Here is a 114,932-nt window from a genome sequence, read left to right on the forward strand (position 1 = left end):
CGCAGGCGTTCGACGACGAGATGACCGAGCGCATTGCACAACACAAGGCACGGCGCGCCGAGGGATGGCAGACGCTGGAGACCACGCATGATCTCGCCGGCCTCGTCCGCGCGCACACAGATGCGTCCGCTCCGATCCTGATCGATTGTCTCACGCTCTGGCTCAGCAATGTGATGCTCGCCGACATGGACGTGCCCGCCGCATCCGCCGACCTCGTCGAGGCGCTCTCAGTCGCGCACGGTCCGATCATCGCCGTCTCCAATGAAGTCGGGCTCGGCATCGTGCCGGACAATGCGCTGGCCCGCGCGTTTCGCGACGCGCAGGGACGGCTCAACCAGGATGTCGCGGCGATGGCTGACCGCGTGATCCTGATGGCGGCCGGCCTGCCGCTGACGTTGAAATAAGAACTTGGAAATAAGGAAGAACTTGCCGATGACTGAGAACGCCGACGATGCGCGCCACAAGGCCAAGATGGAAAATCGCAAGGCGATCCAGGATGCCGAGGTCGCCTCGAAGACCATGGAGAAAGGCCTGCTGATCGTCCACACCGGCAAGGGCAAGGGCAAGTCGACAGCCGCCTGGGGCCTGATGCTGCGCGCGCTCGGCCGCGGCTTCCGCATCGGCGTCGTGCAATTCGGCAAGGGCGCGTGGGAAACCGGCGAGCGCAAGGCAATCGCGGCGTTCGGCGACCAGGTCTCCTGGCACACGCTCGGCGAAGGCTTCACCTGGGAAACGCAGGACCGCGCGCGCGACGTGGCCGCGGCGGAACGCGCCTGGGCCAAGGCAAAAGAATTGATGGCAGATCCGTCGATCCGGCTCGTGATCCTCGACGAGCTCAACATCGCGCTACGCTATGATCATCTGCCGATCGGCGACGTCGTGGCGACGCTCGCCGCGCGCCGTGCCGATCTGCACGTCGTCGTCACCGGCCGCAACGCCAAGCCGGAGCTGATCGAGGCCGCCGATCTCGTGACTGAAATGAATCTCGTGAAGCATCACTTCTCGGCCGGCGTGAAGGCGCAGGAAGGCATCGAGTTCTAAACGATGGCTGCGCGCGCGATCATGTTCCAGGGCACCGGCTCGGATGTCGGCAAATCGCTGATCGTCGCGGGGCTGGCGCGCGCGCTGACCTTGCGCGGGCTGAAGGTGGCGCCGTTCAAGCCGCAGAACATGTCGAACAATGCCGCCGTCACCGCCGATGGCGGCGAGATCGGCCGCGCCCAGGCGCTGCAGGCGCGCGCCGCGCGGCGGCCGATGACGGTGCACATGAACCCGGTGCTGCTCAAGCCGCAGAGCGAGATCGGCTCGCAGGTCGTGGTGCAGGGCCGCGTCATCGGCAACGCCAAGGCCTCCGCCTATCAGGCAATGAAGCCGCAATTGATGGCGGCGGTGCTCGACAGCTTCCATCACCTCGCGGCGGATGCCGATGTCGTGCTGGTCGAGGGCGCCGGCTCGGCGTCGGAAATCAACCTGCGCGCCGGCGACATCGCCAACATGGGGTTCGCGCAGGCGACGCGAACTCCGGTGGTCGTCATCGGCGACATCGACCGCGGCGGGGTTATCGCAAGCCTCGTCGGCACAAAGGCCGTGCTCGCACCTGACGATGCAGCGCTCGTCGCCGGCTTTCTCGTGAACCGGTTTCGCGGCGATCCGACCTTGTTCGCCGCGGGCATGAACGAGATCGCGACGCGGACGGGATGGGCTTCGCTCGGGCTCATCCCGCACTTTGCCGATGCCCGCCGCCTGCCGGCGGAGGATGCGCTGGGGTTGCCGGGACATGCCGCTACCGGCGGACAGCGCCCCAAGGTCGTCGTGCTCGCCTATCCCCGCATCTCGAATTTCGACGAGTTCGATCCGCTGCGGCTCGAGGACGGGATCGATCTGCAGTTCCTGCGGCCGGGCACGCCGATTCCCGGCGACGCCGCCCTCGTGATCCTGCCGGGATCGAAGGCGACCATCGCCGACCTCGCCGCTCTGCGCGAGACGGGTTGGGACATCGATCTATCAGCGCATTTGCGGCGCGGCGGCCGCCTGCTCGGCATCTGCGGTGGCTACCAGATGCTCGGGCGGACCATCAGTGATCCCGACGGACGCGAAGGCGCGCCCGGATCGATCGCGGGGCTCGGCCTGCTCGATGTCGACACCACCCTGACCGATGACAAGGCATTGCGCGACGTCAGCGGCAGGCTGACGACGGAGCAGATCCCGTTCCGCGGCTACGAGATGCATATCGGCCGCACCGAGGGGCCGGCCGCCCGGCATCCTTTCCTCACCTTCGCCGACGGCCGCAGCGATGGTGCGGTCGCGCGCGGCGGCCAGATCGCCGGCTGCTATGTGCACGGCCTGTTCGCCGATGATGGGTTGCGCGCGCATTGGCTGCGCGGACTCGGCGCCATGACCAACGGTCTGACCTATGACAGCGATGTCGAGGCGACGCTGGATGCCCTGGCCGAACACCTCGAGCGCCACGTCGACGTCAGCCGCATTCTCGCGCTCGCGACCGAGCCGTGGCGCCGAGACTCGCCTACAGCACCTTGACGAGGAAGATGACGGCGACGAACAGCGCCTGGATCAGGCAAGCCATCCGGTAGAGGCGCAATGCGCGCCGGATATCGGACGCGTTCAGATTGGCGCGTCCGTCGCCCATCCAGGCATCGGTCACCAGATGTCCATGATAGGTGCGCGGCCCAGCCAGGCGCAGGCCCAAGGCTCCGGCCATCGCGGCCTCCGGCCAGCCGGCATTCGGCGACCGGTGTCGCGAGGCATCGCGCGCGACCGCATGCAGCGCCGACGACGAGGATGCTCCGGGAATCAGGCGAGCGGCCGCTGCGATCCACACCGCTGACAGGCGCGAGGCCGGCAGGTTGATCAGATCATCCAGCCGCGCTGCCGCCCAGCCGAACGCGCGGTGACGATCGGACAGATGGCCGATCATGCTGTCGGCGGTGTTGATCGCCTTGTAGATCAGGATCCCGGGCAGCCCGCCCATGAACAGCCAGAACAACGGCGCGACGACGCCATCGGAGAAATTCTCCGCCAGGCTCTCGATCGCGGCGCGCGAGACGCCCGCCTCATCCAGCCGTTCCGGATCACGCCCGACGATCATCGCCACCGCGCGGCGGCCGCCCTCGAGCCCGCCGGTCTCCAACCCCTCCGCGACAGCGGCAACGTGCGTGTCGAGGCTGCGCTGCGCCAGCAGGCTGCTGGCCAATATACCGAGGACGATCGTTGCGCCGATGTTGCCGAGAAGCGCGGTCATGAGCCAGGTGGCGGCGAGACCGATGGCGGCCATCACGGCCACGAGCAGGGCCACGAGCCCGACGCCGGACGCCCGACGCACGGCAAAGCTGTCGCCGTCCCCGTTCCAGTGGCGGTCGGCCCATGCTATCAGCGCGCCCATCCACATCACGGGATGGCCGACGCGCTGCACCAGGATCTGGGGATAACCGGCGGCCGCCTCGATGAGCAGCGCCGTAAGCGCGAGAGAGACGAACATCGATCTCCGCTGAAGGACAGATATGGACCAGAGAGCGACTAGCACGCGTTTCGAGGCGCCGGAAGCGATCGTTCACGGCGGCGATCTCGATGCGGTCAGCCGCCGCTACCCCGATGCGCCGCGTCCGTGGATCGATCTGTCGACCGGCATCAACCCGATCCCCTACTCTGTGCCCGAACTTTCCGCCGCAAGCTGGTCGCGCCTGCCGGGCAAGGACGAGGAACGCGCGCTGCGCGCGGCGGCCGCGGCGCGCTACGGCGTCCCGCAGTCCGAGATGATCGCGGCCGCGCCGGGCACGCAGGCCCTGCTGCAGATCCTGCCGCGGCTGCGCCCGCGCTCGACCGTCGCCGTGCTCGCGCCAACCTATGAGGAGCACGCGCGATGCTGGCGCCGCTGCGGTCATCGGGTCGACCTCGTCGATGACATCGCGGCACTCGCCGATGCCGACGTGGCGGTCGTGGTCAATCCCAACAATCCGACCGGCCGTCTGTATCAGCGCGATGCGCTCGTCCGACTGGCGTCGACCTTGCGCCGACATGACGGCCTGCTGATCGTCGACGAAGCCTTCATCGACCTTTATCCCGCTGACGCAAGCCTCACCGCCGATCTGCCGCCAGCCACGATCGTGTTGCGTTCGTTCGGCAAGGTCTATGGCCTTGGCGGTGTGCGCCTCGGTTTCGCGCTCGGCTCCGACGACGTGATCCAGCATATTCGCGACGACCTCGGACCGTGGGCGGTCTCGGGGCCCGCGCTCGCCATCGGAACGGCCGCACTGTCCGACGACGCCTGGCTGCAACAGACCCGCGCGCGGCTGGCCAAGGATTGCGCGCGCCTCGACGCGCTTCTGTCCAAAGCCGGCTGTAGCGCGATCGGCGGCACGCCACTGTTCCGGCTCGTCGCCGCGGATGATGCGCCTGATATCGCCGAGCGGCTTGCGCGCCGTGGCATCCACGTCCGGCGCTTCCCGGCGCATCCGAACTGGCTGCGCTTCGGCCTGCCCTGCGACGAAGCCCAGTGGCAGCGGCTCGAACAGGCGCTTAAGCGCTAGCCGAGCACGCAGGCTGCGAGCAGCAGCGTTTCCGTCACTTCGATGCTGGCGCCGTGGCAGTCGCCGGTGATGCCGCCGAGCCGCCATTGCCAATAAAACGCGATCGCCGGGATCAATGCGATGGCCAAGAGCGTCGGCGGCGCTCCGGCGAGTGCGGCGACCGCGAGCACGCCGCCCCAGATCACGATGACATTCCAGCCGACGCCGTTCGTAACGCTCGCGCCCATCCCTGGCTTCAACGACAGCAGCGTCTTGGTGCAGACCAGCGTCCCCAGGCGCGCCCAGGCCGGAACGAGCAGGAGCGCCCAGGCCGTCGGCCCGGTCGCCAATTCGGCGATCAGCACCAGCTTCGCGGCGATCTGCAGCGCGATCGCAACGACGGCGAAGCTGCCGGCATGGGGATCGCCGAGCACCGCGACGAAGCGCTCGGGCTTGCCATGCGATGCGCCGAACGCATCAGCGACATCGCCGAGCCCGTCGAGATGCAGCGCGCCGGTGATCCAGATCCAGGCCACGAGGACGGCGAGAGCGACGATCCAGGGATCGGCGCTCTGAAAGACCCGAGCGAGAATCGCGAGACAGGCGCCGATCACGAGGCCGACGGCTGGAAACCACAGCGACGCTCGCGCGAGATCATCGGGCCGAGAGTCGGCCACGCGTGGTGTCGGCAGACGCGTCAGAAACTGCAGGGCGATCCAGAATTCACGCAAGCTCATGGCTGGATGATCTCGACGATTTCGGCCCATGGCGCGCCATTCGCGCCCTGCCCGGCTTCCAGGGTGAGACGGGTGCCAGGATGAATGCGCAGGCTCCACAGTTGGTGCAAGGGCCATCCGAGCAGGTGCGCCAGCGCGGCGCGGATCGCCCCGCCATGCGTGACGACGAGGACCGGCGCAGGTTCGGGCGTCGCGAGAATGCGGTCGACCGCGCGCGACACCCGCGCTTGCAGATCGGCCCAGCTCTCCCCATCCGGTGCCGCCACCATCGGGTCAGCATAGAAGGCCTCGAGCAATGCAGCCTCTTCCGGTGCGCTCATAATGTCGCTGCGCTTGCGTCCATCCCATTGCCCGAAATCGAGCTCGCTCCAATCCGGATCGACGTGCAGCGCGCAGCCGGTCCGTCGGGCATAATCCTCAGCCGCAGCACGCGCGCGCACCAACGGCGAGCTCACGACGCGGCTCCATTCCCCGCTTTGGGTCTGCCGCCGGAATTGATCCCAGCCCGCCTCGCTCAGCGGCGGATCGGTGCGGCCATCAAGATGGCCGTCTCGCCCCGTGGTCCCGTGCCGCAGCAGATCGATCCGCATCAGGCGTCGCGACCGGACACGGCGGCCTCCGCGAACGTGGCCATGCCGTTGTGGAGCGCGCAGGCGAGCCGGATGATCGGCAGCGCCGTGGCAGCACCCGAGGCTTCGCCGAGCCTGAGATCGAGGTCGATCAGCGGGCGGGCGCCGAGCGCGTCGAGGACGACCGCGTGGCCGCGCTCCGCGGAGCGATGCGAGAACAGCAGCCAGGGCCGGCACGACGGATTGAGTCTGACCGCTGCGAGCGCCGCGACCGAGACGATGAAGCCGTCAACCAGCACCGGCCAGCGCCGCTGCGCGGCCGCGATCATCGCGCCGGCCATCGCGATGATTTCGAGGCCCCCGACGGCGGCCAGGACATCGGCCACGGCCGCATTCGGCATCGAGCCATGCCGCGCCAGGGCTGCGGAAATCACCGCGGCTTTCCTGGCTCGCCCGTCAGCATCGAGCCCCGTGCCGCTGCCGACGATGTCGTGCGGCGCGCAGGACAGCAGCGCTGCTGCAATCGCTGCGGCCGATGTCGTATTGCCGATGCCCATCTCGCCGAAGATCACGAGATCGGGCGCGTGGTCGGCCTGCCGAGCGACGGCCCGCCGTCCGGCCTCGCAGGCGAAGGCGACCTCCTCCGGCGTCAGCGCCTGCTCCGCGCTGAAGTCACGAGTGCCGCGCCGTGGCTTGTCGACGGAAACCCCACGCACCGCGTCGACGGCGAGCGTTCCGACATCGACCACCTCCAGCGGACAGCCCAAACTGCGCGCCAGCACCGAGATCGCCGCGCCCCCGCCGGCGAAGTTGTGCAGCATCTGCACCGTCACTTCCGGCGGATAGGCCGAGACCCCCTGGGCGGCGATGCCATGGTCCCCGGCAAAAAGCACCACCGGAACCCGCTCCGCCGCCGGACGCTCGGAGGCCTGCAGCGCCGCCAACTCGACCGCGACCTCCTCCAGCCGCCCGAGCGCGCCGAGCGGCTTGGTCAGTTGCGCCTGGCGCGCCAGGGCTGCCTCGCGATGCGAGTGGGAGGGCGCTGGGCATTCGGCGCTGATCCAGTCGGGGAGCAAGATGGGTCCTTTCGGCGTTCCTGGTCGCGGACGATTGCCACCGGCGCAGCGCCAAGACAAGCGTGCCGGCAGCTTCTGCGGAACCAGCAGCCGGACGACCGCCTCCCTCCGGGCGGCTTTGCGCTGTCATCCAACTGTCATCGAACCATCCGACAGGTTTCTGCCCCACCCAGCCGAAAGATGCCCATGGATTATTTCCGCCGCTTCACCTTCCTGTTCGCCGCGCCTGTGTTCGAGACCGACGACCTCGCCGGCGTCCGCTTCAACCAGATCATCGAGGAGATCCAGCGCTCGGGCTTCGAGGTCGTCCGCGCCCGCAAGCTGGAGGACGCCGAGATCGCGGTGCAGACCGATGCGGCGATCGGCTGCATGGTGGTGGACTGGGGCAAGAAGGGGCTGGAGGGCAAGACTGCGTCGCTGATCAACCTGATGCGGCGGCGAGGCCTGGACTTCCCGATCATCCTTTTGATTCGCCGCAAGCGCTTCGAGGATCTCCCGGTCGAGGTGCTCGACTTCATCGACGGCTACGTCTTCCTCTCGGAGGAGACGCCGGCGTTCATCGCCAAGAATCTGATCAGCCGGCTCAAGCAATATGCCGAGACCTTGAAGACGCCGTTCTTCGGCACGCTGGTCGACTATGCCGAGGAAGGCAACCAGCTCTGGACCTGCCCCGGGCATAATGGCGGCGTGTTCTACAGCCGCAGCCCGATCGGGCGGATCTTCGTCGAGCATCTCGGCGAAGCGGTGTTCCGTGACGACCTCGACAATTCCGTGCTCGACCTCGGCGACCTCCTCACCCATGAGGGACCGGCGCTGCGGGCGCAGAAGGAGGCGGCGCAGATCTTTGGCGCCGAGAAGACCTATTTCGTCCTCAACGGCACCTCGACCTCCAACAAGGTCGTGCTCGGCGCGCTGGTCACCGACGGCGATCTCGTGCTGTTCGACCGCAACAACCACAAGGCCGCCCACCACGGCGCGCTGCTGATCGCGGGAGGCGTGCCGGTCTACGTCCCGACCGTCCGCAACGCCTGGGGCCTGATCGGGCCGATGCGCTGGGACCTGCTCGACGAGGAGCATCTGCGGCAGCAGATCCGCAACAATCCGCTCGTCAAGGACCCCGACGCCTGGCGCAAGGAGCGGCCGTTCCGGGTCGCCGTGGTCGAACAGTGCACCTATGACGGCACCATCCACAGCGCCGAGATGATCCTCAAGCGCATCGGGCACCTCTGCGAGTACATCATGTTCGACGAGGCCTGGGCCGGCTTCATGAAGTTCCACCCGCTCTATGCCGGCCGCTTCGCGATGGGCCTGTCCGAGCTGGGCCCCGATGCGCCCGGCATCATCGCCACGCAGTCGACCCACAAGCAGCTCGCGAGCTTCTCGCAGGCCTCGCAGATCCACATCAAGGACCGCCACATCAAGGGCCAGCGCCGTCGCGTCGAGCATCGCCGCTTCAACGAAAGCTTCATGCAGCACGCCTCGACCTCGCCGTTCTATCCGCTGTTCGCCTCGCTCGACGTCGGCGCGCAGATGATGAAGGGCCGCTCCGGCGAGGTGCTGTGGGACGACACGATCCGGCTCGGCATCGAATTGCGCAAGAAGATCAGGGCGATGCGGCGGGAATTCGAGGAGAAGGAGAAGGATCCGGCGCGGCGCTGGTTCTTCGAGCCGTTCGTCCCCGACCGTGTCTCGATCCCCGATGCCGCGAGCCCCGGCGGCCGCCACGACGTCGCCTGGGAGGCGATCTCGACCGACCAGCTCGCGACCGACGCCGCGCTCTGGCAGCTCGCACCCGGCGAGGCCTGGCACGGCTTTCCGGATCTCGCGCCCGGCTTCGCCATGACCGACCCGAACAAGCTGACCCTGCTGACCCCCGGCTTCGACCGCGCCACCGGCGGTTATGCCGAGCACGGCATCCCCGCCCCCGTGGTGGCGCAATATCTGCGCGAGAACCGGATCGTCGCCGAGAAGAACGACCTCAACTCGCTGCTCTTCCTGCTGACGCCGGGGGTCGAGGCGAGCAAGGCCGGCACGCTCATCAGCGGTCTCGTCGCCTTCAAGCGGCTGCACGACGACAACGTGCTGCTCGAGGACGCCATCCCCGAGTTCACCCGCAAGCGCTTTCAGCGCTACGGCAAGACCCGGCTGCGCGACCTCTGCGGCGAGATGCACCGCTTCTACCGCGAGGCGGAGGTGAGCGCGCTGCAGGCCAGGCAGTTCCAGCCGCAGCATCTGCCGGAGATCGCGATGTCGCCGCGCGAGGCGGCCCGCGCCCTGATGCGCAACGAGGTCGACTACCTGCCGATCGAGGAGATCACCGAGCGCATCGCCACGACGCCGTTCGTGGTCTACCCGCCGGGCATCGCGACCATCGTCCCGGGCGAGCGGCTGTCGGAGCGCGCCAAGCCGATGATCGATTACCTCAAGATGTTCGAGCGCGCCTTCAACACCTTCCCCGGTTTCGACGTCGAGATTCAGGGATTGTACAAGGAGATCGACGAATCTGGCCGGATCAGGCTCTACACCTATGTCTGCGCAGAGTAATTCGCCCATGGACGACACCACCTCCGTGCTCGAGACCGAACCGCCGGTGCTGGTCCGGCCGTCACGCGACGAGGACGTCGAGGCCATGCTTGCGATCTACCGGCGCCACGTCCGCCGAGGCATCGAGGACAGTGCGGCCGGCACCGGCGCGCCGGAGCCCGACGATCTCAAGCAGCGGCGCAAGAATTTGCGCAGTCAGCGCCTGCCGCATCTGGTGGCGACGTTCCGCGCCGAGGTCGTCGGCTATGCCTATGTGGTGCAGTTCAGGAAGCGGCCCGCCTATCGTTTCGCGGTCAAGCATTCGATCTACGTCCATCACGAGCATCTCGGCCGCGGCGTCGGCCGGCTGCTGATGCAGGCGCTGATCGATGCCTGCGCGGCCGCGGGCTATCGGCAGATGATCGGCTATATCGACGCCGACAATGCCCCTTCGCTCGGCATCCACGAGCGGTTCGGCTTTGCCCGGGTCGGCCTGCTGCCCGGCGTCGCCTTCCGCTACGGCCGATGGTCGGACACCGTGATGGTCCAGCGCTCCCTCGGCCCGGGCGCGACCGAGGCGCCCGCGGCCCTCGGCCGCTGAAGCTCGCCATCAGGACGGAAAATCCGCCGCCTTCACTTCCATGCGGTCGGCGTGCAGCGACCAGTCGCGCAGGTTCTGCGTCTTGCAGAACTCCTGTTTGGCGATTTCTGCCGCCTCGCCTTCGCTCTCCGCCTCAACCTCCAGCGTGCTCTGGCAGATTTCGCACTGGCGGCCGTTCTCGCCCAGCACGTCCTTCATGAAATGGATGACATAGCGCGACATGCAACCTCCCTGCATCCTGAAGCAGTGCTCGAAGGTGATGTTACCGCGCTTGGGCGCTCGCTGTTGACCGATATCAAGCAGCCGACGCAAATAATTGATGCGGCTGACGGAACCGGCTCAGGCGCCGGCCGAGGGCAGGCTCGCGGCGGCGATGGCGACAAACCTGGAGACCGCGCGCCGCACGCGGCCAGGAGCAGACTTCAGGATCGCGTTCAGCCGGCGCATTGGACCTGTTTCCCTTCGGCGCCGAGCGAAAGATCAGGCTTAAGCTCATGGCGCTCCTGGAAAAATGAGGGCCGGCCGGCCGGCTGTCGAGACGGCGGCGGAAATAGCAATGTCCGCTTCGCCGCAGCCGTTCCGGAGAGAAGATTCATTGCTGCGCCGCGGCCTGCGACGCATGAAATCTTCTCCGCCTCTTCCGCCCCTCTCGCCTACTCCGGCGTCACTCCGAACGCCTCGCGGAACCTTGCGCTGTAGCGCGGCCACGCCTCCGGGTTGATCAGCCGCGGCGGGCGGCTGCCATCGAGCGCGGCGAGCAGCTGCTCGGCGGCGATCCGCCCCATGTTCTGCCGCGCCTCGCGGGTGACGCCGGCGGTGTGCGGGCTCGCCAGCACGTTGTCGAGCTGCAGCAGCGGATGGTCCGGCGGCGGCGGCTCCTTGGACCAGACGTCGAGCCCGGCCCCGGCGATGCGCTGTTCGGTCAAGGCCGCGAGCAGCGCGTCCTCGTCATGGATGAAGCCGCGGGCCGTGGTGACGAAATAGGCGCTCGGCTGCATCAGCGCGAACTCGGCTGCGCCGATCATGCCGCGGCTCTCCCGGGTCAGCGGGCAGTTGATCGAGACGAAGTCCGAGCGCCGCATCAGCTCGTGCAGCTCCACCTTCTCCGCCCCGCGCGCGGCGATCTCCTCGGCCGAGAGGTACGGATCGTAGGCCAGCACCGTCATGCCGAGCAGGCCGCCGCACAGCTCGGCCACCCGCCGGCCGACATTGCCGAGGCCGACGATGCCCACCGTGCGGCCCTGCACCTCGTTGCCGATCAGGTCGTTGCGGTTGACGTCGCGCTCGCGCCGCAGCCTGCGGTCGGACTGGATGATGCGCTTTGACAGGGTCAGCATCATGCCGAGCGTGTGCTCGGCGACCGAGTGCGCATTGCCGCCGGACTGGTTCACCACCAGCACGCCGGCCGCCGTGCAGGCCTCGACATCGACCGGATCGTAGCCGGCGCCATTGCTCGACACGATCAGCAGGTTCGGGGCACGGCGCAGCAGATCGGCATCGACGTGGAAACGCGCGGCGAGCTCGTCGCGGGCGGCGCCGATCTGGTAGGCATGCGCCGCAGCGAGGATCGGCGCCGTCTCGGCCTCGGCGCTGTCGTTCTCCAGCCGGTCGAGGCGGACGTCGGGACGCGCGGCGAGCAGCTCGCTGAAGATCGGGTGCGCGAGATATTTGACGTAGAAGACGCGCTTCGAATTCGCGGCCATGGACAGGCGACCTCCTGGTTGTTGCTCTTGATTGCGGCCTCGAACGGCGGATGCCTGACCGGCCGGCGCGGCATGTTGACAATCGTCCGCGCCGCGTCAAGCTCGGGCCGACGCCGCGCAAGCCCGGCGCATGGGAGGACGAACCATGGCGGCCGATGCCGGCGCGGCACGATCAGCATCCGCTCCGAACTGGCACGAGATCGTGCTGACCGCGCTCAAGCGCAACGAGGTCAGCCTCGTCCCCTATGTTCCCGACCGCGTCCTCACGCCGCTGATCCAGGGCCTGCACGACGACTCCTCTTTCACGACCTTCGCCACCGCGCGCGAAGAGGAAGCGGTCGGCATTCTCGCCGGGGCCTGGATGGGCGGACGGCGCGGCGCGCTCTTGATGCAGACCTCCGGCTTCGCGACCCTGCCGAACGCGCTCGCCTCGCTGGTCGTGCCCTGCCAGATCCCGCTGATCATGATCGTCTCCGAGCGCGGCACGCTCGGCGAGTTCAATGTCGGCCAGTCGCTGGTGTGCCGGACGATGCGCCCGGTGCTCGATGCACTGGCGATCGAGCATCACACCATGACGCGGCTCGACGAGCTCGACTTCATCGTCGACCGCTCGATCAAGCAGGCGGTCGCCACCCAGGCGCCGGTGGCGCTGATCCTGTCGCCGCTGCTGACCGGCGGAAAGGTGTTCGCATGAGCGACCGCACCCGCAACACTGGGATCATGAATCGCTTCGACCTCACATGCCGGCTGGTGGCCAGGCTGACGCATGAGGAAGCCGTGATCGGCGGCATCGGCAACACCAATTTCGACCTGTGGGCGGCGGGGTCGCGGCCGCAGAATTTCTACATGCTCGGCAGCATGGGACTGGCCTGCCCGATCGCGCTCGGCGTCGCGCTGGCGCAGCCGCAACGCCGCGTGTTCGCGCTCGAAGGCGATGGCTCGCTGCTGATGCAGCTGGGCTGCCTGACCACGATTGCGACGCTGGCCCCGAACAATTTGGCCATCATCGTCATGGACAATGGCATCTACCAGATCACCGGCGGCCAGCCGACTCCCGCGCGGCAAGCCGACATCGTGGCCATCGCGTCCGGCTGCGGCATTGCCGCCAGCCACTGGGCCGCCGACGAGGAGGATTTCGAGAGACTGGTCGACGTCGCACTGACCACGGACGGCCCGATGCTGATCGGGGCCCGGATCGACGACACGCCCGGCGTCGGCGCCACCCGGCGCGATCCCTCGCAGATCCGCGAGCGCTTCATGCAGGGACTGGGCGTTCGGCAGCCGATCTGACGGGCGCGCCGGTCCTGGGAAACGGCCCTGGCCTGTCGCCGTTAACTACACCGACGCCTCAAGCGGCTGTGAGCCCGGCTTGTGGCCCGGAACGTGCTAAGCAGGATACATGAAACTGGCTTTTAAATGGTCTGCCTGGCTGCTTGCCGCAGCCGTCGCTTTTGCAACCCTCGGCCCGCCAAGTTCTCGGCCTCATTCGCATCTCGGACAGGATGGCGAGCACGCGCTCGCTTTCGTCCTGATCGGGCTGGCCTTCGGCCTCGCTTACAGCAGTCACCGTTTGCGAACCGCCGCCATCGCCGTGATCCTGATCGGCGCTCTCGAGCTCGCGCAGTTCCTGGCGCCCGGGCGCCACGCGCGGCTGGAGGATTTCGTCGTCGATGCGGCGACCGCCTGTATCGGCTTCGGCCTGGCGGCCGTGCTGGATTGGCTCGCGCGGCAATTCCGTCCGCAAACCACCTGATGCGCGAAGGGCCCCGCCGCTGTCGCAGCGAGGCCCTCGTGGCGTGGGTCGCGTCAGATCACTCGATGATCTTGATGACGCGGCGGGTGCGCGGATCGACGATGACGCGGCGATCGTTCACGACGGCGTAGCGATACTCGGTGTAGCGCGGCACCGGGCGCAGCTCGACGGTGTCGGGCAGCGGCTCGCCGACCACGACGCGCTCGCGCACGACGACCGACGGCGCACGCTCCGCATCGATCGAGGTGATCACGGCGTTCGGAATTTCCACGGCAGCGCCGACAGCCGCGCCCACCGTGCCGCCGACCATCGCGCCGACCGGACCGGCGACGGCACCACCTGCGGCCGCGCCATTGGCGGCGCCTTCGACGGTGGTGGACTGGGCGAACGCGGCGGTCGAGGCCAGCAGCGACGTGGCGATCAGCGAAACGGCAAGACGGGTCCTCATCATTCTCTCCTCCAGTGTGTTCAAGGTGCCCGCTCAACACCGAGGGCTCGCTCGCGGTTCCGGTTCCAGATGGCCGAAACTTCATCATTTTCCGAGGAACGGACAGCGAGGATCCGCACCTGGAGATGACAGAGAGGGTTCAAGGTCTATCCACGTTTCAAACAGCGGCGCGCATGAGCGACCTCGCGGCGGATCACGCCCGAGTCCTGGGATCGGTCGCCCCTCGATGAGATCGAGAGGGCGCAGGGAATGCCGGGTGAAGGCCCCACCCATGGCCCGCCTGCGGAAAAAAATGCAGGCGGCAGGTACCACAGGCAAAGCCGGTCAACCGGCATTCCCTGCGCGGCGGTCTTAACGCTTCCTTCGCGCTCTCCTCGGGGACCGGCTGATTGACCCCGTCGTCCGCGCGAGAGCATGAGCCCTCGCCGCGACTTGACCTCGGCACCGGGAGGCCAGGACCACACGACTTCGCGTCCGTGATCTGTCGTTCGTCCACATGCGCAAGCGCACGCTGCGACGTCTCACGGCCACCGCATCCCAGCCTCACGTGTCGTGACGATCGCGCGCAACGTCCCTCTCATCGAGGCAGGATGGATGCATCATGCATGATTTCTGATAAAAAGAAAATGATTTCTTTGAACGTCGCCCGCGAGCGCGACAACAAGTTGATCGATAAAGCGAATTCGATTGATGCCACACAGCACGCTACGCCTTCCATGCTTGCGGTCCGAACCGAACGTGGGCAAACGCCGGAAACTGATTTGCCCGTCGGGCACACGCCCGGCTCAGTCGGCACCACCGGATGGTGGTTGAGACGTCCGCCTTCGGCGACAACCATCTAAAGAATTTTGGCTTTGACGGACGTGCTGCTCCATCGCGAGCTATGAGGTGACCAGAACCTCAACTGACATGCCAGCGAAGGCGTTGGTGCTGCCGATGTAGCTGCCCGACACGGGCGCAATCTGGCGGATGTCGCGCGCCACCGCGATGGGTACCAAATTAAACCCGCCCAAGGTGCGGTTTGTTGGGTCAAACATGATCCAGCCCGCTCCCGGCAAGAAGATCTCGGCCCAGGCATGCGTTGACCCTGCTTCGCCGGAGCCGGCATTTTGCCGGGTCGGGTTGTAAAGATAGCCGGAGACGACCCTCGCTCCAAAACCCAACACGCGGGCGGCATCGGCAAACAGCATCGCCAGATCGCGGCATGAACCCCAGCCACGGCTCAAGGTCTCCAGTGGCGTCTGGGTTCCTTCTTCCTCACGGCTCTGATAGCGAGCCGCTTCCGAAACCCCGGCGCTGAGGTCCTTGAGCAGCGCCAATGTGTCGGTCTGGCTCCCGCGAACGAACATCTGTGCCCAGTTGCGCAGCGTCCCATCGACGTCCGCGGACTGCGGAACGGCCAAGGCGCCAAGATCGACCCAATCATGATCGGAATAGAGAAAGGGGTAGGATATTGCCGAGGCTGCGATGTCGAAAATCGGCCATTCGGCGAAGGCGAGTTCGACTGTTGCAACATTGGAGATCACCAAGGTGCTGCTGTTCAAGGAGAATGTGGCCGTCGTGACCGCATTCCCGAACACGTCGCTTGCCCAACTTAGGACCGCATCCGGCGCGGTCGAAATCCGGCTCGACAGCAATCGAACATCCCGGCCCTCGCGTGGACGAAGCATTAGGCGATGAGGAAGAAGGCTTACCGGCTCGTGGAAGCGATAAGTCGTCGTATGTCGAATGTCCAAGGTGATCAACTGCAACTCCCGCCGACAGCGGCGCTCGCGTCCTCGTCGGCTCATTCCCATCACGAACCGTCGTGGGGCTCGACGCCAGGTCGCTGTCGTATCTGGCTGCACGCATGATACGATCTGTTCTGGTTTCAAACGCCTGGGCCCGATTCCAGTGGCGTCGGCGTTGGTCGAGGAACGAAATGGACGCCCGCCGGTTCACTCCACCTGCAATATTTCTCAATGCCTGAGGCATCGTGCAGACCCACCGAGGTACTGCCAATGACCTTCCCGCATGCGCGTCTTCCCGGGCTTCTGTCCGCCTGTCTGGCCACGCTCCGGCGTCACCCTGCGCTTACCACGGCTGCTGGCGCGGCTACTCTCTTGGCCGGCACCGCGCTCATCAACCGACGGCGTGCGCAAAAGGCGCAGCGCGATAACCCTCCACAAGGGCGTTTTATCGAGGTCGGAGGCGTCCAGCTTCACTATCTCGAACGCGGTAGCGGTCGGCCTCTCGTTCTCTTTCACGGCAACGGCAGCATGATCCAGGATTTCCTGTCGAGCGGCCTGATTGATCGCGCAGCTGACCACTACCGGGTCATCGTGTTCGACCGGCCTGGCTTCGGACATAGTCCCCGCCCAAGGGGCGTCGTTTGGACTGCCGAAGCACAAGCAGATCTGTTCAAGGCCGCTCTTGATCAATTGGGTGTTCACCGCGCGATCGTGCTCGGGCATTCGTGGGGAGCGTCAGTTGCGGTCGCCCTTGCGATCCGGCATCCGCCCTCGGTTGGAGCCCTCGTACTCGCGTCGGGATACTATTTTCCAACGGCCCGACGCGACGTAGCGGCCTCGTTGGTGCCGGCGATGCCGGGACTTGGAGACGTCATCAGCTACACCGCCTCACCGATCCTCGGTCGTTTGATGTGGCCTGTGATGCTGAAAACTCTATTTGGCCCGCGATTGGCCCCGAGGAAGTTTGCCGGCTTCCCCAGGGAGATGGCCCTGCGGCCGGAGCAGATGCGTGCCAGCGCGGCGGAAGCAGCATTGATGATCCCCGGCGCATTCTCGGCTGCGAAGACCTATCGCGAACTCGAGATTCCTACGATCATCATCTCGGGTGAAGAGGACCGTCTGATCGACACAGATGAACAATCGGCCAGGCTCCATGGAGAGATCAAGCAGAGCAAACTGCGCCGCATCGCCGGAGTGGGACATATGATTCACCAATCCGCAATGCCGGACGTGATGGCGGCCATCGACGAAGCTGCTGCTCAGACGCCGCACTAGGCGGCGGGAAGCGGCGCGATGGAGCGCATCGGAGAGGTCGTTGCCACACGAGCACTCTCTCTGACGCCGTCACGCCTCGAAAACCGGACGATCATCCGGACATGCTTGCGTCCGCCTAAGCGATCACCGGTCGACGCCGTCGTGCTCCATTGCCTTATCGGCCTCAGCCCTCCTCGGAGAGCCGGAGAAAATCGTCGAGCAGCGCTGCCACCAGTGCGCGATGCCGCGTGTCCTCCGGGGGCAAACTGGCGGCGTAAAGATTGAGCAGATATTGCGCCTTCACCGCGGCCTCCGGCCAGGAGGTGGCCGGCACCGTAATCAGGCGGCTTTCGAGATCGGACTCGCGCTCGCGCGCCTCCCTGACATTGTTCTCGACCTCGGCTAGCGCACGGCGAAGATCCGTTGCCTTCTGGGCGGCCATGCCGCGGTGCTTGTCGAGCTCTACCGGGATGTCGGTCATCGACGGCTCACGTCGGCGCGTTGAGCATTTGCGAGGTCGACCGAATTGATCGCCCGCATCTCTGTCGCGCCCTGTACGCCGTTCGAAGGGACCGTGATCACGGTGGCGACACGGCGCCAAGCCGCGAACGAAAGTCCATCAATCATCTCCTCGTCGGTGACAACCTCATAGCAGCCTGCCGGCAACTCGCGTGCAATGCCGCGGATATGGAACGGATGCTTGAATGTGACGGTCTCCCGCCGCGAACGGATGGTCATGCGCACCTGCAGTCTTGTGAGAGCAGCCTCAACCGGCACCGCCGATCACGACCATGCGCCTTATACGCGGCAATAGCCAGCACTATCGAGCCATCCAGGCGCGCCGCGCTTTAGTCCTCGCTATCGGCCTGATACTGGCGTAGCCTGGTAGCTACTAGCGCTCCAGGGCTGAAGCCACGCGCATTCCGCCTCCATTGCTGGCCCAAGGGGAACACAGGACCTGATAGGACGCTCGCTTCGCAACGGTTCACAATTGCCCCCGGTGAAGGTGAGCAGTGCTTGGATTGAGGTCCGTTCATCATGGTCAGTCGAGGGGGATGAGTTTGCGGTGACAGCTTCAGTGCGGCTGGCCCTTTGCGGATTTCTGGAGCGATTGCGAGCGAACCAGCGCTCAGCCAATCCATCGCCGGCATATCATGGCGCCATCACCTGCGGGTGAGGATGCGCCTTACCTGACTCAGCGAAAGAGTTAAACCAGTGTCTCCTCGAGACGAGAGCATGCCCATATGGCACGAAAAGCATCTCCGGGCCGCGACGCGCGCCGCCGGCGTCGCATTGTGGTCCTGGAACGTCGATACCGACGCGATCACGATGGACGAGGCGGCCTATGAGCTTTGGGATGTTTCCAAGGAAGAACGGACAATTACCTTCGAAATACTGTCCAGGAATATTCACCCGGCCGATCTCGAAAGGGTCAGGTCAGCCTTTTCGGCAACGCGAGCGGTCATCGGCGCTTACGAGATCGACTTTCGCATCTTATGTGCAGGCGATGTTCGCTGGATCTCCGCGCGGGGCCAGGGGGACGATGCTGACATAGCCGAACGAGTCATGTTCGGAATCTTCCTTGATGTCACCCAGCGCAAGCAGGCCGAGGAAGCAAATGAGCTCCTGGCGGGTGAGATGAGCCATCGGGTCAAGAACCTTCTGACCATTGCCACGGCCCTCACCCGCATGACGTCCCGCTCGGCCGAAACGAAGGAAGAGATGGCACAAGAACTGACCAGTCGCCTGATCGCTCTCGGCCGCGCTCAGGATCTTGTCCGTCGAATACCCGGTCAGAAGTCCGGCGCCACGCTTCTCGGCGACCTCATCTCCGTCCTGCTCGCCCCCTACGACGAACAGGGCGCGAGTGTTCGCATTCGCGTTTCAGTCCCCAAGATGAACGTGGGGGAGAGCTCGGGCACGGCGCTAGCCCTCGTGATCCACGAGCTGGCGACGAATTCCGCCAAATACGGCGCATTGTCCGCTTCAAGTGGCACGTTGGACGTCTCATGCAACGCGCATGAAGACGAAGTTGTCGTCATGTGGACCGAACGCGGAGGCCCTCCGGTAGTCTCTCCAACGAAGCTCGAAGGGTTTGGAAGCAAGATGGCGCACCGGAGCATGGCGTCACAGCTCGGCGGCACCATCGCTTTCGATTGGTCGGACGAAGGTGTGGTTATCGCCCTGCGAATGAGCAAGCATCGTCTCGCGGATTAAAGCGCTGCGATTCCGAGCCCGCTTGTTGCGGCTGGGCGTGTTGCCACCCGAGAGAATTAGCGCAACGGAAAATCGACTCAATGGAGCAATGCCTCGCAATGGCTGTTGCGCTTAATATCCCTGAACTCTTCAATCCCGCGTCCGTTTCGAGACGATTGGAGACGTACTTCGTTTGATCCTGACAGGGGAGATTTTGGCCCGTCCCGGAGCCTCCGGAACGACGACCGGAGACCGCGCCGTGTCCTTGCATTCATGTCGGCCGAGACGGCTACCGACGCACTTGGTCACGTCCACGCCTGTCCGACGCAGGGCACCTACTATGCGCCGGATGGCCGCATCATCATGTTCAGCTGCCATCATGCACCGGGCCAGCCCGATTCATGGTCGCTGCACCCGGCGCGGTGGACATCAACCGCGGGCGGCAAGTTCAAGTGTGACGACCCCGGCTATGGAGAACATGGCTGCCTGGCCCCGATCGGGAAGGTGTCCCTGGCGGCCTCCGACCGTCCCGAGGAGCGGCTGGTCATTGCAGAAGACTTCCCGCGGACGATCTCCGGATATGCAGGGAACGTCTTTGGGTTTAAATAGTCCTGCGCAATCCGAAGGGATCTCGGATCATCTTTGCCGCCCCCGCCGCCTCTAGGCTCCATGTGTGATGTACACCCGAGTTTTTCGTGTCGTGGATTGGCGTTCACTTCATGAGCGATAAAATGCACAAGGTCGTGGTCAGCGCGGTCCTCGTTGTGGCTCTGTTCATGGGCGTTGTCGCACTGGTGATCCGGCACTTGCCGTGATTCCGAGAGGTGGACTCTCGTCGAGGGTCTCTTTTTCGGACCGGCGACCATCGAAGAGGACTCCTGTGTCCCGAACTCGATGAAACGCGGCGGAACATTCCGGACGGACACCGGTTCGCCCAAGTTCCAGCGCGTTGGAAGCCAACACGCGTTTTCGCCGAGGGTTCGCTGATGTCATCGTCGGATGTGGTCAGGAGTGCTCACGATCGCCGTCAACGACGGCTGCTGATCGTGCTTGCCCTGGGATTTCTCGCCTTTGGCGCCGCTGCGGCCGGTCTGGTCTACGTGTTGCAGCCCGAGACGCTCCGGATCGCCGTCGGACCGGCGGGGAGCGACGACCAGAAGGTGGTCCAGGCGATGGCCGACGCGTTCAGTGAGGAAAGCCGGACCGTCCGGCTCGCCCCGATCACGACCGGGGGAGCGGCTGAATCCCTCGCTTTGCTGGCCGCCGACAAGACCGATCTGGCGGTCGGCCGCGGCGACCTCGGCATGCCGCCCGATGCGCAGACGCTCGCGATCCTGCGCAAGAACTATGTCGTGCTGTGGTCGGCCTCCGGGCGTCGCGGCAACGATTCCAAGCCAAAGGCCGGCGGCAAGATCACGGACATCGCCCATCTGGCTGGTCACAAGGTCGGCATCATCGGGCGGACCGGCGCAAACGTGGCTGTGCTTAAGGCCATCCTGGAGGGATCCGGCGTCCAGCCCGACAAGGTCGCCACGGCTCAGTTCGGGACGGACGAGATCGAGAAGTTGGCGCAAGACCCCACAATCGATGCGTATCTCGCGGTCGGTCCCCTCGACAGCAAGATCACGGTGGACGCGATCACCGCGACCTCGCGGGTTCGCGGCGCTCCCACTTTTCTTCCGATCGACACGTCAGAGGCCATTGCCCTGAAGCATCCGCGCTACGAGGCGGAGGAAATTCCGGGCAGCGTCTTCAGCGCGAAGCCGGCCTGGCCGGAGGACAAGGTCGACACGATCAGCGTCAATCATTTGATCCTGGCCAAGAAGGAACTGTCCGAAGCCAAGGCGGCGGCGTTCTTCCGGCAGCTGTTCGCGGTCCGCGACACGATCACGCAAGGCCTCGCCGGCGCTTCGCACATCATGAAGCCCGACACCGAGAAGGAGACCGAGCCGTCCGTGCATCGCGGCGCCGCCGCGGTGATCAACGGCACGGAACGGACCTTCCTGGACAAGTACAGCGACTACTTCTGGTTCGCTCTGCTCGTTCTGTCCGGCATCGGCTCGGCGGCCGAATGGCTGCGCCGCTATCTGAACCGGGATGAAGTGGACGACGACACCAGCGGCCGCAACCGCATTCTGGCCGCAGTGTCGGAGGTGCGCAATGCCGCGTCCGAGCAGGATCTGCTGACCTTGCAACGGGAGATCGACGGGATCATCGCCGAGACCCTGAAAGGCTATGACGACGGCGCCGTCGAACAGGAGGACCTGACTGCATTCGGCCTGGTTCTCGACTTGTTCAACCATGCCGTCGCCGAACGGCGCGCGACGCTGCAGAGCGGCGCCGCCGATCCATCATGGTCGTCATCCGGTCCGACGCTCGCCTCGCGGCGATAGGCCGGGCTGGCGCCGAACACACGCATGTCACGATCTGTGTTCACGCTTGGTTGGACTCGTACACCCCGCCCCACTCGTCATCCCAAGTCAGCGCGCCTCGCTCGAAGTCGTCGGCGATGATCTCGATGAACTCGGTCAGTGAGCCCGCGATGAGGTCGCGGCGGGCATCGTCGTGCCACATCGTGATGACCTGGCCGCTCCTGCCGCCCTCGGCCGGCTCCATGTCGACGCAGAGATGGTTGCCGCCGCCGTCTCCGCAGAACGGAATCCAGCGCAAGCGCCACCATTCATCGCCCTTGATCGGCCCGCTCGGGTCACAGCTGTAGTTCTCGGGCTTGAACTGCGTGCGATAAAGGTCGGCCCAGATCTTCCACTCCTCAGCGATGCGCTCGGCCGAGAACAGCTCCCATCCAGGCAGGACCTGATGATCGCCGCTTCCATTGTGGAGGCTCAACAATCGGCGGAGGTCCGGAGGAAACCCGCAACCGACCTCTCGCTCGGCCGACTCGATCTGGGCCGTCGTGGCGCCCTCGTTGAAGTAGCTGATGAAGGGAGCATGCGCCTCGGTGGCCTTCGCCGTGTAGCGCGCCCAGGCGCTCTTGAGCCTCGCAGGATCAAAATCGGTTGTCATCGTCGCCTCGTGAGTTGCAACTTGGATTGTCGAGCTTCAGCTCGGATAGGATGCCATCGGCGGTGAGGTTCGGTCCACCGAGCAGCTAAAGCGTGACTGTCTGCACCGGCACGGACGTGTCGATACCCAAAGCATAAGCTTCCGCGAAGGATCGCACCTCGTCGATCGACTCGCCGGGATGTGATGTCGTCATCAGCAATCGGCCAGAACCATCGCCAAGACCGACAACCAGTTCGTCGATGACGTCTTCGACTCTGCGGCAGTCCGGTCCGATCACGCAGACCAATTTAACTCCGTCCCGGACACAATGCTCAACGAATGCTGCAAGGGCTGCTGAATCCCACGGGGGTGCGTGGAGTATCACTCTTTGTGAATACTTCATCGAATTCATTCACTCGTCCTTGCGCTCGTGGCCGCCTACATCGCAACATTCGCGGCCTATGCGGTCGTCATCCAGACAAGACTACCAATCCGTGGGTTCTAGAACAATGTGCAGGCGCAATGCAGAACTTCAGGGACCGAGCCATGCTCGTGAAAGTCGGCTTCACAAACTGGCGGCAGACAACCTGGTTCAGGAGGCAAAAATGAGCTTACGCGCCATGTCACACACAGCTTGGCATCATGCTTGCTCTGGGTGGTCTCTCCAACGAGGCCGCCCAGGCGGGCGAGCCAACGTGTCCTGCGCCTCAACTTTACGCCAACCTGACGAAATCCGACAGCAAATGGGAGGTCGAGGCAGATCCGCTCCCACCAGAGCCGAAAATGGAAGTGGGGTCCGTTGCATTCCAGCCAGTTCAACGGATGACTCTTCAAGGAGGCGCGATCTTTGTGGCCCCGTTCAGATCAGACTTCAAGAAGGCCAGGATTCGCGTGGTCGGTCACGATGTCAGCCTTGATCGAATCCAATTCCAGTATGCACCGTTCCCCCATATGTGGGAGGCCTTGATGGTGGAGAGGTACGCTCAGCCCAGCGTACGGTTCACGCTTTCCGCGTCAGATGGCGCGTGCGGAGCACGAGCGCTCGTTCTCACAATAGACGGTATGGCCGCTGCGAAGCCATTCCCAATCCAGCAGTGGCAGTTCACACGAAAATAGCAGGCCGGTGTCGCGGAGCCGGTCAAGGCGGCTGCAAGCTGGCTGGCGGGAGCCGCGGGGCTGCGTGTTTGCTGCGGCTTTCGAGAATGCCTTGGAGGGTGATCCGTGCGAGGCTCAGCATGCCGGGGCGAGTGAGCGGTCCGTCAGCCACGTCAGCCCCTCCTCCGTGGTCGTCAACGGCTTGTACTCGCAGCCCACCCAGCCGGCATAGCCGATGGCGTCGAGGTGGCGGAACAGATACGCGTAGTTGATCTCGCCCGTCCCCGGCTCGTGGCGACCGGGATTGTCGGCGAGCTGGATATGGGCGATGCGGGCGAGGTGCTTCTGCAGGGTGCGGGCGAGATCGCCCTCCATGATCTGCATGTGGTAGATGTCGTATTGGACGAACAGATTGTCGGACTCGACCTCCGAGATCAGTTGCAGCGCCTGGGCGGTGCGGCTCAAGAAGAAGCCGGGCATGTCGAGCGTGTTGATCGGCTCGATCAGCAGCTTGATGCCCTGCGCCTTCAGCGCGGTGGCGGCAAAGCGGAGGTTGCGCACCAGCGTCTGGTTGAGCTCGCGCGGATCGGCATCATCGGGCGCGATGCCGACGAGGCAGTTGAGCTGGCGGCAGTCCAGCGCCCGGGCGTATTCGATGCCGCGGCGGACGCCGTCGCGGAAGTCGTCGACGCGGTCCGGCAGGATGGCAATGCCGCGCTCGCCGGCGGCCCAGTTGCCGGCGGGCAGATTGTGCAGCACCTGGGTCAGGCCGTGGCGGGCGAGCTGCTCGCGCAGCTCGGCCTTGTCGAACTCGTAGGGAAACAGATATTCGACACCGCTGAAGCCGGCCGCCTTGGCGGCGGCGAAGCGCTCCAGGAACGGCAGCTCGTTGAACAGCATCGTGAGGTTGGCGGCAAAGCGCGGCATGTGATGATCCTCGGATGAGAGCGGCGGATGTGTTCAGGCGGGCTGCAGCGTGCGCTGGGGCTCGGCCGGCGTCTCGTCCACCGGCAGATCGAGCACCTCCTCGAACTCGACGACGTTGTCGATCTCCGTCCCCATCGCGATGTTGGTGACGCGCTCGAGCACGAACTCGACGACGACCGGCACCTGATACTCCGCCATCCATTCGCGCGCGGTCGCGAACGCCGCCTGCGCGTCGCGCGGATCGGTGACGCGGATCGCCTTGCAGCCAAGCCCCTGCGCGACCGCGACGTGGTCGACGCCGTAGCCGCCGACCTCCGGCGCGTTGATGTTCTCGAACGACAGCTGCACCTGATAGTCCATCGAGAAGCCGCGCTGCGCCTGGCGGATCAGGCCGAGATAGGCGTTGTTCACGACGACATGGATGTAGGGCAGATTGAACTGGGCGCCGACCGCGAGCTCCTCGATCAGGAACTGGAAGTCGTAGTCGCCGGACAGCGCGACGATCTCGCGCTTGGGATCGGCGGCGCGGACGCCGAGCGCGGCCGGCAGGGTCCAGCCGAGCGGGCCGGCCTGCCCCGCATTGATCCAGTGGCGCGGATGGTTGACGCTGAGGAACTGGGCGCCGCCGATCTGCGACAGGCCGATGACGCTGACATAACAGGTGTCGCGGCCGAATGCCTTGTTCATCTCGTGATAGACGCGCTGCGGCTTGATCGGCACCTGGTCGAAATCGCTGCGCCGGAGCATCGTGCGCTTGCGGTCCTGGCAGGCCGCCGGCCACGCCTGCCGCTCGCGCAGCCGGCCCGCCTTGCGCCATTCGCGCGCGACACTGATGAACAGCTCCAGCGCCGCCTTGGCATCGGACACGATGCCGAGCTCGGGATTGAAGACGCGGCCGATCTGGGTCGGCTCGATGTCGACATGCACGAAGGTGCGGCCCTTGGTGTAGGTCTCCAAGGAGCCGGTGTGGCGGTTGGCCCAGCGGTTGCCGATGCCGAGGACTAAATCGGACTCCAGGAAGTTGGCGTTGCCGTAGCGGTGGCTGGTCTGCAGGCCGACCATCCCGGCCATCAGCACGTGATCATCGGGAATGGCGCCCCACCCCATCAGGGTCGGCACGACCGGCACGTTGACGATCTCGGCGAAGGTGACGAGCAGATCACTGGCATCGGCGTTGATGATGCCACCGCCGGCGACGATCAGCGGACGCTCCGCGGCGTTGAGCATCTCCATCGCCTTCTCGACCTGCTTGCGGCTCGCGGCTGGCTTGTAGACCGGCAGCGGCGCATAGGTCTCGTCGTCGAACTCGATCTCGGCGAGCTGGACGTCGAGCGGCAGGTCGATCAGCACCGGGCCCGGGCGGCCCGAGCGCATGATGTGGAAGGCCTGGCTGAACACACGTGGCACGAGGCCGGGCTCGCGCACCGTCACCGCCCATTTGGTCACGGGCTTGGCGATCTGCTCGATGTCGACGGCCTGGAAATCCTCCTTGTACAGCCGCGCGCGCGGCGCCTGGCCGGTGATACAGAGGATCGGAATGGAGTCCGCGATCGCCGAATAGAGCCCGGTGATCATGTCGGTGCCGGCCGGGCCTGATGTGCCGATGCACACGCCGATATTGCCGGCCTTGGCGCGGGTGTAGCCCTCGGCCATGTGCGAGGCGCCCTCGACATGGCGGGCGAGAATGTGGCGGATCGAGCCGCGCCGTTGCAGCGCGGAATAGAGCGGGTTGATCGCCGCACCGGGAACGCCGAAGGCGCAGGTGACGCCCTCCTTCTCCAAGATCCGCACCGCAGCATCGATCGCCCGCATCTTCGCCATCTCGCGTCTCCCGTTTGGTTGATGCGCGAGGATCGCTGCTGCGGGCGGTCATCTCAATTCAGTCGTCGATTTTTCCCACGATGCGGCACGTCCGGCAAAACAGCGGATGGCTCAGTTAGTTATGGCGACAAACAGCTGACATGTCCTAACAGCTTGGCAGCGCGATCCTGCTATTCGAACAGCGGCGCGAGCTCCATCTGCGGCACCAGCACGAGGCCCTTGTTGGTGATACGAATTTCCGGAATGACCGATAGGGGAATCAGATTGAAGCCCATGTAGGGAATGGTGCAGCCGGCCTCGGCCCATTCTGTCTTCAAGAGCTTCACCTCATCGGCGACCTCCGTGACGCGCTTGTCCGACAGCAGGCCGGCGATCGGCAACGGAACCATCGCCCGCACCTGGCCGTCGGCCACGACGCAGACGCCGCCCTGCTGCGCGCCGATCGCGGCGACGGCCGCCTGCATGTCCGCCTCGTTGGTGCCGGCGACGATGATGTTGTGGCTGTCATGGCCGACGCTGGAGGCGACGGCGCCGCGCGTCAGGCCGAAATCCTTCAACAGCCCGTGCGCGACGTTGCCGGCCGACTTGCCGTGGCGCTCGATGACGGCGACGAAGCACAGGCCGTGGCGCGCGAACAGCGTGTCCCAGTCGTTGGCCGGCTCGATCGCGACCTTCTCATGGATCAGCGTGATGCCCGGCAGCGCGGTCTTGATCGCGTTGACGGTGCAGGCCTTGGCCGGCAGCTCCGGCGTGAGCTTCATCTGCGCTGGCAGCTTCACCGTAGCGTACGCGGTCGTCGGATACTGATAGCGCTGCGACAAGGCCTGATCGAGCCGTGAGGTGATTTTCCCCTTGTCGACGACGAGCTCGCCGCCATACCAGGTCGATTGCGGCTTGAGGCCATCGTCGAGCAGCACCAGATCGGCGCGGCGGCCGCCGCCGAGGCCGCCGATCTCGCCGTCCATCGCAAACCGCGTTGCGCCGTGCAGCGAGCCCATCGACCACGCCTGCTCCGGCGACATCCCCGCCTTGACCGCCTCGCGCACCACCCAGTCCAAGCCGAACAGCATGAGATCGTCGGCGTCGCGATCGTCGGTGCAGACGGCGGTGCGCTTGTGCGAGGCGCCGAGCTCGGTGATGGTGCGGATCGCCTGCGGCAGGCTGTGCCACGGCGTCGTCGGCGGCCCACCGCGCAGGAAGATCCAGACGCCGGCGTCGAGCAGGTCGTCGGCGATGTCGCGGTCGATCGCCTCATGCGTGTCGGTGACGCCGCTCGCGGCATAGGCCGCGACGAACTCGCGGCCATAGACGTGGCCCGACACCGGCCGCCCGCGTTGCAGCGCGGCTGCGAGAATGGCGTGGCTGCGCTCGTCGCCCATGCAGACCGGCACGAAATCCATCTTCTCGCCGAGCGCCACCGCCTCCGGCCAGCGGTCGAACAGGCCGGCGATCTTGTCCGGCGTGAGATCGCCGCCGGCGGTCTCCAGCGCCGCCGACGTGGCCGGCACCGTCGAGGGCACGGTGAGGAAGATCGACAGCGGCGCCTGCCGCGCATCCTCCAGCATCGCCTCGACGCCGGCGACATCCATCACGTTGCCGATCTCGTGGCTGTCGCAAAAGATCGTCGTGGTGCCGTTGAGCAGTGCGGCTTCCGCATAGGCGCAGGCGGTCACCATCGAGGATTCGATATGGATGTGCGGATCGACGAGGCCGGGCGCGATGATGCCGCCTGCGGCGTCGTAGATCGCGAAGCCGCTCGCGAGCGCCTTGTGCGCGCCCGCCGGCTTCACCGCGGCGACGCGTCCGCCGGTGATCCAGAGCTCGCGGCTCGGAAGAATACGTTCCGAATAGGTCGACAGCACCCGCGCCCCGGTGATGACGAGATCGGGCGCGACCCGGCCCGACGCGACATCGGCGAGCCGCCGCGTCATGCTGTGCAGAGGAGCGACCGAGAAGCGGGTGAGTTTGGACATGGCACAACTCGCTGGACGTGTTCAGGTGATCCGCCACGATCGTTGCGCGCGATGCAGGCGACGGCAAGCCCAAATAGGGCAGCGGATTTGATTACGCCTTGGGCAGTGGGGGCTCCTTCACCGTCCCTGACCTTGACGACATCGGCTGCGCACCCTAGGGGCGAGAGATCACGAATACGTCACCTGTGAAGGATCCCATGCTCAGGTTGCTGGCTGTGCCGATCGAGTTGCTGCGTCTCGTCATCTGCGTCATGCAGGCAATGGTCGATGCCGTCAGGGGCCGCCAACGGCAGCGCTACGAGGCCCAGATCCTGATCAACGCCCCTCGCGACGCGGTGTGGCGCTTCAACGTCGCCGAGCGGATGGTGCTGAACGGGCCACCGGTGCTCGAGATCACCCGCGAACCCCTGCCCGGAAGCCCCGACCTCTGGCTCGGCCGCGTCGCCGTGAGCGGACAGCCGCGAACGCAAGGCGTCTACCGCGAGATCGAGCGCGACGATGCCAACGGGATCATCCGGTCCCAGAACGTGGCGCATGAGCTGAGCGTGCCGCCGGAGGGCGGACGCGATGCGCAGGCGGGCGTGAGCGTCACCGCCACCGCGCAAGGGACGCTGCTGACCATCTTCAACGAGCTGACGATCCGCAGCTTTCGCGACCGCATCATCTATCCGCTCAGCGTGCGCAGGCTGACGCAACTGATCAAGGCCGAATGCGAGCGGGAGGCCGGCACGCACAGCCGTCTCGCCGACCTCGCCAATCATGGTCTGGTGCTCTCGGCGCTGGCGCTGGCCAGCTTCTGGTACATGTTCAGCCTGAAGGAGGCGGTGCTGCTGGCGATCGTCCTCGCCATCCACGAGGCGGGTCACGCCGCAGCGATGCTGATGGCCGGCGTAGGCATCCACGCCGTCTACCTCGTCCCCTTCTTCGGCGGCGCCATCGTGCCGAAGACCGCCTATGGCAGCGAAGGCCGGCTCGGCTTCATCGCGCTGATGGGGCCGGCGATGAGCCTGGTCCCGACGCTCGCGCTATTCGCGATCATGCCGGCCGGCAAATCCGACCTGCGCCTGGCGATGGAGATGTTCGCGGTGATCAACGCGGCCAACCTGCTGCCGATCTATCCGCTCGACGGCGGCCTCGTTCTCAACGCGCTGATCGGCTCGGCCAGCCGCAAGGCCGCCCTGCTCGTCGGCTGGATCGGCGTCGTGGCCGGCCTCACGCTGGCGCTGCATTTCCACTCCTGGCTGATCGGCATTCCGTTTCTGCTGTTCGCTCTGCAGCGCTATCTGACCGGACATCAGGCGATCCAGTTGAAGCCACTCTCGCTCCGGGGCGGCATCGCGCTGGCGGTCGCCTATGTCCTGACGTTTGCGGCCTACGCCCTCGTGATCAAGACGATGCTGGCGACCCGGGCGTTCTAACCTGGTCGCCTCGTCGTTGTACGGCAGTCTTCGCGACTAGGATCCGGCCGATCGGCCTAAGGATAGAGGCCGATCGGTATCCGCAGCTCCGCGGTGACGCGCTCAAGCGCCTTCGGCGCGGTGTTCTGTTTGAGGACGAAGCCCTCTTTCGCCAGCGTGCTGATCCTGAACTCGCATTCGCCGGACTCGCGATCGACGATTTCGAGTCGCACGATTGCGGGGTTCATGTTCAAGAAGCCAGCGCCGATGACCGCCTTGAGGACACGCCGGGGTGGCGCGATGTCGTCCTCGGGCATCAGCTCGCCGAGCTTCGCAAGCGCGGATGTCCCTAACGCGAGCGCCTTGTCGGGAGCCATTCGCCGGACGATCGTCCGCGTGCAGGTTTCGGTTGGAAGAGACCTCATCACGAGCCGTCCCCCCGCCATCAGTTTCGATGCGACGCGAGGCGGGACGATCCCGCCGTACTCGCCGGCCTTGTTGAGCCATCGATCGAAGATCTCGGCGTCGCTGATGGACATTGGCATGACTCCGTGAAAGCAGCGCGGTTGTGCTGGCTCGGCCACTCACCTCGAACGGGATTGTCGGCGCTGGCGGCACTGCCGTCAATCGGCCTGCCTATCGCTATCGCCGGCGGCCGGCCCCACCCCACCCAGCGCCGCCGTCAGCTCCGCGGCGATATCCCGCACCATTCCGCCGACCACCGGCACCCGCTCCTCCGTCAGCCGGCTCGCCAGGCCCGAGATCGAGACCGCGGCGAGCGGCTCGCGGCAGGAATCGTGGACGACGGCGGCGATGCAGCGCAGGCCGAGGCGCGCCTCCTCGTCGTCGACGGCGTAGCCCTGGCGGCGGATGGTTTCGAGCTCGCGGAACAGGTCGCTGGCGCGGATGATGGACTTTTCGGTCAGGCGCGGCATGCCCTGGCGGTGGATGATGCCGTTGACGTCGTCGTCGGAATAGGTCGCGAGCACCGCCTTGCCCATACCGGAGGCGACCATCGGCAGGCGGCCGCCGACCTTGGTCAGCGAACGCATGATCTCGCGGCTGTCGAGCCGCAGCAGCACCATCAGCGATTCATCGTCGACGACGGCGAGATTGGCGGTCTCGCGCGACTGGTCGCGTAGCCTTCTCAGATAGGGAATCGCCAGCGCGACGAAATTACGCCGGCGGGTGAAGGTCGCGCCGACGGCGAAGCTCTGCGCGCCGACGTGCCATTTCGATTCCATGCGGTCGAACTGGACGAAGCGGCGCTTTTCCAGGGTCGTCAGCAGGCGATGCACGGTGGAGGTGGAGAGCCCGGCGCGGATGGCGAGATCGCTGAGGCGATAGCCCTCGTCGTCCTCGGCCAGAATTTCCAGGATCTGCAGCGCGCGGCCGACGGATTGCACGCCGCCGTCGCGGGGCTCGGCCGCGGCATCGCTGCGTGGCTCGATCGTCTTGCGACGGATCACGTGGCGCCTCTCTGCACCGCCCTCTGAAGGCGGCGCCGTTCTCGGACGGACGGATCTTGCTTCGTCACGCTACACAAGAAAGTGCCGCCCCGGCCAGGGCCGAGGCGGCATTCGCGTCATCTTGACTTAGAGCAGGCCCGCGCCGCGCGCCCACTTGTACTTGGCCCCGAGCACCTCGACCGGGAGCTCGGTCGAATAGGCGTAGGCCGGGATGCCGTTCTGGTAGAGATATTCGGCGGCTTCCTCGACCTCGACGTCGCCGGCAAGCGAGGCGACCATCGGCTTCACGAAGCCCTTGGCCTCCATCTCCTTCTTCACCTCGACCATGTTGCGTGCGAACACCATCGGCGGGGTCACGATCGTGTGCCAATAGCCGAGGATCAGCGCGTGGATGCGCTCGTCCGACAGGCCGAGCTTGACCGTGTTCACGTAAGTGATCGGCGGCTCGCCGCCGGTGATGTCGACCGGGTTGCCGGCGGCACCGAACGGCGGGATGAACTTGCGGAACGCGGCATCGAGATCCGGCGGCATCGTCATCAGCGACAGGCCGTTGTCGACGACGGCGTCGGACAAGAGCACGCCCGAACCGCCGGCGCCGGTGATGATGAGGACGTTCTCACCCTTCGGCGTCGGCAGCACCGGCACGCCGCGGGCGAACTCCAGCAGCTGGCGAAGCGAGCGGGCGCGGATGACGCCGGACTGCTTCAGCACATCCTCATAGATCTTGTCGTTGCCGGCGAGCGCGCCGGTGTGCGAGGACGCCGCCTTCGCGCCGGCCGAGGTGCGGCCAGCCTTGAGAACGATGACCGGCTTCTTCTTGGAGACGCGCTTGGCGGCTTCCGCGAAGGCGCGGCCATCCTTGAGATCCTCGCAGTGCTGCGCGATCAGGTTGGTGTTCGGATCCTGCTCGAAGAAGGCGAGCAGATCGTCTTCGTCGATGTCAGACTTGTTGCCGAGGCCGACGATCGCCGACACGCCCATCTTGGCCGAGCGCGAGAAGCCGATGATGGCCATGCCGATGCCGCCCGACTGCGACGACAGCGCCGCGTGGCCCTTGACATCATAGGCGGTGCAGAAGGTCGCGCAGAGATTGGCCGGCGTGTAGTAGAAGCCGTAGATGTTCGGCCCCATCAGGCGGACATTGTACTTCTTGCCGATCTCGACGATCTCGGCCTGCAGCTCCGGCTCGTTGGCCTCGGCGAAGCCCGAGGGGATCAGCACCGCGCCGGGGATCTGCTTCTCGCCGCATTCGGTCAGCGCGCCGGCGACGAACTTCGCGGGGATCGCGAACACCGCGGTGTCGATCACGCCCGGCACGTCCTTGACGCTCTTATAGGCCTTGTAGCCGAGGATCTCGGAGGCCTTGGGGTGGATCGGGTAGATCTGGCCCTTGTAGCCGCCGTTGATCAGGTTCTTCATCACGGAGTTGCCGATCTTGCCGTCCTCGGCGGAGGCGCCGATCACGGCGACCGCCTGGGGCTTCATGATGCGGTTCATCGCGGTGACGATTTCCTCGTTCGAACGCGGCGCCGGACGGGGCTTGTAGTCGAAATCGACGACGATGCGGACATCGGCCGCGATCGCGCCATTCTTGGTCGCGAACACCGGGTTGAGGTCGAGCTCGACGATCTCGGGGAAATCACTGACCAGCTTCGAGACCTTGACGATGACGTCGGCCAGCGCCTCGCGGCTCACGGCATCGCCGCCGCGCACGCCCTTCAACATTTCGTGCGCCTGGATGCCGTCGAGCATCGACAGGGCATCGTCCTTGGTCGCAGGGGCGAGGCGGAATGTCACATCCTTCAGCACTTCGACCAGCACGCCGCCGAGGCCGAAGGCGACGAGCTTGCCGAACGAGCCGTCGGTGATGGAGCCGACGATCACCTCGGTACCGCCGGTCAGCATCTGCTGCACCTGGATGCCTTCGATCTTGGCGTCGGCCTTGTACTTCTTCGCATTCGCGAGAATCGTCTCGTACGCGGTCTTCGCATCGTCGGCCGTCTTCACGCCGACAATCACGCCGCCCGCTTCGGTCTTATGCAGGATGTCCGGCGAGACGATCTTCATCACCACCGGAAAACCCATGTCGCCGGCGAGCTTCGCTGCATCAGCGGCCGACTTCGCCAATCCCTCTTTCGGCACCGGAATCCCGTAGGCGTCGCAGACGATCTTGCCTTCGGGCGCGGTCAGGGCGGTGCGTTTGTCCGCCTTCACACGATCGAGCACGTCTCGGATCGTGGCCTTGGCGTTCGGGATGGCGTCAGACATCGGGGCTTCCTCCTGGGGGATTGCTCGTGGTTTATGGCATTTGGTATGCCAGAAGCAAACTTTGTCAAGCGCATCGAAGATGTGGAAACGCGGAAAAATCGGTCATCTTGACAGTCTGGCATCTGGTATGCCAAAAATATTGGACGCAAAATGCTGTACACAGTGATCTCCCAAGGAGAGGAGATCGGTCGTGTCGACAGAGAAAACGAACAAGGCATTGCCCATCATGGCCGAGGCTGACATCGCGATCGCTCGCATCGCCCCGGAGACGAGCTTCAAGAATAAGGCCTATGAGGCCTTGAAAGAAGCGATTCTGAAGATGGACATCTACGCCTCGCCCGAGCCTGTCATGCTCGACGAGCGCGCGCTTTCCGAACGCCTCGGTGTCAGCCGCACGCCGATCCGCGAAGCGATCGCGATGCTCGAGCAGGACGGCTTCGTGAAGACCGTGCCGCGCCGTGGCATCGTCGTGGTGCGCCGGACGAAGAGCGAGATCGTCGACATGATCCGCGCCTGGGCGGCGCTGGAGAGCATGGCGGCGCGGCTCATCACCACGATCGCGCGCAAGAAGGACATCACGGCGCTGCGCGACTACTTCAAGGATTTCGGCAAGGACCGCCCGCCGCAGGAGCACATCGAGGAATATTCCAAGGCGAACATCGCGTTTCATCAGGCGCTGATCTCGCTGTCGGAGTCGCCGGTGCTGGTCGACATGACCAACGACATTCTGCTCCATGTGCGCGGCTATCGCCAGCTCACGATCGGCCGCACCGACCGTATCGCGGCGTCCCTGCCCGAGCACCTCGCGATCATCGAGGCGCTGGAGGAACGCAACACCGAGCTCGCCGAAAAGCGCGCGCGGGATCACACGCTGGGCCTCGCGACCTATGTCGAGACGCACGGCCAGGAACTATTCAGCTAACTTCAAACAGAAGACGCGGAATGCGCCTTCACAGACGACCAGGGAGAGGCGCATGCCGCAGACAGCCATGAAGACCGAGGCGGACACCCACGAGGAACTGACGGACGGCTTCCATCTCGTCATCGACGCGATGAAGCTGAACGGGATCGACACGATCTACAACGTTCCGGGGATTCCGATCACTGACCTCGGCCGCATGGCGCAGGCTGAAGGCATCCGCGTGCTCTCCTTCCGCCACGAGCAGAACGCCGGCTATGCCGCCGCGATCGCCGGCTTCCTGACCAAGAAGCCGGGCGTCTGCCTCACCGTGTCGGCGCCGGGCTTCCTCAACGGCCTCACGGCGCTCGCGCACGCGACCACCAACTGCTTCCCGATGATCCTGGTCTCGGGCTCCTCGGAGCGCGAGATCGTCGACCTGCAGCAGGGCGACTATGAGGAGATGGATCAGCTCGCGATCGCCAAGCCGCTGTGCAAGGCGGCCTTCCGCGTGCTGCACGCCCAGGATATCGGCATCGGCTTCGCCCGCGCGATCCGCGCCGCCGTCTCGGGCCGTCCCGGCGGCGTCTATCTCGATCTGCCGGCCAAACTGTTCGGCCAGGTGATGAACGCGCAGGCAGGCAGCGCTTCGCTGGTGAAGGTGATCGATCCGGCGCCGGCGCAGATCCCCTCCCCCGATTCCGTCAAGCGCGCGCTCGACGTTCTCAAGAGCGCCAAGCGTCCGCTGATCATCCTCGGCAAGGGCGCGGCTTACGCGCAGGCCGATGAAGCGATCAAGACCTTCGTCGAGAAGAGCGGCGTGCCGTTCCTGCCGATGAGCATGGCCAAGGGCCTGCTGCCCGATTTGCATCCGCAATGCGCCGGCGCGGCGCGCTCGACGGTGCTGAAGGATTCCGACGTCGTCATGCTGATCGGCGCCCGCCTCAACTGGCTGCTGTCGCACGGCAAGGGCAAGAGCTGGGGCGATGCGCCGAAGAAGTTCATCCAGGTCGACATCGAGCCGAAGGAGATGGACTCCAACGTCGAGATCGCGGCCCCCGTGGTCGGCGACATCGGCTCGGTCGTCACCGCCTTCTCCGACGCGATGGGCAGCAGCTGGCCGAAGGCGCCGGCCGAATGGCTGAGCGCGGTGCAGAAGAAGCGCGAGGACAACGTCGCCAAGATGGCGCCGCGGCTGATGAACAACAACTCGCCGATGGACTATCACGGCGCGCTCGGCGTGCTCCGCACCATCATCAAGGAGCGGCCCGACGCGATCCTGGTCAACGAGGGCGCCAACACGCTCGACCTCGCCCGCGGCGTCATCGACATGTACCAGCCGCGTAAGCGCCTGGACGTCGGCACCTGGGGCGTCATGGGCATCGGCATGGGCTCGGCGATCGCCGCCGCCGTCGAGACCGGTAAGCCGGTGCTGGCGATCGAGGGCGACTCGGCCTTCGGCTTCTCCGGCATGGAAGTCGAGACCATCTGCCGCTACAATCTGCCGATCTGCGTCGTCATCTTCAACAATGACGGCATCTATCGCGGCACCGACCAGAACTCCGCGGGGTCAGATCCGGCGACCACCGTGTTCGTCAAGGGCGCGCGCTACGACAAGATGATGGAGGCCTTCGGCGGCGTCGGCGTCAATGCGACCTCGCCGGACGAGCTGAAGCGCGCCGTCAATGAGGCGATGGATTCCGGCAAGCCGACCCTGATCAACGCCGTGATCGATCCCGCTGCGGGTTCGGAGAGCGGCCGCATCGGCAACCTCAATCCGCAGAGCGTGCTGACCAAGAAGAAGTAAGGCCACCCACATCACCTGCCCGCCGATGCGGGATGACCATTCGATACGGAGAGGAACAACATGACCAAGGCGCTCGAGGGCGTTCGCATTCTCGACTTCACCCACGTCCAGTCCGGACCGACCTGCACGCAGCTGCTGGCCTGGTTCGGCGCCGACGTGATCAAGGTCGAGCGTCCGGGCGTGGGTGACATCACCCGCGGCCAGCTGCAGGACATTCCGAACGTGGACAGCCTCTATTTCACGATGCTGAACCACAACAAGCGGTCGATCACGCTCGACACCAAGAACCCGAAGGGCAAGGAGGTTCTGACCGAGCTGATCAAGAAGTGCGACGTGCTGGTCGAGAATTTCGGCCCCGGCGTGCTCGATCGCATGGGCTTCCCCTGGGAGAAGATCCAGGCGATCAACCCGAAGATGATCGTCGCCTCGATCAAGGGCTTTGGCCCCGGCCCCTACGAGGACTGCAAGGTCTACGAGAACGTCGCGCAGTGCACCGGCGGCGCCGCCTCGACCACCGGCTTCCGTGACGGCCTGCCGCTGGTCACCGGCGCGCAGATCGGCGATTCCGGCACCGGCCTGCATCTGGCCCTCGGCATCGTCACCGCGCTCTATCAGCGCACCCATACCGGCCGTGGCCAGCGCGTCACCGCTGCGATGCAGGACGGCGTGCTCAACCTCTGCCGCGTCAAGCTGCGCGACCAGCAGCGCCTCGATCATGGCCCGTTGAAGGAATACAGCCAGTTCGGCGAGGGCGTGCCGTTCGGCGACGCCGTGCCGCGCGCCGGCAACGACTCGGGCGGTGGCCAGCCGGGCCGCATCTTGAAGTGCAAGGGCTGGGAGACCGATCCGAACGCCTACATCTACTTCATCACCCAGGCCCCGGTCTGGGAGAAGATCTGCGACGTGATCGGCGAGCCCACCTGGAAGACCGATCCGAACTACGCCAAGCCCGCCGCCCGCCTGCCGCGCCTGAACGAGATCTTCGGCCGCATCGAGCAGTGGACCATGACCAAGACCAAGTTCGAGGCCATGGACATCCTGAACGAGTTCGACATCCCCTGCGGTCCCATTCTCTCGATGAAGGAGATCGCCGAGGACGAGTCGCTGCGCAAGACTGGCACCCTGGTCGAGGTCGACCACCCGACCCGCGGCAAGTACCTCTCGGTCGGCAACCCGATCAAGCTGTCGGACAGCCCGGCGGATGTGACGCGCTCGCCCCTGCTCGGCGAGCACACCGACGAAATCCTCCGCCAGGTCCTCGGCTTCAGCGACCACCAGGTCGCCGAAATCCACGACTCCGGCGCGCTCGATCCGCCGCGCAAGGAAGCCGCGGAGTAAGCGGCGCGTCAGAGACGAGATGCGCGGCGAGATTGCCGCTAGGAGTGCTCACCTCGACAAGAAGCCGCCGGCCTCGCCCGGCGGCTTTTTATTTCCAACCATCGGACAGAGGGGTGTCCTGAAACGGGTTCAGAAGGGAATGAGATCTTTTCCGAATCTCGCAACGAAATCCCGCACATCACCGCGCGCTGCATGCCGGTCGAGCCCGGGAAAACCGGCCCAACGGAATGCCAAACGCAAATAGTCGAGAAACGGCAACCCATGCCGCTCGTCAGAGAACAGAGGGTCGGCACCGAAGAATGGCACCACGATGCAATACGGGCTGCCTCCGCTGATGTTTGCCTTGTGAAGATAGTCGGGCGCCAAGTGGATTTGCAGCTGATGCTCAGCATCCGGACCGATGCTTGCCTTCTGATAGATCCACTCGTCGAACTGATCGGTCACCAAAGAGGGAGCGTCTACGCACAGGGCATCGTGTTCCTCAGACGGCAAATCGAACCCAAGATCCGGTGGATGATCCTTGGAGTTGTAGTCCCATACCCAGTTGATCCCACCCACGACGCGCCAGAATGCCAACAGCGTCGGCGGGATCTGTGCTCCGGAGATCTCGACGATACGAGCGAAAACGGCCTCATCCGTCCGTGTCGGAGGTGTTCGAAGACCCTGATATTCGGATGAGAGGGCCTGCCAGCCAATAGCTTGCAAGCGGGAGGCGACAAGGTCGGCGTTTTGCGCGACCCGTCGCATGGTCGCATCGGCGACCTCCATCACTTCGTCGCGAAACTCACCATCGATGCGCGGATAGGCCCGGATCTCTCGCCAGACCTGATCGAACTCACCCGCCAGATATCGCTTCAACAGAGTCCCACTGCTGCGCATCTAACGGTCGCTCCCTGAACTCTCGCCGATATCGATTATTCGCTAACGAGATCACTACGTGGACTTCATTGCGCATCGAGCTGGCAACCGGTTGCACCTGACGGCAAAATCTCACTCGGGCCGCACCCTTCCGTCTCTTGCGCGACGATAGGCTGGCTTGGGGTCGTCGGGACGTCTTGCCGCAAGCTCCGATAATCGCTTGAGAGCCCTGTCGCGAACAGACGCGGACAAATCAGATTGCGACAGCAGTTGCAGCTTCTCGATCGCCTCGGATGTTCCGATATCGTGGAGCGCCCAGATGCACTTGATCGCCAAGGACTCGTTGTTGTTGTAGGCGAGATAGTCATGCTTGCGCAGCGCGGTGCGGTAGAGGCAGTCGATCGTGGACGGCATGCTCAGATCCTGGAGGGCTTGAGCAGTGTCTTCATGACTGTCGTGCCAGTCTTCTTCGATGAGCTTGCAGAGCAGCGGAGCCCATTGCCGGGAGAGGCCAAAGCGAAATGCAAGGCTCAATGCACTGCTCAGATCATCCGGCGATCTCTCTGCGAGACTCTGCTCGAGCTCGGAGGCAACGAGTTCAGGCGTCGTTCGTGGATCCGCACCGAATCGCGCGATGAAGGCGTCCTCCGAAACGACACCTTGGGAGAGGTCCCAAATGAGCTGTCTTTTCGCGGCGTCCATATCCGGCTCCAACTTTCGCGAATACGGCAGGCACAGACTCCGGGGTGCGCTCCTGCCGTCTCAACTGTTGTCATACTCCGCGGCACAAGAGATTGGCCGAGACGTCACGGCGTACTGGATCGTCCGCTTTCGCTTACGATGACAGCCCGGGCTTGCATGATCAATGTGCCATATCGTTGGAGTCGTCGTCCAACTCGATCGACCTGGGGGTTTTATGATCCTTCGCAGTCAGACGGCCTACCTGCCGAAGATCCCGCCCACCACGCGATGCAGAGATTCGGTGACAGTGCATAGAACTCCTTCACCTCGAAACAGGAGCATAAGGCGCGTGGCACCATCGGCGACGCCTGGGATCGCCGAGTTGAGTGCACTGTCACCGAAATCCGCTGCCGGTGACGACCGTCGGTCGCGACAGTCGAGAATGTTTGAACCAAGGGGCGTGCCGACGCGGCGCAGTTCTCGTCGGCCCGATTGCTCGTGATCGCCTCGATGGCTCGGATCTTTGATGTCTTGTCGCGCGAGTGGTAGAAACCAGCTAGACAGCCAAAGGTAGACGCACGAAAGGATCCGTCTCGGTGACCCACTGGTTGCAGCCTGGCCGGCGGTTGACGCTCCTGCTGTCCGTCTGGCTTTCCCTCATCGCAAGCGCGGCGTGTGCACGAGACAATGCGACGGGCTGGGACAGCTCCTATTATGCCGTCGGATACTGTCGGACAGTCTGGCCACAGACGCCTGTGACGCTCAGCCCGGACAGATACATCCTGTGCTTCGACGGGTCGATCACTCCAAGCCTCGACGTCTCGTTGACAAAGACGCTCGAGCTCGGTGGGTTCTTCGTCATCCGCAGCACGGGTGGACGGGTCGACAAAGCCCTCGAACTCGCCAGCCTCGTTCGCGAGCGGCGTGCGACGGTCGTCGTCTACGACTATTGTTTCTCGGCTTGTGCCGAGTTCATCATGACCGCTCCCGAGCACACTTTCGTACTCAAGGACGCCCTGGTGCTTTGGCATAATCCGCAAAGCGGCGACCCGACCGATCCGTATTGTGCATTCCTCAAGAAGCCACGCGAGGATGCCCCCAAAGCGTTGCGGCGTCGACCATGCAGCGAGAGCAGCGACACCGTCGACTACTCATCGGCGTACCAAGTTCAGCATTTTCGAGAGAGGGCGATTGACCCTTGGTTCGTGCCCCCGCCCGATAGCATGTATGTGAGAAAGAGAGTGGCCGGCCTCTACGCAGAGACAGGCGTGGACCGCGACATCCTATGGACGCTCCACCCGAGATTTTATCCACGTCTTTTCAAGGCAAACATCGTGTTTGAGGCCTATCCTCAAAGCCAAGACGAAGTCGACGCAACCGCCGCCAGACTGGGCCTGAAGGCCAAGATCATCTACGATCCGTAAACGTCGAAATGCCTGTCGGTCGACAGCCGATCAAGACGTCGGGCAGCCCTATCACCTGCCGAAGATCCCGCCCACCACGCGATGCACCGCTCCGCCGATGGCGCCGATCGGACCGCCGGCATTGCGCGACTGCCGCGTACGGCTCCCGGTGCGACGACGGGCCTGGCGGTCGGATTTGGTTGCCTCCGCAGATGCGGCCATCAGCACCTTGTACTGGGCGGCGTCGAGATAGCCGGTCGCGGGATAGCCGCGTTCCTCCTGCCAGCGCGTGATGGCGGCGCGCGTCCGTTCGTCGAACGTGCCATTGGGTCTCGGTCTGCTGGAATTCGGTGACGGTGCACGGAACTTTCACCTCGAAACAGGAGCATAGGGCGCGTCGCAACCATCGGCGACGCCTGGGATCGCCGAGTTGAGTGCACTGTCACCGAATCCGCCACCGAATCCCCGGCCTGGAGCGGCTGTTTTCAGGGACCACCGTTGGGCGGCACTTTCCGTATGAGAAGGCCGGTTTCAATAAGGAATCCCAATTGTGGCATAGCTACCGCAGCGCAAAAACTTCATGCCGCTATGCAATATCCGCCATTGTCTCTGGCATCTGGTATACGTAAATTCTCCTCAGTCAGAACGTCCTACCGCCTCACTGAAGGAGACAAACCATGGCCAAGACCGTCGCTCTCCCCCTCGTTCAGCCCGTGTCCCTGTTCGGCCGCTTCCTGGCCGCCCTCGACCGCGTGCTGATGACCAGCGCCCGCGCCGCCAACCGCAACGGCGACCTGCCTTATTTCGGGCTCTGAGCCCCTCGGCGCTGCCGCGCCGCCTCCTCCGAGCACTTCCCGTCAAAAGCCCCGGTTCCCGGGGCTTTTTGCTGTTCAGGACCCGTCCGTCGGCTGCGACAAATTGGCTCCGCAGGCATCCCAGTCCATCTCATCAATTGCGGCCGGTCACCTTCTCATACCAAAATCAAATCGGTCGATTTACGATTGGTAAGCTTTCTCTTGCGCGTCTCTGCCCGTCCACGCAACTATGGGATGCGCAGGGCCCCGGAAGAGACCCGGAAGAGATTTGTATGCCTCGCGACGACCTCGAAGCGAGCGATCGCTGAAGACGACACAACGAGACGGACCAGGATCATCACCAGAATCATCACAGCGTAAGTGGAACGATCGGACGCAGCGGCCGGAAGAAGCCGTGGAGGTCCAGGCAATGAAGGGGAGACAGCGTCGATGAAGCGTTTTGTGCGCGTGGCCTGCGCGGCTGGCCTGGCCTTGGCCGCCGGCAACATTGCAGCGATCGCGGGATGGGAGCCGGTCCGGCCGGTGGAGTTCATCGTTCCCGCCGGCACCGGCGGCGGCGCCGACCAGATGGCGCGGACGATCCAGGGCATCGTCACCAAGCACAACCTCATGAAGCAGCCGCTGGTCGTGATCAACAAGTCCGGCGGCGCCGGCGGCGAAGGCTTCCTCGACGTCAAGGCCTCGGCCGGCAACCCGCACAAGATCATCATCACGCTGTCGAACCTGTTCACGACCCCGCTCGCCACCGGCATCCCGTTCAGCTGGAAGGATCTCACCCCGGTCGCGATGCTCGCGCTCGACGAATTCGTGCTCTGGGTCAACGCCGACAAGCCCTATGCGAGCGCCAAGGACTACATCGACGCGGTCAAGCAGGCCGGCGGCACGCTCAAGATGGGCGGCACCGGCTCGAAGCAGGAAGACCAGATCATCACGGTCGCGATGGAAAAGGCGACCGGCGCCAAGTTCACCTACATCCCCTACAAGGGCGGCGGCGAGGTCGCGGTGCAGCTCGTCGGCAACCACGTCGATTCCACGGTGAACAATCCGATCGAGGCGGTGGCGCAATGGCGCGGCGGCAAGGTGAGGCCGCTCTGCGTGTTCGACGCCAAGCCGATGGGCTACGACGAGCCGATCACCGACGGCAAGGCCTGGAAGGACATCCCGACCTGCAAGTCGCAGGGCCTCGACATCGAGTACCTGATGCTGCGCGGCATCTTCATGTCGCCGCGCGCCACCAAGGACCAGGTCGAATACTATGTCGAGCTGTTCAAGAAGGTACGGGAGACGCCGGACTGGCAGGAGTTCATGAAGACCGGCGCCTTCAACACCACCTTCATGACCGGCGCCGACTACGCCAAATGGGTCGAGACCGAGGAGAAGCGGCACGAGACCCTGATGAAGGACGCCGGCTTCCTGGCCTCGAACTGAGCGGCGCGCATGAGCAGTAAGGGACGATCCGCCGGCCCGAGCCACAAGGCGGTCGAGCTCGGCGTCACGCTCGCCATCGCGCTGTTCGGCGTCGTCGTGATCATCGGCAGCGTGAAGGCGGGAATCAATTGGGGTGCGGAAGGGCCGCGCGCCGGCTTCTTCCCGTTCTATGTCGGCCTGTTCATCGTCGTGTCGAGCGCGATGAATGTCCGCAACACGCTGCGCGAGGATGATGGCGGGCTGTTCGCCGAATGGACGCAGCTTCGCCAGGTCATGAGCGTGGTGGTGCCGACCGCGATCTATGTCGGCGCCCTGCCCTTCACCGGTCTCTATCTCGCCTCCATGATCTTCATCGCCTGGTTCATGCGCTGGCTCGGCAAATATGGCTGGCTCACGGTCGCGGCGGTGGCGATCGGGATGCCCGTGGTCACCTATCTGATCTTCGAGCGCTGGTTCATGGTCCCCTTGCCGAAGGGACCGGTCGAGGAATGGCTCGGGCTCTAACAACAATAATCATCGGCTCACGGGTTGCAGGACTAGGCCGGCATGGAAGAACTCGCCAATCTGTTTCACGGCTTCGCCGTTGCGCTGCAGCCCTTCAACATCATGGTGATGATCCTCGGCATTGTGCTGGGCGTGATCATCGGCGTGCTACCGGGGCTCGGCGGCGCCAACGGCGTCGCGATCCTGCTGCCGCTCACCTTCAGCATGCCGCCGACATCGGCGATCATCATGCTGTCCTGCATCTATTGGGGCGCGCTGTTCGGCGGCGCCATCACATCCATATTGTTCAACATCCCCGGCGAGCCATGGTCGGTCGCGACCACCTTCGACGGCTACCCGATGGCGCAGCAGGGCAAGGCCGGCGAGGCACTGACGGCCGCCTTCACCTCGTCCTTCGTCGGCGCGCTGTTCGCGGTGCTGATGATCACGCTGGTCGCGCCGCTGGTGGCGAGCTTTGCGCTGCAATTCGGCCCGGCCGAGAAGTTCGCCGTCTACTTCCTCGCCTTCTGCAGCTTCGTGGGCCTCAGCAAGGAGCCGCCGTTCAAGACCATCGCGGCGATGATGATCGGCTTTGCGCTGGCGGCCGTCGGCCTCGATTCCATCACCGGCCAGCTCCGGCTGACCTTCGGCATCACCGAGTTGCTCAACGGCTTCGACTTTCTCATCGCCGTGATCGGTCTGTTCGGCATCGGCGAGATCCTGCTGACCATGGAGGAAGGTCTCAGCTTCCGCGGCGGCAACGCCAAGATCAATCTGCGGGTCGTGCTGCACACCTGGAAGGAGATGCCGGCCTATTGGCTGACCTCGCTGCGCTCCTGCCTGATCGGCTGCTGGATGGGCATCACGCCGGCCGGCGCCACGCCCGCGTCGTTCATGAGCTACGGCATCGCCAAGCGGCTCTCCAAGCGCGGCAAGGCTTTCGGCCATGGCGAGATCGAGGGCGTCGTCGCGCCGGAAACCGCGGCCCACGCCGCGGGCACCGCAGCATTGCTGCCGATGCTCTCGCTCGGAGTTCCCGGTTCGCCGACCGCGGCTGTGCTGCTCGGCGGCCTCTTGATCTGGGGTCTGCAGCCCGGCCCGATGCTGTTCGTCGAGCAGAAGGAATTCGTCTGGGGCCTGATCGCCTCGATGTATCTCGGCAACCTCGCCGGCCTGCTGGTCGTGCTGACCTGCGTGCCGATCTTCGCGGCCATCCTGCGCATTCCCTTCAGCATCATCGCCCCCCTCATCCTGGTGCTCTGCGCGATCGGCGCCTATTCGGTGCATAGCAGCACGTTCGATGTCGTGCTGATGCTGGTGTTCGGCGTGCTCGGCTACCTGTTCAAGAAGTGCGGCTATCCGCTCGCGCCGCTCGTGCTCGCGATCGTGCTCGGCGACAAGGCCGAGGAAGCCTTCCGCCAATCGCTTCTGGGATCCCAGGGATCCCTGGCCGTGTTCTTCTCGAACGGGCTGGTCGGCACCATCATGGTGCTCGGGCTGATCGCGCTGTTCTGGTCCGCGATCCAGGGCGGATGGAGCCGGTTGCGCGCGGCAACCGCTTAAACCGGACGTTAATCCGATAGTTGATCTACAATTTTCCCCTGCCGCGTCGTATTGTCGCTGCAGCGATTTGCCTTGCTATCTCTGGTCTTTTTCGGCCGGCTTCGCAACGCAACAGCCGAAGCTCCGCGGAAATCCGCTTGTCTATTGGCATATGTTATACCAAACTCCGCATAGCTGTTAGGACAAAAATAGACAGCCTGGAGGAAACATGACGGACTTGGCTCACGCGGGGGCCCCCGCATCTGCAAGAGTAAGTGACGCCTATCGCTGGACACAGCTCGTCGTCGGCGTCTTGGCGATGGTGATGATCGCCAACTACCAGTACGGCTGGACCTTCTTCGTTCCCGATATTGCAAAGACCTTCGGCTGGGATCGCGCGTCGATCCAGTGGGCCTTCACGCTGTTCGTGCTGTTCGAGACCTGGCTGGTGCCGGTCGAGGGCTGGTTCGTCGACAAATACGGCCCGCGCATCGTCGTCCTCGTCGGCGGCATCCTTTGCGCCATCGGCTGGATGATCAACTCCTACGCCACCACGCTGAACGGCTATTATCTCGGCATGATCATCGCGGGCATCGGCGCCGGCGGCGTCTACGGCACCTGCGTCGGCAACGCGCTGAAGTGGTTCCCAGACAAGCGCGGCCTCGCGGCCGGCATCACCGCGGCCGGTTTCGGCGCGGGCTCGGCGCTGACCGTCGCCCCGATCCAGGCCATGATCCGCGACTCCGGCTTCCAGACCACCTTCCTGTATTTCGGTCTCGGACAAGGCATCATCATCGTCATCCTCGCCTTCTTCCTGTTCGCACCGAAGGAAGGCCAGGTGCCCGCGGTCACGCAGAACGCCAACCTGGTGCAGAGCCGCCGCAACTACAATCCGACGGAAGTGATCCGCCAGCCGATCTTCTGGCTGATGTACTTCATGTTCGTGATCGTCGGCGCCGGCGGCCTGATGGTCACCGCCAACTTGAAGCCGATCGCCGGCGACTGGAAGGTCGACAACATCCCGGTGACCTTGATCGGCATGACCATGACCGCGGTGACCTTCGCGGCCACCATCGACCGCGTGCTCAACGGCCTGACGCGTCCGTTCTTCGGCTGGATCTCCGACAATATCGGCCGCGAGAACACGATGTTCATCGCCTTCGGCATGGAAGGCATCGGCATCTGGGCGCTCTACATGCTGGGCCATGATCCCGTGTGGTTCGTGATCCTCTCCGGCTTCGTGTTCTTCGCCTGGGGTGAGATCTACTCGCTGTTCCCGTCGACCTGCACCGACACGTTCGGCACCAAGTTCGCGACCACCAATGCCGGCCTGCTCTACACCGCAAAGGGCACCGCGGCACTGCTGGTGCCGATCGCCAACTACATGCAGCAGTCGTCAGGCAACTGGGACACGGTGTTCATGATCGCCGCCGGCGCCAACATCCTCGCCTCGATCCTGTCGATTGCGGTGCTGAAGCCCTGGCGCAAGGTGGTTGTCGAGAAATCGATGCTCTGAGGCATCATCTCGCGCTGCAGCGAAAATAAAATAGAATGATTCCACGCAAGCGACGCTCGGCGAATAGCCGAGCGTTTTCTTTTGCTTGGACGTCGCGCTGCCATCGATTGCAGCGCAGCATCGTCATCGCAACGCCACGAGCCATATTGCCGACTGGAATATATTATACCAGAATTCCCAGGCATACATGCGACAGCGGTACCGGCTGCGACAAATCGCCGGACACAGCGTGATCTTGGGAGGATCCATGGTTTCCAGCACAGAGGCATCACCGCCCGTCCAGGCCCAGTCCAGCGGCTTCCGCTGGCTGCAGCTCGCGATGGGCATCGTCTGCATGGCGATGATCGCCAACCTCCAGTACGGCTGGACACTGTTCGTCGATCCGATCGATGCGAAGTTTCACTGGGGCCGCACGGCCATCCAACTCGCCTTCACCATCTTCGTCGTGACCGAGACCTGGCTGGTGCCGGTCGAGGCCTGGTTCGTCGACAAATACGGCCCCCGAATCGTGATCATGTTCGGCGGCGTGATGATTGCGCTGGCCTGGATCCTCAACTCCTATGCCGACTCCCTCACCCTGCTCTATGCCGGCGCCGTCGTCGGCGGCATCGGTGCGGGCGCGGTCTACGGCACCTGCGTCGGCAATGCGCTGAAATGGTTTCCCGACCGCCGCGGCCTTGCCGCCGGCGCCACCGCCGCGGGCTTCGGCGCGGGTGCGGCGCTGACGGTCGTGCCGATCGCCAGCATGATCGCCTCGAGCGGCTATCAGTCCGCGTTCTTCACCTTCGGCATCGGCCAGGGCCTGATCGTGTTCGTGCTCGCGATCTTCCTGCGGCCGCCGACCCACGCGGCGCCCGCCCGCAAGAAGCAGCTCAACCTGCCGCAGAGCAAGATCGACTACACGCCGCCGCAGGTGCTGCGCACGCCGATCTTCTGGATCATGTACCTGGTGTTCGTGATGGTCGCTTCCGGCGGTCTGATGACCGCGGCCCAGATCGCCCCGATCGCGCATGACTTCAAGATCGCCAACGAGCCGGTCACGCTCGCCGGCTTCCAGATGGCGGCGCTGACGTTCGCGATCTCGCTCGACCGCATCTTCGACGGCTTCGGCCGACCGGTGTTCGGCTGGATCTCGGATACGATCGGCCGCGAGCACACCATGTTCATCGCCTTCGGCACGGCCGCGGTGATGCTGCTGACCTTGTCGACCTACGGGCACAATCCGATCGTGTTCGTGCTCGCCACCGCCGTCTATTTCGGCGTGTTCGGCGAGATCTACAGCCTGTTCCCGGCCACGTCGGGCGACACCTTTGGCAGCAAATATGCCGCGACCAACAACGGCATGCTCTACACCGCGAAGGGCACCGCGTCGCTGCTCGTGCCGCTCGCGAGCCTCGTCTCGGCCAAGTATGGCTGGCAGGCTGTGTTCGTGATCGGCGTCGGCCTCAACGCAACCGCGGCGCTGCTGGCGCTGTTCGTCATCAAGCCGCTGCGCCGCGCCTTCATTCTCGGCAAGGAAGCCACCGCTTCCGAGCCGACGAGGCAGGACGTTCGCACCGCTTGAGGCCCACCTCTTCTTCCCGTGACTTCGAGGCGCACCCTGGTGCGCCTCTTTTGTTTGCAGGGGGTCACTTTGCGCCGCTGCAGTGAGGCACACTGGCTCAACAGGAAAGCTATGTTCCCTCCCCCCTTGTGGGGGAGGGTTAGGGAGGGGGGTGGCCACACCCACCGACCTCTGGGCTACCCCCCTCCCCAGCCCTCCCCCACAAGGGGAGAGGGAGCGCACTGCCGATGCGGGATCAGCGTGCCAAATCTGTCTGCTTCCCGCAAAAAACACGACGACGCACACGAAATCGCCATCTCCCGATTGACTTCTGGCATAACGTATACCAGACTTGAATCGTTCATTAACAACCAACGGGAGGGTGCCATGAAAGTCGGAGACATCCTGCGCAACAAGACGGCGCGCGTGATCACGGTGCGGATGAACGAGACCGTCGGCGTCGCGGCGCAGCTGATGCGCTCGAGCAATGTCAGCGCCCTCGTCGTCAAGGACGTCGTCCGCACGGAGGGCAATACCGCCGCGGGCATGTTCACCGAACGCGACGTCGTTCGCGCCATTGCCGAGCACGGTGCCGCCGGGGTCAGCATGAAGGTCTCGCAGCTGATCTCGCCGCAGCGGCTGATCTCCTGCAGTACCGAGGACACGCTCGAGCATGTCCGCCACCTCATGAACGTGCATCACATCCGCCATCTGCCCGTCATCGTCGACTTCGCGCTCGCCGGCGTCATCAGCATGCGCGACATCTCCTCGGCGTTCGACGAGGCGGAAGCCTCCGTCGCCGCCTGACGCGCGCGCGTCGCTGGCGGAACCGTATCGGTCGCGACCAGAGTCTTGTCGGATCGGCTCGCCGCCTGTTAGGCGGTGCGCCGAGAAGAGCGGCACAGTGACCACGCCGCTCGCAGCCCGACAGGATTCCTCGCGATGAAAGCCTATGTCTATGGCGCCCAGGGCGCCGCGATCACCGACGTCGCCAAGCCCGTGCCGAAGGGCACGCAGGTGCTGGTCCGCGTGCGCGCCTGCGGCCTCAACCGCGCCGATCTCGGCATGACCAAGGGCCATGTGCATGGCGCCGCCGGCGGTGTCGGCACCGTGCTCGGCATGGAATGGGCCGGCGAGGTCGCCGAGCTCGGACCGGACGCCAAGGGCCTCAAGGTCGGCGACCGCGTAATGGGCTCGGGCGCCGCCGCCTTCGCCGAATACACCCTCGCCGATCACGGCCGGCTGTTCCACGCGCCGTCGAACATGAATTTCGACGAGGCCGCGACGCTGCCGATCGCGCTGACCACCATGCACAATGCCGTCGTCACCAACGGCGCGATGCAGCCGGGCCAAGCCGTGCTCGTCCAGGGCGCGAGCTCCGGCGTCGGCCTGATGGCGATGCAGATCGCCAAGCTCAAGGGTGCCCGGCTCGTGATCGGCTCCTCCACCGATGCGATGCGCCGCGGCCGGCTCAAGGAATTCGGCGCCGACCTCGCGATCGATTCGAGCGATCCGGCGTGGGTCGATCAGGTGCTGCAAGCGACTGACGGCCAGGGCGTCGACCTGATCATCGACCAGGTCTCCGGCGCGGTCGCCAACCAGAACCTCGCGGCCACCAAGGTGCTCGGCCGCATCGTCAATGTCGGCCGGCTCGGCGGCACCCACGCGGACTTCAACTTCGACCTGCACGCCGCGCGCCGTATCACCTATGTCGGTGTCACCTTCCGCACCCGTTCGATCGAGGAGATCCGCGCGATCTTCAACGAGGTGAAGCAGGACATCTGGAGCGCCGTCGAGCAGCGAACACTGCAGCTTCCGATCGACCGCGTCTTCGCCTTCGACGACATCGGCGCGGCGTTCGCGCACATGGAAGCGAACAAGCATCTCGGCAAGATCGTGGTGACCTTGTGAACGCAATCTCCTGAGATTTAGAAGCAATCGAAACCGCGCGCGGGCGAAGACAGCAAGCCAGCATGCCATGCACATGGCCCGCGCGATCCCGGCTTTCACCGCGGAGCCTCGGCTGCTACATCCGCGGCCATGACCGACGCCGCTTCCCATGTCGATTCCGGAAAAGCCCGTGTCGCCGCGATCTCGATCGCGGCGAGCGCGAGCATGGCAGCGGCGAAGTTCATCGTCGGCGTGCTGATCGGCAGTCTCGCGCTGGTCTCCGAAGCGCTGCACAGCGCCGTCGACGTCGTGGCCACGATCATCACCTGGATGGTCGTTCGGGTATCGGACCGTCCGGCCGACGACGAGCACCATTACGGCCATGGCAAGCTGGAGAGCCTGTCGGCGCTCGGCGTCATCGCCCTGCTCTATGTGCTGGCCGGCGGCGTGCTGGTCGAGTCCGTCAGCCGGCTGCGCGAGGCGGCGCCGCCGCCATCGCTCTCGGCCATTCCCTTCGTCGTGCTGCTGGTCGACATCGCCGTCAACTTCTGGCGCGCCCGCGCGCTGCACCGGGCCGCGCACGAAACCCACAGCCAGGCGCTCGCCGCGGACGCACTGCATTTCGCCTCCGACGTGCTCGGCTCGGTCGCCGTCATCGGCGGCCTCGTGCTCACCGCGCTCGGCTTCTGGTGGGGCGATTCCGCGGCCGCCGTCGCGGTCGCATTGATGATCTCGGTGCTCGGCCTGCGGCTCGCGCGCTCTACCGTAGAAACACTGCTCGACCGCGCCCCCGACGGCGCGGCGGAAAAGGCCGATGCCGCGATCCGCTCGGTCGCCGGCGTCGTCGATGTCGAACGTCTGCGCGTGCGGCTCGTCGGCGCCACGCATTTCGTCGATGCCACCGTGCAGGTGCCGCGCACCTACCCGATCGACCGCGTCGACGAGATCAAGCGACAGGCCCAGGCCGCCGTCGGCAAGGCGCTGTCAGACGCCGACGTCACCTTCACAACGGTGCCGGTGGCCCTGAGCAATGAGAGCGTGCGCGAGCGCATCATGGTGATCGCGCGCAATTCCGGCCTCGCCATCCACCACGTCACCGTGCACGACATCGGCGGCCGCCTGATCGTCGCGATCGATCTGGAAGTCGACGGCGACATGAGCCTTTTCGCCGCGCACGCGATCGCTCACGAGCTCGAACGCTCGATTCGCGACGAGTTCGGCGCCGATGTCGAAGTCGACACCCACATCGAGCCGCTCGAGCCCGAGCTGCCGTTCGGCATCGACGCGCCACACGAGCGCGTCGCCGTGATCGCCGAGGCCCTGCAGCGCTTCGCCGCCGAGACCGACATGTACGACGTGCACAATGTCCGCGTCCGCAACACCGAGGCCGGCGAGATCGTCAACTTCCACTGCCGCGCGGCGCCGTCGATGAGCGTGCTCAAGGTGCACGACAATGTCGACCACATCGAGCGCGGGGTACGGCGCGCCTTCCCGACGGTGAAGCGCGTCATCAGTCACGCCGAGCCGCCGCACGGCTGAAGCCCGGACGTCACGCTCCGTTCTTGCTTCGGACTCATCCTGCCGGTTTTTTGCCATGGCAAAATCGCATTGGATAAGAATTATTAGCTTTTGCCAATTCGTTGACTCTCGACAGCCCCACAAATCTGGATTCAAATTGACTTGATTCGGAAGCGGCTGGGGCTCTTTCGAAATTCGGGTAATCCAAGAAGTTTCGGGGGTCTACAGCATGGCGCGTGCGCATGCCGCGAACGCGTGCGTCCAATCTTCTGATTCCATCAAGGGGTTGGCGCAATCGATCGCGAAACCGGCCTATCAAAGGCTGCTGACTGCTGAGCCGGTATTGCGTCGTGCTGTCCCCACTTTGATCATCGCCTTTCTCGTCACCATCTGCCTCGGCGCCTTCGTCCAGGTGCTCGACCAGAGCCGGCAGAAGCGGGCCGCCACCAAGCGCGACCTCGCGGCGATCTCCGACCTGCTCGCCGATCGCATCGGCTACCTGGCGATGCGCGCCGACCGCATTGCCAATATCGAGCATCTGCAGAGCCTGCTGCCGGACCTGATCCCGAGCTGGGGGGCCGCCGCCGGCCGCCACGTCATCGTCACCGGCGCCGACCACCGCATCCTGGCCCGCGTGCCCGTCGACGCCGCGCTCGGCGAGAATGACCGCATCCTCGACCTGATCTCGACCGCGCAGCTGCTGGCGACGCCGGGCCTGCAGGGCGCGGTCACCGAGATCACCCTGCCGAACGGCCGCCCGGCCTTCGCGGTGTCGCAGCTCATCAAGGCCCTGCCCGGCCGCGTCGTCATCATCCAGGAGAAGCTCGACCCGATCTGGGGATCCGACGCCGCGCTGTCGGTGACCTTGTCGGCGACCACCGGCTTCGTGGTGCTGATCCTCGGCTTCGCCTTCCACTGGCAGTCGACCCGCGCCCGCGAGGGCGACCTGATCAACGACGCCGTGCGCGGCCGCATCGACACCGCGCTGAACCGCGGCCGCTGCGGCCTGTGGGACTGGGACCTGTCGCGCGGCCGGATCTTCTGGTCGAACTCGATGTTCGCGATGCTCGGCCTCGAGAACCGCACCGACCTGCTCACCTTCGGCGAGGTCAACGCGCTGGTGAACTCGGATGACATCGACCTGTTCGCGATCGCCGACCAGCTCGTCGCCGGCGACATCCACCAGATCGACCAGAGCTTCCGCATGCGCCACACCGAAGGCCACTGGATCTGGCTCCGCGTCCGCTGCGAACTGAGCCAGGGCACCACGGACTCCGGCCTGCACCTGATCGGCATCGCGGTCGACGTCACCGAGCAGAAGAGCCTGGTCGAGAAGACCGTCGAGGCCGACCTGCGGCTGCGCGACGCGATCGAGACGATCTCGGAAGCCTTCGTGCTGTGGGATTCGAACAATCGCCTGGTGCTGTGCAACTCGCACTTCCAGAAGCTGCACAAGCTGCCGGACTCCGCCGTCATCCCCGGCACCTCCTACGAGACCGTCATCGAGGTCGGCAAGATGCCGGAGATCCGCACCCGGCTGCACGACCACAGCCCGCAGTCGCCGGGCGGCCGCACCTTCGAGGCGCAGCTCGACGACGGCAGCTGGCTGCACATCTCGGAGCGCCGAACGAAGGACGGCGGCTATGTCTCGGTCGGCACCGACATCACCCGCATCAAGGAGCACGAGCAGAAGCTCGTCGACAACGACCTGCGCCTGCGCGCCACCGTCATCGACCTGCAGCGCTCGCAGACGGCGCTGGAGCGCCAGGCGATCGAGCTCGCCGACCTCGCCGAGAAATACTCGCAGGAGAAGACCCGCGCCGAGGAAGCCAACCAGACCAAGTCGAAGTTCCTCGCCAATATGAGCCACGAGCTGCGCACGCCGCTCAACGCCATCATCGGCTTCTCCGAGATCATGGGCTCGGGCATGTTCGGCTCGCTCGGCTCGGAGAAGTACCAGGAATACTGCCACGACATCCTGACATCCGGTCAGTATCTGCTGGAGGTGATCAACGACATCCTCGACATGTCGAAGATCGAGGCCGGCCGCATGAAGCTCGACATGGAGCCGCTCGACCTCGCCAAGACGCTCGCGGAGTCGCTCCGCGTCGTCTCCGGCCGGGCCCAGGACAAGAGCCTGGTGCTCGACGCCGACATCGAGGGCAGCATCCCTGTCATCGCCGACCGCCGCGCCACCAAGCAGATCATGGTCAATCTGCTGTCCAACGCGGTGAAGTTCACCCCCGAAGGCGGCCGCGTCACCATGCGCAGCCGGGTGTTCGAGGACAAGGTGGTGCTGATCATCGCCGACACCGGCATCGGCATCCCCGCGCAGTCGCTGGCGCGGCTCGGCCGTCCGTTCGAGCAGGTCGAGAGCCAGATGACCAAGACCTATCACGGCTCCGGCCTTGGCCTCGCCATCGCCCGCTCGCTGGCCCAGCTGCACGGCGGCTCGATGCGCCTGCGCTCCCGCCTCGAACACGGCACCGTCGTCCGCGTCACCCTGCCCCGCGACGCTTACAAGGCCACGGTGAGCATTTCGGTCGCGGCGTGAGGGCGGCTACGTCGGACATTTGTGCCGATAAGCGTCGTCGCAGGCCTGCGAATGGAGACACTCACGCTTGAGGTATTGACGCACCCGTTGATCGCCAACTAAGGCAAGCGCTCCGAAAACGGGAGTGCCGGGTGTGATCATCGCCTTCATCGTCGTCGCCTTCGTCTACCGCTTCGCCATGCTCGCGGTCTCCATCCGCAACGAGAAGCGGCTGCGCGCCGACGGCGCGACCGAATACGGCGCCTCGGTGTCGCGCTGGCTCGCGATTGCCCATGTCGCCTTCTATCTCGCCGCGACGGCCGAAGGCCTCGTCCGCGATGCTCCGTTCGACGCCATCAGCATCACCGGCTTCGTCATCTACCTGTTCGGCGCGGTGATGCTGCTGGTGGTGTCGCAATTGCTGGGACGGTTCTGGACGGTCAAGCTGATGATCGCCCGCGACCACGCGCTGGTGACGCACCCGCTGTTCCGGATCGTCCGCCATCCGAATTACTTCCTCAACATCCTGCCCGAGCTGATCGGCTACGCGCTGACCTTGCACGCCTATGTGACGCTGGTGATCGGACTGATCATCTATGCCGTGCCGCTGACGCTGCGCATCCGGCAGGAGGAGAAGATCATGCACGAGACATTCGCGGCGTATTGATCGCAGCCTGGCGTGCCTTGCTCTGCGACGCGTCGCTTTAAGATTCAAAACTCAGAATCGCAATTTTGAGCAAGTCCAGAATCGCCGGCTGTGCGATTCCAGGGGCAGCCACTGGCGCACCTGAAGGGATCAATCATGCTCAAGCGTATCTGGCGCGGCTGGACCACGCCGGCGAATGCCGATGCCTATGAGGAGTTGCTGCGGTCCACGATCTTTCCGGGGATCGAGGATCGGGCCATCCCCGGGTTCATCACCATCGAGCTGCTGCGGCGGCCGCTGGAGGCGGAGGTCGAGTTCATGACCATCATGACGTTCGCCGACGACAACGCCGTCAAGCGCTTCGCAGGAGCCGCGCATGAGCAGGCCGTCGTGCCGGCAGCGGCGCAGGCGCTGCTCAGTCGCTATGACGCGCAGTCCGCCCATTACCACGTCCGGGTGCCATCGAGGGCAGCGGGCTGAGCCAGCAGCAACACGCGAAACCTAGGCTGGGGAAAGCGACGCCGCAGGCGGCGCGTGCCCACCGTCGTTCGGCAGAGCGGCGGACGCGGATGGTGGGCACGGCGCGGGCGAGAGTTCGAGGATACGGCGGGCCGCTCGGGCGCGCCTTTGCCTACCCTACTCGGAGAACGCCGCCGCGCGCTTACGCCTGCAGGCTCGGCGCGACCTCGCGGGCGATCTGCACCAGCGAGGCGATCAGCGGGGTCATCGGATCCCGCTGCGGGATGACGAGGCCGATCTGGTAGTTGATCACGGGATCGACGATCGGGATCGAGCGCACCTTGTCGGCGAGGCCGAGCGTCTCGGCGAGCTTGGCCGGCATCACGCTGGCCCAACGCCCCGTCTTCACATGGGTGTACAGCACCAGCAGCGAATTCGAGGTCAGCGTCGGCGTCACCTCGTTGCCGGCGGCCTTCAGCGCGCGGTCGATGATGCGGCGGTTCTGCATGTCGGGCGTCAGCAGGCACAGCGGCACCTGCCCGACCTCCTGCCACGTCACCTGTTCGCGATCGCCGAACATCGCATCGGGCGCGGTCAGCAGGCGGTAGCTCTCGTTGTAGAGCGGGATGGTGCGGACGCGGCCAATCGGCTCGTTCTCGATGTAGGTCAGGCCGGCATCAACTTCGAGGTTCTCCAGCAGGCCGAGCACGTCGGCCGACGTGCACGACATGATGCGGAACCTCACCTCCGGATGCTTGGCGCGAAACGGGGTCGTCAGCGACGCCACCATGCCGAGCACCGTCGGCACCGCCGCGATGCGGATCTCGCCAGAGAGCTTGTCCTTGAGGCCGTTGATCTCCTGGCGCATCGCGCGGAAGTCGCCGACGATGCGGCGCGCCCAGTCCAGCGTGCGCTCGCCTTCGGGCGTAAACCCCTGGAACCGGGAGCCGCGCTGCACGAGCATGACGCCGAGGATCTCCTCAAGCTGCTTGATGCTGGTCGACATCGTCGGCTGGGTGACGCCACAGGCCTCGGCCGCGCGGCCGAAATGACGCTCCTTGGCGAGTGCCAGCAGCAGTTCGAGCTTGTCGATCAAGAGAGCGGCCTTCCAGCGGTTGAATGGCCCGGTTCCGCACGTTTTGAGCGCCTCCGGACAGGGCGAAATCCTATCACGGCGAAGGGGTCCCGGACACGGTAAAACACGCCGCAGTCGGGTCACGCGAAGGCCGGTTTTTCGTCAACTTCTAGCTATGTTACGATAGCGTTTCGCAATCGCAGCACGGGACAGCTTTATTGATATCTGGAGGAATTCCAATTCTGATATGCGAAACGCTTGCAACGCAGAATCGGGATCAGGATGACGCCCAAGATGACGACGATGTACGAAAGTTGGGACGCGGCGCGCGGCGCCGAAATCATCGCCGAACATAGCCAGATGGAGGGAGCAACCCTGCCCATCCTCCATGCGTTGCAGGAGACGTTCGGCTATGTCCCCGAGGATGCCATTCCGATGATCGCATCCGCCCTGAACCTGTCACGCGCCGAGGTTTACGGCGTGTTCACCTTCTACCATGACTTCCGTGCCAAGAAGGCCGGCCGTCACGTGCTGAAGCTGTGCCGCGCCGAGGCCTGCCAGGCCGCCGGCGGCGATGCGCTCGCAGCGCGCGCTGAGGCAAAGCTCGGGATTGCCATGGGCAACACGACCGCCGACGAGCGCGTCACGCTGGAGCCGATCTACTGCCTCGGCCTGTGCGCCACCGCGCCGTCGGCGATGATCGACGGCCGGCTGGTCGGCCGGCTCGATGAGGCCCGGATCGATGCTCTCGTCTCGGAGGCCCAGCGATGAGCGTGCGTCTTTTTGTCCCGTGTGATGCCGGCGCGCTCGCCGTCGGCGCCGATGAGGTCGCCCACGCGCTGCACAAGGCGGCGCTGGAGCGCAAGGTCGATATTGAAATCGTGCGCAACGGCTCGCGTGGGTTGTACTGGCTCGAGCCGCTGGTCGAGCTGGAGACGGCGCAGGGCCGCTTCGGCTTCGGTCCCGTGACCGCCGACGACGTACCGTCGCTGCTCGACGCCATCATCGACGACAAGTCGCACAAGCTCTCGCTCGGCCTGACCGAGGAGATCCCGTGGCTGAAGCGGCAGACCCGCCTCACCTTCGCCCGCTGCGGGATCGTCGATCCCTTGTCGCTGGAGGACTACCGCGCCCATGGCGGCTACAAGGGCCTCACGCGCGCCCTGACGCTCTCGCCGGATGCCGTGATTGCCGAGGTCACGACGTCGGGCCTGCGCGGCCGCGGCGGCGCAGGCTTCCCGACCGGCATCAAGTGGAAGACGGTGTCGCAGACCGCGGCCGATCGCAAATACGTCATCTGCAACGCCGACGAAGGCGACAGCGGCACCTTCGCCGATCGCATGCTGATGGAAGGCGATCCCTTCGTGCTGATCGAAGGCATGACCATCTGCGGCATCGCGGTGGGCGCCACCAAGGGCTACATCTACACGCGCTCGGAATATCCGCACGCGATCGCGACCATGACCAAGGCGATCGACATCGCCAAAAAGGCCGGCCTGCTCGGCGACAAGATCTCGGGCTCGAACTACACATTCGATCTCGAAGTCCGCACCGGCGCCGGCGCCTATGTCTGCGGCGAAGAGACCGCGCTGATGGAGAGCCTCGAAGGCAAGCGCGGCATCGTCCGCGCGAAGCCGCCGCTGCCCGCGCATCACGGCCTGTTCGGCAAACCGACCGTGGTCAACAATCTGCTGTCGTTCGCCGCCATCCCCTTCATCCTCGATGAAGGCGCCAAGGCCTATGCCGATTTCGGCATGGGACGCTCGCGCGGCACGATGCCGATCCAGATCGCGGGGAACGTCAAGTTCGGCGGCCTGTTCGAGACCGCGTTCGGCATCACGCTTGGTGAGCTCGTCGACGACATCGGCGGCGGCACCTTCACCGGCCGCCCGGTGCGCGCGGTGCAGGTCGGTGGCCCGCTCGGCGCCTACTTCCCCCGCGCGCTGTTCGACACCCCGTTCGACTACGAGGCGTTCGCCGCCAAGGAGGGCCTGATCGGCCATGGCGGCATCGTCGTGTTCGACGACAGCGTCGACATGTCGAAGCAGGCGCGCTTCGCGATGGAGTTCTGCGCCATCGAATCCTGCGGCAAGTGCACGCCCTGCCGCATCGGCTCGACGCGCGGCGCCGAGACCATCGACAAGATCCGCCGCGGCGAGCGCGTCGCGGAAAACATCGCTCTGGTCGAGGACCTCTGCGGCACTATGAAGCTTGGATCGCTCTGTGCACTCGGCGGCTTCACGCCCTACCCTGTGCTCTCGGCGCTGAAACACTTCCGCGAGGATTTCGGTCCTCAGCAACCGCGCCTGCAGGCTGCGGAATAGACATTCGGGAACAAGGACACGGCCATGTCGCTCATCCACGAAACCGATTACGGCACCCCGCTCTCCAAGTCCGAGAAGATGGTGACGCTTACCATCGACGGCCAGAGCATCACCGTTCCCGAGGGCACCTCGATCATGCGCGCGGCCATGGAGGCCGGCACGCAGATCCCGAAGCTGTGCGCGACCGACATGGTCGATGCGTTCGGCTCCTGCCGCCTCTGCCTCGTCGAGGTGGAAGGCCGCGCCGGCACGCCAGCCTCGTGCACCACGCCGGTCGCCGCGGGCCTCGTCGTGCACACCCAGACCGAGCGGCTGAAGAAGCTGCGCAAGGGCGTGATGGAGCTCTACATCTCCGACCATCCGCTCGACTGTCTGACCTGCGCCGCCAATGGCGATTGCGAGCTGCAGGACATGGCCGGCGCGGTCGGCCTGCGCGACGTGCGCTACGGCAACCAGGGTGAGAACCACGTGTTCGCCGACGCCTGTGGCGAGGCCAATCCAGCCTGGCTGCCGAAGGACGAGTCGAACCCCTATTTCACCTACGATCCCTCGAAGTGCATCGTCTGCTCGCGCTGCGTCCGCGCCTGCGAGGAGGTGCAAGGCACGTTCGCGCTGACCATCTCCGGCCGCGGCTTCGACAGCCGGGTGTCGCCGGGCATGAGCGAGAGCTTCCTCGGCTCGGAGTGTGTGTCCTGCGGCGCCTGCGTGCAGGCCTGCCCGACCGCGACCCTGACCGAGAAGAGCGTGATCGAGATCGGCCAGCCCGAGCATTCGGCGGTCACCACCTGCGCCTATTGCGGCGTCGGCTGCGCCTTCAAGGCGGAGATGCGCGGCGAGGAAGTCGTGCGCATGGTGCCCTACAAGGACGGCAAGGCCAATCGCGGCCATTCCTGCGTCAAGGGCCGCTTCGCCTATGGCTATGCGACCCACAAGGAGCGCATTCTCAAGCCGATGATCCGCGAGACCATCGACCAGCCCTGGCGCGAGGTCTCCTATGACGAGGCCTTCACCTTCGCCGCCGAGAGGCTCCGCGGCATCCAGGCCAAGCATGGTCGCGACTCCATCGGCGGCATCACCTCGTCCCGCTGCACCAACGAAGAAACCTATCTGGTGCAGAAGCTGATCCGCGCCGGCTTCGGCAACAACAATGTCGACACCTGCGCCCGCGTCTGCCACTCGCCGACCGGCTACGGCCTCGCCACCACCTTCGGCACCTCGGCCGGCACGCAGGACTTCGACTCGGTCGAGGACAGCGACGTGATCATGGTGATCGGCGCCAATCCGACCGACGCGCATCCGGTGTTCGGCTCGCGCATGAAGAAGCGGCTGCGCCAGGGCGCCAAGCTGATCGTCGTCGATCCCCGCAAGATCGATCTCGTGAAGTCGGCGCACATCAAGGCGGACTATCACCTGCCGCTGCTGCCCGGCACCAACGTCGCGATCCTGACCGCGCTGGCGCATGTCATCGTCACCGAGGGCCTCGTCAACGAGACCTTCGTGCGCGAGCGCTGCGACTGGAGCGAGTTCCAGGATTGGGCCGAGTTCGTCGCGCTGGAGAAGAACAGCCCCGAGGCGGTCGCCCAGTTCACCGGCGTCGATGCGGAAGCGATCCGCGGCGCGGCCCGGCTCTACGCCAAGGGCGGCAACGGCGCGATCTATTACGGTCTCGGCGTGACCGAGCACAGCCAGGGCTCGACCACGGTGATCGCGATCGCCAATCTGGCGATGGCCACCGGCAATATCGGCCGCCGCGGCGTCGGCGTGAACCCGCTGCGCGGCCAGAACAACGTGCAGGGCTCCTGCGACATGGGCTCGTTCCCGCACGAGCTGCCCGGCTACCGGCACATCTCGGGCGATGCGGTGCGCGACCAGTTCGAGGCGATGTGGAACGTCAAGCTCAACCCTGAGCCGGGCCTGCGCATCCCCAACATGTTCGACTCCGCGATCGACGGCACCTTCAAGGGCCTCTACGTGCAGGGCGAGGACATCCTGCAGTCCGATCCGAACACCACGCATGTGGTGCAGGCGCTGTCGTCGATGGAATGCGTCATCGTGCAGGACCTGTTCCTGAACGAGACCGCCAACTACGCCCACGTCTTCCTGCCGGGCTCGACCTTCCTGGAGAAGGACGGCACCTTCACCAACGCCGAGCGCCGCATCCAGCGCGTCCGCAAGGTGATGACGCCGCGCAACGGCCTCGCCGACTGGGAGGTCACGATCGGCCTCGCCAAGGCGATGGGCTTCGAGATGAAGTACAACCATCCCTCGGAGATCATGGACGAGATCGCGGCGCTGACGCCGACCTTCACTGGCGTCTCCTATCAGAAGCTCGAGGAGATGGGCTCGGTGCAGTGGCCCTGCAACGAGAAGTTCCCCGAGGGCTCGCCGATCATGCATGTCGACGGCTTCGTCCGCGGCAAGGGCAAGTTCGTGGTCACCGAATATGTCGCGACCGACGAGCGCACCGGCCCGCGCTTCCCGCTCCTGCTCACCACCGGCCGCATCCTGTCGCAGTACAATGTCGGCGCCCAGACGCGGCGCACCGACAACGTGGTGTGGCATGGCGAGGACGTGCTGGAGATCCATCCGCACGACGCCGAGCAGCGCGGCATCCGCGACGGCGACTGGGTGCGGCTGACCAGCCGCGCCGGCGAGACGACGCTGCATGCGCTGATATCCGAGCGCGTGGCGCCGGGCGTGGTCTACACCACGTTCCACCACCCGCTGACCCAGGCCAACGTCATCACCACCGACTACTCGGACTGGGCGACCAACTGCCCCGAGTACAAGGTGACGGCGGTGCAGGTGTCGCAGTCCAACGGCCCGTCGGACTGGCAGAAGGCCTATGACGAGCAGGCCCGCAACTCGCGCCGCATCGCTCCGATCGTGGAGGCGGCGGAGTAGCATGCGAGATGCAGTGCGCATCGCGGATCGTCTGGTCTGGCGCGACGGAGCCCTCACCGAGGGCCACCGCCGCGTGCCGGAGGAGACCGCGGTCGCGCTGACCTACAATGGCGGCACCCAGGCCGTCATGATGGCGACGCCGCAGGACCTGCGCGACTTCGCCATCGGCTTCAGCCTCAACGAAGGACTGATCACGAGCGGCGACGAGATCGTCTCGCTCGACGTCGTCGAACTCGACGACGGCATCGAGCTGCGGATGTGGCTGCCCGATGCGCTCGCCGAACGCCTCGCCGAGCGCCGCCGCAACATCGCCGGGCCCACTGGCTGCGGCCTGTGCGGCATCGATTCCCTTGCCGAAGCTGTGCGGCCGGCGGCGCATGTACCCCACGGCCGCCGCTTCACACCGCGCGACATCATGGCCGCCCTGGCCGCGATCGAACCGCTGCAGAAGCTCAATCATGAGACACGCGCGGTGCACGCCGCGGCGTTCTGGACGCCGGCCCGCGGCATCGTCGGCTTGCGCGAGGATGTCGGCCGCCATAATGCGCTCGACAAGCTCGCCGGCCATCTCGCGCAGGTGGGGAGCGCCGCGAGCGAAGGCGTGGTGATCATGACCAGCCGCGTTTCCGTCGAGCTGGTGCAGAAAGCCGCCGCGATGGGCGCCCCGGTGCTGGTCGCGGTCTCCGCTCCGACCGCGCTTGCCATTCGCATGGCCGAGGCTGCGGGCATCACGCTGATTGCGGTGGCCCGCAACGACGGCTTCGAAATCTTCACCCACCCCGACCGCATCGTCGCGAGCGCCGAGCCGCGCGCGCAATCACCTCAGACGGACAAGCCCCATGTCGCATAGCACCCAAGACCGCCTCGTCTATATGGCGAACCAGATCGGCAAGTTCTTCCAGAGCCAGGGCCGCGAGAAAGAGGTCGCCGGCGTCGCCGAACACATCAAGAAGTTCTGGGACCCGCGCATGCTCAAGACCATCTACGCCCACCACGACGCCGGCGGCGAAGGCCTCGACCCCGCCGTGAAGGACGCGATCGGCAAGCTGAAGCAGGACGCGGTCGCGAAGGAAAAGGCGTAACTCGTCACTCCTCATCGCGCTGCTTGAGCAGATCATTCCTCCATTAGCGTCGTGAATACGCGGCGCACCTCGCTCTGCGTCTCGCGCACCCGCGCCTCAAGCGCCGAGAAATCCGGCGCATCCCCGGCTCGCGCCAGCACCCGCAACAGATCGTCGCCGGCCTGGTCGGGCTTGAACTTGTCGCTGACGCACAGGCGCAGGATCTGCGTCAGGTCGTGATAGAGCCGCGCCGCCTGGCGCAGGATCACGGCCTCCGCGCGCGGCAGCACGCCGAGACGCTCGGCATTGTCGAGCACCGCGAGCGAGCTGACGTCGAGGATCTCCGGTCGGGTCGCGGCGTGCACGAGTTGCAGATATTGCGCGACGAAGTCGATGTCGACCATGCCACCGGCGGCGTGCTTGAGATCCCACAGATCCGCTTCGCCCTTCTCCGCCGCGATCGCCCGGCGCATGTCGGCGACGTCGCGCGCGATCGCCGCGGCGTCGCGCGCGCGCCGCAGCGCGGTCTGAATGATGGCCTCGATGCGGGCGCGGAACGCCGGCGAGGCCGAGATCACCCGCGCGCGCGTCAGCGCCATGTGCTCCCACGTCCAGGCCTCCTGCTCCTGATAATGCGCAAAGGAGTCGATGTGCGAGGCGAGCGGACCGGCGCGGCCCGAGGGCCGCAGCCGCATGTCGATGTCGTAGAGCACGCCGTAATTGGTGCGCGACGTGAAGGCCGAGATCAGCCGTTGCGTGAAGCGGGCGAAGTAATGCGCGCCCTGCAGCGAACGCTCGCCGTCCGAGTCCGGCCTATCGGCATCGAAGTCGTACAGCAGGATCAGGTCGAGGTCGGAGGACGCCGTCATCTCGCGCGCGCCCAGCCGGCCCATCGCGACGATCGCCGTCTCCTGCCCCGCGATGCGGCCGTGCTGGGCAGCAAAACGGTCGGTGACCAGGCCGTGCACCGTGTGCACGATGCCCTCGGCGACGTCGGCGAACGCCGTGCCGGCCTGCTGCGCGGAGACGGTGCCGGAGAGAATGCGCGTGCCGATCAGGAACAGGCTCTCCTGGCCGAACAGCCGCAGACGATCGAGAAACTCCTCATAGGTCCCGGCATCCTGCAGCGTCGTTGCCAAGCGCTCGGACAGCTCGCGCTTGTCGGGGATCGCACCGAAGAAGCGCGGATCTATCAAGCCGTCCATCAGCCGCGGCTGCCGCGCCAGCATGTCGCCGAGCCGCGGTGCGGTGCCGAGCACGAGCGCGACCAGCGCGACGAGATCGCGGTTCTGCCCGAGCAAGGTGATCAGCCGGCCACCGAGCTGCAGCGCCTGCAGGAAGCGGTCGAACGCGACGACGGCGCGATCCGGTTCGTCGGCATGCGCGAGACCATCGATCAGCGCCGGCAGGAAATCGTTGAAGGCGGCGCGCGTCGCCTCCGCACGGAACACGCGATACTCGCCCGCGAGCCATTGCTGCAGGGTCTTGGCCACCATCACCGGATCGCGGAAGCCAAGCCCGGCAAGATGCTCCATCAGCCGCGCATCGTCGGGACCGGCCGCGTAGTTCACCGCGGGCAGGCTGACGGTGCCGGTCGGATCGCCCTCGAACAGGCGCGCATAGTGGCCTTGCACGATATTCAGGTGGAACAGCAGGTCCGTCGCGAAGCTTTCGCGGCTGTCGTAGCCGAAGAAGCAGGCGAAGCGAGCCACGCCTTCGACGTCGTCGGGAAGGCTGTGGATCTGCTCGTCGGCCATCATCTGCAGCCGGTGTTCGACGCGGCGCAGAAACTCGTAGGCGATGGTGAGCTCATCGCGCGCCTGCTCGGTGATCCACTTGCTCGCGGTAAGCACGTCGAGCGCCTGCAGGGTCGGACGCACGCGCAATTCGGGATGGCGGCCGCCGGCGATGAGCTGCTGGGTCTGGGCGAAGAACTCGATTTCGCGGATGCCGCCCCGCCCGACCTTGACGTTGTGGCCTTCGACCGCGATCTCGCTGTGGCCGCGATAGACCTGCATCTGCCGCTTCATGTCGTGGACGTCGGTCAGCGCCTGGAAGTCGAGATGCTTGCGCCAGACGAAGGGCGACAGCTCGGCGAGCAGCACTTCGCCGGCGGCGACATCACCGGCGCAGATCCGCGCCTTGATCATCGCGGCGCGCTCCCAGGTGCGTCCCTCCCGCTCGTAGTAATGCAGCGCGGCCTCGGTCGACATCGCCACCTGTGTCGAGGCTGGGTCCGGCCGCAGCCGGAGGTCGACGCGGAACACGTAGCCGTCGGCCGTGCGGCTCTGCAGCAGCCGCGCCATGGCCTGGGTGACGCGGACGAAGAACGGCTGCGGCTCGATGTCCCGCGCGAGCGAATGGCTCTCGGGATCGAAGAACACGATCAGATCGATGTCGCTCGAATAGTTCAGCTCGCCCGCGCCCATCTTGCCCATCGCGAGCACGAACAGGCCCGAGCCCTGCTCCGGCTGCTCGGCATCGGGAGGCGAGAGACGGCCGCGCGCGGCTTCCTGCCGCAACAGATAGCGCAGCGCCATCTCCACCGAGGACACCGCGATATCGGTCAGTCCCGCCGTCACCTGCATGACGGGCCAGACGCCGCCGATGTCGCACAGCGCGATCAACAGCGCCGCTTCGGCCTTGAGCTGGCGCAGCAATCTCATCACGTCGGCTTCGCTGGTGGCGGCGAACACCTCGCGCGAGGTGCGGGCGATCAGGTCGTCGAGATGCGCCTGCGGCTCGCAACGCAGGAGGCGGTCGAGGCGAGAGGCGTCGGCGCGGACCAGATCGAACAGATAGGGGGAGCATTCGGCGATGCCGAGCAGGATCGTCCTGGCCCAGCCGTCTCCCAGCAGGGCCGCGAGGCTGGCGGCCTGGGCGGGCTCGAGCTCGGCGAGCCAGTCTTGCAAGAATTGTTCGGCTTTGTCGGGCGCACGGACATGCGGGCCGGCAACGAAACGCCCGGCCAGATTCTGCCCGTCCGCGTTTCCCGGCGCGGATGAGGTCATGCGGCCTTCTGTGGCACATCCTGTGTCGGCGCCGCAAGCTTCGCGGGCAGGCCCGCGCCGGCCGGCAGCACCAGCGTCGCGATCAATCCGGGTTTCGCGTCGCCGAGCCGGAGTTCGCCGCCGTGCAACGTCGCCACCGCCGAGGCGAGGCTCAGGCCGAGGCCGGAACCCGGCAGGGTGCGCGATGCTTCCAGCCGCACGAACCGCTCGACCGCGTGCTTGCGCTCGGCCTCAGGAATCCCCTCGCCATGATCGGTGACACTGAGCAGCACCTGGCCGCCCTCGCGCCGCGCCTCGATCAGGATCTCGCGGCTGGCCGCCGCCGTGGCGGAATCGAGCGGCAGCGCCGCGGGCTTGCCGTATTTGATCGCGTTCTCGACGAGATTGGCGAGCGCCTGACTGATCAGCTCGCGATTGCCATGCACCGGCGCGGCCGCCGCCTTGACCCGCAGGGTCATCTCATTGTCCTCGGCGAGCGGCTCGTACAGCTCGTGGATGCCGCCGGCGACTTCGGCCGCATCGAACTCGACCATGTCGCCGCGCGCCTGTCCGGACTCCGCCCGCGCGATCATCAAGAGCGCATTGAAGGTCCGGATCAGGCCATCGGATTCCTCGATCGTGCGCTCCAGCGCCGCGCGATATTCGTCCTCGGAGCGCGACTTTGCCAGCGCCTCCTCGGCGCGGTTGCGCAACCGCGTCAGCGGTGTCTTCAGATCATGGGCGATGTTGTCCGAGACCTCCTTGAGGCCGGTCATCAGCGCCTCGATCCGCTCCAGCATCGCGTTGAGATTTTCCGCCAGACGATCGAGCTCGTCGCCGCTGCGCCCGACCGGCAACCGGCCGGAGAGATCGCCGTCCATGATCCGCCGCGTGGTGCCGGTCATCGCATCGATCCGGACCAGCACGCGCCGCGACACGAAGATGCCGCCGCCGATGCCGAGCACGACCACCACCAGCACCGACCATTGCGCCGCCTTGGCGACGATGCCGAACAGGCGGCGGCGCTCTTCGAGGTCGCGGCCGATCAGCAAGCGAAAACCACTGGAGAGCTGGGTGACATAGACCAGCGCCCGATGGTTCTGCTCGCTGGTGTCGTCGAGCCGGCGATAGAACGTCTCCGACCATCCGGACGAGCCCATCACGCCGGGCGCGAGCGAGCCGACATTGCCGGCGATCGCCTGCCCGGTCGGCGTCGTGATCAGATAGAGATTGGCGCCGGGCCGCAACGCGCGGCTCTCGATCGCGCCGACGATGCCGCGCAGGCCCCAGCGGGAGAAGATGTCGGTCATCTCGCTGATCTCAGAGGTGACCGTGGTGGAGATCTGCTCGGTGATGAGGCGGCGGGTGTTCCAGGCGAAATAGCCGAGCAGCGAGGCGGCAAACAGCGCGAACAACAGCAGATAGACCAGCGTCAGCCGGAACGCCGTGGTGCGGATCAGCTTACCGAAGGCCGTCACGGATCATGTACCCCGCGCCGCGGATGGTGTGGAGCAAGGGACGGTCAAAACCCTTGTCGATCTTGGAGCGCAGCCGCGAGATATGGACGTCGATCACGTTGGTCTGCGGATCGAAGTGATAGTCCCAGACGTTCTCCAGGAGCATGGTGCGCGTCACCACCTGCCCGGCATGCTTCATCAGATATTCGAGCAGCCGGAACTCGCGCGGCTGCAGGGTCAGCTCGTCCTTGCCGCGGGCCACCCGGTGCGACAGCCGGTCGAGCTCGAGGTCGCCGACCTTGTAGGTCGTCTCCTCGGCCGGCCCGCCATGGCGGCGCGACAGCACCTCGACGCGGGCGAGCAGTTCGGCAAAAGCGTAAGGTTTCGGGAGGTAATCGTCGCCGCCGGCGCGCAGGCCCTTGATGCGGTCGTCGACCTGGCCGAGCGCGGACAGGATCAGCACCGGTGTCCGGTTGCCCTTGTCGCGCAACGCGCCGATCATCGACAGGCCGTCGCGCTTGGGCAGCATGCGGTCGACCACCAGCACGTCGTAATCGCCGCTCTCGGCCATGGCGAGGCCCTCCTCGCCGTCGCCGGCGAGATCGGCGACGTGGCCGACTTCGCGGAACGCCTTGACCAGATAGTCGGCGGACTCGCGGTCGTCTTCGATGATCAGCAGGCGCATTGCGGAAACGGGGGCGACACTCACGGTTCGATGTCCATCTACATGGCCCGGCTGCCGTTTCCGTGCAAGGCGGCATCGGCGCAGGGGTGATCGACAGGAAAGTGGGCGGTGAGGCTGGGGGACCTCACCGCCCGAGTTCCTTCCGACGGAGGGGGGCGTTGTCCTGACGGAAGGTTGATGGGAGCGGAACTTGAAGCCCGCCCCCAGGAAGAGCCGCCGGCGCGGGGGCAACATGCCGGCGGTCTCCCATCTCGTAAAAGGCCTTAGCCCTTGGCCAGCGGCACCGCGACGAAGCGCGACTGGCCGCCGCTCTTCACCCGCATCAGCACGCTGTTCTTGTTGTCGTTGCGGGCGGCGTTGATGGCCTCGCGCACGTCACCGGCCGAGGTCACCGACTTGCCGGCGACTTCGAGGATCACGTCGCCTTCCTTGAAGCCGCGATCGGCCGCGGCGCTCTTCGGGTCGACCTGGGTGACGATGACGCCGTCCTTGCCGGCGCCGGCCACGCTCGACGCCGGAGCGACGGTCATGCCGAGCTTCGGCACGTCGGCGCCGCGGGTGGAGTTGCCGCTGTCGCTGTCGCCACCGGTGTCGGCCTTGGCCTCGACGGTGTTCGGCAGCTTGCCGAGCGTCAGATTGACGGTCTTCTCCTGGCCCTTCGACAGCACGTTCAGCTTCACGGCCGAGCCCGGCGAAATGCCGCCGATGGTGCGGGCGAGCTCACGCGCATCCTTGACCGGCTCGCCATTGACCGCGGTGATCACGTCGCCGGACAGGATGCCCGCCTTCGCCGCCGGGCCATTGGCCTGGGGTTCGGCGACCAGCGCGCCTTCCGCCTTCTTCATGCCGAGGCTGTCGGCGATGTCCTGCGTCACCGGCTGGATCTGCACGCCGATCCAGCCGCGGCTGACCGAGCCGTTGTCCTTCAGCTGCGCCACCACGCTCTTCACCGTCGAGGCGGGGATCGAGAACGCGATGCCGACGCTGCCGCCGGAGGGCGAATAGATCGCGGTGTTCACACCGACGACGTTGCCGTCGACGTCGAACGCCGGGCCGCCCGAATTGCCCTTGTTCACGGGCGCGTCGATCTGGATGAAGTCGTCATACGGGCCGTTGCCGATGTCGCGGCCGACCGCCGAGACGATGCCCGCGGTCACGGTGCCGCCGAGGCCGAAGGGATTGCCGACCGCCAGCACCCAGTCGCCGATGCGCGGCTTGCCGTCGGCGAGCTTGGCGAACGGCAGGTTCGAAGCGCCCTCGACCTTGATCAGCGCGAGATCGGTGCGCGGATCGGTGCCGATCACCTTGGCGCTGTAGGTCTTGCCGTCGTCGGTCGTCACCTCGACCTTGTCGGCGCCGTCGACCACGTGGTTGTTGGTCACGGCATAGCCGTCGGCGGAAATAAAGAAGCCGGAGCCCTGCCCCGTCACCGCGCGACCGCCACCACGGCCGCCGCGGCCCGGCATGCCGGGAATGCCGTTCTCACCACCGAAGCGGCGGAAGAAGCGCTCCATCGGCGAGCCCGGCTGGAACGGCGTGTCGTCGTCATTGTCGTTCTTGGCGACCTTCTCGGCGATGTTGACCTTGACCGAAATCACCGACGGCTTCACCCGCTCCACGATGTCGGCAAAGCCGACCGGACGCGCGACCTTGCTGACCTCGTTGGCGACCTGCGCATGCGCCGCGGTCGAGAACAGATCGAGCGGCGCGCCCTGCGGCGACAGGCCATAGCCGGCGATGCCGAGACCCGCGACCACGGAGGCCATCAGCGCGAACTTGCGCGCCGAGAACAGCCCGGGCCGGGACTTGCGATAGGACGGAAGAGAGGACAGGTCGATCGGACGGTCGGTCATACGGTTTTCTCCGCAAGTGATTTTGGTCAAGGTCTAAACGTGTGTCCCGGGCTGTTCGCCCCGTTCGCCAGTGAACATGGGACTTGCCGCCTTACGGCGTGCTGGCTGCGGCGTTAAACTTCTGTAATGGATGGACACGAAGACTGCGGCAGAATGGCGCAGATGCGGGAGCGGGTCAGAAAAGGCGTTTGCGGGCAATGGCTTGCTAGGGCAACTCCGCCCGGAGCCGGCCATCTTTATGACCATCCATCCAAAAGTATGAGCTCCCGTAGGGCGGGTCAGCCGCAGGTGTAACCCGCCGCCCTTCAACGCCCCCGGAGCGCTGGCCCGCGTAGCCCGCATGAGCGACTTGTCCGCCGAAGCACGAAGGGCGAAGGCGGGAGCGACATGCGGGTTCAACGTCCCTGCCCTGTCGCGCAACTCGCAGTCCCCCCTCACCTGTCATTCCCTGCGAAGGCGGGGAATCCAGTACGCCGCGGCCTCTCGGCTGAGCAATGACCGCCTCGGCGGACTGGATCCTCGGCCTTCGCGGAGGATGACAGCGGAGTGCTTGGCACCCTGCTCGCCCCACACTTCGTCATTGCGAGCGCAGCGAAGCAATCCAGGATGGTGGGCGGGACCCTGGATTGCTTCGCTGCGCTCGCAATGACGCGCGGAGGCATCTCGATCCACATTGTCAAACAGCCCGGGGAAAACCTCTTAGTAAAGCCGAGCACCATCATCCTCGCGACGCATCCCGCGCCCGAGTCATGTCCGACATCTCGCCCTCAGCTAACAGAGGGCGCAGGGAAGACCGGGAGCTCGCCGCCCCCATGGCCCCCGTGCGAACAAAAAGCACGGGGTAGGAACCACAGGTTCGGCTGGAGACATCCCGGCCCTCCCTGCGCGATGGTTTTAACAATTATACGTGCTCTCCCCGGGGACCGGCTCATTGACCCCGTCGCCAGCGGATCATCACCACCAGCTTGACCTCGGCACCGGGAGGCCAGGACGACACGATTTCCTGTCCGCAGTCAGCCGTTCGTCGGCGAGGCCGAAACCCCGCGTGCAGCCGCCCGCATCCATCGCATTCCGCAACCCGCGTCCGTGACGATCGCGATACGCTCCCTCAGCGGTACGGAACGAGGCGGAGGATACGGGTGATTTGGGGTGGAGCGCAAGAGGATTTTTGATTTTCGGAACACCTTGGCCATGAGCATCAAAGTGTTTATGGCGACGAGCCGCGACCTACGAAACGCGAGGGCACCCAGCCGCAGACTGCCTACGTCGCATATATCCCTCTACCCCCGTATGGCATACAATGCTTAATCTCTGTCCGAACACGCACTTGCGAGCAACACTTGGGCAAGCATCTACTTTCGATCGGGATTTATCTCGGCACAATCGATCAAGGCCATTTGTTCGGCCACACCAATTTCAACGAGTACGACTAAATCCTCCTGGATTTCGAGTCCTTGCATGCCGAACTTGAACAAAAGCCATCTACGGGGTGGATATTGAATCGACTGGGTCAGCTCGATCGGTGGGTGAGAGATGGAAATACCTTGATAGTTGTTAATGCAATGCCCGTGGCCATAACGCACATGCGGCAATTACTGCATCAATTCGAACCGTTCGCCGGATTAACCTTTGAAAGCTCCTCTGGCTCGCGCGTCGAAGCATGCGGTCCAAGAGATGTACAGGACCAGCTAAACATAATATCTGACTATCTCTCATATCAATTCGTAATCGGCGGCGAGGACCTACAGCCGTTACTTCGAGTAAAAACAGTCAACAAAGATAGACCACCTCAGATCGTCGCTGGAATACGGCAGCTAGACGCAGGCCAGATAGTATATTTCCCTTGCGTTAATAGCAGTCATACGTGGGATGCGCTTATTTCGCATGTTCAACAGATTTCCAGAATAGCGCATCGAGGAGACCCGGCCGAATTGCCTGAATGGGTCAATCGTTTCCTCTCTAAATCTGAGCAAACCGCAATCACTCAAATAGAGAAACTGGACGCTGAACTAGCGAAAATTGGAAGTCAGATCGCAACGCAACAGCGGGTGATCGATGAAAACAAGCGATTGAAGCAACTAATTGCAGGAAGTGGACAAAGCTTTGCAGAAGTCGCAGCCACCGCCCTTGAAGAATTGGGTCTCCGCGTTGCGGAAGGTCAACACCCGCGGGCCGATTTGGTTGAGCGACGGCTCCAGGATTGCAGCTGTTGAGCTAAAGGGAGTCGAGGGTCCTATAGCGGAACGACACTTAAGACAGCTATGGGCGTGGATGGCAGAAATCGACAACATTATGTCGCTGCCGCCGGACGAGCAGAGCAAAGATCAGAAGAACTACGCTAAGATAATAACTAGTCTAGGCGCTTCGGTAACGGAGGTCGATTGTAAGGGCATCTTAATCGTGGGGACCTTTAGACGGACTCCCCTGGACGATCGCACGGAACCAGACTTGCCCGACCCCGTGGCGAAGCGTCTAGGAACTAGGGATGTTTGCATTTTGACCGGTTCACAACTCCTTGGTCTAGTGCTGGCCGGCCGTGAAGACCCCACTTTGAGGAATACTTTTGTCCAACAACTGATGAACACTCGCGGCCGCTTACAATCAGCCATTGATTGGACGAAGTTTTTATGGAGCGCTCAGAAACGCGATTAAACTTCGAGCTTACATAGCCCGAATGAACCCGGTAGTCCAAGATCACCTTTGCAGTGCGTCGGGTTGGCTTAGTTGGAGGCGTTGGTCGCTACTCCAAGCCGCCACCGAAGGCACGGTCGACTAGCTCAACCTTCTTGCCTTAGTGGCCGCTTGAAGCTTTAAATGGCGACCTGGTTCTAGCGCTCAGAGGTCAACAGGCATGAGATTGGTTTGGCTCGTCGCGGTCCTCGCGCTGGCGCCGGGTGCGTTGTTGGCTCAAGCCGACACGGGCAAGACATTCTGCAACGCGGACAACGAGACACCGGAAACAGCCGCGATTGCCGCCTGCACGCAACTGCTCGATGCAAGCAAGCCTGACCAACAGGAGCGCGCGACCTATTTCTACAACCGCGGGGCGGCCTATTGGCGCATGGGCGAGTACGATGCGGCCATCGCGGATGAGAGCGCGGCGATCGCGATCAATCCCGGCTTTGCCGACGCCTATGTGAGACGCGGTGCCGTGTATTTCCACAAAGCACAATACGTTCAGGCCATCGCCGACTCGACCAAAGCCATCGAGATTGATCCGGACAATTTCAGAGCTTACGCCAACCGTGGCATGGCCCACTTTTACAGGGGCGAGCGCAGCAGCGGGATCGACGACGAGACGCGGGCCATCGAGATCAATCCGAAATTCATCGCTGGCTATATCAATCGACTGCTTATCTATGAGGCGCTCGCCAAGAACGACGAGGCCGCAGCCGATCTCGCGGCAGCCTTCAAGATCGAGCCGGCGAACGGCTTCGACGGCTACCGCTTTCGCGCCTGGGCTTACACGCGAAAGGGCAATCACGACCGCGCCCTGGCCGAGTACGACCGCTGGATCGACATGAACCCTGCGAGTGCGATTGCCTACGCGCTTCGGGCCGATGTCCATCTGAGCAGGAAAGACACCGCGCACGCCATCGCCGATGCGAGCAAGGCGATCGAACTCAACCCCCGTTACATTCTTCCGTACCAGACCCGCGGAGCCGCCTATTTCAGCGCCGGCAATCTTGACGGGACCATCGCCGATTTCAGCGTCGTCATCGCCGCCCGCCCGGGTAAGCGCGCCTACGAGCTTCGCGGCAAGGCCTACGCGCTCAAGAACGATCTCGATCATGCGATTGCCGATCTGACGAAGCTGATCGAGCTCGACCCCAGGAACTACGATGCCTATCGCGCGCGCAGCGACGCCTACGAGAAGACGCACGATGCGGCCGCGGCCGCGGCTGATGCGAAAATGGCGACGGATATCTTCGCGCAGCGGACGCTCATCCCGGGGGCGCTGCCGTTGGCCGCTCCCGGAGCGTTCGACGCCGGAGGCCAAGGGGCGGCTCCGAAAACGCCAAAATAAGAGACCGCCCGCCGATCGACGGTGCGTAGGACGGCTTAGCCGGAAGCGTAAGCCGCCGCGCTTTCGCACTCGGGGTGGCGGATTACGCTGCGCTAATCGCTCTACTTGTCAGGCGTCAACTTAACACCTCGCACCCTCATGTCGCAAGGTGACCGCTATGCGAGGCTGTCTTGGCGAAGAATCCTGGAAGTTAGTTACTCCGTCATGCCCGGGCTTGTCCCGGGCATCCACGTCGTTCTCAGCGCGCCGGACGACGTGGATTGCCGGGACAAAAGCCCGGCCATGACGATGGGGAGGCAGACGGGCGCAACGCTGCGATCGTCGGATGCGCAAGCTTCGCCTCACGCCGCCTGCAGCGCCCCCAGGAACCGGCTGACCTCCCGCTTCAACCGTCCGCTCTCCGCCGACAGCGACCTCGCCGCCGTCAGCACCTGGGCCGACGCCGAGCCCGTTTCCGACGCGCCGCGCTGGACGTCGTCGATGTTGCGCGACACGCGCTGGGTGCCGTTGGCGGCGTGCTGGACGTCGCGGGAAATCTCGGCCGTCGCGGCGCCCTGCTCTTCCACCGCGGCGGAGACGGCGGCGGAGATTTCGGACAGGCGGCCGATGGTGCTGCCGATCTCCTCGATCGAGCCGCCCCTCCTACGCCGCTTCATTCGATCCACAGCAAAGTCTCGCGATAGTGGTTTGCGCGAACTCGGCCGGATTGGACCTTATGGCCGGATCACGCCCGCCTTAGCATGCCATCCATCTCGGAGGATGGCCCGATGCTGATGCGCGACGTGTTGTTGGCGACGCTGACGTCCGTGATCTGGGGTCTGGGCTTCGTGGTCGCCAAGTTCGGGCTGGAGAGCTTCTCGGCCATGCAGATGACGGCGCTGCGCTTCCTGATCGTCAGCATCTTCGTCTTTGTAGTGCCGCGACCCAGACTGCCGATGTCGAGTCTCGTCGCGATCGGCGCCACTCTGTTCACCGGCCAGTTTCTGCTGCTGTTTCTCGCATTCACCCATGGGATGCCGCCCGGGCTCGCTTCGGTGAGCCAACAGATCCAGGCGTTCTTCACAGTGCTGCTCAGCGGCGTCTTCCTGCGCGACATTCCCGGCCGACGGCAGATCATCGGGATGGTCATCGCGTTTGTCGGGCTCGGCCTCATCGCCTCGGCTGTTGGTACCGATCTGAACTTTGTCGGGCTTGGCCTCGCGATCGCTGCGGCCTTCAGCTGGGCCGTAGGCAACGTTCTGGTGAAGCACGCGCCGAAGGTGCCGATGCTGTCGCTGGTGATCTGGTGCAGCCTCGTTCCACCCCTGCCAGCACTCCTGCTGTCGAGCGTCTATGACGAGCATTCGACCGTGGAGGCCGTCATCAATGCGTCGTGGCCGAGCATTGCCGCGGCGGTTTTCTACTCCGGCTTCCTCGCCATTGCCGTGGCCTATTGCGCATGGGGCTATCTCGTGCAGCGCTACCCGGCTGTTTCCGTCGCGCCGTTCACCCTGCTCACGCCCTGCATCGGTGTCGTCGCATCGAAGATGATCTACGGCGAAACATTCAGTCCCACGCGCTATGCAGGGATGGGGCTGATCATGGTCGGACTGGCTGTGATCGTCCTGCCGCTGCAACGGATGAAGGCGCTGATCCCGATCCGATGGTCACGGTGATGCGCAATCCGTGTCGGAAGTCCGCATAGCCCAGCGCGGATGAGCGCAGCGATATCCGGGGTCATCTCTAAAGCTCGTGTGAACTCGGATGTCGCTGCGCTCATCAAGGCTACGGAATGCCCCTCCCGATCGACGGTGCGTAGGGCGGCTTAGCCGAAGGCGTAAGCCGCCGTGCTTTCTCGGCTCGCGATGGCGGATTACGCTCCGCTAATCCGCCCTACTGGTCCGGCGCTCGCCCCTCACGCGGCCTGCAACGATCCCAAGAACCGGCTCACCTCTCGCTTCAACCGTCCGCTCTCCGCCGACAGCGACCGTGCGGCTGTCAGCACCTGGGCCGACGCGGAGCCCGTCTCCGACGCGCCGCGCTGGACGTCGTCGATGTTGCGCGAGACGCGCTGGGTGCCGTTGGCGGCGTGCTGGACGTTGCGGGAGATCTCGGCCGTCGCGGCGCCCTGCTCTTCGACCGCGGCGGAGACGGCGGCGGAGATTTCGGAGAGGCGGCCGATGGTCGAGCCGATCTCCTTGATCGAGCCGACCGACTCTTCCGTCGCGGCCTGGATGCCGGAGACCTGCTGGGCAATCTCGCCGGTGGCTTTCGCGGTCTGCTCGGCCAGCGCCTTGACCTCGGCGGCGACCACCGCGAAGCCGCGGCCGGCTTCGCCCGCGCGCGCCGCCTCGATGGTGGCGTTGAGCGCCAGCAGATTGGTCTGGCCGGCGATGGTCGAGATCAGCTCGAGCACGTCGCCGATGCGCGCGGCCGCCTTCGACAACGTGCCGACGCGCTCATTGGTGCGGGTGGCCTGCGCCACCGCCTCGCGGGCGATGCGCGCGGAGTCCTGCACCTGGCGGGAGATCTCGCTGACCGACGAGGACAGCTCCTCGGCGGCGGAGGCCACCGTCTGCACGTTGGACGAGGCCTCCTGCGAAGCGGCGGCGACTTCGGTCGACAGTTCCTGGCCGCGCGCGGCGGTGCTGGTCAGGGTGCCGGCGGAGGCTTCGAGCTCGCTGGAGGCGTGCGAGACGGCGTCGATGATCTCGCCGACGGCCTGCTCGAACTCGCGCGCGAGCCGGGCCATATCCGCCTTGCGCTCGTGCTCGCGGCGCGCCTCGGCGTCGCCCTGCTCGGCGCGCAGGCGCTCGGTCTCCGCCATGTTGTCCTTGAACACCTGGATGGCGGTCGCCATGGCGCCGATCTCGTCGCGGGCGCCGCGGCCTGGAATCTCGACGGCGACGTCGCCGCTGGCGAGCCGCCCCATCGCCCGCGTCATCGACGTCAGCGGGCCGACGATGCCACGCGCGATCAGGAACGCGACCAGGCTGCCGAACAGCACGGCCGCGGCGCCGACCTGCATCTGCAGCGAGATGGTGTGGCCGATCGCGGCCTCGGCGGTCGCGCGCGCGGCCTGAGAGTCGGCGTTGACGCTTGTCTCGGCCGCCTTCAGCGCCTCGACGCTGCGGGCGATCAGCGGCTCGATCGCGTTGGCGTAGATCTCCTCCGACTTCAAGGTCGCGGCGGCGGTGGCCTCGAACGCCGATTTGTTGACGTCGAGCGAGGCTTTCACCGGCGCGATCGCGGCGAGCACGCCGGCCGGCGGCGAATTGCCTTCCAGGGTGGCAAGGCGCTGCTCGACATTGTCGACGCCGGCGCGGAACGCGGAAGCCGCCTTGGCGTCGCGGAGCGCCAGGAAGCGCCAGGTCGCGATGCGCACCAGCTGCAGCCGCGTGTCGATGTCGGCGACCGCCGTCATCACCTCCGGTTCTTTCGAGATGCGCGCGGCGATGGACAGCTTTGCGGTCTTGGCGGCGAGGTCCTCGCCGCCCGGCAGCAGCGCGGCGCGGCCGGTCTTGATCTGCCGGACGGCGTCCTGGAGCTGCTCGCGCAGGGTCCGCATCTGCGCGATGTCGGCGGCGAGATCGGCATAGGCCTTGCGGCGCTCGGCGGAGCGGGACACGGCGCCGGCGGTCTGCAGCAACTCGGTCGCGGCAGCCTCGCGATCGGCGGCCTCCTTCAGCGCCGGCTCGTTGGCGTCGTGGATGTAGCGGAGGTTGGCGCGCTGGATCGCCTGGAGATGGTTGGAGATCTGCAGGATGCGCGCGGTCGCGTCCGACAGCGCCGACATGCTCGCCACCTGGCCGCTGACGGCGCGTAGATTCCATACGGCGACCGCGGCCATGACCATGCCCACCGCCACCAGCGCCGCGAACCCGGCGTAGAGACGCCCTCTGATCTTCAACCGGAAGCTCATCATCGTCCCCTCGCCCTCTCCCCATGTGCGGTAGGCGGGCGAACTGACAGCCTGCGCGCCTGCCTTGCCCCAGCGGTCGCGCTGGCCGCGACTCACAGCTGAGCTATATGCACGATGAGTTATATTTACTAAGAGTGAGTTAGAAAGGTAGGTGGTGCTTCATCGAATGGCGCCGGTGCGGACTACGTAGTTGCGATGAGTTGTGTCGGCGCGACCATCACACCCCCGGCTGATTCCGTCGGGCGGTTTATCGGCAAATGAAAGAACACGGCGCGGCTGTGGAGGCCGCCTGCCAACGTGACGCGAGCGGCTCGCCACACACTCCGCCGTCATTCCGGGGCGCACGTCAGCGCGAGCCCGAAATCCATAGCCACGACCGGCAGTTGTTGAAGGAAGATGCCGCGACAGCTCGTCGCCATCATCGCCGTTCGTGATTATGGATTCCGGGCTCATTCGCGTTTCCGCGAATGCCCCGGAATGACGGCGGAGATGATGGCTGGCTGGTGTCGTGCGGCGCAGGCGTGGCCGGATCAGCGATAGCGACATCCAAGCCCATCTCGACCGCGCGTGAAATCCCGGATGTCGCTGACGCTCATCCGACGACAGCGGAGGGCTGGGTGACGGCTGCGGTCAAGCCGGACACGACGCTCTCTCCGCCGTCATTCCGGGGCGCGCGTCAGCGCGAGCCCGGAATCCATAACCACGACCGGCAGTTGTTGAAGGGAGATGCCGCGACAGCTCGTCGCAATCACAACCGATCGTGGTTATGGATTCCGGGCTCATTCGCGTTGCCCGCGAATGCCCCGGAATGACGGCGGAGAGGATGGCTGGCTGGTGTCGTGCGGCGCCGGGCGGTGGGACGGCGGCGGCGGGCTTGAGCGACGGTGTGCCTCAGCTCGCCTTCACACTGATGATGAACGCGTCCACTTCCCGCTTGAGCGTCTCGGCCTGCTGCGAGAGATCGCCCGCGGCGTCGCGCGCGTCGGTGGCCAAGCGGCCGGTTTCGGCCGAGGTGGAGGTGATCTGGGCGATGTGGTTGGAGACGTCGGCGGTGCCGCGGGCGGCTTCCTGGACGCTCTTGGAGATGTCCTGGGTGGCGTTGCGCTGCTGCGAGGTGTCGACCTCGATGCCGGACATGATGGCGCTGATCTCCGACAGCGTGGTCGAGATGCCGTCGATGGCGCCGCGGGTCTCCGCGGTGATGCCCTGGATGCTGGCGACATGCGCCGAGATCTCGTCGGTCGCCTTGCTGGTCTGGTCGGCGAGGTTCTTCACCTCGGACGCCACGACCGAGAAGCCCTTGCCGGCCTCGCCGGCGCGCGCGGCCTCGATGGTGGCGTTGAGGGCGAGCAGATTGGTCTGCGCCGCGATCGCCTGCACCAGCTGCACGACGGTGCCGATCTTCTCGGCGGCGTCCGACAGCGAATGGATCGTGTTCTTGCTCTTCTCGGCCTGCGACGCCGCGCCCTCGGCGCGCTGGGTGGCGTCGGAGACGCGGCGGCTGATGGTGCCGATCGAAGAGGTCATCTCCTCCGTCGAGCCGGCCACCGTCTGCACGCTGCGATTGGCGTGGTTGGCGGCGGCCTCGACGGCGTTGGCCTTGGCCGAGGTGTCGTTGGCGGCGCGCGACAGCGTCTCGGCATTGCTCTTGAGGCGGACGGCCGAGGACGCCACGCTGCTGACGACGCTGGCGACGAGCTCGTTGAAGGAGTGGATGCGGCCGTCGAGGAAGCGCGAGCGCTCGCCCTGGCGCTGCGCCTCCTGCAGCTCGCGCTCGGTGAGGCGCTGGCGCTCGATGCCGTTGGTCTTGAACACCTCCAGCGCGCCGGCGAGCTGGCCGATCTCGTTGGTCAGGCCGAGACCGGGGATGCTTGTGTCATATTTCTGGCCGGCGACGTCGCGCATGGCCGAGACCATCGCCGCGAGCGGACGCAGGATGCCGTTCTGCACCGCGGCATAGGTCATCAGGCAGACGGCGCTGGCGAACACGGCGATCGCGACGCAGGCGATCAGGAACCAGGAGAACGCCGATTGCGCCTGCTGATAGGTCAGCGTCGCATGGTCACGCGCGGGACCGCTGAGCGTGGCGAAGTCCTGCGACAGGCTGGTGATCTGGTTGTTGAGATACAGCACCGCGATGAAGCCGGTGCCACCGCCGATCGCCAACAGCAGGAGCAGCGAGGCGACGACGCCTCCCACGAGGAAGCGGATCGTCAGATTGCTGTTGGAGAACATGGACCTTGCCCGGACGCGTCAGACGGAATATCAACGCACAGTCCCAGACAATGGTAAAATAAGATGAAAGCGCGGGGGCCGGTGAAGCACGGGAGAGTGCGGGGGTTTTGGGACGGTGCGGGCAGGAAGCGTTATCAATAGCGCCATCCGCACGTCGCACGTGCGGCCACCCCGCTCTCACTCCTCACCCTGAGGAGCCCGCCCCTTGGGGCGGGCGTCTCGAAGGGCGAGGCCCGAGACCTCGGCCTCATGGTTCGAGACGCGCCGCCATGAAGACCATGCGTGTCGGCTCGACCGTCGCGCGGCGCTCCTCACCATGAGGGTCTGGCACCCAGGGCGGTCCTGCACAGCGACCATGAACACGCCAAGCGGCGTGTTCATGAAGAGGAGCAACACCCGAAACCGGGAATTCCCTCTGGCGTTCAAGTCGCCGGCGGCTGCTTTTCCGCCGCCATCAGCGCGGCGAGGCGCGCTTCCTCCTCGGCCGTCAGCTTCGGCGTCACCTCACTTCCGCGCTGGCCGCGGCGGCGGACCTGCCACCACAGCGCCAGCCCGCCGCCGAGCAGCAGCACCGGGGGCAGCAGCCAGAGCAGCAGGGTCTGGCGCTCGAAGCGCGGCTTGAGCAGCACGAACTGGCCGTAGCGGGCGACCAGGAAATCGAGCACCTGATTGTCGCTGTCGCCGGCGGCGAGACGTTCGCGCACCAGCAGGCGCAGGTCGCGCGCCAAGGGCGCGTCGGAATCGTCGATCGACTGGTTCTGGCAGACCATGCAGCGCAGCTCGCGCGACAGCGCGCGAGCGCGCTGCTCCTTGGTCGTGTCCGACATCACCTCGTCGGGCTGAACGGCATGCGCCGTGGGCGAGCCGAGCAGCAGCAGCGCGAGTGCGAGCGAGCCGAGAATGCGTCGCATCCGCCCTACTCCGCCGGCTGCAAGGCACGCGCGGCGCGAGCCGGCCGCGGCGCGCCGACGCGCAGGCGGCGATCCGACAGCGACAGCAAACCGCCGAACGCCATCAGCACCGGGCCGAACCAGATCAGCAGCACCAGCGGCTTGTGATAGATGCGCACGGCAAGGCCGCCGTCCGCCGTGGTGTCGCCGAGCGAGACATAGAGCTGGCTGACGCCGCGCGTCAGCAGCGCGGCCTCGGTGGTCGACATGCCGCGCGTCGCAAAGCTGCGCTTGCTCGGCGTCATCACCGCGAGCTGCCTGCCGTCCTCGCTGATCACGAAGGTGCTGATCACTTCGGTGAAGTTCGGGCCCTGGCGCTGGGTCATGCCGTCGAACTTGATCTGGTAGCCGGCGAGGTTGCGCATGTCGCCGGGACGGAGGGTCGAGATCAGCTCGCTGTTCCAGGTGGTCTCGCAGACGATGCCGAGCAGCGCGACGCCGAGGCCGGCATGCGCGAACGCCGTGCCCCACACCGAGCGCGGCAGACCCTTGGTCCGATGTAGCGCGGTCTTGACCGGCACGCGGGTGATGCCGCTGCGCTCGACCAGATCGACGATGGCGCCGACAATGACGAACACGCCGAGGCCGATGCCGAGCGGCGCCAGCGCGCTGCCGCCGCGCGCCCAGGCCCAGGCGATCGCGATCGCCACCAGCGAGGCGATGCCGGCCGCGAGCAGCCGCTGCGTCGCAGCTAACAGATCGCCGCGCTTCCACGCCAGCATCGGGCCGAACGGCACCATCAGCAGCAGCAGCGCGAACAAGGGGCCGAAGGTGAGATTGTAGAACGGCGCGCCGACCGAGAGCTTGAAGTCGAGCGCTTCCATGATGACGGGATAGAGCGTGCCGAACAGCACGGTGGCGCAGGACACGGTGAGCAGCAGGTTGTTCAGCACCAACGCGCCCTCGCGCGATATCGGCGCGAACAGGCCGCCCTGCTTCAGCGCCGTGGCGCGGCCGGCGAACAAGGTCAGGCTGCCGCCGATGAACAGCACGAGGATGCCGAGGATGAACACGCCGCGCGTCGGATCACTGGCGAAGGCGTGCACCGAGGTGATGACGCCGGAGCGCACCAGGAAGGTGCCGAGCAGCGACAGCGAGAAGGTCAGGATCGAGAGCAGGATGGTCCAGACCTTGAGCGCGTTGCGCTTCTCCATGACGAGCGCGGAGTGCAGCAGCGCGGTGCCGGCGAGCCAGGGCATCAGCGAGGCGTTCTCGACCGGGTCCCAGAACCACCAGCCGCCCCAGCCGAGCTCGTAATAGGCCCAGTACGAGCCCATGGCGATGCCGAGCGTCAGGAAGATCCAGGCCATCAAGGTCCACGGCCGCACCCAGCGCGCCCAGGCCGCATCGATGCGGCCCTCGATCAGGGCTGCGATGGCGAAGGAGAACGAGATCGAGAAACCGACATAGCCGAGATAGAGCATCGGCGGATGCACGGCGAGCCCGATGTCCTGCAGCACCGGATTGAGGTCGCGGCCCTCGATCGGCGGCGTGGCGAGGCGCGCGAACGGGTTCGAGGTGGTCAGGATGAACAGATAGAAGGCGCTCGCGACCCAGGCCTGTACGGACAGCACGCGGGCGCGCAAGGACAGCGGCAGGTTGTTGCCGAAGGCTGCGACCATGGCGCCGAACAGCGCCAGGATCGACACCCACAGCAGCATCGAGCCTTCATGGTTTCCCCAGACGCCGGTGATCTTGTAGAGCAGCGGCTTCATCGAGTGCGAGTTCTCGAACACGTTGGCGACGGAGAAATCCGACGTCACGTGGAGGGTGATCAGCGCGATGAAAGACAGCCCGGCGAACAGCAATTGCGCCAGAGCGGCGGAGCGGCCGACATTCATCAGCGCGACGTCATGCTTGGCCGCGCCGAGCATCGGCACCGTCGACTGGATCAGCGCCAGCGCGAGCGCCAGCACCAGGGCATAATGTCCGCTCTCTGCAATCACTGCGTCGCTCCTGCGGCCGTCTTCTCAGCCCCCTCGCGCATCGACACCGGGCCTGGTTTGGCGGCGCCTTGCGGCTTGCCGTAATCGTCCTTCCAATGGCCTTGTTTCTTGAGGCTGTCGGCGACTTCCTTCGGCATGTAGGTCTCGTCATGCTTGGCGAGCACGGTATCCGCCTTGAACACGCCGGAGGCATCGAGCGCGCCTTCGGCGACGACGCCCTGCCCTTCACGGAACAGGTCCGGCAGGATGCCCTTGTAGGCGACCGGGAGCTTGGCGCCGCCGTCGGCAACCTCGAAGGTGACCGCGAGATCGTCGCCGCGCTTCAGCGAGCCCGGCTGCACCAGGCCGCCGAGACGGAAGCGCTTGCCCGCGGGAACGTGTTTCTCCGCGACCATGGTTGGCGTCGAGAAGAACACGATGGAGTCGCGCAGCGCGTTCAGCACCAGCCCGGCTGCGACCGCGAGCACGAACAGCGCCCCGCCGATGATCGTCAAACGCCTCTGCTTGCGTGTCATCCCAACATCCCGTTCGCGGCGACAGCGCCGCTCATCATCCATCCAGCCCGAAGGTCTTCACGGCCTCGTTGAGCTGGCGCAACCGATCGGCATCCTTCACGGCCTGCCTTGCATCGGATAACGCCGATTTGGCCTTGTCGAGATCACCCAGCACGACATAAGCGCGCACCAGCCGCAGCCAGCCCTCGGGGTCGTCGCCATTCTCTTTCAGCCGCGTCGCCAGGCGATCGACCATGCCGCGGATCATCGTGTCGCGATCGCCGGCGCTCATGTCCTTGGCGGCGGCCATCGCCTCGCTCGGCAGCGCCGGCGCCTCGCCGCCGCCGACGCGGGCGAGCGCGGCCACCACCAGCGGCCGCCATGGCGCATCCGCCGGGCCCTTGCTCAGCATGCCCCGCCAGATCTCGGCGGCATCGTCCTTGCGGCCGTCCTGCTCGGCGGAGAGGCCGAGATAGTAGTTGGACTTCGGCTCGTCGGCGTCGAGCGCGTGGCCGCGCTCGAATTCCGCCTTGGCCTCGGCCGTGACCACCCCGCCCGCGGCGGCCGTGATCACCTCGCCGAGATCCGCGCGCTTGGCGGCGCCGTCGCCGGCATAAGTGATCATGTTGCGATAGGCGCGGATGGCGTCCTCGGTGCGGCCGAGCCGCGCCAGGACGGGGGCGAGCACCGTCCAGCCGCGGCCGTCGGTCGGATTCTTCTGCAGATGCTGCTCGACCTGCGACACCAGGTTTTCCAGCGGCTGCGAACCGTCGGCCGGCGTGGCGCGGGCGGTGAGCGGGAAGTCCGGCAGTTGCGGCGAGCCGAGCGGCAGATAGACCGCGAGCGCCACGATCGGCAGCCCGACCAGCGCCAGCACGGCCGCCATCCGGCGCAAGCCGAGGCTGGTCCTGGCCGGCGCGGCCTGCTCCTGGTCGGCGGCGGCCAGCAGCCGGCGGCCGATCTCGACCCGGGCCGCCTCGGCCTCGGCCTTGCCGATCAGGCCGGTTTCGACGTCGCGATCGATCTCGGCGAGCTGGTCCTTGTAGACGACGACCTCGCGGCCCTCGGTGGCGGCGCGCGCGCCCAGCCCGAGCGGCAGCAGGACGGCGAAGATCGCCGCGGCCGTCATCACGGCGAACACGAACCAGAGCGTCATCGACAGGGTTCCACAGCGCCCACCGGCAGGCGCATTGCCGCGCTTTTAACCAGCAGCGTTCCCGGCGGCAATTCACAATTGCCGCCCTGGTAGCGCACTCCCCGAAGCCGAAAAACTCAGGAGGATTACGTAATTAAGGCACCTCGAACTCGGCGCTCTTGGCGAGGTAGCTGCCGTGCCCGTTGAGGGCCATCAGGAAGTAGGTCCCCGGCCTGACCTCGTCGGTCAGCCTGATCCGCAGCGAGCCGGCCGGCACCGGCGAGGCGATGGTGGTGACGGGATCGGCGAGCTGTGCCCCGCTCGTCTTGTCGACGAGCACGACCTTGGCCTTGATCATGAGGTTGCGATAGGTCGCGCATACCACGCGATTCTCGACTTCGACGAAGTTGATGACGGAAATCATGGTCTTGATGAAAACGGCTGAACTTAAAGGCTGAACGTGCTGCGGAAGCGTCTGAGTTGCCCCGTCCCCCGGGACAACCGAAAATCGAACTCTTCAAATACGGGTGGAAGATAGCAAAAGATCAGCCGGCGCGCGAAGATTTTCGTTCGCCATTCAACGCATTCTCGGCCGACCGGCTCATCAATTGGGCGTAGTCGTTGCCGAACAGGACATGGCAGAAGCGGATCGCCGCCGAAACCTGCGACTGCCGATAGGCGCGCGCCCGCGCGTCGCCCGAGCGCAGCGACTGCACCAGCGCCTCGGTGGCCTTCTCGACATATTGCTGCAGGTCGGAATAGGTCCGCAGCGTGACCTCGTTGATGGCGAGCTCGCTGGCATAGTTGCGACACACCGCGACGAACTCGATCAGCGCCGCGACCTCCTCAACCTCGCCGGTGTCGACGCCGGCGCCGGCCGGAATGTCCTTGTCGGCGCGCTGGCGCAGGATGCGGCGGGCGCGGCCCGGCACGCTGTCGATCTCGGATTGCAGCGCGTTGGAGATGTCGGCGCGGATCGCGGTGAGCTGCTTGCCCCAGTTCGATTCCGAGCGCAGGTCGAGCTCGGTGCGCAGGCCGCGGACGCCGTCGTGCAAGGTCTTCAGCGTGTCGCCGAGATTGGAGAAGTGCCCGCGCCGGATGTCGGCGCGCAGCACCGCGGCAAGACCTGCGAGATCATTGAGCGCGATGGTCACGGCGACACCGAACGGGGTCGCCGCGACCCGGATCTCGTCGTCGGACGCGGCGATCTTGGTAGCAAGGCGGATGATCTGCCACGGCGCGGCCAGCCGCTGCATCACCAGCGACAGCGCGAACGGCAGCATCAAGGGCGTCTGCAACGACGGCACGTTGATCGCGTCGGTGACGGAGGCGATCTGCGAATCGCCGAGCGTCCGGATGATGCCCGGCAGGCGTCCGTTGAGACCGTCGAGCGCCTCGCGATTCTGCAGCACCAGCGCGATCGGCAGGAGGTCCTCGATCACGCTGGGCGCGCCGATGCGGGCCAGCAGACGCTGGCGGTCGCCGGTCGCGTTCGGGCCCACGAGCTTCATCAGGGACTCGGCGGCGGCGAGCTGCAGCTTGCGGGCGGCCATCTCGATCTCGCGGGAGCTGTCGCCGCCGGCCGACATCGCGGCCTCGAACTCGGCATAGCGCTCGGGCGCGCCCTCGCGTCCGAGCCACTGCCAGACGGCAAGCAGCGAGCCGCGGCGGATCTGTCCGGGACGCAGCGGACCGGTGGAATCGGTCAGGAACGGTTCGAGCGGCCGAAATAGCCGGCGCGGTGCATCACCGCTCTGCCGGCGATCCTCGCGCGACGGGCCGGGCGCCGGCGCGGTTTCGGCTGCAGGCTTGGGCGGAGCGGCCTCGGCGGGCGCGGCGCGGGGGGGCGTCGAACGGGCGGCTTCGGCCGGAGCCGCAGCCGCAGCCGGCGCAACGGGACGCGCGACCTTGCGCAACTGCTCGAGCACCAGCGTGGCGACCGCCACGTCCTGGCCGCGCTCGATGGCGCGTTCGAACTCGCGCATCAGCAACGACTGCGCATTCGGCGGCAGCTGCCCGAGATATTCTCTCAATCGTTCTTGAGCTGTCTGACCCATGCGCCGGCGTGCAAATTTCCACCGCGAGAGCGCACATTGCGCACCCCTGCACCGACCTTAGCGTCCGCGATGTTAAGAACACCTTTAGGATGGTGAAATTCGCAGCCCGTCAAACGCCGGGCAGCCGGAGTTCGGCCCGGAGACCGCCGGTCGGCGCATCGCCCAGGGTCAGCCGGCCGCCATAGAGCGCCGCCAGATCGGTGACGATCGACAGGCCGAGGCCCGATCCTGGCTTGGATTCGTCGAGTCGCTGGCCGCGCCGCAGCACCTGGGCGCGCTCGGCCGCCGAGAGTCCCCGGCCATCGTCATCGACGATGATGCGCAGCATCGGCGATGCCCCCGGCTGCGCCGGCGGCTCCACCGTCAGTTCGACGGAAACCCGGGAGGTCGCCCATTTGCAGGCATTGTCGACGAGATTGCCGACCATCTCCTCCAGATCCTGGCGCTCGCCGCGAAAGCGCGCCGACGGGTCGGTCGTGGCCTCGACCAGGATGCTGCGATCGCGATAGATCTTCTCCATGGTGCGGCGCAGCGCCTCGATCGCCGGCGCCACTTCGGTGACGGTCGACACGATCGTCACGCGCGCCGCGATCCGCGCCCGCTCGAGGTGGTGGGCGACCTGGTCGCGCATCACATCGGCCTGCTCCATCACCTTGGCCGCGAACGGATCGGCCGCGTGAGTGGTCGCTTCGTTCACGATCACGGACAGCGGCGTCTTGATGGCATGGGCGAGATTGCCGACATGGGTGCGCGCCCGCTCGACGATCTCGCGATTGGCATCGATCAGCGCGTTGGTTTCGCGCGCCAGGGGGGCGATTTCGACCGGAAACTCGCCTTCGAGCCGCTCCGCCCGGCCGGAGCGGATGTCGGCGATCGATTCGGAGATGCGCTTCAGCGGCGCGAGGCCGTAACGGACCTGGAAGATGGTGGTCAGCAGCAGCACGACGCCGAGCGCGGTGAAGGTGCCGCCGAGATAGTAGTCGAAGCTGCGGGTCTCGTCGAAGATCTCGGACGCGTCCCCGGCGACGCTGACCAGGAATTTGCCGTCCGAGCCGAGGTCCACGGGCCGCTCGACCATGCGCAGATCCTGGTTCTCCGGTCCCTCGACATAGCCGATCCGGATACCAGCCGCGGTCAGCTCGATCCCCTGCTCCTCCAGCTTGGGCAGCTTCTTGTCCCACAGCGAGCGCGAGGCCCTCACCTCCGGCTTCTCGGTGTCGGTGCGCGTGATCTGCCAATACCAGCCGGACAGGGGCAGCTCGAACAGCGGCTCGCCGAGCGACTGGAATTGCCGGTCGGGCGGATCGTCGGGAGTGGCGACCTCGGCGATCAAGGTGCGCAGGTAGAGGTTGATCCTGCGGTCAAAGGCGCGCTCGGTCGCATTGCGATAGACCGAGGACAGCACGATGCCGGTGATGGCGAGGATGACCACGAGCCACGCGGTCGCGGACAGGAACAACCGGGTGGCAAGTGAACTCTGGCGCATGACCGCAAATTAGCGAAACGTCCGGCGCCCGGCCACCTCGATGGCGGGCGCCGGAGACGGTTCAGGCGCCGGCTGCCGGGGGCGGCGTCAGGAGATAGCCGAGGCCGCGCACGGTCTGGATGACGTCGCAGTCGAGCTTCTTCCGGATGCGGCCAACGAACACCTCGATGGTGTTGGAGTCGCGGTCGAAGTCCTGGTCGTAGAGATGCTCGACCAGTTCGCTGCGCGAGACCACGCGGCCGGAATGATGCATCAGGTAGGACAGCAGCCGGTATTCGTGTGAGGTCATCTTGACGGGGTTGCCTGACACGCTGACCTTGCCGGTGCGGGTATCGAGCGTGACGGGGCCACAGGTCAGTTCGCTCTGGGCATGACCGGCCGAGCGGCGGAGCAGCGCGCGGATGCGCGCCAGCACCTCCTCGAGGTGGAACGGCTTGGCGACGTAATCGTCGGCGCCGGCATCGAAGCCCTGCACCTTGTCGCTCCAGCGGTCGCGCGCGGTGAGGATCAGGACCGGCATCGCCCGGCCGTTACGACGCCAGGCTTCGAGGACGGAGATGCCATCCATCTTCGGCAGGCCGATATCGAGCACGACAGCGTCATAGGGCTCGCTGTCGCCCAGGTAATGCCCCTCCTCACCATCGAACGCACGGTCCACGACGTAGCCGGCGTCGCTCAGGGCCGTGGTGAGCTGACGGTTGAGATCCGGATCGTCCTCGACAACGAGCAGACGCACGCTTGCCTCCAAAGCTGAACTGCACGATTTCCGCCCTCAAGATGAACCGGAAGGCCGTGAACCGCGCATGAACGGAACCCGACCGAACGGGTTACTTTTTGGTCATCTCGGTCGGGGCCGCCGGCAAGGGCCGACAGAATTGAGGCGGATATACGCTCTGGAACACCGCGATGAAAAGCCCGGCCATGGGGATGGCCGGGCTGGATTTTGTGCGAAGCGATGGAGGCCGGCCGCGGTGTCACGGCCAGCCGGCATCTCGATGCGCCCTCAGGTATGGAAGAACACGAACCACACGAGGCCCAGGACCAGCAGCGCCAGCCCCGTGGAGATGGCCAGCATCGCCAGCACCGACGGGCCGGGTTCGCCCTGCCGGGCTTCGGTGGGAGTTTCGACGATCTGCGACCCTCGTCTTGTTGCCATGGCGCCCTCAGCTCGCTGCTGTTCTCGAACGCAATATCGCGTTCTCTCACTTGCTCAGTTGGCAACGTCGGCCCCCAGATGATGTTCCGGCCCGGCCCCCGCATGCGACCAGTTAACGCCGCTCTTAGAATCTGCGGGTAGGCTTGTTGAATCCGCGGCCTGCGATGTTATCCTCGCGGCCGTCGCGAGAACTAAGTCCGCAGCAGCCCGGTCCCGGGGAGTTCGCCCGTCATTTTGCAGTTGAGTGGAGTGGAGACATGGCCCCGCGCGCCAATTGGAAGGGTTTTCTGCGGCTATCGCTCGTGACCTGCCCGGTCGCGCTCTATCCGGCCACGTCGGAATCCGAAAAAGTCTCCTTCAACCAGATCAACCGCAAGACCGGCCATCGCATCAAATACAGCCGCGTCGACGCCGAGACCGGCGAGGAAGTAGCCAACGAGGACATCGTCAAGGGCTACAAGGTCGACACCGACACCTACATCGAGGTCACCAAGGACGAGCTCGACGACATCGCGCTGGAATCGACCCACACGATCGAGATCGACGAGTTCGTGCCGCGCACGGATATCGACAGCCGCTATCTGATCCGCCCCTATTATCTCGTGCCCGACGGCAAGGTCGGCCATGACGCCTTTGCGGTGATCCGCGAGACCATCCGCAGCATGGACAAGGTCGCGATCGGCCGCGTGGTGCTCACCAACCGCGAGCACATCATCGCGCTGGAGCCGCTCGGCAAGGGGCTGATGGGCACACTGCTGCGCTATCCCTACGAGGTGCGCAACGAGGACGAATATTTCGACGACATCCAGGATGTGAAGATCACCGGCGACATGCTCGATCTCGCCAAGCACATCGTCGAGAAGAAATCGGCCGACTTCCAGCCGGAAAACTTCGAAGACCACTACGAGGCCGCACTGGTCGAACTCATCAACAAGAAGCGCAACGGCGTGACCATCACCGCCAAGGCCGCGCCGAAGTCGACCGGCAACGTCATCAACCTGATGGATGCGTTGAAGCGCAGCCTTGCCAGCGAGGGCGACAAGGCGCCGGCTCCGGCCACTGCCAGCGCGCCGAAGGCCAAGGCGAAGAAGCCGAAGAAGCGCGTCGAAGGCCAGCGCGAGATGCTGCTGCCGATCAGCGGCAAGAAGGCCAAGGACGAGGCGAAGAAGGCGGACGAGCCGAAGAAGGCCGAGAAGCCGGTTCGGACGACCGCTCGCTCGCGAAAGGCCGGATGACGCCTCGCGGACGCACTGAAGCGCCACAGGTGGAACCCGCCGTCGCTTCAACGCGTCGTCCCTCCTCTAAGCTCCTCCTCTGATCCCAACTTCCTCATCCTTACCGGTGAGGCGCTGGTTTTGCTGAGCTGGTCCGCTATTCCCGCCTCCAAGGCTGGGCGCGGATTTGTGATCGGTTCGATGCCGCCTGCGTGCTTGCGGAATGAGCACGCCGCGCCTAGCTCTGCGGCGCGGGTGAATGATCGGGCGCAGCTTCCACGCGAAGGCGGCTGGTCGATGATGGAGCGACCTTGGCGGAGTCGGTCCGGCTGCACGACGCGGCGTATCAGGGGGTATGAATGGTCCAGCATGTCGGAAGCCATTGCCGGGCATGGCGCGGCTAGCCCATGGCGCGTGTTCAGCTGTCCGAGCTCTCGGCGTTCGCGGCCGTCGCGGATACGTTGAGCTTCACCAAGGCGGCCGCCCACATCGGTTGCTCGCTGCCGACCATCAGCCAGACGATCAAGGGCCTCGAGGAACGGCTCGACGTCCGGCTGTTCAACCGCACGACGCGCAGCGTGGCGCTGACGGCGGCCGGCGAGCGGCTGCTGGCGGAAATTCAGCCGGCTCTCGAACGTGTCGATCAGGCCATCGAGAGCATCAACGCCTTTCGTGACAAGCCGATGGGCACGTTGCGCTTGACGGTGTCGCGTGTGTTCGCCATGCGCGGCCTCGGTCCGCTGATCCGGTCATTCCTCGCCGAATACCCGGACATCCATCTCGAACTCGCCGTCGACGACACCAACAGCGACATCGTCCGCAATCGATTCGATGCCGGCATTCGCGCGGGCCATCGCGTCGAACGTGACATGAAGGTCATTCGCGTGTTCGACGAATGCAGCTTCGTGGCCGTGGCCTCCCCCGGCTATCTCGCAGCCCATCCGACGCCCATGGTTCCCGAAGATCTGCAGAGCCACAACTGCATCCGTCATCGCGCGCCGGCCGACGAGACGTTGCAGCCCTGGATCTTCGACAATGGCGGCGATCACACGGAGATCGCGGTGGAGGGCGCGCTGACCGTCAACGATCTCGACCTCGCGCTGAATGCCGCGCTCGACGGCATCGGCGTGGCCTACCTCGTCGAACCGATGATCGACCAGCATCTGGCGGACGGACGGCTGGTGCGGCTCCTGCCCGGCTGGAGCCATACGATGCCTGGACTGTTCCTCTATCACCCGAGCCGACGGCAACCGCCGATGCCGCTGCAGGTGTTTCTCGACTTCGTCAAGCGATGGCGCAGCGGCGCCACGCTCGATCGAATCACGCGAGCCTCGGACGTCGGCGGCAACGGACTGGTTGCAGCGACGTCACATCGCTCGTCCATAACGATAGAATCGAATCGCCGCTGAGAGCCTGATCGCACTCCGACGGGTGCCGCGCATTCCGAGTGATGCGTGAGCGCACCATCGTGTGCGCAGCTTGCGTGAAGCCCCCGTGATTGTTCGGGATTCCCACCTACCCTATTCATGATTATCATCATTAACAGAGTGTTCCAGAACGGACACAACGGTGGCGTTGCCGCGTCGAAGCTCGTGCGATCCGAGAGCATGTTAACGACGACCGAGTGGAACACGGGCAAACCAGCTCAGATTCATCAAATTGAAATGAGCTGGTGCACACTTCATTCATGCCACCGAGAGCCAAGCCGATCGGCCTGAGCGGGAATGCGGGTGTGAAAGCAGAAGCTGGCAACCGCCAGAGGCGACACGCGGGGGGCCGTGTGACCGCCGATCAACCGGAGAGATTGAGATGAAGACGATCAGGGGCCTGCTTCTCGGAACGGGAGCAGTGATATTGTCCGCCGCGGCGGCTCACGCTGCAGACCTTCCGCTCAAGGCCAAGGCCGTCGAGTATGTCAAGGTGTGCTCGCTGTACGGCACCGGCTTCTACTACATGCCCGGCACCGACACCTGCATCAAGCTCGGCGGCTATGTGCGCGCCGAAACCGCGCTGTGGACCAACAGCAACTATGGCGGCGCCTATGGCGGCGTGGCCGGCGCCGACAACCGCCTCAGCAACCGCTATCAGATGCGGTCGCGCCAGGACATCAACATCGATACGCGGACGGCCACCGAGTATGGCGTGGTCCGCACCTATTTCGACGCGGTCCTGACCTGGACCTCCGGCTCCACCGCCGGCACCGGCGGCGGCGCGACCGCCTATACGGGCGACGCCATCTCGGGCGGCACGCTCGGCGTCTACTACGCCTTCATCCAGTTCGCCGGCTTCACCATGGGTAAGGCGGTGTCGACCTTCGACGCGCCGTGGACCAACTATCCGGGCAACAATTTCGACGGTCTCGTCGGCGGCAGCGGCTCCAACAACGGCGTCAACCAGCTGACCTACACCGCCGATTTCGGCCAGGGCATCACCGCCGCGATTTCGCTGGAGGACCAGACCCAGTTCTTCACCACCAACATCTGGAACACCTCGGGCATCACCGCGGCGGGCGTGCTCGGCGGCGCCTACGGCACCAGCAGCATCGGCGGCAACGTGTCGCCGGACATCATCGGCATGGTTCGCGTCGACCAGGCCTGGGGCATTTTCCAGGCGTCGTTCGCCGCACACGACAACCACACGGCCTATTATGGCGCGACGGAAACGTCGGGCCATCCGTCCGACAAATGGGGCTGGGCTGCTCAGGCTTCGTTGTCGATCAAGAACATCCCGACCGGTCCGGGCGACGTCGTCAACCTGCAGGCGGTCTATACCGACGGCGCCAGCCGCTACAACTTCCAGAGCTTGGCCTCGACGTCCTATTCGATGTACGGCAGCACCGGCGTGCCCGGCGCCTACCAGAGCATCGGCTTCGCCGGCGTCGCCGACGCGGTCTACGGCGCAGGCACGGGCCTCTCGACCGTGCAGACCTGGGGCATGCGCGGCGCCTACACCCACAATTGGGATCCGCGCTGGAACACGGCGCTGTACGGCGCCTACGCCCAGGTCCGCTACGGCCAGACCGGCACGAACCTGATCTGCACCGGCATCGCCGCGACCGCCATGCTCACGGCGGGCTCGACCTGCAATCCCGACTTCAACCTCGGGCAGATCGGCCTGATCACGCGCTGGACTCCGGTGAAGGGCCTGACCTTCTCGGCCGACGTGACCTACAGCCACCTCGACCAGAAGTTCTCGGGCACCGCGATCGCTCCGGCGGTCACGAGCACGGCCAAGCCGGCCGCCACGTATCAGCTCCGCGACCAGGACACGGTCAGCATGCTGCTGCGCGCCCAGCGCAACTTCTGACGCTAGACGATCAAACCTCAACCGCTCCAAAGCTTCCGGCGATGCCCCGCCGGAAGCTTTGTCTTTTTCAAGCGGCTGCGGAAGTGGCAAATACGAAAGGCGCCGTGCGGACACACGGCGCCTTCGAATTGATCCGGCTGCGGCGGGACGATCGTTCTATTTGATAGACGTATTGATCGCGGTGAACTTGCTGCTCAGTCCCGAGCCGAGGCCGTTGACCGCGGCAAGGATCACGATGCTCAAGCCGCCGGCGATGATGGCGTATTCGATCGAGGTCGCGCCAGCCTGATTCTTCAGGAAGTTTGCAATCAACTGACGCATCTATCACTCCGGTCGGGCTCGATCATCAGGCGCGCAGCGACGGCGCGCGCACAGGCCGGGACGGACGCCCCGGGAAACCCTCGGGCATCCGCTTGAAAAATAGGTTAATCTGATCGGAGACAAACGGGGCAGCAGATGCCTGCCCCGGCAGCGCCCGCCGGTCGCAGCCAAGGCTCGCCCACCATTTCAGAACTCCGCGCAATTCATTGGATTCATTGACTTTATCTCTCAGCCGCGAGTCTTGAGGACAAGGTTGTCCAAGATGCGCCGCGCGGGGATAAGGGTCGACACATCGGGAAAAAAATGCGGCTTGGCCGCAATCCGTCTCCGGCATGATCTGCGTCAACGGCCGTGACGGCGACCGGCTTAACGGTGATGATCACCGCCATGACCACAGCCGAATTCGCCCGCCCCCAGCTCAAGATCCGCAGCGTCGCGCTCGACACCGGCCGCGAGAACGTGGTCGTGATCTCGCGCCGCTCCAAGGCGTTGCGGCCGGATGTCTTCAGTGGCTTCAGCCGGGTCGAGCTGCGCTGCAATTCCCGGACATTGCTGGCGACGCTGCTGATTACCGACGACGACGCGCTGGTCGGGCCGGACGAGATCGGCCTGTCCGAGCCGGCGCTGCGGCGCTTCGCAGAACCGCCGGGGACACTGGCGACGGTCTCGCCGGCGACGCCGCCCGACAGCCTCGAATCCGTCCGCGCCAAGATCCGCGGCGAGACCTTGAGCGACCAGGCGATCGCCGCCGTGATCGACGACCTCGCCCACTACCGCTATTCCGACATGGAGATCGCGGCGTTCCTGATCGGCTCCGCGAGCTTCATGAGCTCGGGCGAGCTGCTGGCGCTGACGCGCGCGATGGCCAATGCCGGAACGCAGCTCACATGGCCCGAGCCCGTCGTGGTCGACAAGCACTGCATCGGCGGCATTCCCGGCAACCGCACCTCGATGGTGGTGGTGCCGATCGTCGCCGCTCACGGCCTGACCATCCCGAAGACCTCGTCGCGCGCGATCACCTCGCCGGCCGGCACCGCCGACACGATGGAGGTGCTGGCGCGGGTGAATGTCGGCGCCGAGGAGATGAAGTCGATCGTCGCGGCCTGCAACGGCTGCGTGATCTGGGGCGGCCACGTCAACCTGTCGCCGGCCGACGACATCCTGATCTCGGTCGAGCGCCCGCTCAGCCTCGATACGCGCGAGCAGATGGTGGCCTCGATCCTGTCGAAGAAGCTCGCCGCGGGCTCGACGCATCTGCTGCTCGACCTGCCGGTCGGCCCGACCGCCAAGCTGACCAGCGGCGCCGAGGCGATGCGCTTGCGAAAACTGTTCGAATTCGTCGGCGACCGGTTCGGCATCAAGGTCGAGGTGATCACGACCGACGGCCGCCAGCCGATCGGCAACGGCATCGGTCCGGTGCTCGAGGCGCGCGACGTCATGGCCGTGCTGGGCAACGAGCCGTCGGCACCGGCGGACCTGCGCGAAAAATCGCTGCGGCTCGCGGCGCATCTGCTCGAATATGATCCGAAGCTGCGCGGCGGCGCGGGCTATGCGCGCGCCCGCGAGCTGCTCGACAGCGGCGCAGCCCTGAAACAGATGCAGAAGATCATCGACGCCCAGGGACCGACGACGAGCCGCAGCGAACTCGGCAACCTCGCCTTCGATGTGCGGGCCGAGCGCGATGGCACCGTCGCCGCGATCGACTGCCTGCGGCTCAACCGCTTGGCGCGCACCGCCGGTGCGCCGGTCAACAAAGGCGCCGGCATCAGCCTGTTCAAGAAGATCGGCGACCGCGTCGACCAGGGCGAGCCGCTCTATCGCGTGTTCACCTGCGATCCGTCGGAGCACGATCTGGCGGCGGCCGCCGCCAGCGCCAACAATGGCTACGCGTTCGCGGACGGTCCGAACGGCCAGCGCTGATCGGCATCGCATATTCCATCAAACAAGCCAGGAGACCGCCGCATGAGTGTCAGCCTTCGCTTCTGCGGCGCCGCCCAGACCGTGACCGGATCCTGTTATCTGCTGCGGACCGACAAGGGCCAGATCCTGATCGATTGCGGACTGTTCCAGGGCCAGAAGACGCTGAAGGAGCTCAACTACGGCGACTTCCCGTTCCGGCCCGCCGATATCGACGCCGTGCTGCTGACGCATGCGCATATCGACCACAGCGGACTATTGCCGAAGCTGGTGAGCTCGGGCTTCGACGGCAAGATCTTCGCCACCCGCGGCACCATCGATCTGTGCTCCTGGATGCTCCCCGATGCCGGCAACATCCAGGAGCAGGAAGTGCTGACGCTGAATCGCCGCAACATCGCGCGCGGCCGCGGCGAAGTGACTCCGATCTATACGCAGGCCGATGCAGTCGCCGCGTTGCAGTATTTCCAGCCCGTGCCCTACGAGAGCTGGACGGACATCATTCCCGGCGTGCGCGCCCGCTACTGGAATGCCGGGCATCTGCTGGGCTCCGCGTCCATCGAGATCGAGTTCGCTGGTCAAGGCTCCGACGGCGCACCGCTGCGCCTGCTTGCCTCCGGTGACGTCGGCCCCGACGCCAAGCTGTTGCAGCCCGATCCGAAAGCGCCCTCGGGCTTCGATTACGTGATCTCGGAAGCCACCTACGGCGATCGCATCCGCGAGGCGACCACGGAGGAACGGCGTCGCGAGCGTCTCGCCGGCGAGGTGCGCGAGGCCGCCGCGGCCCGCGGCGCGATGCTGATCCCGGCCTTCGCGGTCGAGCGGACGCAGGAGCTGATCGTCGATCTCGTCGGGCTGATGGAGCGCGGCGCGATCCCGGCCGCGCCGATCTTCCTGGACTCGCCGCTCGCCATCCACGCCACCGAGGTATTTCGCGCGCATGCCGCGAGCCTCGACGGCGGCAGCGATGTCGAACGTCTGCTGTCGTCGCCGCATCTGCGCTTCACCGAAACCGTCGATGAAAGCAAGGCGATCGCCAAGCTGACCGGTTTCCACATCATCATCGCCGCCAGCGGCATGTGCGACGCGGGCCGCATCCGCCATCATCTGAAGCGCTGGCTATGGAATAACCGCGCCACGGTGCTGCTGGTCGGCTACCAAGCCAACGGCACGCTCGGCCGCTTTCTGCAGGACGGCGTCCAGGCGGTGCGCATCCAAGGCGAGGAGATCAAGGTCGGAGCGCGCATCCGCATGATCGACGATTATTCGGGCCATGCCGACGGCGCCGAGATCGCGCGCTGGATCGCGGCCCGCCGCCCGATTGCGCGCGGCCTGTTTCTGTCGCACGGCGAGGAAGCGGCGATCGCGGCGCTGGCCGCGCGCGTGAGCGAGCGGATCGTGCCGGCAGCCAAGCTGTTTTCCCCCCTGCTCGACGACGTCTACGAACTCACAACGCCTGCCCCGACCTCGATCGACGTGGCCCGCAGGCGCCGGCTGGCGCCGGAGGCCGTCACCCGGCTCGACTGGCATAACGACATGTCGGGCCTCCTGCTCGACATCCACGCGCGCATCGAGCAGGCCGCCGACGACCGCGCCCGCGGCATCATCATCCGCCGCCTGCGCCGGGCGCTCGAGGAGTAACGGCCCCACGCGGCTCACTGTCGCTTGGTCGTCGAACGGTCACACTTTGCTCGCAAGCTCGGCCCACCGGAGGTCGACGAAGAAGCGACCGCAACCCGAGGAGCGAGGCTGCCGCAAAAGGCAGCGCCATCTCCGCTTGTGTATATTGAAGAACACAACGCGGGAGACGGCTAGTCTCCGAAGGCGATTCTGATAGGCTCGACGCGTGGTTCACGACAAACGGCTCGATCCGGGTGAATCCGGCGCAGGTGGGGAAACGGGGGCTCTCACATGCATCAACCATCGAAATGGTGGGCGGGACTGATCGTCGTCGGCGTGCTCTGGCTGGTAGCCATGGGCTTCAAGACGGCGGGTGTCGAAAACGAAATTGCGCCGCGGGCGCGGGCCGCCGTGGCCGCCGCCGCACCAGATACCGCAGCAGCGTTGAAGGTGTCGGTCGCCGGGCGCGACGTGCGCATCGAGGGTCCGGAGTTCGGTCCCGACCAGGCGAGCCGGCTCGAGGACGCCGCCAGCGTCGAGGGCGTCAGGCTGGTCGACGGCACCTACGACAAGCTGCCGACGCCGAAGCCCTATGCGTTCCGCGCCGCACGCAGCGGCAGCCAGCTGGTGCTCGAAGGCACGGTGCCGACGCCCAAAGCGCGGGACACCGTGCTCGGCGCGGCCCGCTCCGCGGGCGGCGGCGAGGTCGTCGACCGCCTCGGCTATGCGCTCGGCGCGCCCACCGATTTCGCAGTGATCGCGAGCCACGGCCTGGCGCAGGCCGCCAAGCTGAAGGACGGCACGTTCGCCCTTGCCGACAAGCAGTATTCGATCGCCGGTGCCGCCGCCTCATCGGACGTCTACGAGACGGCCGTGGCCGCGACCCGGCAACTGCCCGGCGGCGCGGTGCTCGCCAATGCCGCCATCCTGCCGCCGGAGGCCAAGCCCTTCATCTGGAGCGCGGTGCGCGACGGCAAGAGCCTCGTGTTGTCAGGCGTCGTCCCCAGCGACGAGCTCCGGCGCGCGCTCGAAGCGGCCGCGATCAAGCTCGCGCCCGGCGCGCCGGTGACGCACCAGATGCAGATCGCGCGCGGCGCACCTGCGGGCGATTTCGGCGCCTATGCGACCTACGCGCTGGCCGAGTTGAGCCGGCTGACCACGGGGCGCGTCGTGATCTCCGACGCCACCTACACGATCTCGGGCGAGGCGCCTTCGCCGGCCGCCTATGACGCGGCGATCGCGGGCACCGGCAAGCTGCCCGCAGGGCTCAGCCTGGCGAAAGCGGACATCGTGCCGCCGGAGATCAAGCCCTATCGCTGGTCGGCGGAATTCGATGGACGCGGCGTCACCCTGGCCGGTCTCGCGCCCAGCGCCACCGTGCGCGAGGCGATGCTGGGCGCGGCCGGCGGACAGTTCGACGGCAAGCTGATCAAGAGCGACGTCGGCATCGCGCGCGGCGCGCCCGATGGCGACGTCGGCAAGGTCGGCGCAAGCCTGCTGCAGCTTCTCGCCAAGCTCTCGGCAGGCCGCGCCGAGATCAACGACACGAAGGTCTCGCTGCGCGGCATCGGGCTCGCCAATGTCACCGGGGCTGCGCTGCGCGAGGCGCTCGCGGGCGCCCTGCCCGCGCCGTTCACGGTCGCCGCCGTCGACGTGCGCGACGGTCCGATCTCACCCTATGCCTTCGGGCTGCAGAAGCAGGATGGCCGCGTCAAGCTGAGCGGCTATGTGCCCGACGAGGCCGCGCGGCGCGATCTCGTCGACGCGGCGACGCAGGCCTTCGTCACCGATACGGTCGAGGACAGCCTGAAGATCGGCGACGGCGCGCCCAAGGACTTCGTGCCGTCGTTGAAGGCGACCTTCCCGGCGCTGGCGCGGCTGTGGTCGGGGGCGCTGACCGCGAAGGATACCGCGATCTCGGTGGACGCGCTCGCCATCTACGACAAGTCCGCCGAGCAGGTGCGGAAGGAGCTCGCGGACGCCGCCAGCGGCCTGAAGCTCGCCGACGTCAAGATCGCGGTCAAGCCGGACGATCCGCCGCTTGCCGTCGCCGACTGCCAGCCGGCCTTCAACGGGCTGCTCGCGAAGGGGCGCATTCGGTTTGCGACCGGCAGCGCCGAGCTCAGCCGCGACTCGCTGGCGCTGCTCGATCACCTGATCGAGACCACCAAGCGCTGCAAGGAGGCCGAGATCGCGATCGAAGGCCATACCGACAGCGTGGGCGACGAAGAGACCAACATGGAGCTCTCGAAGAAGCGTGCGGCGGCCGTGGTCGGCTACATCGGCGAGGCCGGCATCGACACCGCGCGGATGACCTCCGAGGGCTACGGCCAGACCAAGCCGGTCGCCTCCAACGATACGCCGGAAGGCCGCGCACAGAACCGCCGCATCGAATTCGTCGTGAAGTGAGGCGCTGACATCATGATGTACGACCTTGCGACATTTCCGGTCTGGATCCTGCTCTCCGCGCTGATCGGCGGCGCGGTCGGCTGGATCACATGGTCCGAACACAAGCACCCGGACTGGCACCGGGGCTGGCTGTTGCCCGCTACGCTCGCCTTCGCGATCGGTCTGTTGATGGCGCTCCTGGGGGTGCTGCCGGGACGCGCCGGGCTTTGGCTCGAAGTCTTGCTGCTGATGATCAGCGCCTATTTGCTCGGCTGCCTCGCGGGCGGATATCTGAAGGACTATGCCGGGCTGAGTGACACCAGCGCGATGTCGCCGGGCGGCCCGGGCGGCAATCTGGCGCTGGCGGCCTATACCGGCGGCGGACGCCCGGTCGCAGACGGCCGGTCACAAACGCCCGCGGCCCAGGCAGCCGCCAGCATCGAGGCCGATCGTCTTGCCGCGGAAGCCGCCGCCAAGGCCGAAGCCGAGCGCCTCGCTGCAGAGGCTGCGGCGAAGGCCGAGGCCGATCGCCTTGCTGCAGAGGCTGCCGCAAAGGCCGAAGCCGATCGCCTCGCTGCAGAGGCCGCCGCAAAAGCCGAGGCCGATCGCCTTGCTGCAGAGGCTGCCGCAAAGGCCGAAGCCGATCGCCTCGCTGCGGAAGCTGCCGCGAAGGCCGAAGCCGAGCGTCTTGCCGCGGAAGCTGCCGCGAAGGCCGAAGCCGAGCGTCTTGCCGCCGAGGCTGCCGCGAAGGCCGAAGCCGAGCGTCTTGCCGCCGAGGCTGCCGCGAAGGCCGAAGCCGAGCGTCTTGCCGCCGAGGCTGCCGCGAAGGCCGAAGCCGAGCGTCTTGCCGCCGAGGCTGCCGCGAAGGCCGAAGCCGAGCGTCTTGCCGCCGAGGCTGCCGCGAAGGCCGAAGCCGAGCGTCTTGCCGCCGAGGCTGCCGCAAAGGCCGAGGCTGACCGCCTTGCGGCCGAAGCCGCAGCAAAGGCCGAGGCCGATCGCCTCGCCGCAGAGGCTGCTGCAAAAGCCGAAGCCGACCGCCTCGCCGCGGAAGCCGTTGCAAGAGCCGAGGCGGAGGCTCAGCGCCTCGCGGCCGAGGCGACTGCGAAGGCCGAGGCCGATCGCGTCGCGGCCGAGGCCGCCGCCAAGGCGGAGGCCGAACGAGTTGCGGCGGAGGCCGAGGCTGAGCAGTTCGCCAGCGCCGTCGCCGCCTCGTCAGCACCTATGGCTGCTGCCGATGACAGGCCGCCGGCCCTGCCCGCTCCCGACGGCAGCGCGGACGATCTCAAGCTGATCAAGGGCATCGGGCCCAAGAACGAGCGCGTTCTCAACGACATCGGCGTGCATCATTTCAGCCAGATCGCGGAATGGACGCCGGCGCATGCGGACTGGGTCGGCCATCACATGGCGTTCCCCGGCCGGATCGAGCGTGAGCATTGGATCGCCCAGGCGAAGCTGCTCGCGGCCGGTCTCGACACCGCGCATTCGAGCGCGGTGAAGTCCGGCGCCATCACGATCGATGAGCAGGCCGATGCGCCGCTGACCGAGGACGAGGCCAGCTATCTCCTGGCCCACCTGCCGGCGCTGATGCCACCGGTCGAGAACCAGGACGATCACGCCGGCAGCCGGCCGCTCGGTCTCGCTGCCCCGCGCGGCGGACAGGCGGACGATCTCAAGCTGATCAAGGGCATCGGCAAGCAGAACGAGGCGCGGCTGCACGGGCTCGGCATCTGGCACTTCGAGCAGATCGGGGCCTGGACGGCCGAGCACGCCAAATGGGTCGGCTCCTACCTGGCCTTCGCGGGGCGGATCGAGCGCGAGCAATGGATCAGCCAGGCCAAGGAGCTTGCGAACGGCGGAACGACAGAATTCAGCAAACGGGTCGAGGCTGGCCTAGTGAAGTCATCGCTCGATGACGGCTCGCGCGGGCAGGACAACGTCGAGGTCGTTCAGCCCCGCCAATAGCAGCGCCAGCGCGCGAATCGTAGTGTGGGCAAAGGCGCTGCCGTGCGCTCTCCTCACGCGAGGTCGCAGCGGCGCCGTGCCCACCGTCTTGCCACTTACCGTGCTTGACGATGGTGGGCACGGCGCGTGACAGCGCGCCTCGAATCTCGGCCCTGCCCGGCGCCTTTGCCCATTCTACTTCTTTGCTACTCCGCGAGCTCCACCGGCTCATTCCTTGACGGGCCGGCCAGCGGACGCTCCTCCATCAGCATCATGCACACGGAGGCGCAGGCGAGCATCAGCGTGGCCGCGGCATAGACGAAGCGGAAGGCATGGATCATGTCGGCTTCCGCGATGCCGCTGACGGCGCCATGGGCGCCCTCGGCGAGCGAAATGTCGGCGCCGAGCACCATCAAGAGGATGGCGCTGAAGGCCGCGACCGTGAACGACGACATCATCGAGCGGAAGAAGTTCATCGCGCCGGTGATGGTGCCGATCTGCGAGCGCGCCACTGAGTTCTGGAGCGACACCACCGAGATCGGGAACGCCGTGCCGAGCCCGATGCCGAAGATCGACAGCAGCACCATCAGGACCCACAGCGATGGCGTGGTGACGGTCATCACCGCGGCGGCGACAGTGCCGACGAGCGTGCCGATGATGGCGACGCGCTTGTAGTGCTTGACCCGCGCCATGGTGCGGCCGGCGATCGCAGCGCCGAAGGTCGAGATCGCCGCGATCGGAATCAGGCCGAGACCGGCCTGGCTCGGCGTCAGGTGATAGACCAGCTCGTAGTACAGCGGCAGGTGAACGGTCAGCCCGATCAGCGCGCCGAGCGCGCAGCCGCTCGCCAGCATGCCGTAGGGCACGACGGTGCCACCCATCAGCGACAGCGGCAGGAACGGCTCCTCGGCCCGCTTGGCGTGCCAGACGAAGGCCAGCCCCAGCGCCACCGCGCTGCCGATCATCGCCAGGATGGTCGGCGACAGCCAGGCCAGCTTGTGGCCGCCCCAGGTCAGCACCAGCATGAACACGACGGCCGACGCCATCAGCAGCAGGCCGCCGGCCCAGTCGACCTTGCGCAGCCGGTGATAGACCGGCAGCCGCGCCATCTTGGGCAGCAGCAGCCCCAGCGCCGCGATGGCCAGGGGCACGTTGATCCAGAAGATCATCGACCAGTGCAGATGATCGGCGAAGAAGCCGCCGATCACCGGCCCCAGCAGGCCCGCCAGCAGCCAGACGCCACTGAAATAGGCCTGGTACTGGCCGCGCTCGCGCGGGCTGACCACGTCGGAGATCACGGTCTGGACGACCGGCATGATGCCGCCGCCGCCGAGCCCTTGCAGGCCGCGGGCGAGGATCAGGACCGGCATGTTCGGCGCCAGCGCGCAGACGATCGAGCCCACCACGAACAGGCTGAGCGCGGTGATGATCATCGAGCGCCGGCCATAGATGTCACACAGCGTGCCGAACACCGGCGCCACGGCGGTGGAGGCCAGCAGATAGGCGGTGATCACCCAGGAGAGGTTGGTCACATCCTGGAACTCGCGGCCGATGGTCGGCAGCGCGGTCGCGACGATGGTCTGGTCGAGCGCGGCCAGGAACATCGTCAGCAGCAGGCTCATCAGGATGGTGCGGACTTCGGCCTGGGTCAGCGGAACCGGCGGCGCCAGCGACGGAGCATCATCCACCGCCTGCACCTGCGGCGGGATCGCCGGCAGCTCGGCGGCAATCTCTTCGGGCAAGGATTGGGACGCGGCCGGATAATGGCTCTGCCGATCAAACTTGTTCATGGGGATAAATTGCTACGCCGCGCGCGGACAACGCCGCGCAGATTCGCCAGATAGCGAACTACTTAAGGCATAATTTTCCCTTGCGGCAGCGGGCCGCGCGCATGGGCGTATCCCGACAGAACGGGACTGGTCGCACCATCGTGACTTGCTGCGCGTGCGAAGTGACCGGGCTTATTTGGGCCGGTGCTTCAGCTTGGCGCGCTTCGGGAGCAGCACCGGCCATTGCACGATGTGATCCTCGAGCTGGTCGTCGGGAACGTCGTCCTCGGTGCCCTCGACTCGGCCACGTACGGAGACCCCTGCTTCATGCACCGTCTGAGGATCGCCGGAGATCAGGGGATGCCACCAGTAGAGATCGCGTCCCTCCGCCGCCAGCCGGTAGCCACAGCTCGGCGGCAGCCAGGTGATAGTGCGGACGTTCTCGGGCGTCAGGCGGACGCAGTCCGGCACCTGTTCCGAGCGGTTCGGGTAGTCCTTGCAGGCACATAGGCCGGCATCCAGAAGCTTGCAGGAAATGTGGGTGAAGTAGATGTCGCCGGTATCCTCGTCCTCGAGCTTCTCAAGACAGCAGCGCCCGCAGCCGTCGCACAGGCTCTCCCATTCCGCCTCGGACATCTCTTCCAAGGTCTTGGTTTTCCAGAACATTCCCTCCTGGCCCGAGGGACGTTTGAGCGGTGCTGTCATCGGGCGATTCCAAGGGGGTGCGGCGTGGCGCCATCTAGGTGCCCCGCCCCGAACCGCGCAAGGGGGCGCCGGGAACGTTCATGCAGGACGTTAGCTTTGTGCATCAAATTGTGAGCGGAACCATTGGTTTGTGACACCCGCTCGGCTAGATTGTGGGCTTGAGTCACTCGGCGGCGGCGCGCAGTGCCATGGGTTGGTACTTTGTCGTGCCTTGGGTTTGCCGCAACAATCGCGCAAGACCCTTCGATGGCCCCCAGCCCGCGTGCTGAGTGCTTTCGAAGCCCGCTGACACGCTTTCGAAACGACCAGGGTTCCCGTGCGGCAGATCATTCCAGACGATTGGAAGAAGCGGATCAACAATTTCCGCCTGGATCTCGACGCGCGGTTCGATTCGGCGCTGTTCTCCTCGCTGCGCGGCACCCGCGAACTCTACGAACGCTACTCCGCCTTCATGGACCGCTTCTATGTCGGCGGCTGGAAGCGCTGGGTGTTCGTCGAGCCGTTCTCGGAAGCCGCCACGATCGGACTTGGCGGCCTGGTGCTGATGCTGGCGCTGGCGATCCCCGCCTTCCGGGAGACCGCCGACGAGGACTGGCTCAAGAAGTCCGATCTCGCGGTCACCTTCCTCGACCGCTACGGCAACCCGATCGGCAGCCGCGGCATCAAGCACAACGACTCCATTCCGCTCGAAGACTTCCCGGACAATCTGATCAAGGCGACCTTGGCCACCGAGGACCGCCGCTTCTACGACCATTTCGGCATCGACTTCCCCGGCCTTGCCCGCGCGCTGGTGACGAACGCCCAGGCCGGCGGCGTCCGCCAGGGCGGCTCCTCGATCAGCCAGCAGCTCGCCAAGAACCTGTTCCTGTCCAACGAGCGCACCATCGAGCGCAAGGTCAACGAGGCGTTCCTGGCGATCTGGCTGGAAACCCGCCTGACCAAGAACGAGATCCTCAAGCTGTATCTCGACCGCGCCTATATGGGCGGCGGCACCTTCGGCGTCGATGGCGCGGCGCATTTCTACTTCAACAAGTCGGTGCGCGACATCAACCTGGCGGAAGCCGCCATGCTGGCCGGCCTGTTCAAGGCGCCGACCAAGTTCGCCCCCCACATCAACCTGCCCGCGGCGCGCGCCCGCGCCAACGTCGTGCTCGACAACCTCGTGGATGCCGGCTTCATGACCGAGGGCCAGGTGTTCGGCGCCCGCCGCAACCCGGCCTTCGCGGTCGACCGGCGCGACGAGAGCTCGCCCAACTACTTCCTCGACTATGCCTTCGACGAGATGCGCAAACTGGTCGACACGTTCCCGAAGTCCTATACCGAGCGCGTGTTCGTGGTGCGGACCTCGATCGACATGACCGTGCAGCACGCCGCCGACGAGGCGATCGAGAACCAGCTGCGCCAGTTCGGCCGCGACTATCACGCCACCCAGGCGGCGACTGTGGTCGCCGACCTCGACGGCGGCATCCGCGCCATGGTCGGCGGCCGCGACTACGGCGCCAGCCAGTTCAACCGGGCCACCGACGCCTACCGGCAGCCGGGCTCCTCGTTCAAGCCCTATGTCTACACCACCGCCCTGCTCAACGGCTACAAGCCGACCTCGACCATCGTCGACGGCCCGGTGTGCATCGGCAATTGGTGCCCGCAGAACTATGGCCATTCCTACTCGGGCACGGTGACGCTGACCCAGGCGATCACCCGCTCGATCAACGTCGTCCCGGTCAAGCTGTCGATCGAGCTCGGCAAGCCGAACGGCCCCAAGGCCGGCCGCGCCAAGATCGTCGAGGTCGCCCGCCGCTTCGGCCTCAAGGCGCCGCTGCCTGACACGCCGTCGATGCCGATCGGATCGGACGAGGTCACCGTCCTCGAGCACGCCGTCGCCTACGCGACGTTCCCGAACAAGGGCAAAGCGGTGACGCCGCATTCGGTGCTGGAGGTGCGCACCGGCGCCGGCGACCTGGTCTGGCGATGGGACCGTGACGGGCCGAAGCCGCGCCAGGCGATCCCTGCCTCCGTGGCCGCCGACATGGCGGGGATGATGAGCCACGTCGTCAGCGAAGGCACGGCGCGCCGTGCCGCGCTCGACGGCATCCCGACCGCCGGCAAGACCGGCACCACCAATGCCTATCGTGACGCCTGGTTCGTCGGCTACACCGGCAATTTCACCTGCGCCGTCTGGTACGGCAATGACGACTATTCACCGACCAACCGCATGACCGGCGGCTCGCTGCCGGCGCAGACCTGGCACGACATCATGCTCGCCGCACATCGGGGCGTCGAGGTGAAGGAACTGCCCGGCGTCGGCATGGGCGAGAAGCTGCCGCCGCAGCCGGCCGCCGCGGCGATGGCCCAGGCCGGTCAGCCGAAGACGCTGGAGATCAAGCCCGGCCCACCGCCGATCCTGACCCGTCGTGGCGCCGATATCCTGGTGCAGGTCGAAAAGATGCTGGACGACGCCGCGCGCGTCGCCGAAAAGGCTGCGCCCGTCGATCCGAAGAAGCCGGGCAAGCCGGTGTCATCCAGCGCGCTGGCCTTCCCCGAGAACTACGCCACGGCCATCGCCGACAGCGTGGCCACCCCTGCCCTGCGCAAGAACTGACGACAGCGAATTCCCGTGCGGCTGCTCCTGATCACCCTGCTCGCGCTCCTGATCGCCACCGGCGTCGGCGTCGGCGCGACCTGGATCACCACGACCCGCGGCACCGAGTTCGGAACGCTCACGATCGGGGCCTGGACGGCGCGGCCGAAGACCGGCACCGCCGATGTCGACCCCTATGCGCGCGCGACGATCACCCGCAATGGCGAGCTGCCGATCGGCACCGGCGACGGCGTCGCCTTCACCGCCACCACGGACGACAAGAAGAAGCCGCTCGACGGCCGCTGCGACATTCTCGTCAGCGGCGTGACGCCGGCGGCGCGGTTCTGGACGCTCACGCTGTACGACCGGAAGGGTCATCTCGTCGCCAACACGCTGCAGCGCTACGGCTTCACCAGCCAGGAGCTGGTGCGCGGCGCCGACGGCTCGTTCGAGATCCGCGTCGCCTCGCGCTCGCGCGCCGGCAATTGGCTGCCGACCGGCGGGATCGAACGCTATGCGCTGATGCTCCGCCTCTACGACACGCCGGTGGGGGTCGCGACCCGCACGCAACGTGACGCGCCGATGCCGTCGATCACCACGGTGGGATGCCCGTCATGATCCGGCTGGTGTTCACCGTCGTCGTTGGCGTGCTGCTCGGCGGCGTGGTGCATCTCGTCAGCGTGCTGGCGCTGCCGCGCATCTCGACGCAGGACGCCTATTCGCGTCTGACGCCGCTGACCAAGCTCAACGCGGTCACGCCGCTGCCGCTCGCCGATCCCGGCAATTCGCCGATGCCGTTCATGGATCCGGCGTTCGCCATGGCGATCTGCCGCTACGACCTCGCGGACGGCCCGCTCAAGCTCACCGTTCCCGTGAGCCAGGCCTACACCTCGGTGTCGTTCTACACGCGCAACGAGATCGCCTATTACGCCATCAACGACCGCTCGGCCGGCAAGCGCGTCATCGAGCTCGACCTGATGACCGAGGCCCAGCACGAGGACCTGCCCGAGGACGAGGAGGTCACGGCCGCCGACCGCCTGATCATCGATTCGCCGACCACGACCGGCCTGATCGTGCTGAAGGCGCTGGCGGCGGAACCGGGCCTGATGCCACAGGCGCAGGCCTCGCTTGCCGCGGCCAGTTGCGGCGTGCAGACCGAGCCGCCCGCCAAGGCAGAGAAGCCGCGCGGCAAACGGTAAGGCGTTAGGCGGACGTTCGATCAATTCCACAACGGGCTCTTCATCCTTCGTGGCATAGTGTTTCTCCCGCTCCGTTGCTATGACGGTTCAGGACGGCGACGTTTCGCTCATCATCAGGTCATGCCCCTCGAAATCGAACGAAAGTTTCTCGTCAGGACCGACTCCTGGCGGGCTCAGGCGACGCACAGTGAACACCTTCGCGACGGGCTCGTCGCACGCCAGGATGGCCTCAAGGTTCGCGTCCGCTGCTATGGCCATCGAACGACGCTGTGCGTGAAGAGCGGCCGCCGCGGTCTGTCACGCGAAGAGTTCGAATACGACATTCCACGTGATCATGCGGAAGCGATCTTCGCGCATTGCGAGGGGCGGATCCTGGAGAAAACGCGGCACTACGTGCCGGGCGAGAGCGGCGTGTGGGAGGTCGACGTCTATCACGGCGAACTCGACGGCATCGTCATCGCCGAGATCGAGCTGCCGAGCGAAACCACTGTTGTGACCCTGCCCGACTGGGTCGGCGACGAGGTCACCGGCGATCCGCGCTACAGCAAGGCCAATCTGCTGAGCGAACGGTCACGCGCGAGCAAGGTGCGGGAGCTGCGTCGCGCGTGCGGTGCAGGTCTGTGATGCGCGCCTGCGCCGCCAGGCCTTGACCCGCATCAACGTGCCGGCGGAGAGCGCAGCTAGAGAGCGCGAGACTTGCGGTCTGAACGATCGCGCTTTGGAGCAGGCACGATGAGTTCATCGCAGGTGATGTCGCAGGCGCTGCGCGCCAAGATCATGTCGGCGGACGATGCCGCCGCGCAGGTCACGCCGGGCAGCCATGTCGGCATGAGCGGCTTCACCGGCTCGGGCTATCCGAAGGCCGTCCCGCTGGCGCTGGCGCGCCGCATCGAGGCTGCGCATGCGCGCGGCGAGCCGTTCCGCATCGGCGTCTGGACCGGTGCGTCCACGGCCCCCGAGCTCGACGGCGCGCTGGCCAAGGCCAACGGCATCGATCTGCGCCTGCCCTATCAGTCCGATCCGACGACGCGGCAGCGGATCAATGCCGGCAGCATGGAGTACATCGATCTCCATCTCAGCCATGTCGCGCAATTCGTATGGTTCGGTTTCCTCGGCCATCTCGACGTCGCGGTGATCGAATGCGCGGGCATCCTGCCCGACGGGCGGCTGATCCCGTCGACCTCGATCGGCAACAACAAGACCTGGCTCGATCGCGCCGACCGCGTGATCATCGAGGTCAATTCGTGGATGAACCCGGCGCTGCTCGGGATGCACGACGTCTATTACGGCACGCGCCTGCCGCCGCATCGCAAGCCGATCCCGATCGTGGCGCCCGGCGATCGTATCGGCGAGACCACCTACCGCTGCGATCCGAGCAAGGTGATCGCCGTCGTTGAGACCCATGCGCCGGATCGCAACACCACCTTCACGCCACCGGACGAAGTCTCCGGCGCGATCGCCGGACATATCCTGGAGTTCTTCGCGCACGAGGTGAAGCAAGGCCGGTTGCCGCACAATTTGCTGCCGCTGCAATCCGGGGTGGGCAACGTCGCCAACGCCGTCATGGCGGGGCTGGACAACGGTCCCTTCCCCAATCTGACCGCCTACACCGAGGTGTTGCAGGACGGCATGCTGAACCTCATCCGCTCAGGGCGCATGGATCTGGCCTCGGCCACGGCGCTGTCGCTGAGCTCGGACGCAGCCGTACAGTTCAACCACGAGATCGAGTTCCTGCGCGATCGCATCGTGCTGCGGCCGCAGGAGATCTCGAACCATCCCGAAGTGATCCGCCGGCTCGGCGTGATCGCGATGAACGGCCTGATCGAGGCGGACATTTACGGCAACGTCAATTCCACGCATGTGCGCGGCAGCAGCATCATGAACGGCATCGGCGGCTCCGGCGACTTCGCCCGCAACGCCTATCTGTCGATCTTCATGACGCCGTCGACCGCGAAGAACGGCACCATCTCCTGCATCGTGCCGATGGTGACCCATGTCGACCACACCGAGCACGACGTGCAGATCCTGGTCACCGAGCATGGGCTCGCCGACCTGCGCGGCCTGTCGCCGAAGCAGCGCGCGCGCACCGTCATCGAAAAGGCGGCGCACCCCAAATTCCGCCCGGCGCTGTCGGACTATTTCGAGCGCGCCTGCCGCGATTCGAGCGGCAAGCACACGCCGCATCTGCTCGAAGAGGCGTTCAGCCTGCTGCGGCCGGAGTCATGATGACAGCCGGCCCGCGCGTCAGCCCCGTGTCGTCAGCGGCCGCTGGATCAAGGGCCGTGCGGCGACCGGCGGATTGGCGGTCTGGGCGGCGAGCTCGTTGATCAGGCGATCGGCGTCCGCGGCCATGCCGTCGGGCGCCTGCAGGACGAGGCGCTCGAGCGCCCAGCGATAGGACGAGACACGCTGCTCGAGGCTGATCTGCACCCATTGCACGATCAGCGAGTTCTCCTGCATGCGCGCGACCGCATCGGCCTTCTCGCGTGGCGACAGCTCGGTCATGTATTTCATGCTGGCATCGCGCTTGCGGTCGAGATCGATGACCCGGATCGCGGAGGAAAAGAACGGCTCGAAGCGCGTGATGTCGTCGCGCACGTCGTCGATCAGCTGCGCATAGCGCGAGGCATGCGACCGGTGCGGCTCGTCAATCAGCGCGCGGCCGTAGGCCGTGCGATCGAACACGACCTTCTGGCGCCAGGGCGATGGCGACGGCTGATAGTCGCCGAACACGGCCTTCCAGGCGGGGCGCGAATGCGGCGGCTCGATCAGCGGATAAGCGAGGTCGCGCAGCTGGCGCTCGCCGTCGGTCAACTGGAACTGCGACGGCTTCACGCCCACGCTGGCGGTGGCCTCGGCCCCGATCCATTTGTGCATGTCGTCGTTGCGCATGTCGGCGCGGGTGCGGCCGAAATCACCACCGCTGCAGGCGCCGAGCAGCCCGCCCGAAAGAAGGAGTGCGACGGCCGGAGCGGCGCGCCGGACCCGAACCATCATGTCCGGCATTCCCATTCCCCTCGGAGATCAGCGGCGACGGCGGCGTCGGCTCGGTGCTGTGCCCTCGCGGGGCCCGCGATCGTCGGTCGTGGTCTCGCGCTCGATGCGAACGACGGGAAGAATCAGGATCGTTCCCATGCCCTCCTGCGGCGCGCCGGTCACGGCAGGCCGCGCGCGACGCGCAACGTCCGCCGGGAATTCAATGATGGTCGCCATGTCTACTCTCTTTCGTGCCCGAAGTTCTTACCCCCTGAAAACTCCCCATCGCCCGAACTTCGCAGGCAAGAGGGCACGCAGAACTGACAATCACGGATGCCGCTGCAAGCGGGCATTCGGCGCGGCGAAGATCAGGCTGATCGCGTGACGCGACCAAGGCGAGATCATCGAACGGATCGATTAAGATCAGGACGTGGTTAAGAGGATATTAATGCGCTGCAACGGAACACGGATTGCGTGCAGCCGCAGGCGATAAGGCAAGCCAGCGTTGCGCCTTTGTCTCACCGGGTAATTTCGGCCCATCTTCACCGGCTGTTTTCCTTAACGGGGCATTAAATCAACTCCGCTCTAATCGGCATAACGATTGCCGAAGTTGCGTACCCCCGACATGACACCATCATCGCTGTTCCCCGGCTTCGACGGGTTGCTCACGCTCTCGCGCCGCGAGGGCGTCGACATCAGGCCCACTCTGTTGCGCGTGCTGACCGATCTCTACGTCCAGGCGAGCGCGCATTCGGCGGACGAGGAGCGGCAGTTCGTCGAACTGGCCTCGCGCCTCGTCGATGATGTCGACGACGCAACCCGCGCGGCGGTGCGCGCGCGGCTCGCGATCTATCCGGCGACGCCGGTCGAGATCCTGAACAAGCTCGGCTTGCGTCCGCCGCAGAGCGAGCCGGCTCTGCCGCTGGCGAGCCCCATTCCCGCTGGGCTTCGAACACCCGCCGCGCCGCCGCGAGACGATGCGGCGTCGGGATTGTCGATGCAGCCGAAGGATGCCGCCGAACTCAGCGAGATGTTCATGCGCGCGGCCTCGCATGAGCGCATCGCCATCCTGCAGAATCTCGCCACCACGCCGCTGAAACCGGCCGCGCCGACGCCGCTGCACCGCGCGGTGCATGCGATCGAGGCGCTGGAGATGGCGGCGTTCAACGCCGACGTCGAGACGTTCACGACCGAGCTCGGTGAAAGCCTGATCCTGCCGTCGCGCATGACCCACGACGTGGTCAACGATCTCAACGGCGAGCCGCTGGCCTGCGCGCTGAAGGCGCTGGGCATGCCGGCGCCGGTGTTCGAGCGCGTGCTGCTGTTCCTCAAGCCCGAGATGGGCCAGTCCGTCCACACCGTGTTTCGGCTGTCACGCTTCTACGAGCGGCTGAGCGAGCGCGCCGCGCTGATCATGCTGGCGGCGTGGCGCGGCTCAGGCATGGCCGCGATCAGGGCCAAGCATCGCGCGATGCTGTATGACGACGAACGTCAGAGTGCCCGCGCGGGCGCAGCGCGGCCCGGCGTTTCGACGCGGCCGATCGTGCGCACCGGCACCGACGGCTTCAAGCGCTGAGGCGCGTCGCCGCGATCGTTCGTCCGGAGGTCGTCAGGGGCGCTCGCGCACGAGATCGAGGAAGTGCCGGCCCTGCCGGTCCTCGGTCTCGATGATCCAGACGTCGGGATCGAAGCGCAGCTCCTTCACGAGGCGCTCCTCGATCTCGGTCTCGGCAACCGGCTGCGGCGCAATCGGCACGAAGTAGCGGTCGACCGGACGGCTGTCGTCATACACCGTCTGCGGCGCCGGCGCGTAGAGCTGCGCGGTGCCGTCCATCAGCGCGACCTTGACGAACACCGCGCCCGCCTCTTCGGCGCCGCGGTGACGGATCGCGCTGAACGCGCCCGCCGACTGGCAGCGGCGCAGATAGGCGCTCACCCAGATGCTGGTCTTCAATCGCATGAGAATTCAACGCAGGTGCAAGCGCGCTGCACGTCGCAGCCAGCGGACCCCTGCTCTATTCGATCGGATGACCGATGACAATCGCCAGCTCGCGCACCAGGCGATCCGAGAGCTGGCCGGTCACCGGCAGCTTGCGCTCGCGCTCGAACTTCTGGATGGCGGCCTGCGTATCGGAGCCGATCATTCCAGTCGGCTTCAGTTGGCCATAGCCGTATTCGGTCAGCGCACGTTGGACCGCGGCGATACGGCGCGCGTTGCCACCCTGCTGTGTCGGCTGCGGACGCGGGACGTTGCCCTGGCCGCCGCTGACGGATCTCACGAGATCGGCCAGCGGATCGGCATATTTCTGATCCGAACGCGTCTCCGCCGTCCGCTGGTCCACGACCTTCGGCTCCGCCACGCGTGTCTCGGCGGGACGCGTCTCGATCACCTTGGGATCGAGCGGCGATATGTCCATCGGCCGCGGGCGCGGCAGCGGGTTGGACGTCACCAGATTCGGCGGAATCGTGACGATGGAACCGAACATCGGCGCCGGATGCGGCCCCGACTGCAGGAACACGGCATTGACGATGATCGCGCTGGCCGCGGCACAGGCCAGCAGCCCCGCAAACAGGTCCTTCGGGCTGTAGAGCATCGCGCGCATCAGCCAGCCCCGCTCATCGGCGGCTTCGACAACGGCAGCAGCGGCGGCGCGCTTGCGACGGCGCGGCGGCGCCTGATCATCCTCTGCGGCTCGTCTAGGCACTCTTCTTCACCTGCATGACCTGCCCTTGCTGGGCGGAGCGTGAGGGTGACAGCGGCGTGATGGTGGCGCCGGCATTCGCCTCGGCCACACAGTTGATCGGCAGCGCGATCGTGACCGTCGTCCCCTCGTCGATCTCGCTTTCTATCGACATTTCGCCGCCGTGCAAGGTCACGAGGCTCTTGACGATCGACAGGCCGAGTCCGGTTCCTTCGTGACGGCGCTGATAGGTCTTGCCGGCCTGGAAGAAGGGATCGCCGATGCGCTTGAGATCATCGGCGGCGATGCCGACGCCGGTATCGGTGATTCGCAGCCGCAGGCGCGTGGCATCGATGCCGGCAGACACGGAGACGCGCCCGCCGCGCTCGGTGAACTTGATGGCGTTGGAGACCAGGTTGAGCACGATCTGCTTGAAGGCGCGCGGATCGCCGGTGATGACGGGCAGATCCTGCGGCACGTCGGCCGAGAGATCGATGCCGTTCTCGCGCGCCCGCAGCGCCAGCAGATTGCAGCAATTGATCAGCGCGGCGCGCGGCGCGAACGGCTCCGGCGTCAGCTCGAAATTGCCGGACTCCATCTTTGACATGTCGAGGATGCCGTTCACGACCGACAGCAGATGCTGGCCGGAATCATTGATGAGCTGCGCGTATTCGCGGCGGCGCGCGGCGTTGAGCACCAGCACCTGCTCCTGCATCAGCATTTCCGAGAAGCCGATGATGGCGTTGAGCGGCGTGCGCAGCTCGTGACTCATCGTCGCCAGGAAGCGCGTCTTGGCGGCGTCGGCGCGCTCGGCCGCGCTGCGCGCGAGCTCCAGCGCCTGCTCCTGCAGCTTGCGATCCGTGACGTCGCGCATGACGGCGACGACATCCTGCTCCGATCCTTCAGGCGCCGGGCCGGTGCGATCGAGCGGCCGGCAGCGCATCTCGACCCAGATGAAATCGACGGGCTGATGCGCGACCCGTCCCTCGCCGGGCGCATCGCGACGCAGACGAAACTCGACGCTCGAGGCTTCGCTGCCGCCGGCGGCCTGCGACAAGGCCGTGAGATAGGCCGGACGGTCCGCGACGTGAACGCGCTCGAACAGGCCATGCCCCTGCAACTGCCCGACCGGCGCACCGATCAGCGTCTCGGCCGCGGGTGAAATGAACATGACGGCGCCGTTGCGGCGATGACGGGAGATCACGTCGCTCATGTTGCGCGCGAGCAGCCGGTAGCGCTCCTCCTCCATCGACAGCAGCGTCACGCTGGTGCGTGCGAGCGTGTCGGCGGCAAAGGCGAGCACGGCGGCATAGAGCGTCGCGGAGGCAACGCCGAAGGCGAGCAGCGCGCTGCGCAAGGCCGGATTCGTTTCCGGCTTCGGCAGCCAGCCGAAATGACCGATGAGGATCAAAAGCAGCGCGCAGGACAGCGCGAGGGCTGCGGAAAACACCACGACGCGGCGCGACGCGGAGAACGAGGCCTCGAGCGGCACCACGATCAGCCAGACTGCGGCAAACGACTCGATGCCGCCGGTCTCGATCGCCACCGCCATGATCAGTGCGGACAGCGCCAGCGAGGACAGCGCGCACGCGCTCTCATAGCGGCCGGTGCGCGACAGATACCAGGACAGCAGAATGGGCGCGATCAGCCAGGCCAGTGCGCCGACCTCGAGCGCGCTCGGCGCGCCGCGCATCGCGAGATAGGCCGGAAACACGGCGAAGGCCGCGAGGCTGCCGAGCAGGCGCGGCGCGATGAAGGCGCGATGACGCGCGCGCGTCATCGCATCAGTTCGAGCCGATGGATGCAGCAACGCATCGAGACAATCGCGGATGATACTCAACACACTCACGGCTCTCGCGCCTCGGCCTATCGGTCGTTCTCAACATGAGAGAGAACGCGCCGGGACGCCCCCTGTCGTCGGAAGTCACCGTGTCAGACTCGCATTAAGCGAACGCTAAGGGCCAGACTGCGGTGAGCCCGGCATTCGGCCGGGATGGTGAATGCATCGTTTCCGGCCGCGTCCACGGTTGCGAAAGCGTCGCGATCTACAGCCAGTTGCATTTGGCAATCAACGCGCGCCAACCCAAAATTTACGCCGAAAAAAGTTCGAGCTGCGCCTTCGCGAATTTTCAACCAATTAAGCCCAATGCAAGCAGTGGC

97 protein-coding genes and 2 pseudogenes (2 of these 99 cut by a window edge) are annotated in these 114,932 nt (G+C 65.7%); 53 read left to right on the top strand and 46 right to left on the bottom strand.

What is annotated here, in order from left to right; genetic code table 11:
- The 3 genes in view from cobU to ACQR1Y_RS22855 are tightly spaced (at most 28 nt apart) and all read left to right on the top strand, a layout consistent with a single transcriptional unit that may run on beyond the window.
- Positions 1-404, top strand: partial view of a bifunctional adenosylcobinamide kinase/adenosylcobinamide-phosphate guanylyltransferase gene (gene cobU, locus ACQR1Y_RS22845; protein WP_434878290.1) — the 3' portion only. Its footprint begins 133 nt before the window's first position; the window shows 404 of its 537 coding nt (coding positions 134-537); the start codon falls outside the window, past its left edge; the stop codon is at positions 402-404.
- Positions 405-432: 28 nt separating this feature from the next.
- A complete protein-coding gene (cobO, locus tag ACQR1Y_RS22850) occupies positions 433-1,041 on the top strand; it encodes a cob(I)yrinic acid a,c-diamide adenosyltransferase (RefSeq protein ID WP_434861942.1) in 609 nt (202 codons plus the stop codon).
- A gap of 3 nt (positions 1,042-1,044) precedes the next feature.
- Positions 1,045-2,538, top strand: coding sequence for a cobyric acid synthase (locus ACQR1Y_RS22855; RefSeq protein WP_434878291.1), 1,494 nt, complete (start codon positions 1,045-1,047; stop codon positions 2,536-2,538).
- Here ACQR1Y_RS22855 and cbiB read toward each other — a convergent pair.
- Entirely contained in the window at positions 2,525-3,496 is a 972-nt protein-coding gene (gene cbiB, locus ACQR1Y_RS22860) for an adenosylcobinamide-phosphate synthase CbiB (RefSeq protein WP_434878292.1), read from the bottom strand. The genes ACQR1Y_RS22855 and cbiB overlap by 14 nt on opposite strands.
- Positions 3,497-3,518: 22 nt before the next feature.
- Between cbiB and cobD the strand changes: the two genes are divergently transcribed.
- Entirely contained in the window at positions 3,519-4,544 is a 1,026-nt protein-coding gene (gene cobD / locus ACQR1Y_RS22865) for a threonine-phosphate decarboxylase CobD (protein ID WP_434878293.1), read from the top strand.
- Here cobD and cobS read toward each other — a convergent pair.
- The 3 genes from cobS to cobT are packed head-to-tail and all read right to left on the bottom strand — an operon-like array spanning position 4,541 to position 6,905.
- A complete protein-coding gene (gene cobS, locus ACQR1Y_RS22870) occupies positions 4,541-5,260 on the bottom strand; it encodes an adenosylcobinamide-GDP ribazoletransferase (protein WP_434878294.1) in 720 nt (239 codons plus the stop codon). The genes cobD and cobS overlap by 4 nt on opposite strands.
- The gene (locus tag ACQR1Y_RS22875; protein WP_434878295.1) at positions 5,257-5,850 is read right to left on the bottom strand and encodes a histidine phosphatase family protein; all 594 of its coding nucleotides are present in this window, start codon (positions 5,848-5,850) and stop codon (positions 5,257-5,259) included. Before ACQR1Y_RS22875 ends, cobS begins: the two co-directional genes overlap by 4 nt.
- Positions 5,850-6,905: a nicotinate-nucleotide--dimethylbenzimidazole phosphoribosyltransferase gene (gene cobT, locus ACQR1Y_RS22880; protein ID WP_434878296.1), complete on the bottom strand. Its 1,056-nt coding sequence runs from the start codon at positions 6,903-6,905 to the stop codon at positions 5,850-5,852. The genes ACQR1Y_RS22875 and cobT overlap by 1 nt, the downstream gene beginning before the upstream one ends.
- Positions 6,906-7,091: 186 nt before the next feature.
- Here cobT and ACQR1Y_RS22885 point away from each other — a divergent pair, with 186 nt between their 5' ends.
- Both ACQR1Y_RS22885 and ACQR1Y_RS22890 read left to right on the top strand, forming a co-directional pair.
- Positions 7,092-9,449, top strand: coding sequence for an Orn/Lys/Arg decarboxylase N-terminal domain-containing protein (locus ACQR1Y_RS22885; RefSeq protein ID WP_434878297.1), 2,358 nt, complete (start codon positions 7,092-7,094; stop codon positions 9,447-9,449).
- 7 nt (positions 9,450-9,456) lie between these two features.
- Complete coding sequence (locus tag ACQR1Y_RS22890; RefSeq protein WP_434878298.1) at positions 9,457-10,029, top strand: GNAT family N-acetyltransferase; 573 nt, start codon at positions 9,457-9,459, stop codon at positions 10,027-10,029.
- A 9-nt stretch (positions 10,030-10,038) separates the two neighbouring features.
- Here ACQR1Y_RS22890 and ACQR1Y_RS22895 read toward each other — a convergent pair whose 3' ends face one another.
- Both ACQR1Y_RS22895 and ACQR1Y_RS22900 read right to left on the bottom strand, forming a co-directional pair.
- Positions 10,039-10,251, bottom strand: coding sequence for a hypothetical protein (locus ACQR1Y_RS22895; protein WP_434861933.1), 213 nt, complete (start codon positions 10,249-10,251; stop codon positions 10,039-10,041).
- A 431-nt stretch (positions 10,252-10,682) separates the two neighbouring features.
- Complete coding sequence (locus ACQR1Y_RS22900; protein WP_434878299.1) at positions 10,683-11,732, bottom strand: hydroxyacid dehydrogenase; 1,050 nt, start codon at positions 11,730-11,732, stop codon at positions 10,683-10,685.
- A gap of 145 nt (positions 11,733-11,877) precedes the next feature.
- Here ACQR1Y_RS22900 and ACQR1Y_RS22905 point away from each other — a divergent pair, with 145 nt between their 5' ends.
- The 3 genes from ACQR1Y_RS22905 to ACQR1Y_RS22915 all read left to right on the top strand — a co-directional run bounded on the left by ACQR1Y_RS22905 (position 11,878) and on the right by ACQR1Y_RS22915 (position 13,485).
- Positions 11,878-12,426 (top strand): thiamine pyrophosphate-binding protein, encoded by a 549-nt coding sequence (locus ACQR1Y_RS22905; RefSeq protein WP_434878300.1) that lies wholly within the window; start codon positions 11,878-11,880, stop codon positions 12,424-12,426.
- Positions 12,423-13,022, top strand: a complete 600-nt coding sequence (locus ACQR1Y_RS22910) for a thiamine pyrophosphate-dependent enzyme (RefSeq protein ID WP_434878301.1) — start codon at positions 12,423-12,425, stop codon at positions 13,020-13,022. The genes ACQR1Y_RS22905 and ACQR1Y_RS22910 overlap by 4 nt, the downstream gene beginning before the upstream one ends.
- Before the next feature lie 109 nt (positions 13,023-13,131).
- Positions 13,132-13,485, top strand: a complete 354-nt coding sequence (locus ACQR1Y_RS22915) for a VanZ family protein (RefSeq protein ID WP_434861930.1) — start codon at positions 13,132-13,134, stop codon at positions 13,483-13,485.
- 58 nt (positions 13,486-13,543) lie between these two features.
- Here the strand turns inward: ACQR1Y_RS22915 and ACQR1Y_RS22920 are convergent, their stop codons facing one another.
- Positions 13,544-13,933, bottom strand: coding sequence for a DUF1236 domain-containing protein (locus ACQR1Y_RS22920; protein WP_015665892.1), 390 nt, complete (start codon positions 13,931-13,933; stop codon positions 13,544-13,546).
- 605 nt (positions 13,934-14,538) lie between these two features.
- Between ACQR1Y_RS22920 and ACQR1Y_RS22925 the strand changes: the two genes are divergently transcribed.
- Positions 14,539-14,775 (top strand): hypothetical protein, encoded by a 237-nt coding sequence (locus tag ACQR1Y_RS22925; protein ID WP_434878302.1) that lies wholly within the window; start codon positions 14,539-14,541, stop codon positions 14,773-14,775.
- Positions 14,776-14,814: 39 nt separating this feature from the next.
- Here the strand turns inward: ACQR1Y_RS22925 and ACQR1Y_RS22930 are convergent, their stop codons facing one another.
- Positions 14,815-15,678, bottom strand: coding sequence for a transglutaminase family protein (locus ACQR1Y_RS22930; protein ID WP_434878303.1), 864 nt, complete (start codon positions 15,676-15,678; stop codon positions 14,815-14,817).
- A 255-nt stretch (positions 15,679-15,933) separates the two neighbouring features.
- Here ACQR1Y_RS22930 and ACQR1Y_RS22935 point away from each other — a divergent pair, with 255 nt between their 5' ends.
- Entirely contained in the window at positions 15,934-16,938 is a 1,005-nt protein-coding gene (locus ACQR1Y_RS22935) for an alpha/beta fold hydrolase (protein ID WP_434878304.1), read from the top strand.
- Positions 16,939-17,101: 163 nt separating this feature from the next.
- Here ACQR1Y_RS22935 and ACQR1Y_RS22940 read toward each other — a convergent pair whose 3' ends face one another.
- Together ACQR1Y_RS22940 and ACQR1Y_RS22945 are read right to left on the bottom strand one after the other, a co-directional pair.
- Positions 17,102-17,398, bottom strand: a complete 297-nt coding sequence (locus ACQR1Y_RS22940; protein WP_434878305.1) for a hypothetical protein — start codon at positions 17,396-17,398, stop codon at positions 17,102-17,104.
- Entirely contained in the window at positions 17,395-17,655 is a 261-nt protein-coding gene (locus tag ACQR1Y_RS22945; RefSeq protein WP_434878306.1) for a hypothetical protein, read from the bottom strand. Before ACQR1Y_RS22945 ends, ACQR1Y_RS22940 begins: the two co-directional genes overlap by 4 nt.
- 498 nt (positions 17,656-18,153) lie before the next feature.
- On the opposite strand from ACQR1Y_RS22945, the gene ACQR1Y_RS22950 reads away from it, so the two are divergent.
- The 3 genes from ACQR1Y_RS22950 (at position 18,154) to ACQR1Y_RS22960 (ending at position 21,506) form a co-directional block, all read left to right on the top strand.
- Positions 18,154-19,134: a sensor histidine kinase gene (locus tag ACQR1Y_RS22950; protein ID WP_434878307.1), complete on the top strand. Its 981-nt coding sequence runs from the start codon at positions 18,154-18,156 to the stop codon at positions 19,132-19,134.
- A gap of 252 nt (positions 19,135-19,386) precedes the next feature.
- A complete protein-coding gene (locus tag ACQR1Y_RS22955) occupies positions 19,387-19,722 on the top strand; it encodes a hypothetical protein (RefSeq protein ID WP_434878308.1) in 336 nt (111 codons plus the stop codon).
- A gap of 377 nt (positions 19,723-20,099) precedes the next feature.
- Entirely contained in the window at positions 20,100-21,506 is a 1,407-nt protein-coding gene (locus ACQR1Y_RS22960; protein WP_434878309.1) for an ABC transporter substrate-binding protein, read from the top strand.
- A 40-nt stretch (positions 21,507-21,546) separates the two neighbouring features.
- On the opposite strand, the gene ACQR1Y_RS22965 is transcribed toward ACQR1Y_RS22960, so the two are convergent.
- The 5 genes from ACQR1Y_RS22965 to ACQR1Y_RS22985 all read right to left on the bottom strand — a co-directional run bounded on the left by ACQR1Y_RS22965 (position 21,547) and on the right by ACQR1Y_RS22985 (position 27,932).
- Positions 21,547-22,137: an SMI1/KNR4 family protein gene (locus ACQR1Y_RS22965; protein WP_434878310.1), complete on the bottom strand. Its 591-nt coding sequence runs from the start codon at positions 22,135-22,137 to the stop codon at positions 21,547-21,549.
- Between the two features lie 85 nt (positions 22,138-22,222).
- On the bottom strand, positions 22,223-22,528 hold the full coding sequence (locus ACQR1Y_RS22970) for a hypothetical protein (protein ID WP_434878311.1): 306 nt from the start codon (positions 22,526-22,528) through the stop codon (positions 22,223-22,225).
- 818 nt (positions 22,529-23,346) lie between these two features.
- Positions 23,347-24,138, bottom strand: coding sequence for a hydroxypyruvate isomerase (hyi, locus tag ACQR1Y_RS22975; RefSeq protein ID WP_434878312.1), 792 nt, complete (start codon positions 24,136-24,138; stop codon positions 23,347-23,349).
- Between the two features lie 33 nt (positions 24,139-24,171).
- The gene (gene gcl / locus ACQR1Y_RS22980; protein ID WP_434878313.1) at positions 24,172-25,959 is read right to left on the bottom strand and encodes a glyoxylate carboligase; all 1,788 of its coding nucleotides are present in this window, start codon (positions 25,957-25,959) and stop codon (positions 24,172-24,174) included.
- Positions 25,960-26,129: 170 nt separating this feature from the next.
- Entirely contained in the window at positions 26,130-27,932 is a 1,803-nt protein-coding gene (locus ACQR1Y_RS22985; RefSeq protein ID WP_434878314.1) for an adenine deaminase, read from the bottom strand.
- A 197-nt stretch (positions 27,933-28,129) separates the two neighbouring features.
- On the opposite strand from ACQR1Y_RS22985, the gene ACQR1Y_RS22990 reads away from it, so the two are divergent.
- Positions 28,130-29,350 carry a metalloprotease gene (locus ACQR1Y_RS22990; RefSeq protein ID WP_434878315.1) on the top strand — a complete coding sequence of 407 codons (1,221 nt, stop codon included), beginning with the start codon at positions 28,130-28,132 and terminating at the stop codon, positions 29,348-29,350.
- Positions 29,351-29,406: 56 nt separating this feature from the next.
- Here the strand turns inward: ACQR1Y_RS22990 and ACQR1Y_RS22995 are convergent, their stop codons facing one another.
- From ACQR1Y_RS22995 to ACQR1Y_RS23005, 3 genes are all read right to left on the bottom strand, one after another.
- Positions 29,407-29,868, bottom strand: a complete 462-nt coding sequence (locus tag ACQR1Y_RS22995; RefSeq protein WP_434878316.1) for a hypothetical protein — start codon at positions 29,866-29,868, stop codon at positions 29,407-29,409.
- Positions 29,869-29,952: 84 nt separating this feature from the next.
- On the bottom strand, positions 29,953-30,798 hold the full coding sequence (locus ACQR1Y_RS23000; RefSeq protein ID WP_434878317.1) for an IclR family transcriptional regulator: 846 nt from the start codon (positions 30,796-30,798) through the stop codon (positions 29,953-29,955).
- Between the two features lie 126 nt (positions 30,799-30,924).
- Complete coding sequence (locus ACQR1Y_RS23005; protein ID WP_434878318.1) at positions 30,925-33,066, bottom strand: acetate--CoA ligase family protein; 2,142 nt, start codon at positions 33,064-33,066, stop codon at positions 30,925-30,927.
- 190 nt (positions 33,067-33,256) lie between these two features.
- Between ACQR1Y_RS23005 and ACQR1Y_RS23010 the strand changes: the two genes are divergently transcribed.
- The 3 genes from ACQR1Y_RS23010 to frc are packed head-to-tail and all read left to right on the top strand — an operon-like array spanning position 33,257 to position 37,109.
- Positions 33,257-33,988, top strand: a complete 732-nt coding sequence (locus ACQR1Y_RS23010; protein WP_006610670.1) for a GntR family transcriptional regulator — start codon at positions 33,257-33,259, stop codon at positions 33,986-33,988.
- Between the two features lie 52 nt (positions 33,989-34,040).
- Positions 34,041-35,771: an oxalyl-CoA decarboxylase gene (gene oxc / locus ACQR1Y_RS23015; RefSeq protein WP_434878319.1), complete on the top strand. Its 1,731-nt coding sequence runs from the start codon at positions 34,041-34,043 to the stop codon at positions 35,769-35,771.
- A gap of 60 nt (positions 35,772-35,831) precedes the next feature.
- Positions 35,832-37,109: a formyl-CoA transferase gene (gene frc / locus ACQR1Y_RS23020; RefSeq protein ID WP_011927755.1), complete on the top strand. Its 1,278-nt coding sequence runs from the start codon at positions 35,832-35,834 to the stop codon at positions 37,107-37,109.
- A gap of 129 nt (positions 37,110-37,238) precedes the next feature.
- On the opposite strand, the gene ACQR1Y_RS23025 is transcribed toward frc, so the two are convergent.
- Positions 37,239-37,967: a hypothetical protein gene (locus ACQR1Y_RS23025; RefSeq protein WP_434878320.1), complete on the bottom strand. Its 729-nt coding sequence runs from the start codon at positions 37,965-37,967 to the stop codon at positions 37,239-37,241.
- Positions 37,968-38,099: 132 nt separating this feature from the next.
- A complete protein-coding gene (locus ACQR1Y_RS23030; RefSeq protein WP_434878321.1) occupies positions 38,100-38,669 on the bottom strand; it encodes a hypothetical protein in 570 nt (189 codons plus the stop codon).
- Positions 38,670-39,244: 575 nt separating this feature from the next.
- Here ACQR1Y_RS23030 and ACQR1Y_RS23035 point away from each other — a divergent pair.
- A complete protein-coding gene (locus ACQR1Y_RS23035) occupies positions 39,245-40,072 on the top strand; it encodes a hypothetical protein (RefSeq protein ID WP_434878322.1) in 828 nt (275 codons plus the stop codon).
- 51 nt (positions 40,073-40,123) lie between these two features.
- On the opposite strand, the pseudogene ACQR1Y_RS23040 reads toward ACQR1Y_RS23035, so the two are convergent.
- A pseudogene (locus ACQR1Y_RS23040) lies at positions 40,124-40,375 on the bottom strand (peptidoglycan-binding domain-containing protein); the annotation flags it as partial.
- Positions 40,376-40,728: 353 nt separating this feature from the next.
- Here ACQR1Y_RS23040 and ACQR1Y_RS23045 point away from each other — a divergent pair.
- From ACQR1Y_RS23045 to ACQR1Y_RS23100, 12 genes are all read left to right on the top strand, one after another.
- Positions 40,729-40,866: a hypothetical protein gene (locus tag ACQR1Y_RS23045; RefSeq protein ID WP_172114341.1), complete on the top strand. Its 138-nt coding sequence runs from the start codon at positions 40,729-40,731 to the stop codon at positions 40,864-40,866.
- A gap of 429 nt (positions 40,867-41,295) precedes the next feature.
- Positions 41,296-42,294, top strand: a complete 999-nt coding sequence (locus tag ACQR1Y_RS23050; RefSeq protein WP_434878323.1) for a Bug family tripartite tricarboxylate transporter substrate binding protein — start codon at positions 41,296-41,298, stop codon at positions 42,292-42,294.
- Between the two features lie 9 nt (positions 42,295-42,303).
- Positions 42,304-42,798, top strand: coding sequence for a tripartite tricarboxylate transporter TctB family protein (locus ACQR1Y_RS23055; protein ID WP_434878324.1), 495 nt, complete (start codon positions 42,304-42,306; stop codon positions 42,796-42,798).
- A gap of 42 nt (positions 42,799-42,840) precedes the next feature.
- Positions 42,841-44,340 (top strand): tripartite tricarboxylate transporter permease, encoded by a 1,500-nt coding sequence (locus tag ACQR1Y_RS23060; protein WP_434861911.1) that lies wholly within the window; start codon positions 42,841-42,843, stop codon positions 44,338-44,340.
- Positions 44,341-44,548: 208 nt separating this feature from the next.
- Positions 44,549-45,835 carry an oxalate/formate MFS antiporter gene (gene oxlT, locus ACQR1Y_RS23065; protein WP_434861910.1) on the top strand — a complete coding sequence of 429 codons (1,287 nt, stop codon included), beginning with the start codon at positions 44,549-44,551 and terminating at the stop codon, positions 45,833-45,835.
- A gap of 247 nt (positions 45,836-46,082) precedes the next feature.
- The gene (gene oxlT, locus ACQR1Y_RS23070; RefSeq protein WP_434878325.1) at positions 46,083-47,399 is read left to right on the top strand and encodes an oxalate/formate MFS antiporter; all 1,317 of its coding nucleotides are present in this window, start codon (positions 46,083-46,085) and stop codon (positions 47,397-47,399) included.
- Between the two features lie 366 nt (positions 47,400-47,765).
- Positions 47,766-48,185, top strand: a complete 420-nt coding sequence (locus tag ACQR1Y_RS23075) for a CBS domain-containing protein (RefSeq protein ID WP_434861908.1) — start codon at positions 47,766-47,768, stop codon at positions 48,183-48,185.
- A 135-nt stretch (positions 48,186-48,320) separates the two neighbouring features.
- Positions 48,321-49,289 carry a quinone oxidoreductase family protein gene (locus tag ACQR1Y_RS23080; protein WP_434878326.1) on the top strand — a complete coding sequence of 323 codons (969 nt, stop codon included), beginning with the start codon at positions 48,321-48,323 and terminating at the stop codon, positions 49,287-49,289.
- A gap of 129 nt (positions 49,290-49,418) precedes the next feature.
- On the top strand, positions 49,419-50,807 hold the full coding sequence (locus ACQR1Y_RS23085) for a cation diffusion facilitator family transporter (RefSeq protein WP_434861906.1): 1,389 nt from the start codon (positions 49,419-49,421) through the stop codon (positions 50,805-50,807).
- Between the two features lie 208 nt (positions 50,808-51,015).
- Positions 51,016-53,340 (top strand): ATP-binding protein, encoded by a 2,325-nt coding sequence (locus tag ACQR1Y_RS23090; protein ID WP_434861905.1) that lies wholly within the window; start codon positions 51,016-51,018, stop codon positions 53,338-53,340.
- Between the two features lie 133 nt (positions 53,341-53,473).
- Positions 53,474-53,986, top strand: a complete 513-nt coding sequence (locus tag ACQR1Y_RS23095) for an isoprenylcysteine carboxyl methyltransferase family protein (RefSeq protein ID WP_434894316.1) — start codon at positions 53,474-53,476, stop codon at positions 53,984-53,986.
- A gap of 135 nt (positions 53,987-54,121) precedes the next feature.
- Complete coding sequence (locus tag ACQR1Y_RS23100; RefSeq protein ID WP_434878328.1) at positions 54,122-54,445, top strand: antibiotic biosynthesis monooxygenase; 324 nt, start codon at positions 54,122-54,124, stop codon at positions 54,443-54,445.
- A gap of 181 nt (positions 54,446-54,626) precedes the next feature.
- Here the strand turns inward: ACQR1Y_RS23100 and ACQR1Y_RS23105 are convergent, their stop codons facing one another.
- The gene (locus ACQR1Y_RS23105) at positions 54,627-55,520 is read right to left on the bottom strand and encodes a LysR family transcriptional regulator (protein ID WP_434861902.1); all 894 of its coding nucleotides are present in this window, start codon (positions 55,518-55,520) and stop codon (positions 54,627-54,629) included.
- Between the two features lie 273 nt (positions 55,521-55,793).
- Between ACQR1Y_RS23105 and ACQR1Y_RS23110 the strand changes: the two genes are divergently transcribed.
- Genes ACQR1Y_RS23110 through ACQR1Y_RS23130 form a run of 5 tightly spaced genes read left to right on the top strand, consistent with a single transcriptional unit; the run spans position 55,794 to position 61,809 of the window.
- Positions 55,794-56,270, top strand: coding sequence for a formate dehydrogenase subunit gamma (locus tag ACQR1Y_RS23110; protein ID WP_434878329.1), 477 nt, complete (start codon positions 55,794-55,796; stop codon positions 56,268-56,270).
- The gene (locus tag ACQR1Y_RS23115; RefSeq protein WP_434878330.1) at positions 56,267-57,823 is read left to right on the top strand and encodes a formate dehydrogenase beta subunit; all 1,557 of its coding nucleotides are present in this window, start codon (positions 56,267-56,269) and stop codon (positions 57,821-57,823) included. Before ACQR1Y_RS23110 ends, ACQR1Y_RS23115 begins: the two co-directional genes overlap by 4 nt.
- Positions 57,824-57,847: 24 nt before the next feature.
- On the top strand, positions 57,848-60,727 hold the full coding sequence (fdhF, locus tag ACQR1Y_RS23120; RefSeq protein ID WP_434878331.1) for a formate dehydrogenase subunit alpha: 2,880 nt from the start codon (positions 57,848-57,850) through the stop codon (positions 60,725-60,727).
- Positions 60,728-60,740: 13 nt separating this feature from the next.
- Complete coding sequence (gene fdhD / locus ACQR1Y_RS23125; RefSeq protein WP_434878391.1) at positions 60,741-61,577, top strand: formate dehydrogenase accessory sulfurtransferase FdhD; 837 nt, start codon at positions 60,741-60,743, stop codon at positions 61,575-61,577.
- Positions 61,567-61,809: a formate dehydrogenase subunit delta gene (locus ACQR1Y_RS23130; RefSeq protein ID WP_434861898.1), complete on the top strand. Its 243-nt coding sequence runs from the start codon at positions 61,567-61,569 to the stop codon at positions 61,807-61,809. The genes fdhD and ACQR1Y_RS23130 overlap by 11 nt, the downstream gene beginning before the upstream one ends.
- Before the next feature lie 32 nt (positions 61,810-61,841).
- On the opposite strand, the gene ACQR1Y_RS23135 is transcribed toward ACQR1Y_RS23130, so the two are convergent.
- The 4 genes from ACQR1Y_RS23135 to ACQR1Y_RS23150 all read right to left on the bottom strand — a co-directional run bounded on the left by ACQR1Y_RS23135 (position 61,842) and on the right by ACQR1Y_RS23150 (position 68,773).
- On the bottom strand, positions 61,842-64,799 hold the full coding sequence (locus tag ACQR1Y_RS23135) for a bifunctional [glutamine synthetase] adenylyltransferase/[glutamine synthetase]-adenylyl-L-tyrosine phosphorylase (protein WP_434878332.1): 2,958 nt from the start codon (positions 64,797-64,799) through the stop codon (positions 61,842-61,844).
- Complete coding sequence (locus tag ACQR1Y_RS23140) at positions 64,796-66,256, bottom strand: ATP-binding protein (protein WP_434878333.1); 1,461 nt, start codon at positions 66,254-66,256, stop codon at positions 64,796-64,798. The genes ACQR1Y_RS23135 and ACQR1Y_RS23140 overlap by 4 nt, the downstream gene beginning before the upstream one ends.
- On the bottom strand, positions 66,240-66,920 hold the full coding sequence (locus ACQR1Y_RS23145) for a winged helix-turn-helix domain-containing protein (protein WP_434861969.1): 681 nt from the start codon (positions 66,918-66,920) through the stop codon (positions 66,240-66,242). Before ACQR1Y_RS23145 ends, ACQR1Y_RS23140 begins: the two co-directional genes overlap by 17 nt.
- A 263-nt stretch (positions 66,921-67,183) precedes the next feature.
- Positions 67,184-68,773, bottom strand: a complete 1,590-nt coding sequence (locus ACQR1Y_RS23150) for a Do family serine endopeptidase (RefSeq protein ID WP_434861895.1) — start codon at positions 68,771-68,773, stop codon at positions 67,184-67,186.
- Between the two features lie 1,454 nt (positions 68,774-70,227).
- On the opposite strand from ACQR1Y_RS23150, the gene ACQR1Y_RS23155 reads away from it, so the two are divergent.
- Positions 70,228-70,986: a hypothetical protein gene (locus ACQR1Y_RS23155; RefSeq protein WP_434878334.1), complete on the top strand. Its 759-nt coding sequence runs from the start codon at positions 70,228-70,230 to the stop codon at positions 70,984-70,986.
- A 644-nt stretch (positions 70,987-71,630) separates the two neighbouring features.
- Positions 71,631-72,800 carry a tetratricopeptide repeat protein gene (locus tag ACQR1Y_RS23160; RefSeq protein ID WP_434878335.1) on the top strand — a complete coding sequence of 390 codons (1,170 nt, stop codon included), beginning with the start codon at positions 71,631-71,633 and terminating at the stop codon, positions 72,798-72,800.
- Between the two features lie 341 nt (positions 72,801-73,141).
- On the opposite strand, the pseudogene ACQR1Y_RS23165 reads toward ACQR1Y_RS23160, so the two are convergent.
- Positions 73,142-73,435 (bottom strand): annotated as a pseudogene (locus ACQR1Y_RS23165) (methyl-accepting chemotaxis protein); the annotation flags it as partial.
- A gap of 132 nt (positions 73,436-73,567) precedes the next feature.
- Here ACQR1Y_RS23165 and ACQR1Y_RS23170 point away from each other — a divergent pair.
- Positions 73,568-74,455, top strand: a complete 888-nt coding sequence (locus ACQR1Y_RS23170) for an EamA family transporter (RefSeq protein WP_434894317.1) — start codon at positions 73,568-73,570, stop codon at positions 74,453-74,455.
- Between the two features lie 239 nt (positions 74,456-74,694).
- Here ACQR1Y_RS23170 and ACQR1Y_RS23175 read toward each other — a convergent pair whose 3' ends face one another.
- The 11 genes from ACQR1Y_RS23175 to ACQR1Y_RS23225 form a co-directional block, all read right to left on the bottom strand.
- Positions 74,695-76,704: a HAMP domain-containing methyl-accepting chemotaxis protein gene (locus ACQR1Y_RS23175; RefSeq protein ID WP_434878336.1), complete on the bottom strand. Its 2,010-nt coding sequence runs from the start codon at positions 76,702-76,704 to the stop codon at positions 74,695-74,697.
- A gap of 888 nt (positions 76,705-77,592) precedes the next feature.
- Positions 77,593-78,936, bottom strand: coding sequence for a methyl-accepting chemotaxis protein (locus tag ACQR1Y_RS23180; protein WP_434878337.1), 1,344 nt, complete (start codon positions 78,934-78,936; stop codon positions 77,593-77,595).
- 422 nt (positions 78,937-79,358) lie between these two features.
- Entirely contained in the window at positions 79,359-79,847 is a 489-nt protein-coding gene (locus ACQR1Y_RS23185) for a cytochrome c-type biogenesis protein (RefSeq protein WP_434878338.1), read from the bottom strand.
- 5 nt (positions 79,848-79,852) lie between these two features.
- Positions 79,853-81,832, bottom strand: coding sequence for a heme lyase CcmF/NrfE family subunit (locus tag ACQR1Y_RS23190; RefSeq protein WP_434878339.1), 1,980 nt, complete (start codon positions 81,830-81,832; stop codon positions 79,853-79,855).
- The gene (ccmE, locus tag ACQR1Y_RS23195; protein WP_434861059.1) at positions 81,829-82,347 is read right to left on the bottom strand and encodes a cytochrome c maturation protein CcmE; all 519 of its coding nucleotides are present in this window, start codon (positions 82,345-82,347) and stop codon (positions 81,829-81,831) included. Before ccmE ends, ACQR1Y_RS23190 begins: the two co-directional genes overlap by 4 nt.
- A gap of 34 nt (positions 82,348-82,381) precedes the next feature.
- Positions 82,382-83,482, bottom strand: coding sequence for a c-type cytochrome biogenesis protein CcmI (ccmI, locus tag ACQR1Y_RS23200; protein ID WP_434878340.1), 1,101 nt, complete (start codon positions 83,480-83,482; stop codon positions 82,382-82,384).
- A 133-nt stretch (positions 83,483-83,615) separates the two neighbouring features.
- Positions 83,616-83,885, bottom strand: a complete 270-nt coding sequence (locus ACQR1Y_RS23205; protein ID WP_434878341.1) for a hypothetical protein — start codon at positions 83,883-83,885, stop codon at positions 83,616-83,618.
- A gap of 121 nt (positions 83,886-84,006) precedes the next feature.
- A complete protein-coding gene (locus ACQR1Y_RS23210; RefSeq protein WP_434878342.1) occupies positions 84,007-85,518 on the bottom strand; it encodes a hypothetical protein in 1,512 nt (503 codons plus the stop codon).
- A 109-nt stretch (positions 85,519-85,627) separates the two neighbouring features.
- On the bottom strand, positions 85,628-87,004 hold the full coding sequence (locus tag ACQR1Y_RS23215; protein ID WP_434861055.1) for an ATP-binding protein: 1,377 nt from the start codon (positions 87,002-87,004) through the stop codon (positions 85,628-85,630).
- Positions 87,005-87,065: 61 nt separating this feature from the next.
- Complete coding sequence (locus ACQR1Y_RS23220; protein WP_006614547.1) at positions 87,066-87,740, bottom strand: response regulator transcription factor; 675 nt, start codon at positions 87,738-87,740, stop codon at positions 87,066-87,068.
- A 267-nt stretch (positions 87,741-88,007) separates the two neighbouring features.
- Positions 88,008-88,160 (bottom strand): hypothetical protein, encoded by a 153-nt coding sequence (locus ACQR1Y_RS23225; RefSeq protein ID WP_009027687.1) that lies wholly within the window; start codon positions 88,158-88,160, stop codon positions 88,008-88,010.
- A gap of 257 nt (positions 88,161-88,417) precedes the next feature.
- On the opposite strand from ACQR1Y_RS23225, the gene ACQR1Y_RS23230 reads away from it, so the two are divergent.
- The 3 genes from ACQR1Y_RS23230 to ACQR1Y_RS23240 all read left to right on the top strand — a co-directional run bounded on the left by ACQR1Y_RS23230 (position 88,418) and on the right by ACQR1Y_RS23240 (position 92,680).
- Entirely contained in the window at positions 88,418-89,395 is a 978-nt protein-coding gene (locus ACQR1Y_RS23230) for a Ku protein (RefSeq protein WP_434878343.1), read from the top strand.
- A gap of 386 nt (positions 89,396-89,781) precedes the next feature.
- Positions 89,782-90,783 carry a LysR substrate-binding domain-containing protein gene (locus tag ACQR1Y_RS23235; RefSeq protein WP_434861053.1) on the top strand — a complete coding sequence of 334 codons (1,002 nt, stop codon included), beginning with the start codon at positions 89,782-89,784 and terminating at the stop codon, positions 90,781-90,783.
- A 400-nt stretch (positions 90,784-91,183) separates the two neighbouring features.
- Complete coding sequence (locus tag ACQR1Y_RS23240; RefSeq protein ID WP_434861052.1) at positions 91,184-92,680, top strand: porin; 1,497 nt, start codon at positions 91,184-91,186, stop codon at positions 92,678-92,680.
- Between the two features lie 156 nt (positions 92,681-92,836).
- Here the strand turns inward: ACQR1Y_RS23240 and ACQR1Y_RS23245 are convergent, their stop codons facing one another.
- Positions 92,837-93,001, bottom strand: coding sequence for a Flp family type IVb pilin (locus tag ACQR1Y_RS23245; RefSeq protein WP_434861051.1), 165 nt, complete (start codon positions 92,999-93,001; stop codon positions 92,837-92,839).
- Positions 93,002-93,388: 387 nt separating this feature from the next.
- Between ACQR1Y_RS23245 and ACQR1Y_RS23250 the strand changes: the two genes are divergently transcribed.
- The 4 genes from ACQR1Y_RS23250 to ACQR1Y_RS23265 all read left to right on the top strand — a co-directional run bounded on the left by ACQR1Y_RS23250 (position 93,389) and on the right by ACQR1Y_RS23265 (position 100,885).
- Positions 93,389-94,921: a thymidine phosphorylase family protein gene (locus ACQR1Y_RS23250; RefSeq protein ID WP_434878344.1), complete on the top strand. Its 1,533-nt coding sequence runs from the start codon at positions 93,389-93,391 to the stop codon at positions 94,919-94,921.
- A gap of 42 nt (positions 94,922-94,963) precedes the next feature.
- A complete protein-coding gene (locus tag ACQR1Y_RS23255) occupies positions 94,964-96,556 on the top strand; it encodes an MBL fold metallo-hydrolase (protein ID WP_434878345.1) in 1,593 nt (530 codons plus the stop codon).
- A gap of 270 nt (positions 96,557-96,826) precedes the next feature.
- Positions 96,827-98,944: an OmpA family protein gene (locus ACQR1Y_RS23260; RefSeq protein ID WP_434878346.1), complete on the top strand. Its 2,118-nt coding sequence runs from the start codon at positions 96,827-96,829 to the stop codon at positions 98,942-98,944.
- A 12-nt stretch (positions 98,945-98,956) separates the two neighbouring features.
- Positions 98,957-100,885, top strand: a complete 1,929-nt coding sequence (locus ACQR1Y_RS23265) for a cell envelope biogenesis protein TolA (RefSeq protein WP_434878347.1) — start codon at positions 98,957-98,959, stop codon at positions 100,883-100,885.
- A gap of 185 nt (positions 100,886-101,070) precedes the next feature.
- Here the strand turns inward: ACQR1Y_RS23265 and ACQR1Y_RS23270 are convergent, their stop codons facing one another.
- A complete protein-coding gene (locus tag ACQR1Y_RS23270) occupies positions 101,071-102,654 on the bottom strand; it encodes an MDR family MFS transporter (RefSeq protein WP_434878348.1) in 1,584 nt (527 codons plus the stop codon).
- A gap of 171 nt (positions 102,655-102,825) precedes the next feature.
- The gene (locus tag ACQR1Y_RS23275; RefSeq protein WP_434861045.1) at positions 102,826-103,338 is read right to left on the bottom strand and encodes a YcgN family cysteine cluster protein; all 513 of its coding nucleotides are present in this window, start codon (positions 103,336-103,338) and stop codon (positions 102,826-102,828) included.
- A gap of 316 nt (positions 103,339-103,654) precedes the next feature.
- Here ACQR1Y_RS23275 and ACQR1Y_RS23280 point away from each other — a divergent pair, with 316 nt between their 5' ends.
- From ACQR1Y_RS23280 to ACQR1Y_RS23300, 5 genes are all read left to right on the top strand, one after another.
- Positions 103,655-105,937 (top strand): transglycosylase domain-containing protein, encoded by a 2,283-nt coding sequence (locus ACQR1Y_RS23280; RefSeq protein ID WP_434878349.1) that lies wholly within the window; start codon positions 103,655-103,657, stop codon positions 105,935-105,937.
- 15 nt (positions 105,938-105,952) lie between these two features.
- Positions 105,953-106,534, top strand: a complete 582-nt coding sequence (locus ACQR1Y_RS23285) for a DUF1214 domain-containing protein (RefSeq protein WP_434861043.1) — start codon at positions 105,953-105,955, stop codon at positions 106,532-106,534.
- The gene (locus ACQR1Y_RS23290) at positions 106,531-107,115 is read left to right on the top strand and encodes a DUF1254 domain-containing protein (protein ID WP_434861042.1); all 585 of its coding nucleotides are present in this window, start codon (positions 106,531-106,533) and stop codon (positions 107,113-107,115) included. Before ACQR1Y_RS23285 ends, ACQR1Y_RS23290 begins: the two co-directional genes overlap by 4 nt.
- Before the next feature lie 120 nt (positions 107,116-107,235).
- On the top strand, positions 107,236-107,739 hold the full coding sequence (locus tag ACQR1Y_RS23295; RefSeq protein ID WP_434878350.1) for a CYTH domain-containing protein: 504 nt from the start codon (positions 107,236-107,238) through the stop codon (positions 107,737-107,739).
- Between the two features lie 108 nt (positions 107,740-107,847).
- Positions 107,848-109,341: an acetyl-CoA hydrolase/transferase family protein gene (locus ACQR1Y_RS23300; protein WP_434878351.1), complete on the top strand. Its 1,494-nt coding sequence runs from the start codon at positions 107,848-107,850 to the stop codon at positions 109,339-109,341.
- A gap of 18 nt (positions 109,342-109,359) precedes the next feature.
- Here ACQR1Y_RS23300 and ACQR1Y_RS23305 read toward each other — a convergent pair whose 3' ends face one another.
- Together ACQR1Y_RS23305 and ACQR1Y_RS23310 are read right to left on the bottom strand one after the other, a co-directional pair.
- The gene (locus ACQR1Y_RS23305) at positions 109,360-110,109 is read right to left on the bottom strand and encodes a hypothetical protein (RefSeq protein ID WP_434861071.1); all 750 of its coding nucleotides are present in this window, start codon (positions 110,107-110,109) and stop codon (positions 109,360-109,362) included.
- 30 nt (positions 110,110-110,139) lie between these two features.
- A complete protein-coding gene (locus ACQR1Y_RS23310) occupies positions 110,140-110,328 on the bottom strand; it encodes a hypothetical protein (protein WP_315739858.1) in 189 nt (62 codons plus the stop codon).
- 388 nt (positions 110,329-110,716) lie between these two features.
- Here ACQR1Y_RS23310 and ACQR1Y_RS23315 point away from each other — a divergent pair, with 388 nt between their 5' ends.
- Positions 110,717-111,667 (top strand): DUF2336 domain-containing protein, encoded by a 951-nt coding sequence (locus tag ACQR1Y_RS23315; RefSeq protein WP_434878393.1) that lies wholly within the window; start codon positions 110,717-110,719, stop codon positions 111,665-111,667.
- 33 nt (positions 111,668-111,700) lie between these two features.
- On the opposite strand, the gene ACQR1Y_RS23320 is transcribed toward ACQR1Y_RS23315, so the two are convergent.
- Genes ACQR1Y_RS23320 through ACQR1Y_RS23330 form a run of 3 tightly spaced genes read right to left on the bottom strand, consistent with a single transcriptional unit; the run spans position 111,701 to position 114,552 of the window.
- Positions 111,701-112,051: a DUF1491 family protein gene (locus tag ACQR1Y_RS23320; RefSeq protein WP_434878352.1), complete on the bottom strand. Its 351-nt coding sequence runs from the start codon at positions 112,049-112,051 to the stop codon at positions 111,701-111,703.
- 55 nt (positions 112,052-112,106) lie between these two features.
- Positions 112,107-112,796 (bottom strand): peptidoglycan-binding domain-containing protein, encoded by a 690-nt coding sequence (locus ACQR1Y_RS23325; RefSeq protein WP_434878353.1) that lies wholly within the window; start codon positions 112,794-112,796, stop codon positions 112,107-112,109.
- A complete protein-coding gene (locus ACQR1Y_RS23330) occupies positions 112,789-114,552 on the bottom strand; it encodes a PAS domain-containing sensor histidine kinase (RefSeq protein ID WP_434878354.1) in 1,764 nt (587 codons plus the stop codon). The genes ACQR1Y_RS23325 and ACQR1Y_RS23330 overlap by 8 nt, the downstream gene beginning before the upstream one ends.
- Positions 114,553-114,743: 191 nt before the next feature.
- Here ACQR1Y_RS23330 and ACQR1Y_RS23335 point away from each other — a divergent pair, with 191 nt between their 5' ends.
- On the top strand, positions 114,744-114,932 hold the 5' portion of the coding sequence (locus tag ACQR1Y_RS23335) for a hypothetical protein (protein WP_434878355.1). It continues 81 nt past the right edge of the window; the window shows 189 of its 270 coding nt (coding positions 1-189); the start codon lies at positions 114,744-114,746; its stop codon lies off the right edge, out of view.

Origin of the sequence: Bradyrhizobium sp. HKCCYLRH3099, from assembly GCF_051167855.1 — a bacterium.
Taxonomy (GTDB): domain Bacteria; phylum Pseudomonadota; class Alphaproteobacteria; order Rhizobiales; family Xanthobacteraceae; genus Bradyrhizobium.

Excerpts from the sequence above, each read along its gene's own strand:
- cobO (WP_434861942.1), top strand. The coding sequence starts at position 433 with ATGACTGAGAACGCCGACGATGCGCGCCACAAGGCCAAGATGGAAAAT.
- ACQR1Y_RS22855 (WP_434878291.1), top strand. The coding sequence starts at position 1,045 with ATGGCTGCGCGCGCGATCATGTTCCAGGGCACCGGCTCGGATGTCGGC.
- cbiB (WP_434878292.1), bottom strand. The coding sequence starts at position 3,496 with ATGTTCGTCTCTCTCGCGCTTACGGCGCTGCTCATCGAGGCGGCCGCC.
- cobD (WP_434878293.1), top strand. The coding sequence starts at position 3,519 with ATGGACCAGAGAGCGACTAGCACGCGTTTCGAGGCGCCGGAAGCGATC.
- cobS (WP_434878294.1), bottom strand. The coding sequence starts at position 5,260 with ATGAGCTTGCGTGAATTCTGGATCGCCCTGCAGTTTCTGACGCGTCTG.
- ACQR1Y_RS22875 (WP_434878295.1), bottom strand. The coding sequence starts at position 5,850 with ATGCGGATCGATCTGCTGCGGCACGGGACCACGGGGCGAGACGGCCAT.
- ACQR1Y_RS22885 (WP_434878297.1), top strand. The coding sequence starts at position 7,092 with ATGGATTATTTCCGCCGCTTCACCTTCCTGTTCGCCGCGCCTGTGTTC.
- ACQR1Y_RS22890 (WP_434878298.1), top strand. The coding sequence starts at position 9,457 with ATGGACGACACCACCTCCGTGCTCGAGACCGAACCGCCGGTGCTGGTC.
- ACQR1Y_RS22895 (WP_434861933.1), bottom strand. The coding sequence starts at position 10,251 with ATGTCGCGCTATGTCATCCATTTCATGAAGGACGTGCTGGGCGAGAAC.
- ACQR1Y_RS22900 (WP_434878299.1), bottom strand. The coding sequence starts at position 11,732 with ATGGCCGCGAATTCGAAGCGCGTCTTCTACGTCAAATATCTCGCGCAC.
- ACQR1Y_RS22905 (WP_434878300.1), top strand. The coding sequence starts at position 11,878 with ATGGCGGCCGATGCCGGCGCGGCACGATCAGCATCCGCTCCGAACTGG.
- ACQR1Y_RS22910 (WP_434878301.1), top strand. The coding sequence starts at position 12,423 with ATGAGCGACCGCACCCGCAACACTGGGATCATGAATCGCTTCGACCTC.
- ACQR1Y_RS22915 (WP_434861930.1), top strand. The coding sequence starts at position 13,132 with ATGAAACTGGCTTTTAAATGGTCTGCCTGGCTGCTTGCCGCAGCCGTC.
- ACQR1Y_RS22920 (WP_015665892.1), bottom strand. The coding sequence starts at position 13,933 with ATGAGGACCCGTCTTGCCGTTTCGCTGATCGCCACGTCGCTGCTGGCC.
- ACQR1Y_RS22925 (WP_434878302.1), top strand. The coding sequence starts at position 14,539 with ATGATTTCTGATAAAAAGAAAATGATTTCTTTGAACGTCGCCCGCGAG.
- ACQR1Y_RS22935 (WP_434878304.1), top strand. The coding sequence starts at position 15,934 with ATGACCTTCCCGCATGCGCGTCTTCCCGGGCTTCTGTCCGCCTGTCTG.
- ACQR1Y_RS22940 (WP_434878305.1), bottom strand. The coding sequence starts at position 17,398 with ATGACCGACATCCCGGTAGAGCTCGACAAGCACCGCGGCATGGCCGCC.
- ACQR1Y_RS22945 (WP_434878306.1), bottom strand. The coding sequence starts at position 17,655 with ATGACCATCCGTTCGCGGCGGGAGACCGTCACATTCAAGCATCCGTTC.
- ACQR1Y_RS22950 (WP_434878307.1), top strand. The coding sequence starts at position 18,154 with ATGCCCATATGGCACGAAAAGCATCTCCGGGCCGCGACGCGCGCCGCC.
- ACQR1Y_RS22955 (WP_434878308.1), top strand. The coding sequence starts at position 19,387 with ATGTCGGCCGAGACGGCTACCGACGCACTTGGTCACGTCCACGCCTGT.
- ACQR1Y_RS22960 (WP_434878309.1), top strand. The coding sequence starts at position 20,100 with ATGTCATCGTCGGATGTGGTCAGGAGTGCTCACGATCGCCGTCAACGA.
- ACQR1Y_RS22965 (WP_434878310.1), bottom strand. The coding sequence starts at position 22,137 with ATGACAACCGATTTTGATCCTGCGAGGCTCAAGAGCGCCTGGGCGCGC.
- ACQR1Y_RS22970 (WP_434878311.1), bottom strand. The coding sequence starts at position 22,528 with ATGAATTCGATGAAGTATTCACAAAGAGTGATACTCCACGCACCCCCG.
- hyi (WP_434878312.1), bottom strand. The coding sequence starts at position 24,138 with ATGCCGCGCTTTGCCGCCAACCTCACGATGCTGTTCAACGAGCTGCCG.
- gcl (WP_434878313.1), bottom strand. The coding sequence starts at position 25,959 with ATGGCGAAGATGCGGGCGATCGATGCTGCGGTGCGGATCTTGGAGAAG.
- ACQR1Y_RS22985 (WP_434878314.1), bottom strand. The coding sequence starts at position 27,932 with ATGTCCAAACTCACCCGCTTCTCGGTCGCTCCTCTGCACAGCATGACG.
- ACQR1Y_RS22990 (WP_434878315.1), top strand. The coding sequence starts at position 28,130 with ATGCTCAGGTTGCTGGCTGTGCCGATCGAGTTGCTGCGTCTCGTCATC.
- ACQR1Y_RS22995 (WP_434878316.1), bottom strand. The coding sequence starts at position 29,868 with ATGTCCATCAGCGACGCCGAGATCTTCGATCGATGGCTCAACAAGGCC.
- ACQR1Y_RS23005 (WP_434878318.1), bottom strand. The coding sequence starts at position 33,066 with ATGTCTGACGCCATCCCGAACGCCAAGGCCACGATCCGAGACGTGCTC.
- oxc (WP_434878319.1), top strand. The coding sequence starts at position 34,041 with ATGCCGCAGACAGCCATGAAGACCGAGGCGGACACCCACGAGGAACTG.
- frc (WP_011927755.1), top strand. The coding sequence starts at position 35,832 with ATGACCAAGGCGCTCGAGGGCGTTCGCATTCTCGACTTCACCCACGTC.
- ACQR1Y_RS23030 (WP_434878321.1), bottom strand. The coding sequence starts at position 38,669 with ATGGACGCCGCGAAAAGACAGCTCATTTGGGACCTCTCCCAAGGTGTC.
- ACQR1Y_RS23045 (WP_172114341.1), top strand. The coding sequence starts at position 40,729 with ATGGCCAAGACCGTCGCTCTCCCCCTCGTTCAGCCCGTGTCCCTGTTC.
- ACQR1Y_RS23050 (WP_434878323.1), top strand. The coding sequence starts at position 41,296 with ATGAAGCGTTTTGTGCGCGTGGCCTGCGCGGCTGGCCTGGCCTTGGCC.
- ACQR1Y_RS23055 (WP_434878324.1), top strand. The coding sequence starts at position 42,304 with ATGAGCAGTAAGGGACGATCCGCCGGCCCGAGCCACAAGGCGGTCGAG.
- ACQR1Y_RS23060 (WP_434861911.1), top strand. The coding sequence starts at position 42,841 with ATGGAAGAACTCGCCAATCTGTTTCACGGCTTCGCCGTTGCGCTGCAG.
- oxlT (WP_434861910.1), top strand. The coding sequence starts at position 44,549 with ATGACGGACTTGGCTCACGCGGGGGCCCCCGCATCTGCAAGAGTAAGT.
- oxlT (WP_434878325.1), top strand. The coding sequence starts at position 46,083 with ATGGTTTCCAGCACAGAGGCATCACCGCCCGTCCAGGCCCAGTCCAGC.
- ACQR1Y_RS23075 (WP_434861908.1), top strand. The coding sequence starts at position 47,766 with ATGAAAGTCGGAGACATCCTGCGCAACAAGACGGCGCGCGTGATCACG.
- ACQR1Y_RS23080 (WP_434878326.1), top strand. The coding sequence starts at position 48,321 with ATGAAAGCCTATGTCTATGGCGCCCAGGGCGCCGCGATCACCGACGTC.
- ACQR1Y_RS23085 (WP_434861906.1), top strand. The coding sequence starts at position 49,419 with ATGACCGACGCCGCTTCCCATGTCGATTCCGGAAAAGCCCGTGTCGCC.
- ACQR1Y_RS23090 (WP_434861905.1), top strand. The coding sequence starts at position 51,016 with ATGGCGCGTGCGCATGCCGCGAACGCGTGCGTCCAATCTTCTGATTCC.
- ACQR1Y_RS23100 (WP_434878328.1), top strand. The coding sequence starts at position 54,122 with ATGCTCAAGCGTATCTGGCGCGGCTGGACCACGCCGGCGAATGCCGAT.
- ACQR1Y_RS23110 (WP_434878329.1), top strand. The coding sequence starts at position 55,794 with ATGACGACGATGTACGAAAGTTGGGACGCGGCGCGCGGCGCCGAAATC.
- ACQR1Y_RS23115 (WP_434878330.1), top strand. The coding sequence starts at position 56,267 with ATGAGCGTGCGTCTTTTTGTCCCGTGTGATGCCGGCGCGCTCGCCGTC.
- fdhF (WP_434878331.1), top strand. The coding sequence starts at position 57,848 with ATGTCGCTCATCCACGAAACCGATTACGGCACCCCGCTCTCCAAGTCC.
- ACQR1Y_RS23130 (WP_434861898.1), top strand. The coding sequence starts at position 61,567 with ATGTCGCATAGCACCCAAGACCGCCTCGTCTATATGGCGAACCAGATC.
- ACQR1Y_RS23135 (WP_434878332.1), bottom strand. The coding sequence starts at position 64,799 with ATGACCTCATCCGCGCCGGGAAACGCGGACGGGCAGAATCTGGCCGGG.
- ACQR1Y_RS23145 (WP_434861969.1), bottom strand. The coding sequence starts at position 66,920 with ATGCGCCTGCTGATCATCGAAGACGACCGCGAGTCCGCCGACTATCTG.
- ACQR1Y_RS23150 (WP_434861895.1), bottom strand. The coding sequence starts at position 68,773 with ATGACCGACCGTCCGATCGACCTGTCCTCTCTTCCGTCCTATCGCAAG.
- ACQR1Y_RS23170 (WP_434894317.1), top strand. The coding sequence starts at position 73,568 with ATGCTGATGCGCGACGTGTTGTTGGCGACGCTGACGTCCGTGATCTGG.
- ACQR1Y_RS23175 (WP_434878336.1), bottom strand. The coding sequence starts at position 76,704 with ATGATGAGCTTCCGGTTGAAGATCAGAGGGCGTCTCTACGCCGGGTTC.
- ACQR1Y_RS23180 (WP_434878337.1), bottom strand. The coding sequence starts at position 78,936 with ATGTTCTCCAACAGCAATCTGACGATCCGCTTCCTCGTGGGAGGCGTC.
- ACQR1Y_RS23185 (WP_434878338.1), bottom strand. The coding sequence starts at position 79,847 with ATGCGACGCATTCTCGGCTCGCTCGCACTCGCGCTGCTGCTGCTCGGC.
- ccmE (WP_434861059.1), bottom strand. The coding sequence starts at position 82,347 with ATGACACGCAAGCAGAGGCGTTTGACGATCATCGGCGGGGCGCTGTTC.
- ccmI (WP_434878340.1), bottom strand. The coding sequence starts at position 83,482 with ATGACGCTCTGGTTCGTGTTCGCCGTGATGACGGCCGCGGCGATCTTC.
- ACQR1Y_RS23205 (WP_434878341.1), bottom strand. The coding sequence starts at position 83,885 with ATGATTTCCGTCATCAACTTCGTCGAAGTCGAGAATCGCGTGGTATGC.
- ACQR1Y_RS23210 (WP_434878342.1), bottom strand. The coding sequence starts at position 85,518 with ATGGGTCAGACAGCTCAAGAACGATTGAGAGAATATCTCGGGCAGCTG.
- ACQR1Y_RS23215 (WP_434861055.1), bottom strand. The coding sequence starts at position 87,004 with ATGCGCCAGAGTTCACTTGCCACCCGGTTGTTCCTGTCCGCGACCGCG.
- ACQR1Y_RS23225 (WP_009027687.1), bottom strand. The coding sequence starts at position 88,160 with ATGGCAACAAGACGAGGGTCGCAGATCGTCGAAACTCCCACCGAAGCC.
- ACQR1Y_RS23230 (WP_434878343.1), top strand. The coding sequence starts at position 88,418 with ATGGCCCCGCGCGCCAATTGGAAGGGTTTTCTGCGGCTATCGCTCGTG.
- ACQR1Y_RS23235 (WP_434861053.1), top strand. The coding sequence starts at position 89,782 with ATGGCGCGTGTTCAGCTGTCCGAGCTCTCGGCGTTCGCGGCCGTCGCG.
- ACQR1Y_RS23240 (WP_434861052.1), top strand. The coding sequence starts at position 91,184 with ATGAAGACGATCAGGGGCCTGCTTCTCGGAACGGGAGCAGTGATATTG.
- ACQR1Y_RS23245 (WP_434861051.1), bottom strand. The coding sequence starts at position 93,001 with ATGCGTCAGTTGATTGCAAACTTCCTGAAGAATCAGGCTGGCGCGACC.
- ACQR1Y_RS23250 (WP_434878344.1), top strand. The coding sequence starts at position 93,389 with ATGACCACAGCCGAATTCGCCCGCCCCCAGCTCAAGATCCGCAGCGTC.
- ACQR1Y_RS23255 (WP_434878345.1), top strand. The coding sequence starts at position 94,964 with ATGAGTGTCAGCCTTCGCTTCTGCGGCGCCGCCCAGACCGTGACCGGA.
- ACQR1Y_RS23260 (WP_434878346.1), top strand. The coding sequence starts at position 96,827 with ATGCATCAACCATCGAAATGGTGGGCGGGACTGATCGTCGTCGGCGTG.
- ACQR1Y_RS23265 (WP_434878347.1), top strand. The coding sequence starts at position 98,957 with ATGATGTACGACCTTGCGACATTTCCGGTCTGGATCCTGCTCTCCGCG.
- ACQR1Y_RS23270 (WP_434878348.1), bottom strand. The coding sequence starts at position 102,654 with ATGAACAAGTTTGATCGGCAGAGCCATTATCCGGCCGCGTCCCAATCC.
- ACQR1Y_RS23275 (WP_434861045.1), bottom strand. The coding sequence starts at position 103,338 with ATGACAGCACCGCTCAAACGTCCCTCGGGCCAGGAGGGAATGTTCTGG.
- ACQR1Y_RS23290 (WP_434861042.1), top strand. The coding sequence starts at position 106,531 with ATGATCCGGCTGGTGTTCACCGTCGTCGTTGGCGTGCTGCTCGGCGGC.
- ACQR1Y_RS23295 (WP_434878350.1), top strand. The coding sequence starts at position 107,236 with ATGCCCCTCGAAATCGAACGAAAGTTTCTCGTCAGGACCGACTCCTGG.
- ACQR1Y_RS23300 (WP_434878351.1), top strand. The coding sequence starts at position 107,848 with ATGAGTTCATCGCAGGTGATGTCGCAGGCGCTGCGCGCCAAGATCATG.
- ACQR1Y_RS23305 (WP_434861071.1), bottom strand. The coding sequence starts at position 110,109 with ATGGTTCGGGTCCGGCGCGCCGCTCCGGCCGTCGCACTCCTTCTTTCG.
- ACQR1Y_RS23310 (WP_315739858.1), bottom strand. The coding sequence starts at position 110,328 with ATGGCGACCATCATTGAATTCCCGGCGGACGTTGCGCGTCGCGCGCGG.
- ACQR1Y_RS23315 (WP_434878393.1), top strand. The coding sequence starts at position 110,717 with ATGACACCATCATCGCTGTTCCCCGGCTTCGACGGGTTGCTCACGCTC.
- ACQR1Y_RS23320 (WP_434878352.1), bottom strand. The coding sequence starts at position 112,051 with ATGCGATTGAAGACCAGCATCTGGGTGAGCGCCTATCTGCGCCGCTGC.
- ACQR1Y_RS23330 (WP_434878354.1), bottom strand. The coding sequence starts at position 114,552 with ATGACGCGCGCGCGTCATCGCGCCTTCATCGCGCCGCGCCTGCTCGGC.